The organism is Arthrobacter liuii (genome assembly GCF_014639275.1).
Classification (GTDB): Bacteria; Actinomycetota; Actinomycetes; order Actinomycetales; family Micrococcaceae; genus Arthrobacter; species Arthrobacter liuii.
In genome coordinates this window covers 284457-399799 of record NZ_BMFW01000001.1, presented here as the reverse complement: position 1 = coordinate 399799, position 115343 = coordinate 284457, and the positions used below count along the sequence as shown (strand labels likewise).

The window sequence follows — 115343 nt, the reverse complement described above, 5'->3', positions numbered from 1 at the left end:
CACGTTTCAGGAAGCAGCCGACGCCGGTATCAGCCGCCGCAGGCTCCGTCACCAGGGGCTGCAGCGGCCAAGCAGGGGAGTCCGGGTGCCGGACTCCTGCAGCCAGGACGATTTGGCTGCTTGCATCCGGCCCTACACCAAGGTGACGGAATCGGCTGCAGCTTCCCATGCATCCGCTTTCCTACTTTGGCAGTTTCCCGGATTCCTGCCCGGCAGCGACGAACGCCTGCTTCACATTTCCCGTCCGGACACCGTTGCCATCGTCCGTCGACCCGGGGTGAGGGGACACCGTGGGCAGTTCTTCGACGATGAGATTGTCAGCCATCAGGGCCTGCTGGTCACGTCGCGGGTTCGAACGTGGCTGGATTGCTCCCGCAAGATGGGCATCGAGGAGTTAACCGTTGTGGCGGACCATTTGATCCGATGGCCACGCCCGGATTTCGAGGGCAGATCCGAGCCCTACGCAACGCTTGAGGACCTGGCGGAGATGCTGGACAGGCACAAGGGAACACCGGGAATACGGAAAGCGCGTCTCGCCCTTGATCTCGCCAGGGTTGGAGCTGACTCCCCGCAGGAAACCAGGCTGCGGCTGGCTCTGGAATACGCGGGCCTGCCCGAACCCCTGCTGAACGTGCCCACGAAGCTGGCCGACGGCGTCGTACGCCAACCTGACTTGGGCTATTCGGAACAAAAGGTCGCCGTGGAGTACGACGGCGAGGGGCATTCGGAAGCGATGCAAATTGTGCGGGACATCACCCGCGAAGAAGATTTCGATCGTGCAGGTTGGCTTCTTGTGAGGATTTCCAAACACCACATGGAGAATGACGCGAAGCGCGCCGTGGCCAAGGTGAGACGGATGCTGCTATCACGAGGCTGGTCACCGCAGAGTCAAAACTAGGTAGCGCCAGGTGTCGTTCTGAGGGCTCAGAACGACACCTGGCGCTACCTAGTTGGGAGGGGGAGGGGGCGGCTACTGCAGGCGGCGCTGCCGGGTCTCAGGGGAGAAGAACGCCATCCACAGCACGGACACGAGCACCAAGGCCCCGGCCAGCGCGAACGAGGTGGCCAGCCCGAGTACGGGCCAGAAGTAGCTGGCGAAGATCAGTGGCCCAAAGCCTGCCCCCAGCCGGGAGAACGTGGACGCCCAGCCGAACCCGGTGCCCCGCAGCTCGGTGGGGTAGAGCTCGGACACATAGGCATAGAGCACCGGAATGGCCACCTGCACCACGAACCCGAACGCCAGCAGCCAAAACACGGCAGCCGTGGGGATGTCCACCACGAACGCCACGATCACCAGGGTCAGCGCAGCGAGCGGACCGGTGATGGCAAGGATCCATTTGCGACCCACCCGCTCCACCAGGAGGGCTGCCACCACCACGCCCAGGAATCCGACGGCGGCCATGGAGGCGGTGGTGATGAACGCCTTGTACTCGGCGAAACCGGCGCCGATGAGGATCCTCGGCATCCATGTCAGGGACAGGTAGTAGACCAGAAGGATGCTGAAAAACAGGGACCAGGCGGCAGTGGTGATCTTCCAGTTGAACTGCCACACCGAGCGCAGCTGGGTCCAGGCGCTGCCGGCGGACAGCCTCGGGACGTCCCTGGCATCGGGAAGGCTGTACGCGCGGGGTTCTGCTCCGGTGGCTTCCACCAGCCCGTCAATGATCCTGGCGGCTTCCTCCCGCCGGCCTTTCCGGATCAGGAACAGGGGGGACTCCGGCACGCTGCGCCGGATCCAGAAGACCAGCAGGGCAGGCAGCACCATCACCAGCATGGTCAGGTGCCAGTCGCCGGAGAGGGCCACCAATCCGGCCGACACAAACCCTGCCAGGGCGGCGCCTACCGGCCACCAACCGTCCATGGCAGTCAACACCTTGCCGCGCTGCTTGCGCGGGGTGAATTCACCCACCAGTGCGTAATCCACTGGAATGCAGCCGCCCAGGCCGAACCCGGCCATGAAACGGAAGATGCAGAACCAGATGAAGTCGGGGGCGAACGCGCCCAGGACCGTAAATACGGAGAACAGCAGCAGGGTGGCAGTGAAGGCCTTCTTGCGCCCCACGGTGTCCGCGATGGTTCCCCAGACGAAGGCGCCCAGGGCCATGCCGATCAGGTTCGCGGTGCCCACCCAGGCCGCCTCCCCGGCGGAGAGCGACCAGTGCTTGGACAGCAGCGGAATCAGGATGCCGTTCAGGGTCACGTCCCAGGCATCGAACATGAAGCCGAGGCCGCCGATCAGGAAGATCCTGCCCTGGACTTTCCATCGCCAGGGTAGTTCCTGGACCACCTGTTCGCCGCTGGGCACAGTGGTGTAAGTGTTCATCGCCGCCTCCTGTTGAAACTCTAGCCCGGCACTGCGGCGTTCACACTCCGGCTGACACACGGGGCAACTGCGCCCTTCGCGATAAACTGGCCCTATCCCCACCAACCGCGGCCCTGGTCCGCGAGATAAGACGGAGACATTTGTGAGCTTCACGCAGCATGAGCGCGTATCCATTGACCGTGTACCCATCCGCCGGGCCCTGATCTCGGTCTACGACAAAACCGGCCTGGAGGAGCTCGCGAAGGGCCTGCACGCCGCGGGCGTCAAGCTCGTCTCCACCGGCTCCACGGCCAAGAAGATCGCCGCCGCGGGCATTCCCGTGCAGGAGGTTGAGGAAGTCACCGGTTCGCCCGAGATGCTGGACGGCCGCGTAAAGACGCTGCATCCCCGCGTCCACGGCGGCATTCTGGCGGACCGCCGCGTCCCCGCCCACATGGAAACCCTCGCCAGCATGGACATCGAAGCCTTCGACCTGGTGGTGGTGAACCTCTATCCGTTCGTGGAGACCGTCAAGTCCGGTGCCGCGCAGGACGACGTCGTCGAGCAGATCGACATCGGAGGCCCCGCCATGGTGCGGTCGGCAGCCAAGAACCACGCCGCCGTCGCCATCGTGGTGGACCCCTCCTTCTACGGCCAGGTGGTGGAAGCTGCAGCCGCCGGGGGCTTCGACCTGAAGACGCGCCGCCGCCTCGCCGCCAAGGCGTTCGCGCACACCGCTGCCTACGACAATGCAGTGGCCACCTGGACCGCCAGCCAGTTCCTGGATGAGGACGGCGACGGCGTCATCGACTGGCCTGCCTACGCCGGCCTGTCCCTGGAACGCTCCGAGGTCCTGCGCTACGGCGAGAACCCGCACCAGCAGGCTGCCCTGTACGTGGACAAGGCTGCTCCCGTTGGCATCGCGCAGGCGGACCAGCTGCACGGCAAGGCCATGAGCTACAACAACTTCGTTGACGCCGACGCCGCCCTGCGTGCCGCCTACGACTTCAGCGAACCGGCCGTCGCGATCATCAAGCACGCCAACCCCTGCGGTGTGGCCGTCGGTTCCGCCGACGCCGCGGACCCCATCGCCGACGCCCACGCCAAGGCCCACGCCTGCGATCCCGTCTCCGCGTTTGGCGGCGTCATCGCCGCCAACCGCACCGTCACCGCGCCCATGGCCAACACCGTCAAGGACATCTTCACCGAGGTGGTCATCGCTCCCGGCTTCGAGCCCGAAGCCGTGGAGATCCTCTCCCAAAAGAAGAACATCCGCCTGCTCGCCCTGCCCGAGGGCTACGGCCGCTACCCCACGGAGTTCCGCCAGGTTTCCGGCGGCATGCTGGTCCAGGTCAGCGACAAGGTGGACGCCGACGGCGACAACCCCGCCAACTGGACCCTCGCCGCCGGCGATGCCGCGGATGAGGAGACACTCGCTGACCTCGAATTCGCCTGGACCGCCTGCCGGGCAGCGAAGTCCAACGCGATCCTCCTTGCCGGGAACGGCGCCGCAGTGGGCATCGGCATGGGCCAGGTCAACCGGCTCGATTCCTGCCGCCTGGCCGTGGAGCGGGCCAACACGCTGGGTGTGACGGTGGAATCCGACGTCGACGGTGCCGGCGGTGCCTCCAACGCCAGCGGTGCCGGCGCACCCCAGCGGGCCCGCGGAGCTGTGGCCGCCTCCGACGCGTTCTTCCCGTTCGCCGACGGCCTGCAGATCCTCATCGACGCCGGTGTCCGCGCAGTGGTCCAGCCCGGCGGTTCGGTCCGGGACCAGGAAGTCATCGCTGCCGCCAACGCGGCCGGCATCACCATGTACTTCACCGGCGCCCGGCACTTCTTCCACTGAGCACACCCCAAAACGACGGCGCCCGCCCCCTTCGAAGGGGACGGGCGCCGTCGTCGTGTTGCTGGTTTAGTCCTGGTCGGCCGGGCGGGGGCCGGGCTCCGGGAGCTTGATCTCCCGGGGCTTGGCCTCCGCCATCCGTTCCTTTGTCCAGTACTCCAGGACTTCCTCGGGTGACTGGGTCAGGTCCACGTGGCTGACAGGATCCTCGTCCGGTTCAGGTTTTTTAGGATTTTGCTGCACGCGTGAAGGTGTCCTGGATGACCCTGCCCCAGTACGGCCCGTACATCACGGCGGAGCCCTTGTAGCCGTAGCTGTTGATGGAGTTCTGCACGCCGTCAGAGTCGGTCCCGATGAACCACGGACCGCCCGAAGAACCACCCGTCATGTCGCAGGGAATGCCCTGGGTACCGAACTGGGGGTTGTTGGGATCGGCCGAGGCGGTGCCGGTGCAGCTCCACAGGGACGTGCCGTTGAACGGTGCGGCCTGGGGGTAGCCGTACGACGTGTAGGTGAGGCCGCGTGCCTGGTTGAAGGCCGTGCCTGAGCCGCCGACGACGTCGGTGAGCAGGTCCCCGTTGCTGTCCGGGTTGACCACGGCGAAGCCCGTGTCATAGGTCATGTCGCCGCTGGAAACCCACTGGGTGGGGGCGTACAGGGCCTTGGCGGTCCACTTGCCGTAGGGTGCCGCGCCGTTGTCGTAGGCAGGCACGAAGACGAAGTTGGTGGCGTACGCGCCTGGGCCCTCGTTGACGCAGTGACCGGCTGTGGCTACCGTGCTGCCGTTGGCTGATGTGACGGCGTTGCCGGAGCACACGTAGTTGGCGCCGCCCATGGTGAAGAAGACTTTGCCGATGTGCGACACGGGGTCCTCGCTCTGGGCGATGGTGGGCTTGCCCTTGGTGCCCTTGGTGGAAGAGGGCTTGCCTTTTTCAACGACGGCGGGGCTGGAGCGGTTGCCGCGTTCCAGCGCCTTGCCGGCCAGGGTGTCGCCGGGAACGGCACTCTGCATGCGCTCGGGAGTCCAGTAATCTGCGGCGCCGGCGGCGTTGACCGTGACGCTGGCGACTGACGGGTCTGCGTTCCCGCCGGACGGTGCCGGCGCGGCTGAGGCCCCGCCGGCCGAGGTGAGAGCCAGCACGGTGGCCGCCGAGAAAGTCAGGAGGCCGGAAGCCAAAGACCTGGTGCGTGTCATGGTTGTCCTGTCTGAACGGGTTTGCCCGGGATCGGGAGTGACTTAGCGAATTTATCGTCACCCAACAAGTTTGTACACAGTAATGAGATATCAAAATACCGCCTAAGGACCCTTCCGGTATTCCTTTTTACCCTTTCAATTACGACGACGGACCAGGCACCCCGGTGCGTGCCGCCGTCGGCCGTTCTCTATCGCTGTAATGCTGCCCGCCGCCGGGGTAACGCTGGCACCCCGGTACGGTTCAAAGCCACGTCCTCGGGTAAGTTGTACATGGTGAAATAAGACAGAAATTTCACAACCAAGCCGACCCACAGGGAGACGCCCGCGCATGTCCAAGATTATCTACACCCACACCGACGAAGCGCCGATGCTGGCTACCTATTCGTTCCTGCCCATCATCGAGGCATTCGCTTCGACAGCAGGTGTGGAGGTGGAGACCCGCGACATTTCGCTCGCTGGCCGCATCATTGCCGTGTTCGGTGACTACCTCACCCCGGAGCAACAGATCGCTGATGCCCTTGCTGAACTCGGTGAGCTGGCGAAGACGCCGGAAGCCAACATCATCAAGCTGCCCAACATCAGCGCCTCCATCCCCCAGCTCAAGGCAGCCATCGCCGAGCTGCAGGGACAGGGCTATGCGCTGCCGGACTACCCGGACAACCCGTCCTCCGACGAAGAAACCGCCATCCGCTCGCGCTACGACAAGATCAAGGGATCGGCCGTGAACCCGGTCCTGCGCGAAGGCAACTCGGACCGCCGGGCGCCGTTGTCCGTCAAGAACTACGCGCGCCAGAACCCGCACTCCATGGGTGCCTGGGCCGCCGACTCAAAGACCAACGTGGCAACCATGGGCCAGGACGATTTCCGCTCCAACGAGAAGTCCGTGGTCATCGACTCCAAGGGCACCGTCGCCATCCAGCTGGTCCGCGAGGACGGCTCGGTGAAGGTCCTGAAGAAGGCCTTCCCGGTCCTGGCCGGTGAGGTCATCGACGGCACAGTGATGCGCGCCGCCGCCCTGGACGAATTCCTCAAGGCCCAGGTGGCCCGCGCCAAGGAAGAGGGCGTGCTGTTCTCCGCCCACCTCAAGGCAACCATGATGAAGGTTTCGGACCCCATCATCTTCGGCCACGTCGTGAAGGCCTACTTCGCTGAACTCTTCGAGACCTACGGCAAGCAGCTCTCCGCTGCAGGCATCAGCCCCAACAACGGTCTTGCCGCCATCCTGAGCAGCCTCGAGGACCTCCCGGCGGATGTCCGCGAGGGCGTCCAGAGCCTGATCAAGAAAGGCCTGGAAGACGGCCCGGCCCTGGCCATGGTGGACTCGGACAAGGGCATCACCACCCTGAACGTGCCCAGCGACGTGATCGTTGACGCCTCCATGCCTGCCATGATCCGCAGCTCCGGCCACATGTGGGGCCCTGACGGCAAGGAAGCGGACACCCTGGCCGTCCTGCCCGACAGCTCCTACGCCGGCATCTACCAGGTGGTCATCGATGACTGCCGCGCCAACGGCGCCTACGACCCCACCACCATGGGCACCGTTCCCAACGTGGGCCTCATGGCGCAGGCAGCCGAGGAATACGGCAGCCACGACAAGACGTTCGAGATCCAGGAGGCCGGCACGGTGCAGGTCGTCGACGGAGCGGGCAATGTCCTGATCGAACACGAGGTTTCCGTGGGTGACATCTGGCGCGCCTGCCAGACCAAGGACGCCCCCATCCGCGACTGGGTCAAGCTGGCCGTCACCCGCGCCCGCGCCTCCCAGACTCCCGCCGTGTTCTGGCTGGACGAGGAGCGCGCCCACGACGCCAACCTCATCGGCAAGGTCAACGAGTACCTGAAGGACCACGATACCGAGGGCCTGGACCTCCAGATTCTGTCCCCGGTCAAGGCCATCGCGTTCACCCTTGAGCGCATCCGCAAGGGTGAGGACACCATCTCCGTCACGGGCAACGTACTCCGCGACTACCTCACGGACCTGTTCCCCATCCTGGAACTGGGCACCAGCGCCAAGATGCTCTCGGTGGTTCCGCTGATGAACGGCGGCGGCCTCTTCGAGACCGGTGCCGGCGGCTCCGCCCCCAAGCACGTCCAGCAGCTGCTCAAGGAAAACCACCTCCGCTGGGACAGCCTGGGCGAGTTCCTGGCCCTGGCCGTCAGCTTCGAGCACCTGGCCACCACCACCGGCAATGCCCGCGCCCAGGTCCTGGCCGACACCCTGGACCGCGCCACCGGCACGTTCCTGCTGGAGAACAAGTCGCCCAGCCGCCGCGCCGGCGAGCTGGACAACCGCGGCAGCCACTACTTCCTGGCCCGCTACTGGGCTGAGGAGCTGGCCAAGCAGACGGACGACGCCGACCTGGCCGCCGCGTTCAGCTCGGTCGCCAGTGAGCTTTCCTCCAAGGAGGAGACGATCGTAGGCGAGCTGGCCGAGGTCCAGGGATCACCGGTGGACATCGGAGGCTACTACCGCCCGGAAGACGCCAAGGCCTCCGCTGTGATGCGTCCTTCCGCCACCTTGAACAAGGTCATCGCCAGCCTGGCCTAGCCAGGCGGCTGCTGCCGCAGCTTAGGTCAAAAAGAAGCGGTGCTTCGGTATTTACCGGAGCACCGCTTCTCTGTTTCGCCCTGTGCGGCGGGGGGTTTAGTTCTTGCCTTTGCCTTTGTCGCTGTTTTTGTTGGCGTTTCCGCTGCTGCCGGTGCCTTGGTCTGGTGCCGGCGCAGGCGCTGGCTGGGATGCGGGGGCATTCGCCGTGGGGGGAGCGCTTTGAGCTGCCTGGTCCGCAGCGGCCTTCGCAGCCGCTTGTTGTGCGGCAACGGCTTCGTTGAGGTCTGCCCGGACCGCGGTGGCCACGGTGGTGATGCTGCGACGCCGTTCCTCGGAAACCTGGCCTTTTGCCTGCGCTGCCGAAAGGTCCGCCTCCAGGCCTTCGAGTGCCTTCAGCGCGGACGCCGGATCGTTCTGGGACGACGCCTGGGTTACTTCCAGCAGCCGTGCCTGGAGATGCGTCGCGGCTTCGCGCTGCAGCCCGTTCCCCGGGGCGGCGCATGCATTCAGCAGGGTTCCGGCCAGCAGTGCGGCTGAGCAGGCCAGTAGCACCCGGCCGGGAGCGGCCAGCCGCAGCGTCACGGCGCCACGCTCTTTTGAAGTTCCTGCAGATGGTCGCCCAGGACCCCGGTCACCGTGGGATAAGGGACGACGTCGGCAGGCCGGGCGGAGATGCTCATCATCACCGCAGCTGCGGCTACGGCAGTTACCAGGACGCCGAGTACCACGGCCAGCCAGGTCCGCCGGCTCCACGACAGGCGGGGCTTGTTGGGGGCCCTGGCCGCGGATGGGCGGGCGGCCGTGGCGGGAGCAGGGGCAGATGACGCAGGAGCGCCCGCCCCTGCAGCTGCGGCTGCCTCCCGCACCGCGTCCACCGATTCTTCGGCAGTGATGGAGGGAGGGTGGAAGGGCATGGCGGGCAGCACGCGGGTGGTTTCAGGCGCCAGTTCTCCAGGCGTCGAGGCCGGGGAGACCAGGGCCTGGCGAAGTGCCGTCTCAATGTCCGCCGCCGCTGGCCGTTCCAGCGGCTCGATGGCAGTCATGGAACGGATGAGGTCGGCCCACTCGGAGGGAACGTCGTCGGGAATCTCCGGGGCACGGTGGAGCCGGGCAACTGCTGATTCCACCGCACTGCCGGGGTACTCCACGGAGCCTTTGATGCACTCCAGCAGTACCAGTCCCAGGGAGTAGATGTCCGTGGCGGAGGACAGGGGCTTGCCGAGGGCCTGCTCGGGGCTGAGGTAGGCGGCGGTACCCACCATGGTGCCCGTCGCCGTGAGCCGGGTGGAATCCACGATCCTGGCGATGCCAAAATCGGTAAGCTTGGGACGCAGCGGCTCGCCCGGGCGGATCTGGACCAGGAGGATGTTTCCCGGTTTGATGTCCCGGTGGATGATGCCCAGGCCATGCACGTAGGCCAAGGCATCGGCGATGCCGGCGCCGATGACGGACAGCTCTTCCAGTGGCACCCGGCTGTGCCGGATGCGGCTGCGCAGGTCTTGGCCTTCCACGAGTTCCATGGTCAGGAACGGCCGGGGCTCGTCCGGCAGGCGGTCGTCGATGCCGGCGTCGAAGAGCGTCACCAGGCCGGGGTGGTTCAGCGTCGCAAGAAGCCGGATTTCGGCTTCCTGCCGCTTGAGTTCATCCGCGTCCGGAGCCTGTGGGGCGAAGAGCTTCAACGCCACGTCGCGGCCCAGATTTTCGTCACGCGCAGAGTACACCGACGACATTCCGCCGCGGCCTATTACTTCACCCATACGGTAGCGACCGCCGACAACTTCATTCTTGATGGAGCTAGGCGATTCCGCCACCATGACCGTTCCTCCCGGTGCGCTGCGGCACTGTCGTACCTCAAATTATACGGGCGGTATGGCGGAACCAGCGATTGACCTAGGCTTTCGCGTTGCGACATGCCGACGGCCCGGCGGCGATTTTCTTACACCTTCGCCGCCGGACCACTGGCTACAAGGACATGTGTGCTGATGACATGTTTTGTACTGTTGCTTCGTTGTGGGGCTGCTGTCCTCCTTCCGTCGGCCCGCTGGCCGCTGCCGCTTCAGGCGCGCATGTGTGGGCGGTTACAGTTCTGCCTTGTGGTTCTAGGACACCTTGCGCTTCCGGAGCATCAGGAGTCCGGCGGCCAGGATCAGCAGGGCCAGCGGAACCAGCGATCCGTCCCAGCCCGTGTTGGCGAGGCCGGTGTGGGCACCGCCTGTGTTGGCCAGGGAAGAGCTGCCGCTGGCCGCGGTGCGGCCCGGTGCCTTCACGGTGGCGATGGCACCGCTGACTGCCCTGGAGCCGGCGGGTGCTGCAGAGAAGCCGCCCGTGCCGGCGTTCACGCCTGTCGAGCCGTCGCCGGTGGTGCTGCCGTCGCTGCCGGCAGTGTTGTCAGAACCCGGGGTCCCGGCTCCCGGATCAGTGGCGCCTGGATCAAGGGTGCCGGTGTCTCCGGTGGTGCCGTCACCGGGGTTGCTGCTACCCGGATCGGAAGTACCCGGGGTGTCCGTGCTGGCATCACCGAGCCCGATACCGAGGTCAACGCCAAAATCGGCAACGGCATCCAGGCCGCCGCTGCCCGCAGTTCCGGTGCCCAGTCCGGGGGCCGCGTTGGCGTCGACGGCACCTGCGGTGTCGCCATTGGTGACGCCGCCGAGGCCGAGGTTGAGGTCTGCGGCGGTTGCCAGGTTGGTGGTGCCGGTGGTTGCAGGGTCAGTGGTGCTGCCGAGGCCGAGGTTGAGGTCTGCGGCGGTTGCCAGGTTGGTGGCACCAGTGGTGGCGGGATCCGTGGTGGGCGCGGTGCCCAGCCCGAGGGCCGCGTTGGCGTCGACGGCGAGGTTCGCCGTGGTGCCGTTTGTGGTGCTGGTGGCCGCCGTAGCAGGGGCAGCGATGCCGCCGAGGCCAACGTTAGCGTTTGCTGCGGCGGCGACGCCCGCGGATCCGGCAGGCGTTGGGTCACCCAGCAGGCCCAACGACGTCGAATTAGCGGGTGCCGCCGCCGAGATGAGGGCGGAAGCGGAAAGGTCCGTCCCGCTGGTGGTGTCCGCCGCGTTGGCGGCAGCGCAGCCGAAGGCCAACAGGCCGCCGGCAAAGAGGGTGCTAAGCAGCCCCCTGCGAAGGGTGCAGTTCATGGTGGTTACTCCTGGAAAGTTGAGGTGTTCGGGCGCTGATCAGCTGCCCGTAGGGCCACGTGCTGCCCGGAAAGGACAGACGGCCTCAACTAGTCAGGGGAAGAACCGGGGTCGAATGACACCGGCGCAGGGGCGTGCTCAGAGGTGTCGCCGGCGGCAACAGCACCGGGACGTTCAAAGCCAAAGTCGAAGGGGCTAAGCCACGCGGCCGCACCCGGCGAGCCGCCCGATGATCCGCCGCCGCCCGTGTCGGATCCCGGGGCTGCAGGAGCCTGGGCAGGCAGCGGCGCCGGGTCAACGGGAAGGGGCTGCTCCGAAGCGGGATCATTGAGCACGGGCACGGCAGGCCCATGGGCAGCCGTGCCCGCCAGGGCTGAAGCGCCCGCGGGTGCCAGGCTTGGGTCGTAGCTGCCAGTCCCTGCGCTGGTCAACTGCGGTGCAGCCCGGTCAGGTTCCGGGGCGGGTTCGACAGCGTCCGTGGTTGCTTCCCGGGCGGCAGGCTGAGAGTCTGCGGGAGCAGCGGTCGCCATGGCAGGAAGTTCCGCTTGCACGGCATCTGCGGGTAGGACGGGCAACGGAGCGGTGCCCGTCAGAAGATCATCAACCGGGCGGAGCGCCGGCTCGAGTACCGGAACGGCCTCGGTTGCCGGGGTTACAACAGCCTCTGCCACGCCGGCCGTCACGCCATCGAAGGCCTCCGCAAGGGGAGCGGCGACATACGAGACAGTTCCCGCCGGAACCACCGGGTCCACCACTGGAACTGTGGCAATGAGGTTGTCGGCCAGCCCGGAAACCTGGGTTACTTGAGGCTGCAGCAGCCCGGGCGCTGCGGCCGGTGCGGCCGGGGAGGCAGCAGGAGCCGGTGAAACCGTGTCCGGAAGATTTTGGGTCAGGGTCGAAACCGAACTGGTAGCGCTGCCGGGAAGGGACGAGGAGTCCGGTCCGATATCGGCGGCTGCAGCCGTGGACGAAAGCGTCAACCAGGTTGCTGCGGCGGCCCCGGCAAGGAGTGCCGGGCGCAAGGCACGCCATGGCGAACTCAGTCGAGCCATGCATACCACCCCCAGTGACCGGTGCATTCAATGGTGGCTAAAGCCTAAGACCGCATATTGCCGGAAGTCCAGACTTCGCTAAAGGGATTTTACAAAAGGTGCGAAACACGCACGAGATGCGTCAACGGCAATGGAAAGCAGTCACATTCTTGCCACCCCTAGAAAGCGGCAATACCGCCGTCGTGGTCCCCCCTTGCGGCGTCGTCTAGTGCCTGTCGTTGGGGTAACTCACGCCGAGCTGGGCCCGAACACCGTCGAAAAGGCGCATGGTGTTCAACGTGTCCTCAAGGGGCATGACCGGACTTTCCGTCAGCCCGTGCTGGACGCACCGCATCACCTCGCGCAACTCGTAGGCGTAGCCCTTGCCCACCACGTCGAAGGTTTCGGTCCGCCGCTCTTCCCACCCCCGGGTGATGACGAGTTCGCGGGGGTTGTTGATGGACCCCACGCTCTGCAGGAAACCAAGGTTTCCGGCGACGGTGGCAGTGCGGGGTCCGTGGGCCAGGAGGGAAGAGGTGAGCTGGACCTGGGCCGCGTGGCCGTAGCCAAGGGTCATGGCATTTTGTGCATCCACCCCGTCGTCGTTGACAAAGCCCGTGGCGCTGACGGTCTGCGGAAAACCAAGGGTGCCGAGTGCCCAGAGGAGCGGGTAGACGGACAGATCCAGCAAGGCACCTCCGCCGTCTTTCCGGGCCCACAGCCTGGCAGTAGGGGAGTACGGCGCCGGGAAGCCCAGGTCTGCGGTGATCCAGTGAATGTCGCCCAGTTCACCGGAAGCCGCGATCTCGAAAGCGCGCTGCATCGAGGGCAGGAACCTGCTCCAGACCGCCTCCATCAGGAAGAGTCTTCGGCTGCGTGCAACGTCGATGAGTTCTGCCGCTTCCCGGGCGTTGATGGTGAAAGCCTTCTCGCAAAGCACGTGCTTGCCGGCGTTGAGGGCTGCGAGGACCATTTCGTGGTGCTGGGCATGCGGGGTGGCCACGTAGACGATATCCACCGCGTCATCGGCGAGCAGCTGCTGGTAGCCGGGGACACCGCCGTCGTCCCCGTAGGCCTTTGCGAAGTCATAGGCCACGGCAAAGGCATCAGCGGTGTCCTGCGTCCGGGAACTGACCGCGTACAGCTCGGCATCCTCAAGCAGCGCGAGGTCTTCCGAGACGGCGCGGGCGATGCTGCCTGTTGCAATGATTCCCCAGCGCAGGGGAGCTCCGGTGGCTGACCGGGGATCCTGGTCAGGTTGGCTGGAAAGCCACGGTGTGGCGATGGGAGCAGTCATAGCTGCCATCCTGTCACAGCGGAGCGGAAGGGGCGGGAAACTTCGCGTGGGTGCGAAGAGGGCCAATGGCGGGAGCGTAGCCCCCGCCATTGGCCCCTTTGCGCGTCAGGCGGTCGCGGCCACAGCCCGGCCGCGGACCGGCTCCTCCGTCAGCTTGCCCTGCTGCAGGCGGAACCGGCGGTCGGTCTTGTTCGCGAGGACCCTGTCATGGGTGACCACCAGGATGGTGGTGTTGTGGTTCCGGCTCAGGGAGCTGAGGAGCTCGATGATGTGGTCGCCGGTCTGTTCGTCCAGGTTCCCGGTGGGCTCGTCGGCCAGGATGAGCTTGGGTTCGTTGGCAAGGGCCCGGGCAATCGCAACGCGCTGCTGCTCGCCGCCCGAGAGCCTGTTGATGCGCCGCTCGTGCTTGGACGGATCCAGCTGGACCTGTTCCAGCAAGTCCCTGGCGCGCTGCAGCCGGTCCGCCTTCCGGAGCCCTGCGAATTCCATGGGTAGCATGACATTGTCTACGGCGGACAGGTTGGGGATCAGGTTGAACTGCTGGAACACGAACCCGATGTCCCGCCGGCGGTACTCCGTCAGCTTGCTGTCGGGGAGGCTTGCCAGGCTGACGCCGTCCACGACGACGTCTCCGCCGGTGGGCTTGTCCAGCGCACCCAGGAGGGACAACAGTGTGCTCTTGCCGCTGCCGCTCTTCCCGACGATCGAGGCCAGCGTGCCCTGCTCCAGCTCGAAGCTGACGTCGTTGACCGGCTTGATGGTGCGGTCGCCCGACTTGAAGGTGCGGACCAGGTTCTTGACTTCAATCATGGCTATTCTCCTCGCAGGACTTCGATGGGACGGATGCGTGCAGTGAGCAGCGCGGGAACCAAGGCGCCGATAATGGCGACGCCGAACACCGCAGCTATGCCACCGGCGATGACTCCGGGGGATGCGCTCGCCGTCACCGAGCTAAGTAGCTGGGAGGCGCCGCCAAACGGTCCACCCTGGCCGCCCGGGAAGCCCCCTCCACCGCCGGCGCCGCCGGGGAAGCCACGGCCCGTAGTGGTTGTGGTGGTGGTGTTGCTGCTGATCAGCGCAGAGGCGATGCCGCCACTGGCGAACGATGCGATGGCCGCGCCCACTGCGCTGCCCAGGGCCGCAAGGACCAGGGCTTCGAGGACGAACTGCAGGCCGATGGTGCGGTTGGGTGCCCCGATGGCCTTCAGGACACCGATTTCGCGGCGGCGCTCGCGGACCAGCATCACCATGATGAGCAGGATGATCAGGCCGGCGGTGCCCAGGGCTGCGATGAAGGCGATAAAGGAGATGTTCTTGACGCTGTCCAGGGAGCTGACGGCGGTCTGCAGGTTCTGGCCCTGGGTGACGTCGGCCTTGTCGGTGCCCAGCGCGGACTGCAGCGCCGCCTTGGTGGCGGCGACGTTGTCCATCGAGTTGACCGTGACGATCATGCTTGACAGCTCACCCGGTGTCCCGGCGAGGGTCTGGGCGGTGGGGAGGGTGACGTACACGGCGTTGTTACCGAAGGCGGTGCCGGCGTCGAACAAACCGGAAACCGTGTAGGTCTGGTCGTTGATGGTGAACGTGGAGCCGATGGTGAGGTTGTTCTTCTCGGCCAGGGTGGTTCCAAGCAGCGCGCCGGTGGATGCCGCCGAGTAGTCGCCGAGCCCGGAACCCTGCGTGATGTTCAGTGCCTTGCCCGTGTTGTCCACTTCGGCGCCGATTCCGGTGGCGGTGATGGGCAGGGAGCGGACCGGTTGCTGGGTGGTTCCGGTGGAGCCCGTGGTTCCGTTGGCCTGCTGGTTGCGGTTGCCGAGGGTGCCGGCATCCACCGCCGCGGTCAGGCTGGTGGTCAGTGTGGGCGCCGCCTGGCCGCCGGGGCCGGCCTGTCCGGTTTGGCCGCCGGGCCCTGGCTGTCCTGTCTGTCCTGCCTGGGCCGTTTGTGCGGCGGCAGCAGCCGCGTTCCGCAGCCGCAGCGTTGAGGTCCCGACGACGGCACTGACGTTGGGCACGGCGGCGGCGGTGGCTGCCTGGCCGGCGGTGAGCGGCTCACCGCCGCCCTCGAAGCCTTGCCCGCCGGCAGGGTTGACGGTCAGGACCGTGCCCACGGAAGCGTTGAGCTCCTGGACTTTCGCCCCGACGGCCTGGTTGGCCACCAGCATGGCCAGGGCAAGGCCAATAGCGACGGCCAGCACCGCGACAACAGCTGCGGTGCGGACCTTGTTTCTGAAGGCATTGCCTACGCTTCTGGCAAGGACGCTCACGTTACTCCTATGACTCAAGGGCCGGCGCGGAGGGCCGGCTTCGCATCAACCCTCGCCGGACACCCTGTGCGGGAATCCGGCCGGGCCTGTGTCTGGCCTGTGAAGGGCGTTGCTGGTGAGCCGGGACGCAGGAAAGCCCGGTCCCATGGGACCGGGCTTTCCTGTTGCCGGGTTGGCCCCGGCTGTTTCTACTGGTGCTACTTGGTGATCGGGCCGAGTACGGGATCGTCCGTGTAGGCCGTCTTGACGTTGGCGGAGGTCACGATGACCGGCTCCAGCAGGTAGGCGGGAACCACCTTGTTGCCGTTGTTGTAGGACTTGTCGTCGTTGACCTCAGGCTTCTTGCCGGCCTGCAGGTCCTTGACCATGGTGATGGCGTGCTCAACCAGCTTGCGGGTGTCCTTGTTGATGGTGGAGTACTGCTCGCCTGCCATGATCGACTTGACCGACTCAACCTCGGAGTCCTGGCCGGTGACCACCGGGATCGGCTTGCCGGCAGCCTTGACCGAGGTCAGGATTGCGCGGGCCAGGGTGTCGTTGGGGGAAAGGACGCCGTCCAGGTTTGCGCTGGTGTAGCTGCCGCTGAGCAGGGTGTCCATGCGCCGCTGGGCGTTTTCGGCCTTCCAGCCCTGGGTCACGGCCTGCTCGAAGCTGTTCTGCCCGGAGACGACCTTCAGGGTGCCGTCGTCGATCTTGGGCTTCAGGACGCTCATGGCACCGTTGAAGAACACCTTGGCGTTGGCGTCGTCGGGGGAACCGGCGAACAGTTCGATGTTGTATGGACCAGTGGGCTTCTTCGCCTTCATGCCGTCCAGCAGGGCCTGGCCCTGGAGCACGCCGACCTTGAAGTTGTCATAGGCCACGTAGTAGTCCACGTTGTCCGTGTTCAGCAGGAGGCGGTCGTAGGCGATGACCGTGGCGCCGGCGTCCTTGGCCTGCTTGAGCTGGGTACCCAGCTGGGAGCCGTCAATGGCACCCACGATGATGACCTTGGCACCCTTGGTGACCATGGCGCTGATCTGGTTCTGCTGCTCCGAGACGCCGCCGTTGGCGAACTGGACGTCAGCCTTGAACCCGGCACCGTTGAGGCCGTCATTGAACAGCTTTTCGGCGAGCACCCAGTTTTCACTGGTCTTCTGCGGAAGGGCGACACCGATGGAGGAGTTCTGGGGGAACCCTGCTGCGCTGCCGCTGGAACCACCGGAGGGCTCCGAGCGTCCACAGCCCGTCAGCGCCAGTGCTGCGATGGCAGCAACCGCTGCGGCCTTTCCTGCTTTACCAAACATTCGCATTATTGGTTCTCTTTCTTTGTGTGATGGGAACAGTATTCAGGTTGCAAACTTCAGGCTTCCCTGGCGATCGCTTCCTTGGTGGAGGTTGTTTCGTCGGGCTGGGTGGGGCCGCTGGGACCTGCGCCGGGACGGTTGAAGTTCCTGGTCAGCAGGCCGATGATTGAGCGCTTGCCCTGGGTCTTGTTGTAGACGTCGAAAGCGACGGCGATCAGGAGCACCAGGCCCTTGATGATCTGGGTGAGGTCCGCGCCGACGCCCAGGAGCTGGAGGCCGTTGTTGAGCACTGCCATGACCAGGCCACCGATGATGGACCCGACCACGGTGCCTACACCGCCGGTGACGGCCGCGCCGCCGATGAAGACTGCCGCGATGGCGTCCAGTTCCCAGCCCACGCCGTCGAACGGTCCTGAGGCGGTGGAGCGGGCCACGAAGATCATGCCGGCAAGGCCGGCCAGGATGGACATGTTCATCATGACCAGGAAGTTGACCTTCTTGGACTGCACGCCGGAGAGTTCGGCTGCGTGGCGGTTGCCGCCCACTGCGTAGACGTGGCGGCCCAGGATGGTGCGTGAGGAGATGAAGCCGTAGAGGAGCACCAGCACGGCCAGGATGAGGCCGGGGATGGGGAAGGAGGTGCCGGGGCGGCCGGTGGCGAACAGGTAGGTGGCGTAAAGGATGGCGGCGCAGATGAGCACCAGCTTCAGTACCGTCACCCACGTTTCGGGAACCTCGGCACCCAGCGCCTTGGCCCTTGCCCGGGAGCGGAGCTCCCCCCACACGACGAACGCGGCGGCGGCGAGGCCCAGCAGCACCGTGAGGTTGTTGTAGCCGGTGTCGGGCCCCACCTCGGGGAGGTAGCCGGAGCCAATGTACTGGAACTCAACTGGCACCGGGATGGTGTTGGACTTGCCCACGAACTGGTTGAAGCCGCGGAAGAGGAGCATACCGGCCAGGGTCACGATGAAGGCGGGGATGCCAACATAGGCTGTCCACCAGCCTTGCCAGGCGCCGATCACGGCACCGAGCGCCAGGCCCAGCAGGACGCCGGCCCACCAGGGGATGCCCCAGTCGCGGAGGGCCAGGGCAACCGTGACGCCGACGAATGCGGCGACTGATCCGACCGAGAGGTCGATGTGGCCGGCGATAATCACCAGCACCATGCCGATGGCCAGGATCAGGATGTATGAGTTGCCGTTGAACAGGTTGATGACGTTGCCGGGGGTCAGGGTCCGGCCGTCGGTGGCGAACTGGAAGAAGATGATCAGGGCCACCAGGGCGAAGATCATGCCGAATTGGCGGGTGTTGCCGCCAAACAGCTTTTTGAGGGCGTTCATGGTGTCAGTCCTTGTGTCCGGAAGGTTCTGGAGGGGCCAGAGGGTCAGGCGGCTTTTCGGGTGGCGGAGGTCATCAGCTTCATCAGGCTTTCCTGGCTGGCCTCGTCTTTGTTCAGGACACCGGTGATGGCGCCTTCGAAGATGGTGTAGATGCGGTCGGACAGGCCCAGGAGTTCCGGCAGTTCGGAGGAGATAACGATGACTCCCTTGCCTTGGTTGGCCAGCTGCTGGATGATTCCGTAGATCTCGTACTTGGCTCCAACGTCGATGCCGCGGGTGGGTTCATCCAGGATCAGCAGGTCGGGGTCGGTGAACATCCACTTCGCCAGGACCACCTTCTGCTGGTTGCCGCCGGACAGCTTGGCCACGCCTTCCTCCACGGACGGCGTCTTGGTGCGCAGTGACTTGCGGTACTGCTCGGCCACCGTGAACTCCTGGTTGGGGTCCACCACGAAGTTGTGGCTGATCTTGCGCAGGTTCGCTGACACCGTGGTGGTCTTGATGTCGTCCAGCAGGTTCAAGCCCAGGGACTTGCGGTCCTCGGTGACGTAGCCCAGTCCGGCGTCGATGGCTTGGCGGACGTTCTTGAGGACAACCTCCTTGCCGTCCTTGTAGACGTGGCCATCGATGAACCGGCCATAAGAGCGGCCGAACACGGAACGGGCCAATTCGGTCCGGCCTGCGCCCATGAGCCCTGCGAAACCTACGATTTCGCCCCGGCGGACATAGAAGTTGGACCCCTTGCACACCAGGCGGTCCTGGACGGCAGGGTGGCCCACAGTCCAGTCCTTGACCTCAAAGAACACCTCGCCGATCTTGGGGGTGTGGTCCGGGAACCGGGACTCCAGCGTGCGGCCCACCATGCCCTTGATAATGCGGTCCTCGTCCACGCCGTCCTTCTTGACGTCCAGCGTCTCGATGGATTTGCCGTCGCGGATGATGGTGATGGAATCGGCGATCTGCTCAATCTCATTGAGCTTGTGGGAGATGATGATGGACGTGATGCCCTTGGCCTTCAGGCCGAGCATCAGGTCCAGCAGGTGCTGTGAATCGGATTCGTTCAGGGCCGCGGTGGGCTCGTCCAGGATGAGGATCTTCACGGACTTGTTCAGCGCCTTGGCGATTTCCACCAGCTGCTGCTTGCCGACGCCGATTTCCTTGATGGGGGTGTCGGGATCGTCCCGCAGGCCAACGCGCGCCAACAGGTCCAGGGACCGCAGCCGGGCCTCGCCCCAGTCGATGATGCCCCGTTTCGTGGGTTCGTTGCCCAGGAAGATGTTCTCAGTGATGGACAGTTCGGGGATCAACGCCAGTTCCTGGTGGATGATCACGATGCCCGCGTGCTCGCTGGCCCTGATGTCCCGGAACTGCTGGACTTGCCCCTGGTAGACGATGTCGCCGTCGTAGCTTCCGTACGGGTACACGCCGGACAGGACCTTCATGAGAGTGGACTTACCGGCGCCGTTTTCGCCGCAGATGGCGTGGATCTCGCCGGCCTTTACCCGGAGGCTCACGTTCGACAAGGCTTTAACGCCGGGGAATTCCTTGGTGATGGACCGCATCTCGAGGATGACCGGATCCGTTTGCGTGGTCTGGGACGTCATGAGCCCTAACCCTCCAATGCAATGACTTCTTTGTCCGGCCGGCAAAGCGCAGGGCCGTCTGAACCAAAAGTAAACTGGATCACAGCTATTGTCGTCAAGTCTTTAACGCAATTGCTGGATAACGAAATGGTCTACGTCTTGCGGATCCCCGCGTGCTGGAAGACCAAAGCGGCGGCGCCGAGGGCCTCTGCCCGGTCGCCCAGCGAGGACATGGTGAGGGTGGTGGTCTCCCCGATAACCGGAACTGCGTGACGGATCAGGCCCCTCCGGATGGGGTCCAGCAGGATGTCTCCGAGGCCCGCCAGCGGCCCGCCCACCACGATGACCTCGGGGTTGATCAGGTTGGCCACGTTGCCCAGCGCACGGCCAACCGCCAGGCCGGCATCGTCCACCACGCGAAGGGTGGCAGAGTCCCGGTTCAGGGCTTTGCGGACGATGTCAGCGGGCGTCAGTGGCCGGTCCTCCCCGCGGCTGAGGAGTTCAATCATGGTGGTGGTGGACGCGATGGTTTCCAGGCAGCCGCGGTTGCCGCACCGGCACACCAGGCCCTGCTCATGGATGGTGGCGTGTCCGATTTCTCCGGTGATCCCCACGTTGCCGTAGTAGGGGGCTCCGTTGAGGATCAGGCCGGCGCCGATGCCCGAGCCAATCTTCAAAAACAGCAGGTTGCTGACCCCCGAGTGCTGCCCCCAGGTCACCTCCGACCAGGCGCCGAGGTTGGCGTCGTTGTCAACAAACACGGGGATTCTCAAGGTTTCCTCAAGGTGCTGGAGGATGTTGATGCCCACCCATTCCGGAAGGATGGCGCCTTGGGCAACGGTCCCGGTCCGACGGTCTATCGGGCCGGGAATGCCGACGCCGGCACCCACCACCGAGGAGCGTTCCACACCGCTTTCCCACAACAGTTTCTCCAGCAGCGCCACCGCCGCCTGGATGCCCTCATCCGCCTGGTGGCCCAAGGGGAGCATCACCGATTCTTCGGCAATGACGTGGTAGCTGAGCGAGGCCAGGACCACCCGCAGGTGCCGCCGGCCGAAGTCGATCCCGACGGCGACGGCGCCGTTGCTGTTCAGCCGTACGTTCAGTGCCCGCCGCCCGGAACTGGTGATGGGTTCGGTGGACGCCAGGCCGGAATCGAGCATGATTTTGACGATGTTCGAGACGGTGGCGGTGGACAGCCCCGTTTGCCGGGCGAGCTCCGCCTGGGTGGACGGGCCGCCCATCAGGGTCTCGATGATCCGCTGCTGGTTCAGCTGCCGCAGGGCGGACTGCGAGCCGGGATTCTTGGGCTTGCTCCTCGTTGAGCGCGGGGTTGCGGACATGCTATGAACATTGCACCATCGCAGCTCTTGTAGTCAAGAAGTTAACGCATGGGCCGCGGTGCGTGGCCGCACAAGCAATTGGGGCAGGGCATGCGGGGCATCCCGTGCATTCTGTCCCAAAGAGTGGGCGGGCGGGTCCAAACGACCCACCGCGCTCCCGCTGCGGCTGGCTAGGCTGGAAGGCGGGAACAGTCCTGCCCGTCCATCCCACATGGACGGGGATACAGAAGGTGGTAAGGATGCTGCTGTCCGTCCTGCAGGCGAATGCCGTGGTCCTGGATGCAGAGGCCAATCTGCGGACCCTCGATGATGCCGCACAGCGGGCGGCGCAGGCCGGCGCCGACATACTGCTCACGCCGGAACTGTTTCCCGTGGGCTATGCCCCGCTGAGGCTGCGCAACGAACTGGACCCGGCCCGCCTTCCCGCCATCCGTGAACGGCTGGCCGATATCGCGCGCCGGAACAGGATCGGGCTCGTCTACAGCCTGCCGGCCCCAGCGGGCAGGCAGGGCAGGGACGGCAGGTTGACTGGTGCGGGCTCGGTGCCCGCCGGTCGCCCGGGGTGGAACATTTCGGCCACCCTGGTGGATGCCACGGGTGCGGAACTCCTCAGTTACGCCAAGGTGCATCTTTTCGGTGGCGAGGAACGCGAGGCGTTTGAGGCAGCCGCGCAACCTCCCGCCGTCGTGGATTTTCGCGGCATCCGCACCTCCTTGCTGATCTGCTACGACATCGAGTTCCCCGAAACCACCCGGGCAGCCGCGGCGCGGGGGGCTGAGCTGGTCTTGGTCCCTACTGCCTTGTCCGCCGGCTTTGAGGCCGTGCCGCAGGTGCTCATCCGTGCCCGGGCGTTGGAAAGCCAGCTGCATGTGGCGTACGCCAACCACTGTGGGAACGAGGACGCCTACACGTTCGGCGGCGGAAGCGTGGTGGCGGGACCCGACGGCGGCCTCCTCGCCGAAGCAGGGGACACCCCGGCGCTGCTCTTCGCCAAAATCGGCGCCGAGGCCGTCCACGCAGCAAGGGACCAGGTGCCGTACCTGCGGGAGCGCCGGCCTGCGCTGTACCAGGAGTGGGAAGCCGGCCTGCGTGGGGGTGCTGGGAACGACGGAGCCTAGCCGCCCGGCAGCCCGTCCGCGTACTGCAGCGCAATCCATAGCTCCGCCCGCACCTGGGCCTGGTTCAGGTCCATCTGGAGCAGGTCACCGAGGACTCCGATCTGCCGCCGCACGCTGTTCCGGTGCAGTCCCAGCCGCTTCGCGGAGGCGTCCCAGCTGCCGTTCTCGCTCAGCCAGCCGCGGAGGACGGCCAGCAGCGGATCACGCCGGTCCGGTTCGAGTACCAGGACCGGTTGCAGGAGGCGTTCCGCCAGCAGGATCCCGGCCTCACGGCCGAGCAGCCCGGTGACCGACCAGGACACTTCGTCGACCCGGACGCTTTGTCCGCTTCTCTGGACCTGGCTGCGGAGGGAGGTGGCGCGCTGGTATGCGGCGGGCAGGCTGGTGAACTCGGTGGGTTCGCCGATCACCAGGCGCCACCCGAGCTTCTCCACCTCGGCAAGCAGGGCATCATCCACCTTGAGCCGGGTCACCGCGGCGAACCCGTAGTCCGTAATCTCCACCAGCTTCGTATCGAACATGCGCCGCCACTGCAGCAGCTCCCTGACGGGGCTCTCGCCCGCCGGCCACTCCAGCGCCTCCACTTTGATGCCCTGGACCACCCGCATGGGCGCGGACCTTGTGGAGGAAAGGCTCTGCGCCATCAGGTCCTTGAGCCCGTTGAGATGCCTGGTGCCGCCCGAGGACAGGCTCTCGGGGTGCAGCAGGACGGCGGTGGCCAGCTGGCTGGGAGCCAGTGATCCGCTGGTGCGCTGCCGCACCAACAGCTCGAGCAGTCCGACGGCAGTCTGGACTACGTTGTTCTGTGCGGGGGTCAGCGGAGCGTCGGATCCGAGAACCAGGGCGCCGAGGTTGGCGTCCTTGGTGCTGCGCAGCGGGTGGCCCACCACGAGCGCCGAGCCTGGCTGGTCAAAGCCGTCCATTTCCACCCGCGGGCCGCTGCCGGACAGCAGCCGCTCCAGCATGGGTTCCAGCTGGGAAAGGTCGACGGCGGTGCTGCCGCCGGCGCTGGTGCCGCGGGCCCGGACCCGGCCGTCGGCTCCCACCATCACCGCCCACACGGGCACGCGCTGGACCAATGCGGCCAGCAGTTCGTGCTCCGGCCTGGGGGAGAGGATGGCACGCATGAGTTGCCGGTTGGCCTCCGCCAGCTGCCGGAAAACCCTGGCATTGTCGGTCTCGAGGAGCTGCGAGAACTGGAGGCCGATCGCCGCGAACGGCAACGACTCGGGCACCTCGAACAAGGTGAGGTTATGCCGCCGGCAGGCGGCCAGCACCACTTCCGGGACGGCGTCAAAATAGGGCCTGATACCGAAGCCCAGCGCGGCTACCTTGGCCCCCACAAGCCGCTGGACATACGCGTCCACACGGGCGGGGGAGCCGCCGTCGCCAAGGAAGGGAAGGCCCGCGGTGAGCAGGAACTCGCCCTCCGGAAGATAGGGTGTGGGGTCCTCCAGTTCGCTGGGCTCAACCCACCGCAGCAGCCGCCCGCCACTCCCGCCGTCGTGAAGCATCCTCAGCAACGGCGGCAGCTGGTCAAGGAACTGCTGGAGCGTGACGAAACTCAGCCGTCCGGACTCAGCGGGCCCAGCCGTCATGATTGCGTCCCGCGCGCCCCGGCTCCCGGCAGCCGGGGCGTCCGGCGGCCGCAGGTCCCGGATTGCGGGATGCGCTGCACTTGTGCATAAAGTCTCACGGTGGATCACTATAAGTCATTTTGCACCAGGTTGAGAGTTGGCTCACATGCCAGTGTTGGTCAGGGGAAACCGACAACTACTCTGAAGGGACGTCAACGGTGACTGTGCCTGTGACCACCGAAAAACCCATAGCGCCAAGCGTCGACCGGCCGGGCCTCCGGGCTCAGCTGCTGCGCCGCAAACCCATTGGCCAGATGATCAGCGAAGCCGGACACGGCGAGGGCGGCACCGGGCTGGTGCGCAGCTTCGGCGTCCTCCACCTGACCATGATCAGCGTAGGTGCCACCCTGGGGACGGGGATCCTGGTGATCCTCGGCGAAGCGGTTCCGCTGGCCGGCCCGGCCATCTGGATCTCGTTCGTCATCGCCGGCGTGGCCGCACTGCTCTCGGCGGTGTCATATGCGGAAATGGCAGGGCTGGTCCCGGTGGCGGGCTCAAGCTACTCCTACTCCTACGCCACCATGGGCGAGGGCATGGCATGGATCTGCGGTTGGTGCCTTGTCCTGGAATACGCGGTCTCCGTTGCCGCCGTCGCGGTGGGCGCCGGCCAGTACGTCAACGAGACGCTGGCGGTGTTCGGACAGGTACTGCCGGACTCAGTGGCCCAGCCGCCTGGTGACGGCGGACTGGTGAACATACCGGCGGTGGCCATCGTGGTGCTGGCCATGATCCTGCTCGTCCGAGGTGCCCGGGAGAGCGCCTGGATCAACACGGCCATCGTCATCATCAAAATAGGCATCCTGCTGTTCTTTTGCGCCGTTGCCTTCACCGCCTTCAACGCAGGAAACTTCCAACCGCTCCTGCCCATGGGCGCGGCCGGTGTCTCCGCCGCGGCCTCCAGGGTGTTCTTCTCCTACATCGGCTTTGACGCCGCTTCCACTGCAGGCGAAGAGGCCAGGAACCCCAAGCGCGACCTTCCCCGCGCCATCCTGCTGTCCATGGTGATCGTCACCGGCATCTACGTCCTGGTGGCCGTGGCCGCCATCGGCGCCCGGCCCTGGGGCTGGTTCGACGGCACCGAGGCCGCCCTTGTCCAGATCCTGGAGGAGACCACCAACCAGCCATGGATCGCCCTGGTCTTTTCCGTCGGTGCTGTCCTTGCCATTGCGAGCATCGTGCTTACTGTCCTGTACGGCCAGACCCGCATCCTCCTGTCCATGTCCCGGGACGGCCTGGTGCCCAAGGTCTTCGGGCGCGTCTCTCCCCGCACCGGCACCCCGGCCGCCGGCACCCTCATTGTGGGCACCGCCGTCGCCCTCACCGCAGGCCTGGTCCCGCTGGGCGCCCTGGCCGACGCCACCAGCATCGGCACCCTGTTCGCGTTCGCCCTGGTCAACGTCGCCGTCATTTACCTGCGCCGCAACCGCCCGGACCTGAAACGGAGCTTCCGGGTGCCGCTCTACCCCATCACTCCCGTCCTGGGAACGCTCATGTGTGCGTACCTGATGGCGAACCTCGGTGCCGATACGTGGCTTGTCTTTGGCGGCTGGATGCTCGTGGGGATCGCCATCTTCTTCGGCTATGGACGCCGGAACTCCAAGGTAGCGGCCCTCAGCGAGCTCGACTACCGTGAATTGACCGCCAAGGCCTCCAGCCAGGAACTGTGAAAGCAGAACAACCATGACCATCGCCACCGAACTGCCTGCCTTCGATCCCTCCAGCACCTCCACGCCGCCGGCAGATGCAGCCGGGCGCGGCACCGACGGGCACGCGGCACCCATCACCATGCTGAACCCGGACTTCCCGTTCAGCTACGACCACTACCTGGCCCATCCGGACGGTCTGGGGTCTGTCCCGCCGGAGCTGTACGGCACGGAAGTGGCTGTCATCGGTGCCGGGGTCTCCGGGCTGGTGACTGCCTATGAGCTGATGAAACTCGGGCTGCGGCCTGTGGTCTATGAGGCAGACCAGATCGGCGGACGGCTCCGCACGGCCGCCTTCCCGGCGGCGCCCGGTGTGGTGGCGGACCTCGGGGGAATGCGGTTCCCGGTGTCTGGCAAGGCCTTCTACCACTACGTGGACCTCCTGGGCCTGCAGACCCAGGATTTCCCCAACCCCCTTGCGGAGGCCACCTCCAGCACGGTGATCGAGCTGGCAGGCAAGAAGCACTACGCGGAGAAGCCGGGCGACCTTCCGTTGTTTTTCCGCGAGGTGGCTGACGCCTGGAAGGCCGCGGTCAACGACGGTGCCAAGTTCGTGCAAATGCAGGACGCCATCAAGGCCCGGGACATGGCCCGGATCAAGGACCTGTGGAACGAACTGCTCCCGCTCATGGACGAGCAAACCTTCTACGGTTTCATCGCCGCCAGCGACTCCTTCAAGAAGGCAGGGTTCGCGCACCGGGAGGCGTTTGGCCAGGTGGGATTCGGAACGGGCGGCTGGGACACCGACTTCCCCAACTCCATCCTGGAAATCCTGCGCGTGGTCTACACCGACGCGGACGACCAGCACCGCTTCATCCGCGGGGGAGCGCAGCGGCTGCCCGAGGCACTCTGGCAGCACGCGCCGTCGGACATGGCGCACTGGCCAGCCGGCACCTCCCTGTCCTCGCTCCACTCCGGCTCGCCCCGGGGGGCCGTCGGAAAGATCAGCCGGGACCAGGACGGCAACCTGCGGATCCGTGAACGCTGGGGCCGCGAGGCCAGCTACCCCGCCGTTGTGTCCACCTGCCAGTCGTGGCTGCTTTCCACCCGGATCCACACGGAGGAGGCGCTGTTCCCAGCCGAGCTGTGGACCGCGATGGAGCGCTCGCACTACATGCAGTCCTCCAAGACCTTCGTGATGGTGGACCGGCCGTTCTGGAAGGACATCGACCCGGAAACCGGCAACGACATCCTTTCCATGACCCTCACCGACAGGCTGAACCGCGCCACCTACCTGCTGGACAACGGTCCTGACCAGCCCGCCGTCATCCTGCTGTCCTACACCTGGAACGACGACGCCCTTAAGTGGCTGGCCCTGGACGCGGACGAACGCGTGGAACTGATGCTTCACTCGCTTGAGCAGATCTATCCCGGGGTGGATATCGCGGGGCACATCGTGGGCCAGCCCATCACCGTGTCCTGGGAGGCGGATCCCAACTTCATGGGCGCGTTCAAGGCCAACCTGCCCGGGCACTACCGCTACCAGCAGCGGCTGTTCACGCACTTCAAGCAGGACAGGCTGCCGGAGTCCCAGCGCGGCATCTTCCTGGCCGGCGACGACGTCTCCTTCACCGCGGGCTGGGCGGAGGGAGCCGTCACCACCGGGCTCAACGCCGTGTGGGGCGTGGTCAAGCACCTGGGCGGCGCCTCCGCGCCGGGAAATCCCGGTCCGGGCGACTTGCTCGATGAGTTCGGCCCGATCAGCCTGGACTAACCGTGCAAGTCGCGATGCTTCGCCGCGAGCTCCACGTAGCGCGTCGCGTTGGCGCGTACGCCGTCGAACTCTTCATCCGTGAGTTCGCGGCGCACCTTGGCGGGCACGCCCGCCACCAGTGACCGGGGCGGAACCACCGTTCCTTCCAGCACCACGGCGCCGGCCGCCACCAGCGAGCCGGCGCCGATCACGGCGCCGTTGAGGACCGTGGCGCCCATGCCGATCAGGCAGTCGTCCTCCACCGTGCAGCCGTGGACGACGGCGGCGTGCCCCACGCTGACCCGTTGCCCCACCGTGCAGGGGAAGCCGGGGTCGGCGTGCAGCACCACGTTGTCCTGCAGGTTGCTGCCGGCACCCACGGTGATGGCCGCGGTGTCGGCGCGGACGGAGACGCCGTAGAAGGCGCTGGAGTCCGGGCCCAGGGCGGCACTGCCGACGATCGAGGCTGACGGTGCCACGAACGCTGATTCATGGACGGCCGGGGAATTGCCGGCGAAAGGGTAAAGGGGAGCCATGGGTTCACCCTAAGCCACCCGCGCGCCCAACTGGGTAGCAGCAGTTGTCGTTTTCAGGCCCCAAAACGACAACTGCTGCTACCTAGTTGAAGACCACCGTGCGGTTGCCGTCCAGCAGCACCCGGTGCTCGGCATGCCACTGCACGGCCTGGACCAGCGTGCGGCCCTCCACGTCGCGGCCCATCTGCACGAACTGCTCGGGGGTGCGGGCGTGGTCCACCCGGATGACTTCCTGCTCGATGATCGGCCCCTCATCCAGGGCTGCCGTCACGTAGTGCGCGGTGGCACCGATCAGCTTCACGCCGCGGGCATGCGCCTGGTGGTACGGCTTGGCGCCCTTGAAGGACGGCAGGAACGAGTGGTGGATGTTGATGGCCTTGCCGGTCAGCTCGGTGCAGAGTTCATCGGAGAGGATCTGCATGTAGCGGGCCAAGACAGTGAGTTCGATGTCGTGCTCGGCGATGAGCGCGCGCAGCTTGTCCTCCGCCTGCACCTTGGTATCCCTGGTCACCGGGATGTAGTGGAACGGGATGCCGTAGAACTCCGCGAGCCCGGCCAGGTCCTGGTGGTTGGAGACGATCGCCGGAATCTCAATGGGAAGGGTGCCCGAGCGCTGCTGGAACAGCAGGTCATTGAGGCAGTGTGCCGAGGTGCTGGCCATCACCAGGGTCCGTACCTTGTCGCCGACAGTATTGAGGTTCCACTGCATGGAGAACGCTTCCGCTACCGGCTCCAGCGCGGCGCGCAACTCGGATTTGGCGGCCGCCGTGGTCACCTCCACGCGCATGAAGAAGTTTCCGGTTGACGGGCTGCCGTACTGCTGCGAATCCGTAATGTTGCATCCGGCCACCAGCAACGCTCCGGCCACGGCGTGGACAATACCGGGACGGTCCGGGCAGGACAGGGTTACTACGTACGCTTGGCTCTGCTGCTCTTCATTCACGCGTAATAGCCTACCCGCGCTGCGGCCGGTGGTTTTGGTACGCTGGGAGGGTCGCAACTGGCGTTGGGTGGCTAACCACCAGGGAGCGGCAATCACGAAGACCACGGATCGTACGCCTGGGCCGAGGGTCATGTCTTGCCGGAATTGGGGCTGCGCCCGCGTCAGCACAGCAGCACCACGCCCTGCTTCCACGCTGTGTCATCGACGCGGTACGGAAGTGCGCCAGCCGGTAGCCTGACCTAAGCAGTGCCCGTATCCCTAGCCAGGAGTTCTTCGTGACTACTACAGCCACCTCAACCACAGCCGTCAGCAACCAGCCGCTGGCTGAGCTTGACCCCGAAATCGCCGCAGTCCTTGATCAGGAGCTTGGCCGCCAGCGCGGCACCCTGGAAATGATTGCCTCCGAGAACTTCGCGCCCCGCGCCGTGATGGAAGCCCAGGGCTCCGTCCTCACCAACAAGTACGCCGAGGGCTACCCGGGGCGCCGCTACTACGGCGGCTGCGAGTACGTCGACGTCGCAGAGCAGCTGGCCATCGACCGGGTCAAGGCCCTGTTCGATGCTGAATACGCCAACGTCCAGCCGCACTCAGGCGCGCAGGCAAACGCTGCCGCGCTGGCCGCCATGATCACCCCCGGCGACAAGATCCTGGGCCTGTCCCTGGCCCACGGCGGCCACCTGACCCACGGCATGAAGCTGAACTTCTCCGGCAAGCTGTACAACGTGGCTGCCTACCAGGTGGAGGAAGACAACTTCCGCATCGACATGGACAAGCTCCGCGAGCAGGCCATCGCCGAGAAGCCGCAGGTCATCATCGCCGGCTGGTCCGCCTACCCGCGCCACCTGGACTTCGCAGCCTTCCGCTCCATCGCCGATGAAGTGGGCGCACTGCTCTGGACCGACATGGCCCACTTCGCCGGCCTCGTCGCTGCCGGACTGCACCCCAGCCCGGTGCCGCACTCCGACGTCGTCACCTCCACGGTGCACAAGACCCTTGCCGGTCCCCGCTCGGGCGTGATCCTTGCCAAGGAACAGTGGGCCAAGAAGCTGAACTCCAGCGTCTTCCCGGGCCAGCAGGGCGGCCCGCTGATGCACGTCATCGCCGCCAAGGCCGTTGCCTTCAAGATCGCCGGAACCCAGGAATTCAAGGAGCGCCAGGAGCGCGTCCTGGAAGGCGCCCGGATCATCGCCGACCGCCTGAACCAGGCCGACGTCGCCGAAGCCGGCGTCTCCGTCCTCACCGGCGGCACCGATGTGCACCTGGTGCTGGTAGACCTGCGCAACTCGCAGCTGGACGGCCAGCAGGCCGAGGACCTGCTGCACTCCGTGGGCATCACCGTCAACCGCAACGCCGTGCCGTTCGACCCCCGCCCGCCGATGGTCACCTCCGGCCTGCGCATCGGCACCCCGGCCCTGGCCACCCGCGGCTTCGGTGCTGCCGAGTTCACCGAGGTCGCCGAGATCATCGCCACCGCCCTCAAGGCAGGCAACAGCGCCGACGTCGAGGCCCTGCAGTCACGGGTGGACAAGCTGGCAGCGGACTTCCCGCTCTACCCGCAGCACGAGCAGTGGTAACCAATGACTGAAACCACAACCGCGCAGATCCTTGACGGCAAGGCCACCGCCGCTGCCATCAAGGCCGAGCTGACCGAACGCGTGGCCACACTCAAGGCCGCAGGCGTCACTCCCGGCATTGCCACTGTGCTGGTGGGCGCGGACCCTGCCTCGCAGCTGTATGTCTCCATGAAGCACAAGCAGTCCGTGCAGATCGGGATGAACTCCATCCAGCGCGAGCTTCCGGCTGACGCCACCCAGGAGCAGGTGGAGGCCCTCATTGACGAACTCAATGCGGACCCCGCCTGCCACGGCTACATTGTGCAGTTGCCGCTGCCCAAGCACCTGGACACGGACGCCATCCTGGAGCGCATCGACCCCGCCAAGGACGCCGATGGCCTGCACCCCACCAACCTCGGCCGGCTGGTGCTCAACGTCAACAACAAGATCACCACGCCCCTGCCGTGCACGCCCCGCGGTGTCATCGAGCTGCTGGAACGCAACGGGTACAGCCTCGCCGGCAAGCACGTCGTGGTGGTGGGCCGCGGCGTCACGATCGGCCGCTCGATCGGCCTGCTGCTCACGCGGCGCGATGTCAACGCCACCGTGACCCTGACCCACACCGGCACCAAAAACCTGTCGGAGCTGCTGCGGCAGGCGGACGTCATCGTGGGCGCCGCGGGTGTGAAGCACATCGTCAAGGCCGCGGACGTGAAGCCCGGCGCTGCCCTGCTGGACGTCGGCGTCACGCGCGAAACTGATCCGGAGACGGGCAAGAGCCGCGTCTACGGCGACATCGATCCCGCCGCCGCCGAGGTGGCCGGCTGGATCTCGCCAAACCCCGGAGGTGTGGGGCCCATGACCGTGGCGCTGCTGATGACCAATGTGGTCGAGGCCGCCGAACGCACAGCGGGCCTCGCGCAGTAGCCCCGGCGTTAGGGCGCACGACGGCGGCACGGCACCTTCCACGCGAAAGGCGCCGTGCCGCCGTCGGCCGCTAACAAGGGAACTGCAAGTGCCCTTCCACATGTGCTCCGCCTCCACTAGTCTGCACAGGTGCACAACCACGCCCTGACGCCGTCCGGTACCCTGACCGGGGGTTCGCCGCACGGCACTGTCATCTCCGCCGAAAACCTGACCAAGACCTATGGCGACGTGACCGCCGTGGACAGCATCTCGTTCGCCGTGCCCGCGGGGGAGTCCTTTGGCCTGCTGGGACCCAACGGTGCGGGCAAGTCCACCACGATGAAGATGATCGGCGGCGTCACCCGGCGCACGTCCGGCCGGCTGAGCATCATGGGCCTGGACCCGGACACGCACGGCCCGGAGGTGCGCGCGCACCTGGGCGTGGTGCCGCAGCAGGACAACCTGGACGAGGAACTGAGGGTCCGGGACAACCTGCTGGTCTACGGCCGCTACTTCGGCCTGCCCATGAGCTACCTGAAGCCCAAGGCGGACGAGCTGCTCGAATTCGCGCAGCTGACGGACAAGGCAAAATCCAAGGTGGACGCACTCTCCGGCGGTATGAAACGGCGCCTCACCATCGCCCGGTCCCTGATCAACGAGCCCCGAATCCTGCTGCTGGACGAACCGACCACCGGGCTGGACCCGCAGGCACGCCACATCTTGTGGGACCGCCTGTTCCGGCTCAAGGAACAGGGCGTCACGCTGATCCTCACCACCCACTACATGGACGAGGCGGAGCAGCTTTGCGACCGACTGATCGTGGTGGACAAGGGTCGGATCATGGCTGAGGGCTCGCCCGCCCAGCTGATCCGCGAGCACTCAACCCGCGAGGTGGTGGAACTGCGGTTCGGGTCCGAGCGCAACGCCACGATCGGGTCGCAGCTGGACGGCATCGGCGAACGCCTGGAGGTGCTGCCGGACCGGGTGCTGATGTACGCGCACGACGGCGAGTGGGCCCTTGAGCAGGTATCGGCCCGCGGCCTGAGGCCGCTGACATCGCTGGTCCGCAGGTCGTCGCTGGAGGACGTGTTCCTGCGGCTCACCGGGCGGAGCCTCGTTGACTGACCCTGGGGGCTTGACCGGACCCGGGGCTGCTCCGGGCCAGGATCTGCGGGTGCACGCGCCCGAGGTCTCGGCGGCCAAGGCGCGGCGCTGGGGTGCTTTTTACTACGCGGAGCAGGTGCTCCGCGTGATGAAGGGGTACTCCTGGTCCATCGTGATGTACAGCGTGGGCCAGCCGGTTGCGTACCTGTTCGCCATGGGGGTGGGCCTTGCCACCCTGGTGGACACCGGCAACGCGGCCTTTGGCGGCGTTTCCTACCTCGCCTTCATTGCCCCAGCGCTGCTGGTGTCCGCCGCAGTGATGACGGCAGCCAACGAGTTCACGTTTCCCATCATGGACGGATTCAAGTGGCGCCGGATCTACTACGGCCCGCACGCCTCGCCGCTCACCCCGCAGCAGATCGCTGCCGGGCAGATCATGGCCGTGACGCTGCGGCTGGTCCTTCAGTCGGCCATCTACTTCGCAGCCGTGGCACTGTTCGGCGCCTCGCCGTCGGGCTGGGGCTGGGCCGGCATCCTGGTGGCCACCCTGACAGGGCTGGCGTTCGGCCTGCCCCTGATGGCGTACTCGGCCTCCATCACGGAGGACAAGGGCCAGTTCGCGCTGGTCATGCGGTTCATCGTGATGCCGCTGTTCCTGTTCTCCGGGACGTTCTTCCCGCTGGACAACCTGCCACTGGCGGTCCGCTGGATTGGCTGGATTTCGCCCATCTGGCACGGCACGGAACTGGGACGGACGCTCAGCTTCGGGTACCGGGAGCCGCCGCTCCTGATGGTGCTCCACGCTGCGGTCCTGGTGGCGCTGGCAGTCCTGGGCTGGATCCTGACGCGGCGCCGCTTCGCCCGAAGGATGGGCCAATGAGCGCCGCCACTGGAGCCGGTGGCCGCGGAGCCTCCCCGAGTGCGACGGAGCAGGCGCGCCACCGCACGTTCGGGCCGCTGTATTCACGCAATGCCAGGGCCGTCATTGCACGGGGGCTGATGGCCACGCGGAGCACCAACTGGCTGGTGATGGTGTCCGGGTTCTTCGAGCCGGTCCTGTTCCTCATTTCCATGGGGGTGGGCCTGGGAGCGATCGTGGGCGACGTCAGGGGACCGGACGGAACCCATATCAGCTACGCGGCTTACATCGCCCCGGCGCTGCTTGCCGTTTCGGCCATGAACGGCGCTGTGTACGACTCCACCTGGAACGTGTTCTTCAAGATGAACTTTGCCAAGCTCTACCAGGGCATGCTTTATACATCGCTGGGTCCGCTGGACGTGGCGCTGGGGGAGATCTTCCTGGCACTGCTTCGGGGAATGCTCTACGCCACCGGTTTCACCGCGGTCATGGCAATCATGGGGCTGATCACCACCCCCTGGGCGCTGCTGATGATCCCGGCCTCGGTGCTCATCGCCTTCGGGTTCGCCAGCATGGGCATGGGCATCACCAGTTTCCTCAAGACCTTCCAGCAGATGGACTGGATCAATTTCATCCTGCTGCCCATGTTCCTGTTCAGCGCAACCTTCTACCCGCTCAGCGTCTACCCGGAGCCCATCCAATGGTTCATCCAGGCCATGCCGCTGTGGCACGGGGTGGAACTGCTGCGCGAGATCAGCGTGGGCAGCTTCACGGCGGCCACGCCGCTGCACATCGGCTACTACCTGGTGATGACCGCCGTCGGCATGCTGTTGACCACCCTGCGGCTCCGGAGCCTGTTCCTGAAGTAGCCCCACCCAACTAGGTAGCGCCAACTGCCGTTATGGGCCCGCAAAACGACAGTTGGCGCTACCTAGTTGGGCTGGGGAGCGGGTGTGTTCGCCCGGGGTGGAAGGCACCGGAGCACAGTCCGCCCTTTGAGACAATAGCTGCATGCGAACTTTGGGCAGCTCCTCGTCATCCTCCAAATCCGCCAGGGGCGGATTCTCCATGATCCGCATCAGCGGGCCGGGCCTGATGGTCCTCGTCACCGCTTTCGTTGTAGCAGTGATCTTCGCTGCCAACCAGAACGACGTCGTGGGCTGGGTGGTTGCCATCATCGCCTTCTTCTGGCTGGCGCTTGCCTCATTCGTGGTGTTCAGCATCCAGAGGGCGGCCAAAAAGGCCGGGGCAAAGCTGACGGAAGCCCAAAACGCCTTCAACACGGCAGCGGGCCTTGCGCCGTCGCCCGCAGCTGCCGATCACGGCGGCACCCGGGTCATCTACGAACGCAGCGAGGTTGACGAAGTCCGCGACCTCAAGCTGGACCACTCCTTCAAGATCGTGCAGGTGCAGGTGCGGGTGGTGGAGGACGAGCGCGGCAAGGGTGCCGACGCCGACCACGACACCATCAACAGGGCCCTGGAAACGATCGCCATCACAGCGGCCAATGCCCGGGACATGATCAAGTCCTCCGGCGGCAGTGGAGAGCCGGTGACCGGGACCATCATCGACTAGAGTGGAGCGGGTGAGCTCGGCATTGAAGAAGGACCACCTTCGCATCGCATCCGTTAACGTAAACGGCCTCCGGGCTGCCTACAAAAACGGAATGGCGGCCTGGCTGGAGCCGCGCGAAGTGGACATCCTCTGCCTGCAGGAAGTCCGCGCTCCTGACGCCACCGTCCGGCAGCTGCTGGGTGAGGACTGGCACATCCTGCATGCCGAGGCGGAAGCAAAAGGCCGTGCCGGCGTCGCCATTGCCTCCCGCCAGGAACCGCTGGCAACCAGGAACTGCATCGGTGATGAGTACTTCACCACCGCAGGACGATGGGTGGAAGCTGACTTCCGCGTCCCAGACGCTGCAGGGAATCCCGTCCAGCTCACCGTTGCCAGCGCTTATGTGCACTCCGGTGAGGTAGGGACCCCAAAACAGGATGACAAGTTCCGCTTTTTGGACGTCATGAGCACCCGCCTTCCGGAGCTGACAAAGCACAGCGACCATGCCCTGGTGGTGGGTGACCTCAACGTGGCCCACACTCCCCGGGACATCAGGAACTCGAAGGGCAACATCAAGAAGGCCGGCCATTTGCCGGAGGAACGTGCGTACTTCGACCGGTTCTTCGGCGAGGAGATCGGCTGGCACGACGTCCACCGTAACCTGGCCGGCGACATGGACGGTCCGTACACGTGGTGGTCCTGGCGCGGCAAGGCATTCGACAACGACACTGGCTGGCGCATCGACTACCACCTGGCCACCCCCGATCTGGCGGCGTCCGCCATTTCGGCAGTGGTGGACCGTGCCCCCACATGGGACACCCGTTTCTCAGACCATGCACCGCTCGTAGTGGACTACCAGCTCTAAGCCCCGAAGGTTTCTTTTCAATGACAAGCCAGACTTCCCCGGCCAGCAAAAAGCGCATCCTTTCCGGTGCCAAGCCCACCGCTGATTCCCTGCACCTGGGCAACTACATCGGAGCCGTGCGTAACTGGGTGGACATGCAGGCCGAATACGACGCCGTCTTCTTCATCCCGGACCTGCACGCCATCACCGTCGACTTTGACCCTGCTGAGCTGGCAAAGCGCACCCGCATCGTGGCGGCCCAGTACATTGCAGCCGGCATCGACCCGGACAAAAGTATCTTCTTCGTCCAGTCGCATGTACCGGAGCATGCACAGCTTGCCTGGGCGCTGAACTGCATCACCGGCTTCGGCGAGGCTTCCCGGATGACGCAGTTCAAGGACAAAACCCAGAAATCCGGCGCAGACTCCGCCACCCTGGGCCTTTTTGCCTACCCCACCCTGATGGCCGCGGACATCCTCCTGTACCAAAGCGACCTGGTGCCCGTGGGCGAGGACCAGCGCCAGCATCTTGAACTGACCCGCAACCTGGCACAGCGTTTTAACACCCGGTTCGGACACACGTTCACCGTCCCCGAGGCCACGATCCTCAAGGAAAGCGCCAAGATCTACGACCTCCAGAACCCCAGCGCCAAGATGTCCAAGACGGGGGAGTCGCCCAACGGTGCCATCCAGTTGCTGGAGGACCCCAAGATCGCGGCCAAGCGCATCAAGTCCGCCGTGACCGACGCCGGCACGGACATCCGCTTCGACGCCGAGGAAAAGCCCGGCGTGTCCAACCTGCTGACCATCTACTCTTCGCTCACCGGCAAGTCTGTGGCCGAACTCGAAGCCGAGTACCAGGGAAAGATGTACGGCCACCTCAAGGTGGACCTCGCAGAGGTGGTGGTGGACTTCATCACCCCGCTCCGTAACCGGACCAACGAGCTGATGGCCGATCCAGCCGAGCTTGACCGGCTGCTGGCGCTGGGCGCGGAACGGGCCCGGGAGATCGCCTCGGTCACGCTCGGACAGGTGTACCAGCGCATGGGCTTCCTGCCGTCGCTCAGCCTCGCAGGAGTCCGCTAGCGCCATGTCCTCGAGAAACGTCACCGCCAGGGGAGGTGCCTGCTCCGCCGACCAGGTGGAGCGGACCCTGGCAGACCGCTTCGGAGACCACTCCGGCCAGAATGCCGCTGCAGATCATGACGTGGCCCGCAGCGAAGAGATCAGCGTGGGCGTCATCCTGGGCTTTCCAGCCGAAATAGCAGAAGAACTCCAGCGCTGGCGGGCGTCGTTTGGCGACCCCCTGGCCAACGTGGTGCCGGCGCACATCACGCTTGTCACCACCACCCCCACCCAGGATTGGGAAGCCGCCCGACGCCACGTCCGCGAGGTAGCGCGGCGCCAGAGTCCCTTCAAGGTCACCATCGCCGGGACCGGGACCTTCCGGCCCGTTTCACCCGTGGTCTTCATCAACGTCGACGACGGATTCGACGAGTGCGTGGACCTGCACCGCAAGCTCCAGCAGGGACCCCTCCACCGCGAACTGCCCTTTGGCTACCATCCCCATGTCACCATCGCCCACGACGTCGCCCCGGAAAGCCTGGATGATGCCGAAACGGTCCTCAAGAACTACAGGGCCACCTTCCCCGTGGTTAGCATGGGACTCTATGAGCACGATGCGGACGGCATCTGGCAGCTACGGGAAGAGCTGGACTTTGGGACCGAAACTGACAACCACGCCGGCACCTGGTTCACGGACGTTGCCGCGGACGCCCCAACCGAAGCAGGATAGCCAGCAGCCGCTGCCTACCGAGCACGCCCGGCTGAAGCTGGAGGTCATCCAGAAACGGATGGAATGGAACCGGGCGCGGAAGTCCGCGGGGAAGTTCAGCGCCCTGATGGCCTTGGTGCAGTGGCTTACCGCCCGCCTGAACGTCCTGCGGCCCATGCGTGCATTCCGGCACTACGCGCTCCACTACGGGCCCCTGATGAGCGCCGGCATCGGGTTCAACATGTTCTTCTCCATCACCGGCCTGCTGGCCACCGGCTTTTCCATCGCCGGCTTGGTCCTCCGCGGCCAGCCGGCGCTTCTTGACACCATCGTCAGCAGCGTGGCCACGAGTGCTCCGGGTCTACTGAAGATCGACGGAGGCCCGGGGCTGGTGGACCCCAAGGACCTGCTGGATCCCAGCGGCCTTGGCTGGACCGCGGTAATCAGCGCCGTAGTCACGGTCATCACGTCCCTCGGCTGGATCAACGGACTCCGGGACGGGCTCCGTGGTGTGCTGCAGCTGCCTCCGCTCGTGGTCAACCCCATCCTGATGAAGCTGCGCGACGCGGGGATCCTCCTGCTGCTGGGCGTGGCCTTGGTGATCAGTGCCGGCGCTTCGCTGGTGTTCGGCACGGCGGCGGGGTGGGTATCCGACGCCCTGCATCTCAGCGATGCAGTGGCAGGCCCGCTGGCCACGTCGGTCAAAATCGTTGTTCCGCTGGTCCTGGGGTGGGTCACGGCATTGATCATGTACAGGCTCGCCGCAGGGCTGAAGCTGTCCCGCCGGGCGCTGCTGGAAGGCACCATCCTGGCGGCCGTGGGCACCACTGTCCTGCAGATCTTCAGCACTGAACTGCTCGCCGGCGCCGGCCGCAACCCCATCCTTGCGCCCTTCGCCATCATCATCGGCCTGCTCATCTGGTTCAACCTGGTCAGCCAGGTCTACCTTGTCTCGGCAGGGTGGGCCGCAGTTCGCGAGGCAGATTTGGGGTCAGGAGGGGCTCCGCGCCAGCCCATCCTCGGTGCACGTCGGGCAACGCCCCAGACCTGACGGCGGGATGCGTGCAGTCGCCGCCAGGGCGCAGGTGCCAGGCCTTCCCGGGCCGTCCCCGTTCCCCGTCAGGGGCCGCCAAAGTCAGGCAGTGGCTGCGTCGAGGTACTGGTCGGCCCACGCGGCGATGATCCGCGCCGCGCGGGCGGCCTGCCCCTTGCCTGTCAGCAGGTGGTCGCTCCCCTCCAGGGATACGAAGTTCCGCGGGTGCCGTGCCGTCTGGAAGATCGTGCTGGCATTTTCGATCCCCACGGTGTTGTCGGTGGGGGAGTGCAGCACCATCAACGGTTTATGCAGCTGCTTGATGCAGTCCGTCAGGTCGGCGTTTTCGAGGTCCTCCACGAAGTGCCGGCGGATCTCCACCCGCTTGCCGCCCAGGTCCACCTCAGCGCTGCCCTCACTCAGGATGCGGTCCAGTGCGGTATCGAAAACGTGGGCCACGTGCTTGGGGGAGAAGGGCGCACCCACGGTGGCAACCGCCTCGAGCTCCGGAATCTCCCGCGCGGCCGCGAGGACCGCCGCCCCGCCGAACGAATGACCCACCAGCAGGGAAATCGCCTTGCCTTCGCTGCGCATGAACTCCGCAGCCTTCACCGTGTCCGCCACCTTGTGGCTGAACGAGCCGGCAGACCATTCCCCGGCGGAGCCGCCCAGGCCAAGGTTGTCGAAGCGCAGCATGCCGATGCCGCTGTCTGCCAATGCCTTGCACATCCGGGATGCGGAGGGGCTGTCCTTGCCCAGTGTGAAACCATGCGAAAAGACACCCCAGCCCTTGACGGGGCCCTCCGGAACGTCAATGATGCCGGACAGCATCTCGCCGGTGGAACCGGCAAAGGACACTTTTTCGGTGCGGGACACAGGGGAACCTTTCTGCGGGCGTGCTTTTGTGCTGAGACGACGACGGCGCCGCCACCACATGGGGTGAGCGACGCCGTCGGCCGTTATATCTGTTGTTGAACGTGCCTAGACCTTGCGGGCCAGGATGGCCTGCTTGACCTCGGCGATGGCCTGCGTGACCTGGATGCCGCGGGGGCATGCCTCTGTGCAGTTGAAGGTGGTGCGGCAGCGCCACACGCCTTCCTTGTCGTTGAGGATTTCCAGGCGCATGTCGCCGGCATCATCACGGGAATCGAAGATGAAGCGGTGTGCGTTGACGATCGCGGCCGGGCCGAAGTACTGCCCGTCGGTCCAGAACACGGGACACGAGGACGTGCAGGCGGCGCACAGGATGCACTTGGTGGTGTCGTCGAACCGCTCACGGTCCTCTGCGGACTGCAGGCGTTCCCGGGTGGGCTCGTGGCCCTTGTTGATCAGGAAGGGCATGACCTCGCGGTACGACTGGAAGAAGGGCTCCATGTCCACGATCAGGTCCTTCTCCACCGGCAGGCCCTTGATGGGCTCCACCGTGATGGGCTTGGACGTGTCCAGGTCCTTCAGCAGCGTCTTGCAGGCAAGGCGGTTGCGGCCGTTGATGCGCATGGCATCGGAACCGCACACGCCGTGGGCGCAGGAACGGCGGAAGGACAGGGTCCCGTCCATCTCCCACTTCACCTTGTGCAGGGCATCCAGGACGCGGTCCGTGCCGTACATGGTCAGGTGGAAATCATCCCAGGTGGCTTCCCCGGAAACTTCCGGGTTATACCGGCGGACCCGCATGTGGACGTCGAACGTGGGGATTTCCCCGCCCCCGCCAACGCCGGCAGGAAGTTCAACCCTTGAGGCTGGCTCAGCGATTTCAGCGGTCATCTTAGTACTTCCTCACCATCGGCTCGTAGCGGGTAAAGACAACCGGCTTGGTGGCGAGGCGGATCCCGGCGATTGATTCCGCCGATCCGTCAGCCGGCGCATGGTCATCCTTGTACGCCATGGAGTGCTTCATGAATTTCTCGTCGTCACGCTCGGGGAAGTCCTCGCGGAAGTGTCCGCCGCGGGATTCCTCGCGGTGCAGGGCGGCCACGGTCATGACCTTGGCCAGTTCCAGCAGGAAGCCGAGCTCAACGGCCTCGAGCAGGTCCAGGTTGAAGCGCTTGCCCTTGTCCTGGACGTTGATGTGCTTGTACCGCTCCTCGAAGGACGCGATGTCGCGCAGCACCTGGTTCAGGGTGTCCGCCGTGCGGAACACCTGCATGTTGGCGTCCATGGTGTCCTGCAGTTCCTTGCGGATCTGGGCCACCTTCTCGTCACCGGTGCCGTTGCGGGCAATGTCCAACAGATCCGTGGTGTAGCCCAGCGGATTCTCCGGCAACTCCACGAACTGTGCGGTCTTTGCGTATTCCGCTGCGGCGATGCCGGCGCGCTTGCCGAACACATTGATGTCCAGCAGCGAGTTGGTGCCCAGCCGGTTCGAACCGTGGACGGACACGCAGGCCACTTCGCCGGCGGCGTACAGTCCGGGGATCACGGTGTCGTTGTCCTGGAGGACTTCGGTGGTGATGTTCGTGGGGATGCCGCCCATGGCGTAGTGGGCGGTGGGGAACACCGGCACGGGCTCGGTGTACGGTTCCACGCCCAGGTAGGTGCGGGCGAACTCGGTGATGTCCGGCAGCTTGGCATCGATGTGCGCCGGCTCCAGGTGGGTGAGGTCCAGGAGGACGTAGTCCTTGTTGGGGCCGCAGCCACGGCCTTCGCGCACCTCGTTGGCCATGGAGCGGGCCACGATGTCACGCGGCGCCAGGTCCTTGATGGTGGGGGCGTAGCGCTCCATGAAGCGCTCACCCTCGGAGTTGCGGAGGATTGCGCCTTCGCCGCGGGCGGCCTCGGACAGCAGGATGCCCAGGCCGGCAAGGCCTGTCGGGTGGAACTGGAAGAACTCCATGTCCTCCAGCGGGATGCCACGGCGGAAGGCGATGCCCATGCCGTCACCGGTCAGGGTGTGGGCGTTCGAGGTGGTCTTGAAGACCTTGCCGGCGCCGCCGGAGGCGAACACCACGGACTTGGCCTGGAACACGTGCAGCTCACCGGAAGCGAGGTCGTAGGAGACGACGCCGGCCACGCGCTTCTGCTTGTAGGGCGTGCCGTCCGCGCGGACAGCGTCCTCTTCAACCGTCAGCAGGTCCAGGACGTAGTACTCGTTGTAGAACTCAACGTTGTGCTTGACGCAGTTTTGGTACAGCGTCTGCAGGATCATGTGGCCGGTGCGGTCCGCGGCGTAGCATGCACGGCGGACCGGAGCCTTGCCGTGGTCACGGGTGTGGCCACCAAAGCGGCGCTGGTCGATGCGGCCTTCCGGCGTGCGGTTGAACGGCAGGCCCATCTTTTCCAGGTCCAGCACGGCGTCGATGGCTTCCTTGGCCATGACCTCGGCCGCGTCCTGGTCAACCAGGTAGTCGCCGCCCTTGACGGTGTCGAACGTGTGCCATTCCCAGTTGTCTTCCTCGACGTTGGCCAGGGCTGCGCACATGCCACCCTGTGCCGCACCCGTGTGGGAGCGGGTGGGGTAGAGCTTGGTCAGTACTGCTGTGCGCGCGCGCTGACCGGACTCGATCGCGGCGCGCATGCCAGCGCCACCGGCACCGACGATGACGACGTCGTACTTATGGACCTGCATACCAGACGCTCTTTCTCTCAAAATTCGCTATGAAACAACGGGGCGGCTTTGCCTGCTCCGCAAAACAGGGCCCGCGGGTAAAGCCCGCGGGCCCGGGGTTGGGCCAGTGCTAGGCAGGGCAGAAGCCGCCCGGAAGGGCAACGCCGTTCACCACGGGGCACGGGTTGAAGGTGAAGATGACCAGGGTGCCCAGGAGGATGATGACCACTGCTGCCGCGTAGAGCACGGTCTTCAGCCAGCGGCGCGTCGAGGTCTTCTCGGCGTAGTCGTTAATAATGGTCCGAACGCCGTTGGTGCCGTGCAGCATTGCCAGCCACAGCATGGCCAGGTCCCAGAACTGCCAGAACGGGTCCGCCCACTTGCCGGCGACGAAGCCGAAGTCGATGGCGTGGATGCCTTCACCGACCATGAGGTTCACGAACAGGTGGCCGAAGATGAGCACCACCAGTACTACGCCGGAGAGGCGCATGAACAGCCAGGCGATCATCTCGAAGTTGCCCCGGGAGCCGCCGCTGCGGCGGTACTGGGGAGCGATCCGCCCGCTGCGGGGGCTCTCGATCGTTGCAGTCATGGCTTAGTGACCTCCGAGGGAGAGGGAGAGGTGGCGGATGGAGAAAGCGAGCATGGTCACGACCCAGAGGGCCAGGACTGCCCACAGCATCTGCCGCTGGTACTTGGCGCCCTTCTTCCAGAAGTCGACCGCAATGATCCGCAGGCCGTTGAAGGCGTGGAACACGATTGCGGCAACAAGGCCGGTTTCGCCCAGCGCCATCAGGGGGTTCTTGTAGGCGCCGATCACGGCGGTGTAGGCCTCCGGTGACACACGCACCAAGGAGGTGTCCAGGACGTGGACCAACAAGAAGAAAAAGATCACTACACCGGTAATGCGGTGTCCTACCCAGGACCACATGCCTTCACGGCCGCGGTACAAGGTGCCAGCTGGTTTTGTCGGCACTGATAAACCTCCCTGCGACACAGCGGCGCTGGCATGAGATCCATGCGGGGGGAACGCCTGCTGCGAGAGCACTCGTAGCTCAGGCCTAAATCTAGGCTCCGCTAACAGCTTATTCAATTTAGGAGTTTATTGGTGTCCAGCGCTGGTGCGGATTTTCCGGGGAAATGAGACAAACGCCACACTGCCGTCGGCTTTTGAGTGCGGCCGTGTCCCAAAACGCAGGACCCATGCGTTGACACATGAACCCGTTGCGGGCCGTCCGCTAAAGTAGCCGTGATGAGTACAGACAAAGTGACAAGCCCGGCTTCACCCCTTGACCGCTTCATTGCGGTGATTCCGGCAGGCGGAGTGGGGACCCGCCTCTGGCCCCTGTCACGAGCAGCAGCTCCCAAGTTCCTTCACGATCTCACGGGATCGGGCAGCACCTTGCTGCGCGCCACCTACGACCGGCTGCACCCGCTGGCGGGCAACCGGATGCTGGTGGTGACCGGCCATGCCCACCGCGACGCCGTATGCCGCCAGCTTCCCGAAGTCCAGGACGCCGATCTGGTCCTTGAGTCGGAGCCCAAGGACTCCGGTGCGGCCATCGGCCTCGCGGCGGCCATCCTGCACGAGCGCGATCCCGACACCATCATGGGTTCCTTCGCCGCCGACCACGTCATCAGCCCGGACAACCTCTTCCAGCAGGCCGTCCGCGAAGCGATCCATACGGCCGCAACCGGCAAGATCGTGACCATCGGCATCAAGCCCACCCACCCCTCCACCGGGTTCGGGTACATCCGCTCCGGCAAGGCGCTGCACATCGAAGGGGCGCCCAGCGCGCACGACGTGGTGGAGTTCGTCGAAAAGCCTGACGAAGCGGTGGCACAGCAGTACGTGGACAGCGGTGACTATGTATGGAACGCCGGCATGTTCGTGGCGCCCGTGTCACTGATGCTCAAGCACCTTGAGGCCAACCAGCCTGAGCTGTTCCAGGGCCTGCAGGAAATCGCCAGGGCGTGGGACACCCCGCAGCGTGACGAGGTCACCGCCCGCATCTGGCCTACCCTGCCGAAGATCGCCATCGACTACGCAGTGGCCGAGCCCGCCGCTGAAGCCGGGGACGTGGCCGTCGTGCCCGGCTCCTTCCGGTGGGACGACGTGGGCGACTTCGCCTCCGTTGGCCGGCTGAACAGCGCAAAGGAAGTTGACGATGTCACGGTCCTGGGCGAAGGCGCCCGCGTGTTCACCGAGAACTCAAGCGGGGTTGTGGTCACCGACACCAAGCGTGTCATCGCACTGATCGGTATCCAGGACGTAGTCGTCGTGGACACACCCGACGCCCTCCTGGTGACCACCATGGCCAACTCGCAGCGCGTGAAGGCCGCCGTGGACGCACTCAAGGCCAGCGGGGACACGGACGTCCTCTGATGCGGAAACCTGCCGGCACCGCGCGTGCCGGCAGGGCCGGGCTGTAATGAGGCGTCAGTGAATGGGTACTAAGGCCTCTACCGTCGCTAGAGTGAAGCAGTGCGCAATTACACTACAGAAGCCGAGCCCACCGCACGGGTGGCTCCGTGGCTCGAGCCGCTGCTGCCGGAACTGATCGAATTCCGCCGGGACCTGCATGCGCACCCGGAACTGTCCTTCAAGGAGTTCCGCACCACGGACAAGCTCGCCGAACGGCTCGAGGCAGCCGGCCTGAGCCCCCGCCGGCTGGAGGGTACCGGGCTGACGGTGGACGTAGGCGAAGGGCCCATCGCCACCGCGCTGCGCGGCGACATCGATGCGCTGCCCATCATCGAGGAAACCGGCCTGGCGTTCGCGTCGAAAAACCATGGTGTCACCCATGCCTGCGGCCATGACGTGCACACAGCCACCATGCTTGGCATTGCGCTGGTCCTGAACCGGATGCATCAGGAGGCACCCCTCGGCGCCACCGTAAGGATCATTTTCCAACCGGCCGAAGAGACCATGCCCGGCGGCGCGCATTCCTGCATCGAGCAGGGTGTCCTGGACGGTGTACCGCGAATCTTGGCGCTGCACTGCGATCCCAGGATTGAAGTGGGCAAGGTGGGCACAAGGATAGGTGCCATCACCTCGGCATCGGACACCATCCGGATCGAACTGTCCGGCCGCGGCGGCCACACCTCCCGCCCGCACCTCACTGAAGACCTGGTGTTCGCACTGGCGCAGATCGCGGTCAACGTGCCGGCCGTGCTGTCCCGCCGGGTGGATGTCCGCAGCGGTGTGTCCGTGGTGTGGGGCCAGATCACCGCCGGCTCGGCACCCAACGCCATCCCCGGCACCGGCTACATGGCCGGAACAATGCGGTGCCTGGACCGAGACGCCTGGCACGCCGCCGGTGAACTCCTCGACGAAGTGGTCCACCAGGTGGCCGCGCCGTATGGGGTGGATGTCCATTTGGAGCACACCAGGGGTGTGCCGCCGGTGGTGAACTCCGAACACGAGACAGCCATCATCGAGGCGGCCGCGCGCGCGGAAATCGGCGAGAGCGCAGTGGTGCTGACTCCGCAGTCCATGGGCGGCGAGGACTTCGCTTGGTTCCTTGCCGAACTTCCCGGAGCGATGATGCGCCTGGGCACCAAAACGCCCGGCGGGGAGGACTACGACCTGCACCGCGGCGATTACATCCTGGACGAGCGCTCCCTGGGCCTGGGCATCCGGGTCCTCACGGCAGCGGCGCTGCGGACCATCAGGGACCTCGAGCAAGCACAGGTTCCCTAAGCCCGCCCCACCCGGGCGGGGCTGCCAGGAAAAGGCGCCGGGCGCGGTCGCGGAATCACGACGGCGGTACAACAGGGGACACTCCGCCTGCGGTAAGTTGTGCACAACTTAATTGTGGGCTATGGTGTCACTATGACCGAAGCGCCCCGCCTGGACCGGCAAGTATGTTTTGCGCTCTACTCGGCGTCCCGTGCCGCCACCGCCGTGTACAGGCCCGTCCTCGACGAACTGGGGCTCACCTACCCGCAATACCTGGTGATGCTGGTGCTGTGGGAAAGCGAGCCTCGCGGTGTTAAGGAACTCGGCGGGGAGCTCGGCCTTGACTCGGGCACCCTGTCGCCCCTCCTCAAGCGCCTTGAAGCCCTTGGGCTCGTGGAACGCCGGCGGTCCGTCGAGGACGAACGCCGTGTCGCCATCCACCTGACGGCCGCCGGGCGAAGCCTCAGCGGGCCTGCCAGGGCCATTCCACAGCGGCTGGCCGATGCCGCAGGGCTCTCCCTGGACGAACTCGAACAACTGCGGACCACCCTGGGCAAGCTCACGGCCGCACTGCACGGGTCGCTCTGACAAAGCCGCTCCGAGCGGCGACTACTGCACCATCCCATCTACAGGACGGATATCTTTCGTGAAGACTCTCTACACCGCCGAGGCCCTGGCCTCCGGCGAGGGACGTGACGGCACTGCGCGCAGCAACGACGGCAAGCTGGCAGTGGACCTCGCCAGCCCCGTCGAACTGGGCGGCAGCGGCCAAGGCACCAACCCCGAACAGCTCTTCGCCGCCGGGTATGCCGCCTGCTTCCACTCCGCACTGCGGCTGGTGGGCCGCAAGGCAGGCGCCGACCTGACCGACTCGGCAGTGGCAGCGAAGGTCCACCTGGGGCAGCTGGACGGCGGAGCCGGCTTCGGGCTGGCTGCCGAGCTGGAAATCGCCCTGCCCGCACTGGACCTCGCCACCGCAGAGGACCTGGTGGCCAAGGCACACCAGGTCTGCCCCTATTCGAACGCCACCCGCGGCAACATCAATGTCGACCTCAAGATTCTGGAGTACGCAGCATGAGCACAGCACTTGCAACCACCACCCGTGAAATCCGGCTCGCGTCGCGCCCCGTGGGGCGTCCTTCCAGCGGCAACTTCCAACTTGCCGAGTCTGACCTGCCCGAGCTTGAAGACGGCCAGATCCTGGTGCGCAACCTCTTTATGTCCGTGGACCCCTACATGCGGGGCCGGATGAACGACGTCAAGTCCTACTCCGCCCCCTTCGCCGTGGGCAAGGCGCTCGACGGCGGGGCGGTGGGTGAGGTGATTGCGTCCCGTTCGTCCGCACACAAGGAGGGCGACGTCGTCGTGCATTCCCTTGGCTGGCGGGAGTACGCCGTGGTGGACGGCAACGCTGCCACCCCGGCCCGCACGGACCTGGCACCGGCTTCCGCTTTCCTCGGCGCCCTGGGCATGACGGGGCTGACGGCGTATGCCGGCCTGTTGAAGGTAGCTGAGTTCAAGCCGGGGGACGCCGTCTTCGTTTCGGGTGCGGCAGGTGCGGTGGGCTCCCTGGTGGGGCAGATTGCCAAAGCCATGGGCGCCTCGCGGGTGATCGGCTCGGCCGGCTCGCCCGCCAAGGTGGCCCGGCTCCTGGAGCTTGGTTTTGATGCGGCCTTCGACTATCACGATGGTCCCGTTCCCGAGCAGCTCGAGAAGGCTGCCGGGCCGGACGGCATCGACGTCTACTTCGACAACGTGGGCGGCGAACACCTGGAGGCAGCCCTGGCGGTCCTCAACGTGGGCGGACGGGTGGCCATGTGCGGCGCAATCGCCCAGTACAACTCCACCGAACCCACTCCCGCACCCCACAACCTGATGCAGGCGATCGGCAAGCAGTTGACCCTTCGCGGCTTCCTGGTGGGCGGCCAGCGGCAGCACGCGGCGGAGTTCGCCGAGAAGATGGCCGGCTGGCTGGCGGACGGAACCGTGCGCTACGACGAGACGATCGTGGACGGGCTGGAAAACGCGCCGCGGGCGTTCATGGACCTCCTGGACGGGGCCAACACTGGCAAGATGCTGGTCCGGCTGTAGCCGCCGCAGTCCATTCACAAGCAGTAGGGGCACCGTATTCTGCGGTGCCCCTACTGCTTGGTAACAACTTGTAAACAATCTCCCGGATGGGCTCCCGCCGTGCTATTGGGACGTGTCGCAGGCCACTAAAGTGAGTGCCATCAGTGCGCTCCGGCGCAGTGCTGCGTGCCTTCAGTGAAAACAGAATTTCAGCGCCGAAACGGACACTCATTGAATTCCAGCCCGTAGCGCCACTCGCATCATCCCTGGAGGAAAATTGAAGAAATCACTGCGTGCCAGCTTCAAGCGCGGTTCAATGGCCGGTGTGGCCACCCTCGGTGCGTCCGCTCTGCTGCTCACCGGCTGCGGGGCCGCCCCGTCCTCGCCCGGCGCCTCAGGTTCAGCCACCACATCGGATTACACTGCATGCATGGTGTCCGACTCCGGTGGATTCGACGACAAGTCGTTCAACCAGTCAGGCTACGAGGGCCTGCAGAGCGCCGTGAAAGACCTCGGTATCAAGGAGAAGCACGTCCAGTCCAAGGCTGACACGGACTATGACCCGAACCTCCGGTCCATGGTCCAGCAGGGCTGCAAGCTCACGGTCACTGTAGGCTTCCTGCTCGGCGACGCCACGAAGTCCATCGCGACGGCCAACCCGAACAGCCACTTCGCAATCATCGACTACAACGACCCCACATTCCCCAAGAACGTCAAGCCGATCGTCTATGACACGGCCCAGGCCGCGTTCCTGGCCGGCTACCTGGCGGCCGGCACCTCCAAGACCGGCAAGGTCGCCACCTTCGGCGGCATCAACATCCCCACCGTCACCATCTTCATGGACGGCTTTGCCGACGGCGTTAAGTACTACAACCAGAAGAAGGGCAAGAACGTCCAGCTCATCGGCTGGGACAAGGACAAGCAGGACGGCACCTTCGTCGGTGACTTCAAGCAGGTCGACAAGGGCAAGGTCCTGACCCAGGGTTTCCTTGACCAGGGCGCCGACGTCGTCCTGCCCGTGGCCGGACCCGTTGGAAGTGGCGCAGGCAGCGCGATTCTTGACGCTAAGTCCAAAGGCAAGGACGCAAAGCTCATCTGGGTCGACTCGGATGGCTACCTGACTGCCCCGGATTACAAGTCCGTAATCCTCTCCTCCGTCCAGAAGACCATGTCCACCGCGGTGGAGACGGTCATCAAAGACGACAAGGACGGCAAGTTCGACGCCACACCATACATCGGAACCCTCGCAAATGGTGGCGTGGCCCTGGCTCCGGTCCATGATCTCGATTCCGCTGTGCAGGCAGACGTGAAGAGCGACCTGGACCAGCTCAAGAAGGACATCATCTCCGGCGCAGTCAAGGTCGAATCGAAGTCCAGCCCGACCAAGTAGGCATTGACCCGCGGGGCCGCGCTGCCCTTCCGCCGTCACCTCGGCCGAAGGGCAGCGCGCTCTTTTTTGCGGGCTGCCTGCCCTGCCCAGGAACCACCGGCAACACTAGGCTGGGACTACCCGCTGCCTTGCCGCCGACAGGGTGCCGAAGCAGATCCATACACACACAGATTGGTTGGGGTTTTGAAACTCGAACTGAAAGGGATCACGAAGCGATTCGGGTCCCTGGTAGCCAATGACCACATCGATTTGGTCGTCGAACCGGGGCAGGTGCACTGCCTCCTGGGAGAGAACGGTGCCGGGAAATCCACCCTGATGAACGTACTCTACGGCCTGTACGACCCGACCGAAGGTGAAATCCTGGTCGATGGCAAGCCGGTTGTTTTCAAGGATCCCGGCGAGGCGATGGCTGCCGGCATTGGCATGGTCCACCAGCACTTCATGCTTATCCCGGTCTTCTCCGTGGCCGAGAACGTCGCGCTGGGCAACGAGACCACCAAGGCCGCCGGCCTGCTCAACCTGGGCGCCACGCGCGAGAAGATCCGCCGGATCTCGGACCAGTACGGGTTCGACGTCGACCCCGACGCCATGGTGGAGGACCTGCCCGTCGGCGTCCAACAGCGCGTCGAGATCATCAAGGCCCTCGTTCGTGATGCCGAGGTGCTCATCCTGGACGAACCCACCGCGGTGTTGACGCCGCAGGAGACGGATGAACTCCTCGAAATCATCCGGCAGTTGAAGCGGGACGGTAAGTCGATCGTCTTCATTTCCCACAAACTGCGTGAAGTCAAAGCCATTTCGGACACCATCACGGTCATCCGGCGCGGCAAGGTCGTCGGGCAGGCCGACCCCACGGCTTCTCCAACCGAGTTGGCCTCCGCCATGGTGGGGCGCACGGTGAGCCTGTCGCTGGACAAAGCGCCGGCCAGGGCCGGTGAGGTGACCTTCAAGGTCCGGAACCTGACCGTGACGGACCACAACGGCCAGCACGTCGTCGATGACCTGTCGTTCGACATTGCCAAGGGTGAAGTCCTCGCCATCGCCGGCGTGCAGGGCAACGGCCAGACGGAACTGACTGAGGCGATCCTGGGCGTGCAGCCGCACGTGGCAGGATCCATCACTCTCGACGGCAAGGAGTTGCTGGGCAAGAGCGTCAAGCACGTCCTGGGTGCCGGCGTGGGCTTCGTCCCCGAGGACCGCACCCTCGACGGGCTCGTGGGCACGTTCACCATTTCGGAGAACATGATCCTGGACCTCTACGACAAGGCGCCCTTCGCGCGCGGCGTCGGCATGAAGTCCGGCGTGATCGCAGAGAACGCCGCCAGGAAGGTCGAGGAATTCGACGTCCGCACCCCATCGGTGTCGGCCGCTGTGGGCACCCTTTCCGGCGGCAACCAGCAGAAGGTGGTCCTGGCCCGCGAGCTCTCGCGTCCGCTGCGCCTGTTCATCGCCTCACAACCCACCCGCGGGCTCGACGTCGGCTCGATCGAGTTCGTCCACAAACGCGTCATTGCCGAACGTGACCACGGAACCCCTGTCATGATCGTCTCCACTGAACTGGACGAAGTGATGCAGCTGGCCGACCGGATCGCGGTTCTCTACCGTGGACGGCTGGTTGGGATCGTACCCGCCACCACGTCCCGCGACATGCTGGGCCTGATGATGGCCGGGGTCCCGGCCGCCGAAGCTGAAGCCGGCGCGTCCGCCCACGCCGACAGCGGCACGACGGCGGCGGCGGTCGCGGAGACTGCCGGCCACGAAGGAGAAACCCATGTCTGAGAAGACAACCCCGGGGCCGCAGGCCCCGGGCAGCAACGACGCGGCAGAGCCGGCGGAAATGCAGGTGCCCGGCGGCGTCACATCCGAGGCCGTGGCCTCCGACGTCGTTCTGGACACCGCCGGTGGCCAGATGCCGCCGTCCGCCGTTCCGGCCGCGACCCAACGACGCAGCCGGGACCGGGACGGCGGCGGGTCCGTGCTTCACGAGATCTTCACCGGCAACGTTATGGTGTCCGTACTCTCGGTGCTGCTCGCCATCGTGCTCGGCGGCATCCTGATGGCGGTGACCAACCCCAAGGTCGCTACCGCTGCCGGCTACTTCTTCGCGCAGCCCGGGGACCTCCTGACCGAAGTCATCCGTCCGTACACCGCGCTGGTGCAGGGGTCCATCTTCAACTGGGCCGGCACCGACCTGGGCGCACAGCTGTACCCGATCACCGAGACTCTCACGGTCTCCACCCCGCTGATTTGCGCCGGGCTCGGCGTCGCCCTGGCGTTCCGCGCCGGCCTGTTCAACATCGGTGCGCAGGGGCAGATTATTTTCGGGGCGCTCTTCGGCGCCTACGCCGGCTTTGCCTGGCACCTTCCCCTTGGCCTGCACCTGCTGGTCGTCATCCTGGCCGGCCTGGTCGGCGGCGCGGTCTGGGGCGGCGTCGTCGGCCTGCTGAAGGCACGGACCGGGGCACACGAGGTGATTGTGACGATCATGCTCAACTACATCGCCAACTTCCTCCTGCTGTTCCTGCTCACCACTCCGGCCTTCCAGCGCAAAGGTTCCACCAACCCGATCTCCCCGTTCCTGGACTCCACCGCGCTGTTCCCCGAATTGCTTGGACCGCAGTTCCGCCTCCACGCCGGCTTCTTGGCCGCCATCCTGGCCACCGTCGTCGTCTGGTGGCTGCTTAACCGCTCCACGATCGGTTTCGAGTTCCGCGCCGTCGGCGCGAACCCCAACGCCGCCCGTACCGCCGGCATCAATGTCGCCCGCAGCACGATCCTGGTGATGGCGATCGCCGGCGCGCTGGCAGGCCTGGCCGGTGTGGCCCAGGTGTCCGGCACGGAAAAGTACCTTTCCGGCGGCGTCGCCGCCACCATCGGCTTTGATGCCATCACGGTCGCCCTGCTGGGGCGCTCGACGCCGTGGGGAACCTTTTTCGCGGGCCTGCTGTTCGGCGCCTTCCGAGCGGGCGGAGTGGCCATGCAGGCCCAGACGCAGACGCCGATCGACATCGTGCTCGTTATCCAGTCCCTGATCGTGCTGTTCATCGCGGCACCGCCGCTGGTCCGTGCGATATTCGGACTCAACCCCCGTAAGAAGAAAACCACCACAAGTGGGACCCCAGGTCCGCGTACAGGCGGCGTTAAGAGCGGAGCGGCAGTATGAGCGCCACGACACAATCTCCTGCTGGCAAGCAACCGGGGACAGGAAAAGGAACCGGCCACGCTTCCAGCGATGGACGTACCGTTACGCCGGCAAACGCAACGGAATTGGTGAGCTGGAAAACCGGTATAGGCCTCGGTTTGCTGGCCGTCCTCGGCACTGTCCTGTTCGGGTTCCTGGCCAACACAAAATCGGCCGGGTTCCGGATCGCCGAGGCACGCGACCCGAACGCCTCCTCCGCGGCGGCGTGGGTTACCCTTGCCGTGGCGCTGGCTGCCGTAACCTACCTCGGCTACCGCTGGATAAGCCAGCGGCGCAAGGGCCGGGCAGTGGACCGTTGGATTCCTGCCGCCACCATCGCCGCCGCCGTCGTTCTGGGCCTGGCCGCCTTGGGCGTCGCCGGTGTGGAGAAGATCACCGTGCCTTCGATGGCACTAGGCTGGATCGCGGCCATCGTGCTGCTCGCGGCGGCCGGGTACTCCTGCTTTCTGACCCTGCAGGGGAGGCGCACACCGGGATGGGTGGGCGGTCTCTTCGCGGTGGTCTTCCTGGTCGGGTTCATGATTTGGATCGTGGCCGGCGGCCGGGATCCCGAGCCGTCCATATCCCTCGGTGGCCTCATGGCCGGGGCTGTGACACTGGCCGTGCCCTTGGTGTTCGGCTCGCTGTCAGGTGTTCTGTGCGAACGGGCCGGCGTCGTCAACATCGCCATCGAGGGCCAGCTCCTGCTCGGCGCCTTCTCCGCCGCCGTCGTGGCCACTGTGAGCGGCAACGTCTATGTGGGGCTCATCTCCGCGGCTGTTGCCGGGGCCCTCGTATCCCTGGTCCTGGCCCTGGTGAGCATCAAATACCTCGTCAACCAGATCATCGTCGGAGTCGTGCTCAACGTGCTGATCAGCGGGCTCACCAGCTTCCTGTTCTCCACCCTGCTCACAGAGAACCCGGAGCAGCTGAACAAGCCCGGCCGGCTCCAGGCCATCGATATCCCGTTCCTCGCCGACATCCCGATCATCGGACCCATCCTGTTCCGCCAGTCCCTGGTCGGCTATCTCATGTACGTGGCCGTGATCGTGATCTATGTAGGGCTGTTCCACACCAAGTGGGGCCTGAGGGTGCGTGCTGTCGGCGAACACCCCCAGGCGGCTGACACAGTGGGCATCAACGTCAACCGGACCCGCTTCGTCAACGTCCTCATGGGCGGCGCCATCGCCGGAATCGGCGGCTCATTCTTCACCTTGGTGTCGGTGGACGCGTTCAGTAAGGACATGTCCGGCGGCCGCGGCTACATCGCCCTTGCGGCCATGATCTTCGGGCGCTGGAACCCGATCGGTGCCTTCCTGGCCTCGTTGCTGTTCGGTTTTGCCGATAACCTGCAAAGCACCATCACCATCATCGGCTCGCCCGTGCCCAGCCAGTTCATGGCGATGCTGCCCTACGCCCTGACCGTCATTGCTGTAGCCGGCCTGGTGGGACGGTCCAGGCCACCGGCGGCCGACGGCATCCCCTACGTCAAGGGCTGAGTGCCGTGGATCAAGCGCAAACTGTCGACTGGGCAGCCCTGGAGGCCGCCGCCGTCGCCGCCATGAAGAACGCCTACGCCCCCTACTCAAAGTTTCCGGTGGGGGCAGCGGCCCTCACCCGGGATGGCCGGATTGTCAGCGGCTGCAACGTGGAGAACGCCAGCTATGGGCTGACCCTTTGCGCCGAATGCGTCCTGGTGGGGAACCTGCAGATGACCGGCGGCGGGCTGTTGCGCGCCTTCTACTGCGTTGACGGGGCGGGCAACATCCTCATGCCCTGCGGCCGGTGCCGGCAGTTGCTGTACGAATTCCGGGCCCCGGACATGCAGGTTAGGACCACCCAAGGCATCAAGACCATGGACCAGGTGCTGCCCGACGCCTTCGGTCCCGAACACCTGAAGGAGACCCGATGACCGAGAGCAAAGCCGAAGCGTTCGACGCCGTTGACATCATCCGCACCAAGCGCGACAAGGGGACGCTAAGTCCCGAACAGATCGACTGGACCATCGATGCGTACACGCGGGGGGCCATCGCGGACGAGCAAATGGCAGCCCTGAACATGGCCATCCTGCTCAACGGCATGGACCGTGCCGAAATTGCCCGCTGGACGGCTGCCATGATCGCTTCCGGTGAGCGGATGGATTTTTCCAGCCTCCGGCGTCCTGATGGCGGCCTGAAATACACCACAGACAAGCATTCCACCGGCGGGGTGGGGGACAAGATCACCCTGCCGCTGGCCCCGCTGGTGGCGGTGTTCGGCGTAGCCGTCCCGCAACTGTCCGGCCGCGGGCTGGGACACACCGGCGGCACCCTGGACAAGCTGGAATCGATCCCGGGATGGCGGGCCAACCTGGCCAACAACGAGATCCTTGCCCAGCTCCAGGACGTGGGGGCGGTGATCTGTGCTGCCGGTGCGGGCCTGGCTCCCGCGGACAAGAAGCTCTATGCGCTGCGCGACGTCACCGGAACGGTGGAAGCGATACCGCTCATCGCTTCGTCCATCATGAGCAAGAAGATCGCCGAAGGCACCGGCTCGTTGGTCCTGGACGTCAAGGTGGGCAGCGGCGCCTTTATGAAGGACGAAGCCAAAGCCCGGGAACTTGCCGAAACCATGGTGGCACTCGGAAAGGACGCGGGGGTCAACACCGTTGCGCTACTGACCAACATGAACACCCCGTTGGGCCTCACGGCCGGCAATGCCATCGAGGTCGCGGAATCGGTGGAGGTGCTGGCGGGCGGCGGCCCGGACGACGTCGTGGAGCTGACCGTCCGGCTCGCCCAAGAGATGCTCGCCTGCGCAGGGGTGCACGACGCCGACCCCGCCGCTGCGCTCAAGGACGGCCGCGCCATGGACGTCTGGAACAGGATGATCGCCGCCCAGGGCGGCGACCCCAGGGCAGACCTGCCGGTGGCCAGGGAATCCGACGTCGTTTACGCCCCTGCCGATGGGGTGGTGGTGGAACTGGACGCGCTCGCTGTTGGTTTGGCGGCATGGCGGCTGGGCGCAGGCCGGGCCCGCAAGGAGGACGCAGTCCAGGCGGGGGCGGGAGTGCGCATGCATGCCAAGCCCGGCGCCACCGTCCGTGCAGGGGAGCCTTTGATGACATTGCTCACCGACACTCCGGAGCGGTTCGCCCGCGCCCGGGAAGCACTCGAACACGCCGTGGTCATCGCTCCGGAAGGTTCGCGGCCTGCCCAGCAGCTCATCATCGACCGCATAGCATAGGGACCAATGCAGGCCATCAATGACTTCATCCTTGCCGCAGCCGGCCAGCCGTGGGTGCTGGTCCTGGTGCTGGCCTGCTGCGTCATTGATGGCTTCTTCCCGCCGGTCCCGAGCGAATCGGTGGTAGTGGGCCTGGCAGCGGTTGCCGCCACCGCTGATGTTCCCAACCCGCTGCTCCTGGCGCTGATTGCCGCAGCCGGTGCCTTCTCCGGGGACAATATCGCCTACCTGCTGGGCCGCCGCGTCGGCACCCGGCGCTGGGCCTGGATGCGCGGGCCGCGCATGCAGGCCGCGTTCCGTTGGGCCGGCCGGGAACTGCGCAAGCGGCCGGCGTCGCTGATCCTGGTGGCCCGGTTCGTTCCAATTGGCCGGGTGGCGGTCAACCTGACGGCCGGGGTCACCCATTATCCGCACCTGCGGTTCGCGGGCCTGACCGTCCTTTCGGCCAGCCTTTGGGCGGCTTACTCGGTGGCGATCGGGCTTTTCTTTGGCCAGTGGTTCGAGGACAACCACGTCCTGGGCGCGGCGATTGCCATCGTTTGTGCCGTGGCGCTGGGCATCCTGGTGGACCTGGTGATCAACAAATTCCGGGGTAAACCCAACGTTGTGGAGCGGATCCGGGAACCGGGTGCCTGACCAGCGCGTTGAAGGGTTAAGTCCGGGGCATCGGGGCGTAGCGGACTGCGGCCCCCGCATGGGACACTTAGGGACGATTTCCGCTTTGGCTGCGGCGCATTTGGCTGTGCCATTTTTTACAGGAGCAACACCGCGTGGAGTTTATTAATGGGGCCGTGCTCCATGCAGCGGGCCAGTGGTGGATTTACCCGGCGCTGCTGGTGTTTTTTTTCGTGGACGGCTTCGCCATGGTGGTCCCCAGCGAGACCCTTATCGTGGCGCTTGCAGCATTCTCCCGGCACAGCGGCGAACCCAACCTCTGGATCCTCGGCCTCACCGCCCTGGTCGGCGCCATCTGCGGCGACAACATGGCCTACCTGCTGGGCCGCAAGATCGGCCTGGACCGGTGGGGATGGATGCGAAGGCCCAAGGTTCGAAAAGTCTTCGCCTGGGCCCGCTATGAGCTGGAGAAACGCGGCGCGGTGCTGATCTTCACCGCCCGGTACATCCCGTGGGGACGGGTGGCCGTCAACTACGTGGCCGGAAGCACCGGCTTCTCGCACCGCAGGTTCTTCGTCTTCGATGCCTTCGCCTGCGTGACCTGGGTGGGCTACTCCCTTGGCATCGGCGTGTTGGCCAGTTCCTTCCCGTGGCTGCACCACAACCCGCTGCTGAGCGCCGGCATCGCCGTCGTGTTCGCGATTGTCCTGGGCATCGTCATCGACCACGCACTCCGCTGGTGGCACAAACGGCTGGGCAGGCACGACGCAACTGATACGGATGATATGGACGGATGGACCGAAGGCTCGGCCGGCTCCGGGCACGAGGGTCGGCCCGGGACCCACCGGCCCGGGACCCAGGCGTTCGTGGTGCCGTCGGCAGAAGCCGGTCCCGCAGCCAAGTAACGGCTGGCTTTGAACTCCGCCCCACCCTAAGGTGGGAACGTGACTGAGCCCATTGTTGACGCCGCCCCTGCCATCGATTTTGACCTGAAGAGCCTGCCCAAGGTTTCCCTTCACGACCACCTGGACGGAGGACTCCGTCCGGCCACCATCATCGAACTGGCCGAGGCCGCTGGCCACACGCTCCCGTCGACAGACCCCGTAGCCCTGGGACAGTGGTTCCGCGAATCGGCAGACTCCGGATCCCTGGTCCGTTACCTGGAAACGTTCGACCACACAGTGGCCGTCATGCAGACCTACGACGGCCTGTTCCGCGTGGCCAAGGAATTCGTCGAGGACCTCGCCGACGACGGCGTGGTGTACGGCGAAGTCCGGTGGGCGCCCGAACAGCACCTCCAAAACGGCCTCACCCTCGATGAAGCCGTAGAAGCCGTGCAGGAAGGGTTGGAGGCCGGCGTCGAGGCTGTCTCCGAGACCGGGCGTGAGATCCAGGTGGGCCAGCTGATCACCGCAATGCGCCACGCCGAGCGCGGCCAGGAGATCGCCGAACTGGCGGTCCGCCACCGCAACAAGGGCGCTGTGGGCTTCGACATCGCCGGCGCAGAGGACGGCTTCCTGCCCAGCCGCTTCAAGGACGCCTTCACCTACCTTGCCCAGCACAATTTTCCCGCCACAGTGCACGCCGGTGAGGCAGCCGGGCTGGACAGCATCCAGTCCGCACTGGTGGACGGCCGGGCCTTGCGGCTGGGACACGGCGTCCGTATCGCCGAGGACATCATGGTGGAATTCGACGACGACGACGAGGCTACCGTGGGCCTGGTCACCCTCGGCGACCTGTCCAGCTGGGTCCGCGACCGCGGCATCGCCCTGGAAATCTGCCCTTCTTCCAACCTCCAGACCGGCGCAACCGCCGAGTTCGGCGAAGGCATCGAAAGCCACCCGCTGGACATGCTCTACCAGCTGGGCTTCAACGTCACCATCAACACGGACAACCGCCTGATGAGCGGCGTCACCCTGACAGATGAGTTCAACCTGCTGGTGGAAACGTTTGACTACGACCTCGACGACCTGCTGGAGCTGACCCTGAACGCTGCCGAGGCGTCCTTCCTGCCCCTGGAGGAAAAGGAAGCGCTGGTGGAGTACATCAACGACGCCTACGCCAACCTTGGCTGACCAGACACCCGGCGAAAGACTCGTCACTGTTATTGCCCAGTTGCGCGAGCATTGTCCCTGGATGGGCGCACTTACGCACGCATCGCTGGTGGAGTACCTGCTGGAGGAGGCCTACGAGGTGGCTGAAGCCATCGAGGACGGCCACCCCGACGCCGAACTCCAGGGGGAGCTCGGGGACGTCCTGCTCCAGGTGGTGCTGCACGCCCGGCTGGCGGAGGAGCGCGGCTCGTTCACGTTCGACGACGTCGCGCGCGGCCTGGGTGCCAAAATGGTCCGCCGGAACCCGCACGTCTTCAGGCCTGACGGCTCCCTGCAGGACAGCTTTCCCGCCACCTTGGAGGAGATCGAGCAGAAGTGGGACGCGGTCAAGCGGGCCGAACGCCCGGAGCGGCGCCACGCTTTTGACGGAATCCCGGAGGCCCTCCCGGCGCTGGCAAAGGCACAGAAGTCGTTGGACCGGGCAGACCGTGCAGGTCTTGGGCTCCCAGCGGGGGTTCCCGTCCCCGCAAACGAGGACGAGCTCGGAAACCTGCTGCTCGCCGTCGTGCGTTCTGCCCGGGACGGCGGCATGGACGCCGAGCGCGCCCTGCGTGCCGCGGTCGGCCGCTATCAACGCGACCAAGGTCATCAAAACGACCAAGCACCATCATGACGTCCAGGCCTTGGCCGGGTTGAGTAACCCGGAGCACTCTCGACTACGCTGGTCCGTGACGAGTACGTCGAGTTTTCTGCCTGATTCCCCCCGTTAATCGCCCATAAGGAGCAAATTCATGGCGCTTATCGATGCCATCCACGCCCGCGAGATCCTCGATTCCCGCGGCAACCCCACCGTAGAAGTTGAAGTCCTGCTGTCGGACGGCCAGATCGGGCGCGCGGCGGTTCCCTCAGGCGCCTCCACCGGTGAGCACGAGGCCGTCGAACTGCGCGACGGCGACAAGAGCCGCTACCTCGGCAAGGGCGTGCAGAAGGCCGTCGACGCCGTGATCGACCAGATCGCCCCCGCCCTGACCGGCTTCGACGCCACCGACCAGCGCAGCATCGACCAGGCCATGCTGGACCTGGACGGCACCCCCAACAAGGGCAAGCTCGGCGCAAACGCCATCCTGGGCGTTTCCCTGGCCGTTGCCAACGCCGCCGCAGCCTCCGCTGACCTCCCGCTCTACAAGTACCTGGGCGGCCCCAACGCGCACGTCCTGCCCGTGCCGCTGATGAACATCCTCAACGGTGGATCCCACGCCGACTCCGACGTCGACATCCAGGAATTCATGATCGCCCCGATCGGCGCCGAGACCTTCTCCGAGGGCCTGCGCTGGGGTGTCGAGGTCTACCACAACCTCAAGTCCGTCCTGAAGGAAAAGGGCCTGTCCACCGGCCTCGGCGACGAAGGCGGATTCGCTCCCAACCTGCCGTCCAACCGCGCCGCACTGGACCTGATCCAGGAAGCCATCAAGAACGCCGGCTACACCCCGGGCAAGGACATCGCGCTGGCCCTGGACGTTGCCTCCTCCGAGTTCTTCAAGGACGGCGCCTACCAGTTCGAAGGCAAGGCACTGTCGGCCACCGAGATGAGCGCCTACTACGCCGAGCTGGTCAACGACTACCCGCTGGTTTCCATCGAAGACCCGCTGGACGAGAACGACTGGGAAGGCTGGAAGACCCTTACCGACACCATCGGCGACAAGGTCCAGCTGGTGGGTGACGACCTGTTCGTCACCAACCCCTCAATCCTGCAGCGCGGCATCGACACCAGGACTGCCAACTCCCTGCTGGTCAAGGTCAACCAGATTGGCTCGCTGACCGAGACCCTGGACGCCGTCACCCTGGCCCAGCGCGCCGGCTACACCACCATCACCTCGCACCGCTCCGGCGAAACCGAGGACACCACCATCGCCGACATCGCGGTGGCCACCAACGCCGGCCAGATCAAGACCGGCGCCCCGGCCCGCTCCGAGCGCGTTGCCAAGTACAACCAGCTGCTCCGCATCGAAGAGGAACTGGACGACGCCGCACGCTACGCCGGACGCGGCGCCTTCCCGCGTTTCAAGGGCTAGTAGCCGCCTAAACCCATCCGCGGTGGCTATGGTTGAAAGACCATAGCCACCGCTGTTGTTTCCAGCAGCATTTGTTCCAGCAGTGATTATCGAGTACAGATAGTGGCGGCCCAGGCAGGCTGCGTTTCAGGAGTGTGATGGCTACCCGCCGCCCCAAAGTCCCCAAGGCCGCCCCCGCCCGTCCCGCCAAGGAAACGGCCGACGACGGACCATCCGGCGGTGCCGAGGTCATCCGGGCCGATTTCCGCCCGGCCAAGGGCGCCGACAAGCCGGGCCCCGCACCGTCAAAGGACAACCACGGGCGTGGAACCGCAGGCCACGCCGGAGCGGGGAAGACGGGGGAGGCCCGCAAAGCCAAGCCGTCGCACGGACGCCAAGGCAGCAGCCCGGTTGACGGGAAGGATGTCCGGAACACCGAAGAGGACCAGCACCCCGTCCCCGCCAAGGCGTTCTCCGGCCGCATGCTCGCACTGGCCGTAGTGATGATCGCCATCACCATCATGCTGGCGCCAACCGTGAAGATCTTCTTCGACAAGAAGGCCGAAATCGACGCACTCAACGCCGATATCACCGCACGCCAGGCCCAAGGCGACGCCCTCCGCCAGCAGGTTTCACGCTGGCAGGACCCCAACTACGTCAAGCAGCAGGCCCGCGACCGCATTAACATGGTTATGCCGGGCGAAACCGGCTACTGGGTTTTTGGCAGCGATGAGCCGGCCGGAGAAAGCAGTAGCCCCGCCGGCGCAGCAGCACAAGACCCCGCCGATCTGCCGTGGGTGGATTCCCTGTGGGAGTCCATCAGGCGCGCGGCCACAGACTGAACCGCACAGGAAGGACGGCCCGCGACAGTGGAACACAACACGGCAGCCGCCCGGGACGAATCCCGCCAACCAACAGCACACGACCTTGAAGTACTGAGCAGGCAGCTGGGACGTCCCGTCCGCGACGTCGTGGAGATTCCGGCCCGCTGCGTCTGCGGGAACCCCTTGGTGGCCGCCACCGCCCCCCGGCTCAGCAACGGCACCCCGTTCCCCACCACCTTCTACCTGACGCACCCGGTGATCACGTCCGCGGTTTCCAGGCTTGAAGCTGCGGGCGTCATGAACAGCATGAACGAACAGCTCGCCGGTGACGCCGCGCTTGCCGCAGCCTATCGGTCAGCCCATGAGGACTACCTGGCAGCGCGCCGGGCCATCGGGCAGCGTTCCGGCATCGGCCCCGTCCCCGAAATCGACGGCGTCTCTGCCGGCGGGATGCCCACCCGCGTCAAGTGCCTGCACGTCCTGGCAGGCCACTCCCTGGCGGTTGGCAGCGGCATCAACCCCCTGGGCGACCGGGCGCTCGAGATGATCAGCGAATGGTGGACAGCGGACAAGTGCTACTGCGACGGCGCCTGGGACACCACCGGAGAAGCGCCTTCCCGGGACCTCAGCCGCCACGGGCCCCAGGGCCTGCCCGGCATCGTTGGCCGCCCTGCTCCTGTGCGGAAGCCCGCCGCCACAGCAGAGGCCGCGGAATGACCCGCGTGGCCGCCATCGATTGCGGCACCAACTCCATCCGGCTCCTGATTGCCGACATCGACCGCAGCAACGGCAGCACAGCCCTCACCGACGTCGTCCGGGAGATGCGCGTGGTCCGGCTGGGCGAGGGCGTTGATGCGACGGGCGAACTCGCGCCGGAAGCGCTGGAACGTACCTTTGCCGCAACGGCTGACTACGCCCGGCTGATCAACGAGCACGGCGCGGAGCGGACCCGTTTTGTGGCCACTTCCGCAAGCCGCGATGCGCGCAACCGGGACGTCTTCGTGGACGGCATCAGGGACTTGCTGGGAGTCGAACCGGAGGTTATCTCCGGGGACGAGGAAGCGGCGTTGTCCTTTGCCGGGGCGAGCAGCGTCCTGCCCGTCCTTGATGGCCAGCAGGTGCTTGTGGTTGACCTCGGCGGGGGAAGTACCGAGTTCGTCCTGGGTACAGCTGCCGGTGTCACCGCGGCCAAGTCCGTGGACATCGGCTGCGTGCGGCTGACCGAGCGGCACCTCCGCAGCGATCCGCCCACCGCCGACCAAATTGCCGCCGCGGAAGCCGACGTGGACGCTGCCATTGCCCGGGCGGGCCGTGACGTGCCGCTGGAGCTCGCAACCGCCGTCGTCGGTGTTGCCGGGTCCGTCACCACCATCACCGCGCATGCGCTCCGGCTGCCCGAATACTCGCCGGCCGCAATCCACGGCGCGGCTCTGCCCATCGGGGAAGTCCGCGACGCGGCCAGCGAGCTGCTGGGCATGACCCGCGCCAGCCGGGCTGCGCTGCCGTATATGCACCCCGGACGCGTGGACGTCATCGGTGCCGGGGGACTGGTGTGGCGGCGCATCCTGGAACGGGTGGGGGAGTTGAGTGGCGGGAGGGTCACTGAGGCCACGGCAAGTGAGCATGACATCCTTGACGGCATCGCGCTGAGCATCGGTTAGGCCCATGCATTCCACCCCAGCTTCCACCCCGCCTGTGTCCCGGGCGGCGGCGGCCATCCTGGCCGTCCTCCTGGCAGCGTGCTGCCTGTGCGCCGGCCTCTTCACCGCGCCCTCCGCCAGGGCCGACGAGTGGCGCGACAAAGAGTACTGGCTGGCGGACTCGGGCATCACCAAAGCCTGGGAGGTGTCAAAGGGCGCCGGTGTGAAGGTTGCAGTCATCGACAGCGGCATCGACGCCCAGCACCCTGACCTCAAGGGCGCCGTCGTCGGCGGTTACGACGCATCCGGTTCCGGCCAGCCGGACGGCCAGAAAAGCGTCGGTTCCAAGCCCGAACACGGCACCCTGGTGGCCACCATGCTGGCAGGCCGCGGACACCAGCCGGCCAGTGCGAGCCCCAGTCCCAGCCCCAGTCCCGGAGCCGCGGTTCCCCCGGACGGCATCATGGGTGTGGCACCTGAAGCGCAGCTCCTTTCCGTCTCCACCTGGCTGGGCTCACCCAACCCCTCGGGCAAAAGCGACCAGGACCAGATCCCCGAAGCGGTCCGCTGGGCCGTGGACAACGGCGCCAAGGTGATCAACATTTCGCTTGGCAGCACAACGCCGCAGTGGCCGCAGAGCTGGGACGCGGCGTTCCTTTATGCCGAACAAAAGGACGTGGTGATCGTTGCCGCGGCCGGGAACCGCGTCGGCGGCAACACCCAGGTGGGAGCCCCTGCCACCATTCCGGGTGTGCTCACTGTTGCTGGCCTGGACCGCAAGAACGTGGCCAGTGTTGACGCCTCGTCGCAGGGGATCAGCATCGGCGTGGCTGCCCCTGCCGAGAATCTCCTGGGCGGTCTCCCTGGCGGGGGCTACGCGGAGTGGGCCGGGACGTCGGGGTCCACCCCGATCGTCGCGGGCGTGGCAGCCCTGATCCGCTCCAAATGGCCGGACATGAGCGCTGAACAGGTGATCAACAGGATCGTCTCAACTGCAAAGGACGCGGGTGCCCCGGGCAAGGACCCGCTGTACGGCTATGGAATCCTCAATGCCGAGGCCGCGCTCAAGGCCGACGTCCCGCAGGTTTCGGTCAACCCGCTGGGCACCATCGCCGAATGGATCCGTGTGCACAGGCGCGGCAACGCCGCTCCCGCAACCCCTGTGCCCACCGCGACGTCGGCACCCAGCGCGGCACCCACGCTGCCGGAAGCCACCGTCCCCGCTGCCAAAGCGCCCTCCCAGCGCGACAGTGCCATCGGCGCCGCCGTCGTGATCGGTTTTGCTGTCCTGTTCGTGGCGATCATCGCAGCAGCTGCCATCCAGCTCCGGAGGGTTGCCCGCAACCCTGCCGTTGCCGGCGAGGAGCCGGACACGGGCGTGGTGGAAGGGGTGCACCCGCGCCCGGATCCGCACGTTACGGACCGCCGACCAAGTTAGTGAAGATTTTCACAAACTGAGCTATCCTTAAACTATGGCAACCACCCCACAGCTCCAGGACCGTCCCAGGGTACTCGTCGTAGGCGGCGGCTACGTCGGCCTGTACGTAGCACTGAAACTGCAGAAGAAGATCGCGAATGCCGGCGGCATCGTCACCGTCGTTGATCCCCTGCCTTACATGACTTACCAGCCCTTCCTTCCCGAGGTGGCCGGCGGCAACATTGAAGCCCGCCACGCGGTGGTATCCCACCGCCAGCACCTCAAGCAGACGGAACTGATCCAGGGCCGCGTTACCTCGATCGACCACGTGAACCGGACGGCTGTGGTGGCTCCCGCCGATGGCGGCGAAAACTTTGAGGTTCCCTACTTCGACGTCGTGCTCGCCGCCGGCGCCATCACCCGCACCTTCCCCATCAAGGGCCTTGCGGACAAGGGCATCGGCCTGAAGACCATCGAGGAAGCCGTTGCCCTGCGCAACAAGCTGCTGGAGCGCATCGAGGTTGCCTCCACCATGACGGACCCCGCCGCCCGGGCCAAGGCCCTCACCTTCGTGGTGGTCGGCGGGGGCTTTGCCGGCATCGAATGCATCACCGAGATGGAAGACCTCGCCCGCGCGGCAGTGCGCAACAACCCCCGCATCAAGCAGGAGGAAGTCCGCTTCGTCCTGGTCGAAGCCATGGGGCGCATCATGCCCGAGGTCACCGCCAAGCAGGCTGACTGGGTGGTGGAGCACCTGCGGAGCCGAGGCATCGAGGTCCTCCTCAACACCTCCCTGGACAGCGCCGAAGGCACCCTGAAGCTCATCAACCTTCCGGACAAGACCCCAGCCCAGGAGTTCGAGGCAGACACCCTGGTGTGGACGGCCGGCGTGCAGGCGAACCCGATGGTCCGCTCCACCGACTTCCCGCTTGAACCCCGCGGCCGCGTCCGCGTGCTGCCGGACCTTCGCATTTCCGGCGACGAAGGCATTGTTGAGAACGCCTGGGCCGCCGGCGACATCGCCGCGGTTCCGGACCTCACCGGCAAGGGCCTGCCGGACGGCACCTGCGTCCCCAACGCCCAGCACGCCCTGCGCCAGGCCAAGCGCCTCGCCAAGAACCTTTGGGCCTCACGCTGGGAAAAGCCACTGACGGACTACAAGCACAAGAACCTCGGTGCCGTAGCGGGCTTTGGCGAATGGAAGGGTGTTGCCAACATCAACCTCCTGGGCCGGATTGGCCTCAAGGGCGGTCTCGCCTGGCTGGCCCACCGCGGCTACCACGGCATGGCAATGCCCACGTTTGAGCGCAAGTTCCGCGTCATCCTGAACTGGATCATCGGCTTCTTCGCCGGGCGCGACACCACGCAGCTTATGGACCTGGACAACCCCCGTGGCGCCTTTGTTTCGGCAGCCACCCCGGCCCCGAAGCCTGCCGCTGCACCAGCAGCGGTTCCGGCGGGCGGCTCCGGCGCCACGTCCACCGCCGCTCCCAAGGAAACGGTAGCGGCCAACGCCAAGTAGCGCGCCTGTTCCACCACGCTTCACAGCGTCCGACGGCGGCTGTCCCCTTTACGGGGCCGGCCGCCGTCGGCGTTTCCAGCCAACGCGCTGTGGACAGGTACCATTGATCCCGCGCCCCAGTAGCCCAATTGGCAGAGGCAGCGGACTTAAAATCCGCGTGTTGTGGGTTCGAGTCCCGCCTGGGGTACAGACTGTCCCTCCCGGCGCCTCCGGTGCCCGGACACCAGGAAGCCGCCTGCACCGCAGGCGGCTTCCCGCATTTAATTCCCCGGAGGAAACGACTGTTATAAGGCTGTGACCTCAGTCACTTAGCTTCGCCGCTGTCTATGCACTAGCTTGAAGCTAAATCAGGAATACCTGGTCCCATTCCGGGCGCCGAAGCGCCCCTTGATCCGCACGCGCATCGCATGGCCCTGTTTCGGAAGGCAGACAAATGTACCGAAAGAAAGTCCTCACCTCGTTGGCGGCGGCAGCCACATTCAGCATGCTGCTGTCGGCCTGCGCCAACCAGGCGGGCCCCGGCACCACCGAAAGCTCCGGCTCGTCCGGCAAGGTAAATATCCCCGCCATTTCGAAAGTGGATGTCCCTGCCGGTGCGGTGAAGCCCGCCGGCGACGGCAAGGCAACCTGCCCCGCAACCACCACCCTGGCCTACGCGGGCGCACAAACCGGCCCCAACGCCCAGCTCGGCGTCAACATCTTCAACGGCATCCAGCTGGCCATCGACCAGCACAACAAGGCCAATGCGGGCTGCCAGGTCCAGTTCAAGAAGTTCGACACCGAAGGTGACCCGAACAAGGCCACAGGCCCGGTCACCCAGCTGGTGAGCGAGGCGGACATCGTAGGTGTCATCGGCCTTCCGTTCTCGGGTGAATCCAAGGCCACCGGCAACATCTTCGAACAGAAGGGCCTGGTACACATCACGCCGTCGGCCACCAACCCCGGCCTTACCGGCAACGGCTGGACCACCTTCTTCCGGGGCCTCGGCAATGACGCCGTCCAGGGACCGGCCGCCGCCAAGTTCCTCACTGGGAAGCTGGGCGCCAAGAAGGTATACCTGGTCCAGGACGACTCCGATTACGGCATCGGCCTGGGCACCTCCACCTCGGCCGGCCTTGGCAGCGCACTGGCCGGGACGGAAAAGGTCACCACAGGGCAGAAGGACTTCTCCGCGGTCATCTCCAAGATCATGAACGCGAAGGCTGACGCGGTGTTCTACTCCGGTTACTACGCCGAGGGAGCACCGTTCGACCAGCAGCTGGTTGGAAAGGGTTTCACCGGAACGTTTGTGGCACCTGATGGTGTCAAGGACGACCAGTTCATCAAGCAGGCCGGCGACGCCTCCAGCAACGCCTACTTCACCTGCCCCTGCCTCCCGGGTGAGCTGATCCCGGAATTCGCGTCGGCCTACAAGGACGTTTCCAAGGGAAGCGAACCCGGAACGTACTCCATCGAAGGCTACGACGCCGCAACCGTCCTCCTGTCCGGCATCGATGCAGGCAAGCAAAGCCGTGCGGACCTGCTGGCCTGGGTCAAGGCCTATGACAAGGACGGCCTGAGCAAGCACTACAAGTGGGATGCCAAGGGCGAGCTCCAGGCGCCGACCGTATACGGCTACAAAGTGGAGAACGGAAAGATCGTTCCCGTCGGCCCCATCGGGGAGTAGCAGCCACGCAGGAAACCGGCTGTGGGGGCCAGCACCAGCGGCCCCCACAGCCTTTTCTTCGCTTGGCAGCAGCCCAGGACCAAGTTAAGTCAATAGATACAAGTCCCACGGCCGGGCCCACAAGGCCGCGTGCAACTGGATCAGGATGTTCCCATGCTTCCCTCTCTTGTCCCACTACTCCCGACGGAAAACGACTGGATCACCTTCGACATACCGTCCCTGGCCGAGAACTTCTGGAGTGCCACCTTTGACGGCCTCACGTTCGGGGCCATCTATGCGCTCGTAGCGCTGGGCTACACCCTGGTTTACGGCGTCCTGAACCTGATCAACTTCGCCCACTCGGAAGTGTTCATCGTTGGCTGCTACGCAGTCTTCTTCACCCTCAGCGGCCTTGGCTTCGGTCCCTCGGTTCCCAGGCTCGACATCTGGGCCATCATCTTGAACCTGCTGCTGGCGCTGGTCCTGGCCATGCTTGCCTCGGCATTGACAGCCTTCCTGCTTGAGCGCATTGCCTATAAACCCCTGCGGAACCGGAACGCGCCCCGCCTGGTCTTCCTGATCACCGCCATCGGTGCTTCCTTCACCATCCAGTACCTCATCTACCTGTGGCGTGGTCCCAGCCCCGAACTGGCCCTGACCATGTTCCGGCCGACGCCAATCTTCGACGTCTTCGGCACCATCATCGATTCCCAGCAGCTGGTGATCATCATCGCCGCGGTGATCATGATGGTGGCCACCGACAGGTTCATCAGCAAGTCCCGCACCGGCCGCGGCATCCGGGCAGTGGCCCAGGATCCTGACACCGCCACGTTGATGGGCGTCAACAAAGAGCGCATTATTGTTACCACCTTCATCATCGGAGGCCTGCTCGCAGGAGCCGCAGCCTTGTTCTACGTCATGAAAATCCCGTCCGGTGTCCAGTACAGCGGTGGATTCGTCCTGGGCATCAAGGCGTTCGCTGCCGCAGTGCTCGGCGGCATCGGCAACGTCCGCGGGGCCCTGCTGGGCGGCCTGCTGCTCGGCCTGATCGGCAACTACGGCCAGATCCTGCTGGGCAACTCGCAGTGGACCGACGTCGTGGCGTTCGTGGTGCTGGTTCTTGTGCTGCTGCTGCGGCCCGAAGGCATCCTGGGAACCTCCCTTGGAAGGAGCAAAGCATGAGTATGACGGACGGCCCCACGCCGATGCAGACAGTGGCTGCCGAGCAGGCAGCAGAGGACCGCGAAGCTTCGTTGAAAGCCGCAGGGAGAAGCGACCACCGGCAGCCGGGGAAACGCAGGTTCGGTAACCTTTCGGACCGGTGGCAGGCCCTGTCCCGGCAGCAGCAGTGGGGCTTCCTGGTGATCGTGGTGGTACTGGCCTATCTGCTCCCGCTGATCAACCCGCCCATCATCACCACCGAGCCGGGCAACAACTTTGCCCTGGCCTGCTTCGATATGGCCCGGTTTGCGCTCATCGCCGTCGGCCTCAACGTCGTGGTGGGATATGCCGGCCTGCTTGACCTTGGCTATGTCGCCTTCTTCGCAGTGGGCTCCTACTGCGCAGCCATGTTGACCAGTCCCGACTCGCCGTACCTGCACATTCCCTACCTTTGGACGCTTCCTGTAGCCATGGCGGTCACCATGTTCTTCGGCGTCATGCTGGGTGTGCCCACCCTGCGCCTCAGGGGCGACTACCTTGCCATCGTGACCCTCGGATTCGGTGAAATTGTCCGCATCCTGGCCACGATCATCCCGGCCATGAAAGGCCAGGTGGGCTTCCAGAACGTTGGCCACCCGCCGGGTACCGCGGTTGACGGAACGCCAATCTTCTCCAACTCGAACGGCGTGCCCTGGTACTGGCTGACGCTGACCATCATCATCATCGTCACCCTCCTGGTGGGCAACCTGGAACGCAGCCGGGTGGGCCGCGCCTGGATTGCCATCCGGGAAGACGAGGACGCCGCCGAAATCATGGGCGTTCCCACCTTCAAGTACAAGGTGTGGGCATTTGCCATCGGCGCTGCGATCGGCGGCCTTTCGGGTGCCCTCTTCGCCGGCCAGGTGGGGTTCGTCAACAACCAGAAATTCGACGTCACCACGTCCATCCTGTTCCTCGCCGCCGTCGTGCTCGGCGGAGCAGGCAATAAGGTAGGCGCAATCCTGGGCGGAGCCTTGGTGAGCTACATCCCGCTGAGGTTCACGGCCATTGCCGAGTACAAGTACCTGATCTTCGGGGTTGCCCTGGTGCTGATCATGATTTTCCGTTCCCAGGGGCTGCTCCCGGCACGGCAGCGGCTGCTGGCCTATGGCAGGACGGCAATGAACCAGATCACCAGCCGGAATGGCAAGGAACCGACGGACAAGGACAATCCATCAGCCGGTCCCGGCGCGCGTGCGGTCCGGCAGAAAGGAGCGGAGGCATGAGCTCCGAGGAAAGGCAAGGCGGCTCAAGCAGCGTGGAGGAGCAGCCGGCGGGTGACGGTTCCGCTGCCGTTGCGCCCGAGATGGACATCGAGGCCCTGGCCGAGGCAGGGGTTAACCAGGAACTGGCCGAAAAGGTGGCGCCGGACCGCGACATCGCGGTCAAGGTTGGCGACAACATCGTTGAAGTGCAGAACCTGACCATCAAGTTTGGTGGACTCGTGGCGCTGGACAACGTCAGCTTCAACATCAAGCGTGGCGAAATCCTGGGGCTCATTGGACCCAACGGTGCCGGGAAGACTACCTGCTTCAACGCGATGACCGGCGTATACAAGCCCACCAGCGGGAAGGTGATGCTGGAGGGCCAGGTCCTCAACGGCATCAAACAGCACAAAATCACCCGCCTGGGCCTGTCACGGACCTTCCAGAACATTCGGTTGTTTGGCGAAATGACCGCCTTGGAGAACGTGGTGGTGGGCCTGGACGCCCGGCACCGGACCAGCGTAGGCGGGGCACTGCTGCGCCTGCCCACGCACATCAGGGAGGAAAAGTCGGCCATCACGCGCGGCATGGCACTGCTGGACTTCGTGGGCATCAGCAGCCATGCGCATGTCCTGTCCCGGCAACTGCCGTACGGCTACCAGCGCAGGCTTGAGATTGCCCGCGCCCTGGCCACCGACCCTAAGGTGCTGTGCCTTGACGAGCCCGCGGCCGGCTTCAACCCGGCGGAAAAAGAGGAGCTGATGGCACTCATCCGCACCATCCGGGACGAGGGCTACACCGTGCTGCTGATTGAGCACGACATGAAACTCGTAATGGGCGTGACCGATCGGATCGTAGTGCTGGAATTCGGGAAGAAGATCGCGGACGGACTGCCGCGCCAGATCCGCGAAGACCCGCGGGTAATCGCAGCCTACCTAGGGGAGCCTGAAGATGACGTTGCTTGAACTTGACGGAGTGTCCGTCCACTACGGCCGCATCCAGGCCCTGCGGGACATCTCCTTCACCGTCAACGAAGGCGAAGTGGTGGCGCTGATTGGTGCCAACGGTGCCGGCAAGACCACCACAATGCGGACCATTTCCGGCCTGCTGAATTGCTCCGAAGGCAAAATCACCTTCGCGGGCCAGGACATCACGAAGATGAAGGCCCACATCCGGGTGGTCCACGGGATTTCCCAGGCTCCCGAAGGGCGCGGCATCTTTCCCGGCATGACGGTCATGGAGAACCTCGACATGGGAACCTTCGGCCGCAAGGACAGGAGCGGTGTCGCCAAGGACCTGGAACGCGTCTTTGACCTGTTTCCCCGGCTGAAAGAGCGGGAGAAACAGTACGGGGGAACCATGTCCGGCGGTGAGCAGCAGATGTTGGCTATTGGCCGTGCGCTGATGTCCAATCCGAAACTGCTGCTGCTGGACGAGCCGTCCATGGGCCTGGCACCGCAGTTCATCCGCCAGATCTTCAAAATCATCAAGGAAATCAACAACCAGGGGACCACCGTCCTGATGGTGGAGCAGAACGCCAACCAGGCCTTGGCCGGGGCGCACCGGGCCTTCGTCCTGGAAACAGGGGAGATCACCCACAGCGGCACTGGGAAGCAGCTACTGGAAGACCCCTCCATCAAGGAGGCCTACCTGGGCGTGGGGTAGCAGGGGGCCGGCGGGCCTATTCCTGTTGAAGGCAGGGGTCCGCCGGCGCTCCGGTGCGGAAGAGGACGCGTCGGTCACGGTTCGGTTGCGACCAAGCCCCTTGGGAACTTTCGCTGGTCCCCCGGCGTGGGAATTGGTAGCGTCACAAGAAGCTCATCACCCACACCCACATGGAGGACTCCCGCAATGGCACATGGCGGCAACCCGATCTTCAACGGAAAGAGTTTCCGTGGAGCCACCCAGGCACCGCCTGTCCCGCAGGCTCCCTACGGCGCTCCCTACGGCCAGCAGCCGTACGGCCAGGCGCCCTACGGCCAGCAGCCGTATGCCCAGCAGGGCTGGGGCACGCAGCCCCAGAGCATGACGGACGATCAGCTGAGGCAGATGTACGCCCAGCCGTCGGCAGGTCCGGCGGACACCGGGCGGATGACATTCGACGACGTCATCATGAAGACCGCCGCCTGCCTCGGCGCCGTCCTGGTGGGCGCTGCCATCACCCTCACGGTGGGGCTGTCCCTTGCCTCGATGCTGATGATTGTTGGTGCCCTGGGCGGCTTCGTGCTCGCCCTGGTCAACACCTTCAAGAAGCAGCCGTCTCCGGCCCTGATCCTGGCCTACGCAGCCTTGGAAGGACTGTTCCTCGGCGGCCTGACCCGGATCCTGGACACGCAGTTCCCCGGCGTGGGCCTGCAGGCTGTCATTGGCACCCTGTCCGTCTTCGCCGTCACCCTGCTGCTCTTCAAGAGCGGCAAGGTCCGCGCCACGCCCCGGGCCATGCGGTTCTTCATGATCGCCATCATCGGCTACGCGGTTTTCTCACTGGTCAACATGGTGCTGGTCTGGACGGGTGCCGTGCAGGAGCCGTTCGGGCTGCGCACAAGCGTCGAAATCTTCGGCATCCCGCTGGGCGTCTTCATCGGACTGCTCGCCATCGGCCTCGCCGCTTTCTCGCTCATCATGGACTTCACCAGCATCGAAGAGGGCGTCCGCAACGGAGCGCCGCAGCGCTTCTCATGGACGGCCGCGTTCGGCCTGACAGTAACGCTCGTCTGGCTGTACGTGGAGATCATCCGCCTGCTGGCGATCCTCCGCGGCAACGACTAGGCATCTCCGGCGGCTTCCGCCGTCGTAAACCAAACAACCGTGGGCCCCACCAACCAGGTGGGGCCCACGGGCGTTAATGTGCTGGTGCCGTCAGGAAGTCCGGGCGTGCCTAGGCAATGCGCGTCGCTCCGGCGGCGGGGGAGACGGTGAAGATATCCGGCGCCGCAAAGCCGGCTTGGGCAAAAGCCTTGGCGACGGCGTCACGCACCTTCCGCTCGGCGTCCACCGGGGTCAGGGCGATCGCCGCCCCGCCGAACCCGCCGCCCGTCATGCGGGCACCAATGGCGCCATGGGCCTTGGCGGTATCCACGGCCAGGTCAAGCTCGGGGCAGGAGATTTCGAAATCGTCGCGCATGGAGGCGTGGCTGGCGTCCAGCAGGGGACCGATGGCGCCGGGGCCGGGGCCGCCCAGCAGCTCCACGGTTTGGAGCACCCGGTCGTTCTCGGTGACCACGTGCCGCACCCGGCGGAAGGTGACCTCGTCCAGCAGTCCGCTGGCTTCGTCAAGGTCGGCCACCTCGATGTCCCGCAGTGCCTTCACCCCCATTACCTCCGCACCCAGTTCGCACGATGCCCGCCGTGAGGCGTAGCCGCCGTCGGCGTGCGAGTGTGACACCTTGGTGTCGATCACCAGGAGCGCCAGGCCGGCGGGTTCGGTCTCAAATGGAACAAGGTGCGCCGTCTGGTCCCTGCAGTCCAGGAAGACGGCGTGGCCCTTGGAACCGCGCAGGGACGCGGACTGGTCCATGATCCCCGTGGGGGCTCCCACGAAGTCGTTTTCCGCGCGCTGGGTTGCCAGCACCATGTCCTCGGCCGCCAGGCCGGCGCCCGTGAGGTCGTTGAGTGCGGTGATGACGGCGCATTCGATGGCGTGCGACGACGACAGGCCGGCACCGAGCGGGACGTTTGAGTCCAGGAGCAGGTCCAGTCCGGGGACGCCGACGCCCCGTTCCCGCAGCGCCCACATGACGCCCAGGGGGTATTTGGTCCAGCCTTTGGCTGTTCCGGGCCGCAGGGCCTCAAGCGTGGTGGTAACGACACCCTGGTCGCCGTAGGTGGACAACAGCCGCACGGTGGAATCCCGGCGGACGGCGACGGCCACCCGCGCGGTGCGGTCGATGGCGAAGGGCAGCACGAAGCCCTCGTTGTAGTCCGTGTGTTCCCCGATGAGGTTCACCCGCCCGGGCGCCTGCCAAACGCCGTCGGGAGCGCTGCCAAACTCTTGCTCAAAGCGGGCGCGGAGGTCCCCGTGGGCGGCAGGTGCGGCCGTGGCCTGGTCCTGGGTACTCATGCGGAGGCTCCTTCCGGGGTGGCAGCCATGGCCGCCACGGGCGTGGACGACGGCGGGACGGCCACACTGCGCAGCCGTTCCGCCACGCTTTCCGGGGTGGTGTCATTGATGAAGGCGCCCATGGCAGCCTCCGATCCCGCCAGGTACTTCAGCTTATCGGCCGCCCTGCGCGGGGAGGTCAGCTGGAGGTGGAGGTAGCCGGCCGGCCGCAGGACGTCGTCAAGCGGCGCCTGGTGCCAGGCGGAAATGTAGGGAGTGGGCGTGGGGTACAGTGCGTCCACACGCTTGAGGAGGTCGAGGTAGACCTGCGCCAGCTCATCCTTTTCCTCTCCGCCCAGTGCGGCGAGGTCGGGCACGCGGCGGTGCGGGACCAGGTGGATCTCCAGGGGCCACCGGGCTGCGAAGGGCACGTAGGCGCTGAAGTGCGTGCCTTCCATGACCATCCTGCTGCCATCCTCCCGCTCGGCGCGCAGCAGCGAACCGGTCAGGGTGTCCCTGCCGTCCGTCGCGTCGTAATATTTCCGGGCCGCCGCACCCAGGACGCCGGCGCGGGGCGTGACGTAGGGGTAGGCGTAGATCTGCCCGTGCGGGTGGTGCAGCGTCACGCCGATGTCGGCGCCGCGGTTTTCGAACGGGAACACCTGCTTGATGCCTTCCATCGCGCTCAGGGCGGCGGTGCGCTGCGACCACGCTTCGATCACGGTGCGGGACCGCTCAGCGCCCAGGCCGCTGAAGGATCCGGTGTGTTCGGGGGTGAACGACACGACTTCGCAGCGGCCGTAGGCAGGACCTTTCGTTCCCCACGCAGCATGTTCTGGGACCGGTCCCAGGGCCGGCCCCAGGGAAGGGAACCGGTTTTCGAAGACCACGACGTCGTACTCGGCGGCTGGAATCTCGGAAGCGTTCCCCGGGGTGGTGGGACAGATGGGGCATTGGTCTGCCGGCGGCAGGTGGGTGCGGGCTTGACGATGCGCCGCAACGGCCACCCATTCGTCAGTCAGTGCATCGAAGCGGACCTCGCCCGGTTCCCCCCGCGGGGGCAGGCCGCGGTGGTCAGTGGTGAGGTGCCCGGCGCGGGAGGTGCTGGTGCCGGCATCGTCGAAGTAGATCAGCTCCCGCCCGTCGGAGAGTCTGGTGCTGGTAATCCCTGTCATGCAAAAAGTTTTGCACAAACGATCAAGTATGAATAGTTAACAACAAAATGTAACAACCGGGGGATGGAGGTGCGGCGCTGGCCGCTGTACGGTAATGCCCATGACTGCTTCTTCCGAACAGGGAACTTCCGCCGCTGCATCTGCCCGGCCCTGCGCTACCGGACGGCAATACGAGCTTCGCCGGGGCGACGCCGTGGCCGTGGTCACCGAGCTCGCCGCCGGGCTCCGTTCGTTCAGCCGGGGCGGTGTCCTGCTGACCGAGACCTATGGCGATGACGAGATTTCTCCCGGCGGGGCGGGCATCACGCTGGCGCCATGGGCCAACAGGGTGGAGGACGGGCAATGGTTCCTTGATGGCAGGAAGCAGCAACTGGACATCACCGAAGTGTCCCGCAACAACGCCAGCCACGGCCTGCTTCGTAACACCGGCTACGCCCTGGTGGGGGAGTCGCAGCACGCGGTGGCGCTGGAAGCCACCGTCTTTCCGCAACATGGCTACCCTTTCCTGGTGCGGCACCGCGTGGAATACCGGCTTTCGGATGACCTGGGGCTTCATGTCCGTCAAACCCTCAGCAATGACGGCACGGCAGCCGCGCCGTTCGTCCTGGGCGCGCATCCCTACCTGCGGCTTGGTGACGCCCCCGTTGAGGAACTGCAGTTGACCGTTGCCGCCGAGACCCGGCTGGTGACCGATGAGCGCTTGATTCCACGCAGTTCGGCCCCTGTTGACAGTGACGCTGACTTCCGTTCCGGCCGGCTCATCGCGGAGCTGGCAGTGGACGTCGCCCTGACGGACCTCCACTACGACGCCGGCAAGGCCCGGCACATCCTGGCTGCCTCCGACGGCAGCCAGGTATCCCTCTGGCAGGATGAAGCCTGCCGCTACGTCCACATCTACGTGAGCACGGTCTATCCGGGCCGGACCCGCGCAGTGGCCGTGGAGCCCATGACGGGGCCGGCAAATGCATTCAACTCCGGTGACGGACTCCGGTGGCTGCCCTCCGGGGAGTCATTCAGCATGGAATGGGGAATCGACTACAGGCCCGGCGGGGCGCCCCAGCAGTAGTTTCCCATTGCGCCGCTGCTGCGGAAGTATTGGGCCATGACTCCAAAAGAGGACGACTTTCCCCCGGGCCGCCAAGCTTCCGTGCCCGCGCCCGCCGCGGCTGCACCGCTGCGGGTCCTGACGGACCGTGAACTGGACAAGGACATTCCCTACGGCATCCGCATTGCGGCATCCTGGTCGTGGCGCCTGGGCCTGATACTGCTGATGACGGGGACGCTGGTCTGGCTGCTCAGCCACATCACCCTCCTGATCATCCCGATCATGGTAGCCGCCCTCCTGGCGGGGCTCCTGAGCCCTGTCACCGCTCGGCTGACGCGGCACGGACTGCCCGCAGGCCTCGCCGTCGCCGTGACGGTCCTTGGTTTCATCGGCGTCATCGCCGGGGCGCTGGCACTGGTGGGCAGGCAGTTGGTGGTCGGGTTCGGCGAGCTCTATTCCCAGGCCCTCGAAGGCATACGGCAGGTCCAGGACTGGCTGTCCGCCGGACCCCTGCACCTCACCGCCGCCCAGATCGACCAGTACGTCAAGGAAGCCACCGACGCGCTGCAGAACAACAGCAGCAGCATCGTCAGCGGTGCCCTGTCCTTCGGCAGCACGGCGGGGCACTTCGCCGCAGGTATGCTGCTGGCCCTCTTCATCCTCATCTTCTTCCTCCTGGAAGGTGACCGGATCTGGGCTTTCCTGGTCAGGATGCTGCCCCGGAAGGCCCGGGCTGCAACCTTCGGTGCAGGCCGCAAGGGCTGGTCGTCCATGGTCAGCTACGCGCGCATCCAGATGTTCGTCGCCGCTGTTGATGCCATCGGCATCGGCGTGGGCGCCGCCATCCTTGGTGTCCCCCTTGCGCTTCCCTTGGGCGTGCTGGTCTTCCTCGGTTCGTTCATTCCGGTGGTGGGCGCCCTGGTCACCGGCGTCGTCGCCGTCCTGCTGGCCCTGGTGGCCAACGGCCCCGTGAACGCCCTGGTCATGCTGGCTGGAGGGCCACATCCTGCAGCCCCTGGTCATGGGCAAGGCGGTGTCGCTCCACCCCGTGGCAGTGATCCTCAGCGTCGCGGCAGGATCCTACCTGGCCGGCATCCCCGGAGCGCTGTTCTCCGTACCCATCCTGGCCGTAGCAAACTCGGCCGTTCGCTACATCGCCGCCAGAACGTGGGAACATGAACAAGTGCCGGCAGTTGCCGGGAAGCCCATCACGGCCGGAGCAGTCGGGGACAACACCATCAAGGACGTTGAACCGCCGGGTGCATCCGATGCCGGGAGGGACACCGCGGCCGGCACTCCAGCCGAACACCGCGATGCCCGCACCTCCTCCCCGGAGGGCACCGGGGCAGAACCCAGAGGAGAGTAGTCCGTGAAGATCCTTGAAACCCTTCCCGTCACACTGGACGACGTCCTTGAGGCGCAGAAGCTGCTTGACGGGATTATCGCGCGCACCCCCGTGGAATCGTCCCGGGCACTCGGGGGCATGGTGGGCGGCGACGTCTACTTCAAATGCGAAAACCTGCAGCGCGCCGGCTCGTTCAAGGTCCGCGGCGCCTACGTGCGGATGGCGCGGCTCTCCCCGGAGGAGAAGAAGCGGGGAGTGGTGGCCGCCTCTGCAGGCAACCACGCCCAGGGTGTTGCCGTCGCAGCCAAGAGCCTTGGCATCAAGGCCCGGATCTACATGCCGCTGGGCGTAGCGCTGCCCAAGCTCGCTGCCACCCGCAGCCACGGGGCCGAAGTGGTCCTGCACGGGCACAACGTGGACGAGGCACTCGCCGAAGCCCAGCGCTACAGCGACGAAACCGGCATGGTCTTCGTCCATCCGTTCGACAACGTGGACGTGGTGGCAGGCCAGGGGACCGTGGGCCTGGAAATCCTTGAGCAGGTCCCCAACGTGGACACCGTCCTCATGGGCGTGGGCGGCGGCGGGCTCCTGGCAGGGGTCGCCGTCGCCATCAAAGCCCGCGCCAAGGAACTTGGCCGGGAGATCCGGATCATCGGCGTCCAGGCAGAGAACGCTGCGGCTTACCCGCCCTCGCTTGCCGCCGACGCCCTGGTGCCGCTCAAGAGGGTCTCCACCATGGCGGACGGCATCGCCGTGGGACGGCCCGGGCAGCTGCCTTTCAGCATCATCCGCGAACTGGTGGACGATGTGGTCACCGTCAGCGAAGACTCCCTGGCCCGCGCCCTGATCTTCCTGCTCGAACGGGCCAAGATGGTGGTGGAACCAGCAGGGGCCGTGGGTGTGGCAGCCCTGATGGACGGCAAGATCGAAAACCCGGGCACCACGGTGGCGGTGCTCTCCGGCGGAAACATCGATCCGATGCTGATGCTCAAGGTGATCCAGCGCGGCCTCTCCGCCGCAGGCCGCTACATGACGGTACGGATGATGCTTGACGACCGTCCCGGTTCACTGGCAACCATTGCCCGCATCATTGCCGAAAACGATGCCAACGTCACCGGCCTGGACCACACCAGGGTGGGCGGCTCCATCAGCATGGGCGACGTCTCCATCACCGTGAACCTGGAAACAAAGGGCCACCAGCACGGTGAGCAGGTCCTCAGCGCACTGCGCGCCGAGGGTTTCCAACCGATCGTTGTGCATTAGGAGCGGCCATGGCCGGACTGACGGGTGACGGGCGGATCCCCGAGCGGCAGACCATCGCATTGCGCGCAAAGGGCGGGTTGGTGGTGCTGGGAGGGTTCGTGGCCCTGCTCTTCGCCATCGAGGTGGTCAACACACTGATGATGGGGGCCCTTACCCGGACCTTCGGCCTGCGGCCCAGGAGTGCCGAAGGGCTGCTGGACATCTTCACCTTCCCGCTCCTGCACGCTAGCCTGAACCATCTGCTCTCCAACAGCCTCCCGCTGGTCATCTTTGGTTTCCTGGTGTTCCTCTCCGGGCTGCGCGTGTTCCTCACCGCGCTGGCCTTCAGCTGGCTCGGCAGCGGGCTCACCGTCTGGCTCATCGGCGACGGCGTTACCGTGGGCGCATCGGGTCTGGTCTTCGGACTCTTTGCGTTCCTCCTGGTCCGGGGGTTCTTCAACCGCAGCTGGCGGCAGATCCTGCTCGCGGTGGTCCTCTTCATGGGCTACGGAAGCATCCTGCTGGGAGCCCTGCCGTTCGTGGCCGGCTACGTGAGCTGGCAGGCGCACCTGGGCGGCGCGGCCGGCGGAGTGGTGGCGGCCCTGCTGCTGCGTCCGCGCACCCCTGCAGTGCTCCGGGAGTTTTGACCGACGGCCTTGGTTCCATCCCGCAAAAAGCCTAAAAAGAGCGGCGGCCGTACCCCTTCGGGTGCGGCCGCCGCTCTCTGCGGGACTGGTTTCCTGCGCTTGGCGCAGGGCAGCTTTGGCCTAGCCGGCGTAGGGCTTGGCGGAGAGGATCTCCACCTTGATGTCCTTGCCGTTCGGCGCAACGTAGCTAAGGGTCTCGCCCTCCTTGTGGCCCAGGATGGCGGCTCCCAGGGGAGACTTCTCGCTGAAGACGTCCAGGTCCGAGTCGCCGGCGATTTCGCGTGAACCCAGCAGGAAGGTCTCCTCGTCGCCGGCGATCCTGGCGACTACGATCATGCCGGGCTCCACGATGCCGTCATCGGCCGGGGATTCCCCCACATGGGCGTCGCGGAGCAGCGCCGTCAGCTGGCGGATGCGGGCCTCGATTTTGCCCTGCTCCTCCTTGGCCGCGTGGTAGCCGCCGTTTTCCTTGAGGTCCCCCTCTTGCCGGGCAGCTTCAATCTTCTGGACGATCTCCGCCCGGCCTGCGCCGGAAAGTTGGTCCAGCTCTGCCTTCAGGCGGTCAAAAGCTTCCTGGGTGAGCCAGGCTGCAGATGCGCTGTTGGTGGTAGACACGGACTTCTCCTCTAGTGGTCCTACATGCAAAAGACCCCGCCACGGTGGCCACTTGTGGAACAGTAACCAGCTCAGCGGGGTAAAGGTATCTCTCCATTGTAGTCAATCCTCTGGAGATAACCCAACACCGAAGCGTCGCACGTCACACCCTTATGACGTTCCGCCGGGAATCCAGCAGCTGTCCACCACGCCGGATACGGACGCCGACTCCGTGCGCAAGGTGACTCGCTGCGCGACTGTCCTGCCGCCGTCGGCCGTTCCATCGGCAGCTGTGGGCGGGATATCCACCACTTTCCAACCCACCACGGCAAACTTCGAGTCCAGCGCCTTCACGGCGCACTTGACGGGGTTGGCCGGTTCCCGGGTCACCTGGAAGTCCACTTCCGCCAGCGTGGCGTCGGTGGTGCTGTAACCGACGTCCTTGAAGGTCACCCCGGAGAGCGAGTTGGACGTGGTCACCCACGCGAGGAACCCGATTCCCACGGCCAGCACGACGCCGATCGCCACCCTGGTGGCGGCAGGGGAGAACCGGCGCTTTTTAGCACCATACCGATTGGCTAGGCTAGTGTCTGCGGGCGCGGGTTGGGCCGGCTGGTCCGGGAAAGTCACCAGACCAGTTTAGTGCCCTTTCCGCCGGCGCTTTGCGGTGGCTGCAGCTGCCGCCGAGGCAATCCACCGCTACACCATCCGTAAGCTGCCACAAGCCGCGAAACAAGAATGAGGAGCCGTCCCCTCCATGACAGCGTCCAGTAACCCCCAGGTGCCGCTCCGGCTGCTCGCGGTCCATGCCCATCCGGATGACGAATCCAGCAAGGGTGCTGCGACCATGGCAATGTATGCAGCTGCCGGCGTGGACGTCCTGGTGGCCACCTGCACGGACGGTTCCCGCGGTGACATCCAGAACCCCGCGGTGGAAGACGAGCCGCATCCAAAGCGGGATATGGCAGGCGCCCGCAGGCTGGAGATGGAGCGGGCCGCGGCCATTCTTGGTATCCGCCAGCGGTGGCTGGGATTCGTTGACTCCGGCCTTCCCGAAGGAGACCCGCTCCCGCCGCTTCCCGCCGGGTCATTCGCCACCCTGCCCCTGCACCAGGCCGCCGCGCCCCTGGTGCGGCTGGTCCGTTCCTACAAGCCGCACGTAATCCTCAGCTATGACGAGAACGGCGGCTACCCCCACCCGGACCACATCATGGCGCACAGGGTGGCCGTGGAGGCTTTCGAAGCCGCTGGCGATCCCGCACTCTACCCGGAGGCTGGGGAGGCCTGGGAGCCGAGCAAGCTCTACTACGACCGTGCCTTCAGCCCCGAGCGGTTCCGGGCCCTGCACTTTGCGCTCGAGGAGGCGGGCCTGCAGTCACCGTACGCCGAGCGCCTGGCTGCCTGGCTGGAGTCCGACGCCGAGGGGCACACCCCGCCGCCGGCCGTCCACCCCACCACCACCCAGGTGGACTGCGGCGACTTCTTCGAGGCGCGTGACGACGCACTGCGCGCCCACCGGACGCAAGTGGACCCGCTTGGGTTCTTCTTCGCTGTTTCGCCCGACATGCAGCGCCGGGCCTGGCCGTGGGAGGACTATTCCCTGATCCACTCCCGGGTGCACTCGGAACTCCCCGAGAAGGACCTGTTCGCAGGGCTAAGATAGACAGGGCAGGCGATTTCTATCTTCCGTAGAAGATAGGCGCGGGCGACGACCGGTCCCGTCCGCTTCCTGCTGCATCCGTTCCACCAGAAGGTATCCACCGTGCATCATCTGCTCCTCAGCCTCGCCACCACGCCCACCCCGCTGCCCACTCCGACGCTGCGGGACGGGATCTCCGAGGACCAGGTAACCCCGGGCCTGCTGGGCTTCATCATGACGGCCTTCTTCGTCGTCGCAACCGCCCTGCTGATTGTTGACATGGTGCGGCGGATCCGACGGGTGCGCTACCGCGCCCAGGTGGAGGAAGAGCGTATGGCTGCGGCTGCGGCGGCAGACGTTGAGGCGGCGGACGCCCAGGACGGGGCCGACGGCGGCACTCACCCGGCAGCGCCCGGCTCCGACGGAAACGGCCCGGCCAACGGGCTTTCGCGGCCGCGCGAGTAAGGGAGTTCTTCGGTTTTCGGGTAGGGCCGCTACCTGCAGGAGCCGCCGGAGTCCTAGCCGAGGACGGCCAGCGCAATCGCTGCGAAGTGCGCCGCGAACGCGAACACGGTAAGCGCGTGGAATAGTTCGTGGAAGCCGAAGTGGTAGTAGCTGAAATTGGGTTTCTTCAGCGCGTAGAAAACAGCGCCCGTGATGTAGAGGATGCCGCCCACGCAGATCAGCACGGCCGCGGGAGTGCTGGCTTGGAAGAACTGCGGCAGGTAGAACAGCGCGCCGCAGCCCAGCGCGATGTAGATGGGCACGTAGAGCCAGCGGGGCGCGTCAGTCCACAGCAGCCTGAACAGTACGCCGAGGATGGCTCCGGCCCAGATCACCCACAGGAGCACAACCGCCTGGCCGCGGTCGAGGAGGGTCCATGCCAGGGGTGTGTAGGTGCCTGCGATCACCAGCATGATGTTGGTGTGGTCCAGCCGCTTCAGGACGAGCTTGACCCGCGGGGACCAGTTGCCGCGGTGGTAGACGGCGCTGACTCCGAACAGCAAAACGCCGGTTGCGGCATAGATGGCAGACGTGATTTTGCGGTCGGTTGTTGGGGCGAGGACAACCAGGATGATGCCGGCGGCAAGGGCCAGCGGGGCCGTGACCGTATGGATCCAGCCCCGCCACTTGGGCTTGATCATCAGGAGTTCGGCCAGGCGCACCGCGGCATCATCGATGGCGCTGGGCCCCGGGTCCGCTCCAACGTCCCGGTCCTCGGGCCGGGGCGCCGGGGAGGGCTGCGGAGAGTCGCTGTTCATGGGACCAGAATAACTTACGGGCCGGTAAGTTACTTGTCGGTAACATCGCCGTATAGCCTGCGCTGTGGTGCTGCGGGTCCCGGGACGCCCTGGACTGTAGCCTAGGATGTGGATGTACGAACGGCAGGAAAGTCAGGTGAGTGGACGCGTGGAGTTGCCCGGGTTCCTCTATGGCTACTACGAGCGCCGGCTGCTCAAGGACCTCCCGCGCGACCGCATTCCCCGGCACATCGGCGTGATGGTGGACGGGAACCGGCGCTGGGCCAAGCAGTTCAACGCCCCCACCAGCCAGGGCCACCAGGCTGGCGCGGACAAGATCCACGAATTCCTGGGCTGGTGCCAGGAGCTGGGCGTCAAAGTGGTGACGCTCTACATGCTCTCGACGGACAACATGAACCGCTCCAGCGAGGAACTGGACCTCCTGATGGGCATCATCGCCAACACCCTTGACCGGCTCGACGAGGACGCCAACATCTCAGTGCACGCCATGGGAGCACCTGAGCTGCTCCCCGACTACCTGGCCGAGCGCCTCAACAAGCTAACGGCCAGGACCCCCGTCAGGGAAAAGATCCATGTCAATGTGGCGGTGGGGTACGGGGGCCGGCGGGAGATCGTCGACGCCGTCCGCGAACTCCTGCACGACGCCGTGGCCAAGGGCATGGACATCTCCAAGCTTGCCGACGACCTTAGTGTCGATGACATCTCGCGCTTCCTTTACACGCGTGGCCAGCCCGACCCCGACCTGGTGATCAGGACCTCCGGGGAGCAGCGGCTCTCCGGTTTCCTGATGTGGCAGAGTGCCTATAGCGAGTTCTACTTTTGCGAGGCCCTGTGGCCGGCCTTCCGCAAGGTGGATTTCCTTCGCGCCCTGCGCGACTACGCCGGCCGGCAGCGGCGCTTTGGTGCCTGAAACCGCCGGTTCATCACGAGTTCATATACCTGCAACGGAAATCGCCGCGTAATGGTTGCGGAAATTACCCCGGGTGGATTTACGTTATATCCATCAGCTGGCAAAACCGCCGGCTGATCGGGGAGGCCAGTACATGGAGCGAAACATCGCACCGGTTGTATGGGAGGCCGGACCCGGCCTCGTGGCCGAGCCGCCTCACCAATAACAAATCCGGGCTGGCGCCCGGGGCTGGAGTCGATGTGGCTACTTCTGAACAACTGCCCGAGGTCCTGTCTGGACAGGGCGGGAAAGCTACTTCTCGCGCCGAGCGAGCCACCTTTGAAACCGGCGCAGCAACTGATGCTGCGGCCGGTTTTGCTGTCTCCGGAAGGGAAGCCGACATCCACACCTTCGTCATCGACACGTCCGTCCTGCTCTCCGACCCGCGGGCCCTCCTGCGGTTTGCTGAACACGAGGTGGTAGTTCCTGTCGTGGTCATCACCGAACTCGAAGCCAAGCGGCACGACCCAGAACTCGGCTACTTTGCGCGGAAGGCCCTGCGGCTGATGGACGACCTGAGGGTCAAACACGGCGGCCTCAACCAGCCGATTCCCATCGGCGACGAGGGCGGCACCCTGATGGTGGAGCTCAACCACATTTCCGCGGAGGTGCTGCCGCTGGGCTTCCGCAGCGGGGACAATGACAGCCGCATCCTGGCGGTGGCCAAGAACCTGGCCAACGAGGGGCGCAACGTCACCGTGGTCTCCAAGGACCTGCCCATGCGGGTCAAGGCATCCGCCATGGGGCTCACCGCTGATGAATACCGGAACGAACTGGTCAAGGACTCCGGCTGGACTGGCGTTGCAGAAATCGAAGCTGACGAACAGGAAATTTCAACCCTTTACGGCCACGAACCCGTCTTCATCCCCGCAGCAGCCGAACTGCCCGTCAACACCGGGCTGGTGCTGCTCTCCAACCGCGGCTCCGCGCTGGGCAGGGTGGGCGCCGACAAGCAGGTGCGCCTGGTGAAGGGCGACCGTGACGTGTTCGGCCTCCACGGCCGGTCCGCCGAGCAGCGGCTGGCCATCGACATGCTGATGGACCCCGCCGTCGGGATTGTTTCCATTGGCGGACGCGCCGGCACGGGCAAGTCGGCGCTTGCCCTGTGTGCCGGCCTCGAAGCCGTCCTGGAACGCCGGGAACACCGCAAGGTGATCGTCTTCCGGCCCCTCTACGCTGTGGGCGGCCAGGAGCTCGGCTACCTGCCCGGCTCCGAGTCCGAAAAGATGAACCCCTGGGCACAGGCCGTTTTCGACACCCTGGGTGCCCTCGTCAGCCAGGAAGTGGTGGAGGAGGTCATGGACCGGGGCATGCTCGAGGTCATGCCCCTCACGCACATCCGCGGACGATCCCTCCACGATGCGTTCGTCATTGTCGACGAGGCCCAGTCGCTCGAAAAGAACGTCCTCCTCACCGTCATGAGCCGCATGGGCCAGAACTCCAAGATCGTGCTCACCCACGACGTCGCCCAGCGGGACAACCTCCGCGTCGGACGCCACGACGGAATCGCAGCCGTCGTCGAAACCCTGAAAGGACACCCGCTCTTCGGCCACATCACCCTGACCCGTTCGGAACGTTCGCCCATCGCAGCCCTGGTGACCGAGCTGCTCGAAGGGTAGCGGGGTTCGTAGGGCACCCTTCCTCTGCGTGCTGGCTCGTTCCGCCCCACCGTCCCCCTGGCCTCGCAAGCTCGACCAGGGAACCCTGACGGCGTGGGCCCGCCTTTGACGCACGCTGCCGGAAGGCTGCCCTACGAACCCAGCCCGGACCTACGTGATCTTCAGGAACTTGGCCGCTGCCTCGTGGCCGTCCACCTGCAGCTCCCAGTCCGGGCGCTTGAATGTTTGGGGCGTGAGGCGGACGTGCTGGACTGTTTGGACTTCGGTGCCCCAGCTTTTGCGCGTGGTGCCGTTCAGCTCGTAGCCCAGGGAACGGGACACGCTGAGGGAGGCGTTGTTCCAGCTGGCTGCCTCAGACCCGGCTGCTTCCGCTCCCAGCCAGTCGAAGGCATAGAGAACGACGGCGGCACGCATCTCCCTGCCAAGCCCGTGGCCGTGTACGGACTGCTTCAGCCACGATCCCGTAGTGACCGTCTTCAACGTGGCGAACTCCTTGGCGCCAACGTCCTGGCAGCCGATGAACTGGCCTTCGTGCCAGATTCCGAGGAGCAACGTCCATGATTCCCGGGTGCAGTCCGCCCGGCAGCGCCAGTACCAGCGGGCCATGTTGGAGCCCAGTTCGTCTCCCGGCAGCTCGGACCACGGTGTACTGAACGGGTTCAAGCCAGGTTCATGAATGCCGCTGCGGGCAGCGTCCACGGCTGCCGGAATGTCCTGGTCAGTTATGGGGCGGAGCTCCAACCGGGGCGTGGTCAATGTGAGGTCGAACAGCGGCCAAATGGAGCTCATCGTAGTCATCCGCGAAGCCTAGCCGACGAGCCACACGGTGGCCTGTCACGCTTAGGCCGGGATGTCCCAGCTGATGTGGCGGCGGACGTCGGTGAGGTTCATGGATTCGGCCAGGAACAGGTCATCCAGCATGTATTCGTCGACGGCGATGATGCGGATCCAATGGCCATAATCCTCCGTTTCGGATTGCAATGACTGGCTGGACACGCAGACGCCGGTGGCCCTGTCCACGCGGAGCCGGGACAGCCCGGGGGCGCAGAGGGGGGCGGCAGAATCAACGGGACGGTAGACGGGGTTGGGGGCCACCACCGCTTCAAGGACGGCCCTGCCTTCGTGGTCGGCGTACCGGACATCGCTGATATCCAGCGCGTTGCTGCCGGGAAACTCGATGGGCACCGGGGCGTTGCCCGCGAGCTCCACGGGGTCCAGCGCGGCCGAAAAGCGGCCGTTGCCGAACCCAGGCTCGCCGTAGGCGGCTTCGGGCCGGCGGCGCACCAGCCCGGCGTCGTCGTACACGGGCGTGACCAGGTGTGGGGGAAGGAGCCAGGACTTGCGGTTGGCGCTCACGTAGAAGACATCCCGGGAATCGTTGATGCCTGTGGTGCTGTGCAGGACGAGTCCCTCAGGGCTTTCCAGGCGGAGCGCCCCGGGACGGCGCAGCCAGGCACGGACGAAAGGAGCGCCGGGAGCCGGCGCGGACCCAGAGGCCTGGTCCCAGTACTCGAACCGCAGGGATTGCCACCTCCAGGGGGAGGACCGGCACAGGTTCCGGAACACGGCTGCCAGGTCCGCAGGGGCGGCAGGAGGGTCCGGAAGCGGGCGGCGCCGGGAGTCCCAGGTCGACATATCCACATTTTACGCGGGGGTGCTGCGGCCGGAACCTGTGGATCCAGTAGCATCCGAGGGGTGATCGGACGACTCGGCGAACTCTGGCAGCACAACCCGCTGGCCTTCTGGCTGGTACTGGTGGCATGCCTGTACTTTGCGGTGATGGCGGTCCGGCTCACCGTCATCGACGTGCGGCACCACCTGCTGCCCAACAGGATCGTGTTCCCGTCCTACGCCGTGGCTGGGGTGCTTCTCCTGGCGGCAGCCGCTGCTGCCTGGGCGAACCCACTCCCCGGCGCAGGGAACGCCGGCGGGGTCCTGGCCACCCCTGCCCTCCGTGTAGTGGCCGGCGCAGCGATCCTGTGGCTGTTCTACTTTGTCCTTCGGTTCATCTATCCGCCGGGAATGGGATTCGGTGACGTCAAGCTGGCAGGAGTGCTGGGCATGTATCTCGGCTACCTCAGCTGGGTGCACCTGTTCGCGGGCACTTTCCTTGCGTTCCTGCTGGGCGGTATGTGGTCCCTGGCCCTCCTCGCGGCCCGGCGGGGAACCCTGAAGTCCTCCATCCCGTTCGGACCATTCATGCTCGCAGGTGCCGCTGCCGCCATGCTGTTGCCTGCCTGAGCGCCGGCACTGTCCGCAAACGGCTGTTGGATAGGCTGTGGTTATGCCTGCACCCGAATACGTCCTGAAGCTGCGCAAGAAGATCGGCAACGACCCCCTCTGGGTTCCCGGCGTCAGGGGCGTGGTGGTTGATGACGCGGGCCGGATCCTGCTGGCCCAAAGGGCAGACAACCGGCAGTGGGCCCTCATCAGCGGAATGCTCGACCCGGGGGAGCAGCCTGCCCGCGGGCTGGTCCGGGAGATTTTCGAGGAAACGGCAGTCGTGGCAGAAGCCGAACGCGTGGTATCCGTGGGCGCAGTGGGTCCGGTCACCTACCCCAACGGCGACGTCTGCGAGTTCCTGGACGTGGTGTTCCTGTGCCGCTACGTCTCCGGCCAGGCAAGGGTCAACGACGACGAATCCCTGGCCGTCGGCTGGTTCAGCCTGGCGGAACTCCCTGAACTCATGCCCGGACACCTAACCAGCATCCGCCAGGCGCTGGCACCCTCCGGAGGCGTCCACTTCGAGCCCTAAACCTCCTGGCGCAGGATCTCGAACAAGTGAGTGGGCTGGTGAAGTGCAGAACGCTCCCGGAACGGGACTTTCAGCCCTACAGCCAGCTTCAACGTGCTTGCCATCCTTAGAGAGGCGCCGAACCTGGTCCGCAGTTTGCGAGGCCGGATTGGCCAGGACGATGGACCGATGCCGGCCGGGACGGCACCCGCCCTAAGCCGGCATCGATTGGCATTCAGCAGCAGGCACCAGATCCGCGTTCGATCCGGACAGGGAGGAACGAAAGTGACATCCACTCACGAGACAGAGGTCCACGGCCCCGTCGACTTTGTACTTCTTGAGTTTCCCATCGCAGGGCTGACGGGACGGGCAAGCCAGGAACTCGCGCGGCTCGTCGAAGAAGGCGTGATCCGGCTGTTCGATCTACTCGTCGTCGCCAAGAATGAGGACGGCACAGTCGAGGTGCTTGAGCTAACCGACCCGGGCGGTCCCGCAAACGAGTTCTCATACTTTGAGGGCGCGCAGTCAGGTCTTCTCGGCCAAGAAGAAATTGTGGAGGCGGCTGATGCTATCCTCCCAGGACGCCTGGCTGTGCTGGTTGTATACGAGAACATCTGGGCGGCGCCTTTTGTTGCCGCCGCCCGCGACGGCGGGGGTGAGCTCGTGGCGAGTATGCGGATCCCAGCACCGGACGTGATGGCAGCACTCGAATCCCTCGAAGCAGCGCCACCCGTTTCCTGACCCACACGACCGGACTGAAGAGGAGAGAGACTGATGGGACTGCTTCGAGGCGTGGCGCGAACCGCTGTCGTTGCCGGAACGGCAACGGCGGTCAGCGGCAGGGTTCAGCGCAGGCAGGCTATGAAGTTTGCCGACCGGGATGCCCAGACCGCTGCCAGGCAGCAGGAGGCCTACCAGGCCCAGATGGCGTCCAGCCAGCCACCCGCTGCGGCCCCCGGCGGTATCTCCACTGAAGCCCTCGAGCGGCTGAAGGAGCTTGGGGCCTTGAAAGAGCAGGGCATCCTCACCGAACAGGAGTTCCAGGCGCAGAAAGCAAAGGTTCTCGGGAACTGATGCCGCTGTAGACCCTCTTTGTTGGAGCGGGGCAGCCAAGCCGGCAACGGCCGGGCCAAGCGTGCGACGGCGGTCAGCGGCCCTGGGACACCAGCTCGCCGTCGTCGTTCTTCACGATGTCCCCATCACGCCCAGCGTCAGCAGCGCCGGCAGTAGATGAGGCAAGCCGCTCAGCTTCCTCGCCGCCGACGGCCTCGCCGCGTGCCACCATGCCCGCGGTGTCCGAGAGCGGGATCTGCTTCAGCGTGATGGCCAGGAGCAGTGCTGCGGCGATGAAGGGAAGCAGGTACCAGAACACCGGTGCCAGGGAATCGGCGTAGGCGTTCACGATGGCATCGCGCAGCTGTTCCGGGAGCTGGTTCAGGGCCTGGGGGTCCAGCGTCCGGGTGGACTGCCCGGCCTGCTCAGCGGAGGCTCCTGCCCCCGTGAAGGCGCTGGTGAGGGCTTCCGAAAGCCGGGTGGTGAAGATGGAGCCAAACACAGCCACGCCCATGGCGGCGCCCACTTCGCGGAAGTAGTTGTTGGTGCTGGTGGCGGTGCCAATCTGGTCGGCCGGCACGGAGTTCTGGACCACCAGGACCACCACCTGCATGATGAGGCCGAGGCCCGCTCCGAAGACGAACAGCTGGAGGCAGATGACCCAGATGGGCGTGCCGGCTGTAAGGGTGGTCATCCAGAGCATGGCGGCCAGGGTGAGCACGGCGCCCAGGATGGGAAACATCTTGTACTTGCCGGTCTTGGAGATCCGGATGCCGGAGTAGATGGACGTGCCCATGAGTCCGGCCATCATCGGCAGCATCAGCAGGCCCGATTCGGCGGCGGACGTGCCGGAGGACATCTGCAGGAACGTGGGCACGAACGCAATCGCGGAGAACATGCCCAGCCCCAAAGTGAAGCCGATGGCAGTGGCGTTGACGAAGATCCGGTTCCGGAAGAGGCTCAGCGGGATGATCGGGTCCTCTGCGCGCCGCTCTACCATCACGAAAGCGGCTGCCGAAACCACCAGGCCTGCGCCAAAAGCCCAGGTGAGGGGCGAATCCCAGCCCTCATCCTTCTTCCCGCCGAAGTCCGTGAAGAAGATCAGGCACGTGGTGGCCGCCGACAACAGCACCACGCCCAGGACGTCGATCCGCTTTTCGGCCTTCTTGTTCGGCAGGGTCAGGGCGAACCAGGCGATGGCGAACGCCGCAACGCCCACCGGGATGTTGATGTAGAAGGCCCATTCCCAGGTCAGGTGGTCCACGAAGAAGCCGCCCAGCAGCGGGCCGGCAACGGCTGAGAGGCCGAAGATGGCGCCCAACGGGCCCATGTACTTGCCGCGTTCCTTGGCCGGCACGATGTCGGCGATGATCGCCTGGGAGAGGATCATGAGGCCACCTCCACCCAGGCCCTGGATGGCGCGGAAGATGACGAAGCCCCAGAAGTCGGTGGCCAGGGCGCACCCCACTGAAGCCAGCGTGAACAGCGCGATGGCCACCAGGAAGAGGTTACGCCGGCCCAGGATGTCACCGAACTTGCCGTAGATGGGCATCACGATGGTGGTGGCCAGGAGGTAAGCCGTGGTGATCCAGGCCTGGTGCTCCACGCCGCCCAGCTTGCCAACAATGGTGGGCATGGCGGTGGAGACAATGGTTTGGTCCAGGCTGGAGAGGAGCATGCCCGCAATCAGCGCGGAGAAGATGATCCAGATGCGTCTCTGGGTCAGCAGCAGGGGCCCTGCCGGCGGCTTGGTGGTAGCGGTACTCATGATTGTCCTTTTGCGGCGGTAGTATCCGGGGTGTCGAGTGGTTGTGAAAACAGGACGCTGGCCGCGGAAATGTTCTCCAGCAGCAGGTCCGGGTAGCTGCGGGTGTTGCCGTCGGAGAAGTACGCCATGCTGCTCTTGCGGGCGATGGTGCTGAGCAACACCACGGCCATCTGCACCACAGGGTGGTCCGGTGACACTCCTTCACGCCGGGCGACGTCCCGGGCGAACTGGGCTTCACGCTCCTCCGTGACTCCGATGAGCCGGAGGATGAGCTGGGGTTCCTTCTTGACGACGGCGATGAGCTCCCGGGTCTCTTCTTCCGAAGCCGACATGCCCTCGGCCAGGCGGAGCGAGAGCCGGATCAGGTCGCGGAACAGGGTGGGGGAAATCTCCCCCGCGGGTGAGGCCGCTCCGCCGGCAACGAACTCATCGACGACGTCGGAGGGGATGTCGTCATCCGCGTGGCCGATGATGGCGTCTTCCTTGGTGGGAAAGTAGTTGAAGAACGTCCGGCGCGAGATGCCCGCGGCCTCGCACACTTCCTCCACCGTGTACCCATTGAGGCCCCGCTCAGCAGTCAGGGCGCGGGCGGTGGACGTTATGGCGCTGCGGGTGGCAGCCCGCTTGCGCTCGCGGAGCCCGCCTTCGTTTACTGCACTATCGTTCACAAAGTAAAGTTTTGCACCCTAAGCATCTAAGTGCAACTTTAGTCCCCTTCGCGGGATTAAGTGCGACGGCGGCCGGTACCTTTCGTGCGAAAGGTACCGGCCGCCGTCGGGCGTCCAAAGACGGAGGTGGCTATGCCTTGTGCGCCGGAGCCGTCATGGTGGTGACATCCAGCGCCTTGTCCAGGTCTGCCTCGGAAACCTTGCCCTCGCCCTCACCGACGAAGCCGAGCTTCTCGGTGGCCTGGCGGACGGTGAGGCCCTCGGCCACCGCCGTCTTGGCGATCTTGGCCGCGTTCTCGTAGCCGATGTACTTGTTCAGCGGGGTGACGATTGACGGCGACGCCTCGGCCAGGAAACGCGCGCGCTCCACGTTGGCGGTGATGCCGTCGATCATCTTGTCAGCCATGACGCGGCTGGTGTTGGCCAGCAGGCGGATGGACTCGAGCAGGTTGGCAGCCATGACCGGGATGCCGACGTTCAGCTCGAAGGCGCCGTTGGTGCCGGACCAAGCGATGGCGGTGTCGTTGCCGATGACCTGGGCGGCCACCATGATGGACGCCTCGCAGATAACCGGGTTGACCTTGCCGGGCATGATCGAGGAGCCCGGCTGGAGGTCGGGGATGGCGATCTCGCCCAGGCCCGTGTTGGGGCCGGAGCCCATCCACCGGAGGTCGTTGTTGATCTTCATGAAAGAGATGGCGATGTTGCGCAGCTGGCTGGACGCCTCGATCAGGCCGTCGCGGTTGGCCTGGGCCTCGAAGTGGTCGCGGGCTTCGGTCAGCGGCAGCCCGGTGTCCGTTGCCAGCAGTTCGATCACACGCTCCGGGAAACCTGCCGGGGTGTTGATGCCGGTGCCCACGGCCGTGCCGCCCAGCGGAACCTCGGCCACGCGGGGGAGGGAGGCGTTGATGCGCTCGACGCCGTAGCGGACCTGGGCTGCGTAGCCGCCGAATTCCTGGCCCAGGGTCACCGGGGTGGCGTCCATCAGGTGGGTGCGGCCGGACTTGACGACGTCCTTGAACTCCACGGCCTTGCGCTCCAGCGACTCAGCCAGGTAGCCGAGGGCCGGAATGAGGTCGTTGATCAGCGCCGAGGTGGCGGCCACGTGGACGGACGTGGGAAACACGTCATTGGAGGACTGCGAGGCGTTGACGTGGTCGTTCGGGTGGACAACCTTGTCGCTGCCCGCGGCCTTCAGCGCACGCGTGGCAAGCTCGGCCAGGACCTCGTTGGTGTTCATGTTCGAGGACGTGCCGGAACCGGTCTGGAAGACGTCGATGGGGAAGTCGCCGTCGTACTTTCCGGCGGCCACCTCATCCGCTGCGTCTGCGATGGCCTTGGCAAGCTCGCCGTCGAGCACACCCAGTTCAGCGTTGGCCTGGGCAGCCGCCTTCTTGACCCGTGCCAGCGCCTCAATGTGCGCACGTTCCAGGGTCTTGCCGGAAATGGGAAAGTTCTCCACTGCCCGCTGCGTCTGCGCGCGGTACAGTGCGTTCACGGGGACGCGGACTTCGCCCATGGTGTCATGTTCAATGCGGAACTCTTCAGTGGAAGTCATGGGGCTAGCTTATGGCGATCAGCCGCCCCACCGAAAACCGTTAAGGGCCCGTTGCCGGCGGCCCGTGGACCGCCGGCGAGTGGCTCCTACAGCTCGCCGATTCCGGAAACAAGGTCGGCGCGGCCCTCTGCCAGGCGGTATGAGAGCCCGATGACAGCGGTGCGGCCGCCCTCGATTGCGTCGGAAATCACACGTGAGCTTTCGGCGAGGCGCTGGGAGGTCTGCTTGACGTTCTCCACCACCATGTCGTTGACCTCGGTCTGGTTGTTCCGCAGGGACGTCAGGACGGAGGGCGTGATGCGTTCCACCAGGTCGCGGATGAAGCCCGGGGGCATTTCACCGGTCTCGACGGCGTCTTTGGTGGCCGTGACGGCGCCGCAGCTGTCGTGCCCAAGCACCACGATCAGCGGCACCCCCAGCACGCTGACGCTGTATTCCAGCGAGCCCAGGACGGCGTCGTCAATCACCTGCCCGGCCGTGCGGACCACGAAGACGTCGCCGAGGCCGACGTCGAAAATAATCTCGGCCGCAAGCCGCGAGTCCGAGCAGCCAAAGATCACCGCGAAGGGATTCTGGGTCTCCACCAGCGACGAACGCCGTGAAGCGTTCTGGTTCGGATGGGAAGACTCGCCGTTTACGAAACGTTCGTTGCCTTCGCGCAGGCGGCGCCAGGCCAGTGCAGGGGTCAGGTTAGTCGTCACGCCCCCACCTTACGGGGTGGGAGCAGCCGAGGGTGAAACTGTGACAGTGGGGTTGCTTTCAAGGGAGCCTACGACGGCGGCGGCCAGCGTGGCGAATTCGTCCAGTTGCGCTGCGCCCGAGAGGACAACGGTGCTGCCGCGGTAGTTCAGGACCATGGACTTTTCACCCTTGCCGGTGTCCCGCAGCTCCCATTCCTGGCCGCCGGCATTTCGGGAGCCGGTGACCGGGGCGTTCTTGGTCTGCTGCAGCAGCCAGGTGGGATTGGCATTCTTTGTCTGGACCAAACCGATGAAGGACGTCTTCGGGGTCACGTAGCCAACCTCCCACCTGGGCACGCCGTTGCCTGTCCCTGCTTCCCACCGGGCGTAATTGGCACGGAAGGCGTTGCCTGTGTCCGGCGCGACAGGTGTGAATCCCGCCACATCCGCAGCGTTCCTTGCCACGGACGCAACATCGACGTCGGGCCGGTAGCCCTCGCCCTTGGGCTGGGGATTCATGAGGACAACGGGAAGGAATGCAGCGATGCTGAGCACCAGGGCAATGATCATGCCGATCACCGACGCGTTGGCCCGCTTGGCGGCCGCCGCCGGAATGACGGGCTTAACCGGGGCGTCCGCACTGCTGCCGGCCGCGCCGGGGCGGGCGTCGGGCTGGGCCTGGCCGGAGCTGGGACTGGTGGCTTCCTGCATGTCATTCACCCCTCTATAGTCGCCCATTCCGGAGCCGCACTTCCATTCGGGGCCGCACCGGGGTCCCGGGCACCCGCAATGCACATTGCGTTGTTGCGTCACGGGCAGCCCGCGGCGCGGCGCCACGACTATGATCGATAGCAGAGGAATCACCGTCCTGCTGCACCGGCGGGCGGGTTCAATGATCGCCACTCGAAGAAGAGGTTCACGTGTCACCAGCGTCCATGACCCAGAAGTACTCCACGATTTCACCGTCCCTTGCGGTGGGCCACGACGAGCCGGACCGCAACCTTGCCCTTGAACTCGTCCGCGTCACCGAGGCCGCGGCCATTGCCGGCGGCCACTGGGTGGGCTTCGGCGACAAGAACACAGCCGACGGCGCAGCCGTGGATGCCATGCGTTCCTTCCTGCAGACCGTCCACTTCAACGGTGTCGTGGTGATCGGCGAGGGCGAAAAGGACGAAGCCCCCATGCTGTTCAACGGTGAGCGCGTTGGCGATGGCACGGGCCCCGAGGTGGATGTGGCCGTTGACCCCATCGACGGAACGCGGCTGACCGCCCTGGGCATCAACAACGCGCTGGCCGTCCTGGCTGTCGCCGAGCGTGGCTCCATGTTCGATCCCTCTGCCGTGTTCTACATGGAGAAGCTCGTCACCGGTCCCGAGGCCGCTGACATGGTGGACCTGCGCCTGCCGGTCAAGCAGAACCTGCACCTGATCGCCAAGGCCAAGGGCGTGAAGGTCAACCAGCTCAACGTCATGATCCTTGACCGCGACCGCCACCGCCCGCTGGTGGAAGAGATACGCGAAGCAGGCGCCCGCACCAAATTCATCATGGACGGCGACGTTGCCGGCGCCATCGCCGCGGCACGCTCCGGCACCGGCGTGGACGCCCTCATGGGCATCGGTGGAACCCCTGAAGGCATCGTGGCAGCCTGTGCCATCAAGTCCCTGGGCGGCGTTATCCAGGGCCGACTCTGGCCCACCAGCGACGAAGAGAAGCAGAAGGCCCTCGACGCCGGTCACGACCTCGAGCGGGTGCTTTCCACCAACGACCTGGTCTCCAGCGACAACTGCTACTTCGCCGCCACCGGCATCACCGACGGCGACCTGCTCAAGGGCGTGCGCTACTCCAAGGACAAGGTCCTGACCCAGTCGATCGTGATGCGCTCCAAGTCGGGCACCATCCGCTTTGTGGACGGCGAGCACCAGGCCAGCAAGTGGGAGAACTACGCCCGCAAGAGCTGACCTTCAGCCAAAGCAGGATACCGAAGCCCCGGGGCGCCGAGCGCGCACCGGGGCTTTCCCGTTAACGCCTTGGTATAGGGTTTAAGCCATGATTCCTGCCGTTGTGCCCTGTACTGACCGCGCCCTCTGGGACGAGCACGTTGACCGGTTCCAGGGGCATCCGCAACAGCTCTGGGGCTGGGGTGAGACCAAGGCGATGCACGGCTGGTCCGTTGACAGGGTCCTGGTAAAGGCCGGGGATGAAACCATCGGCTGCGCCCAACTGCTGGTCCGCCGGCTTCCCGTACCTTTCCGCGCACTGGTCTACATTCCGCGCGGCCCCATGTGCTCTGCCGAAAACGCCCAGGTGGTCCTCAACCGGCTGGCCGAGCACGCTGCCCTCCGCCACAGGGGCGTGGCCCTCAGTATCGAACCTGATTGGGACCGCGGGTCCGCTTTCGCCGGCGCCGTGGCCGCCGCCGGCTTCCGCGAGTCCTCCAACACCGTCCTCATCCCACGCACGCTCATCCTGGACCTCACCCGTTCCGATGACGAGCTGATGGCGGAGATGTCCAAGTCCACCCGGGCAAATATCCGCAAGGCCATGCGCAGCGACGTGGAATTCCGAAAGGTCAAGAACGACTCCGAGCTGGAGCAGGTGCTGGCCATCTACCACGAGACCGCGGACCGGGCGGGCTTCGGGATCCACGAGGACCAGTACTACCGGGACATCTTCCGGAACCTTGGTGATGCCTCGCCGATCATCGCCGCGTTCGACGGCGAGCAGATGCTGGCCTTCACCTGGCTTTCGCGCAGCGGCGCCACTGCCTTCGAACTGTACGGCGGTGTCTCCAGCGAGGGCCAGAAGCAGCGGGTGAACTACGGCGTGAAGTGGGCGGCGCTGCAGTCCATGCGGGAAGACGGGTGCAGCAGGTACGACTTCAACGGCCTGCTCAACGATGGCATCTCCGACTTCAAGAAGCAGTTCGCCAAGCACGAAAACATGCTGCTGGGCACGTGGGAAAGGCCGTTGTCGCCGTTCTACCCCGCGTACTCCAAGGCTATGCCCCTGGCCCGCAAGGGCCTCCAGCAGGGGCGTCAGCTGCTGAAGGGCGCCGCTGCGCGGCTCCGCCCACTGGCCCGGAAGCTGCGTTCGGGCAACTGACTGGGATACGACAGGAGGGCGACGGCGGCACCCGGGGTGGGTGCCGCCGTCGCCCTTTGTTCTTGCTGGCGCGGCCCTGCTAGAGGCCGGTGGTCACGGCGAAAGCCAGTGCGGGCTCGGCGCTGCCCGCCACCCGGTGGATATTGACGGGGGCTTCAGCCGCTGCCAGGAACGCGCTGCCGCCCCGCGACAGCTCCAGGTCGCCCTTGGGGGAATCGAGGTACACCGCGCCTGCCACCACAATGACCACCGCGGCACCGGCCTGGGCCAGCGGAACGGGCCCGGCGTCCGGCCCCAGTTCGATGCGCTGCAGCTGGAACTCCTTGAACGGCGGCCGGAACAGTTCCTGGTCCATCACGGTCTTTTCGGCGCCCAGCATCGGAACAGCCACCGGATGGAAGTCGATGGTGCGCAGGAGTTCCGGCACATCCACGTGCTTGGGCGTCAGGCCGCCACGCAGGACGTTGTCCGAGGACGCCATGACCTCCACGCCCAGCCCGTGCAGGTACGCGTGCACGTTCCCGGCCGGAAGATAGACGGCTTCACCGGGCTTCAGTGAGATCCTGTTGAGCAGCAGCGAGATCAGGACACCGGGATCGCCGGGGTACTTTTCGTTGAGGCTGATGACGGTGCCCAGCTCGGCCTGGTAGGGCTCATGCGAGGCCCCGGACAGCAGGGCTGCCACCACCAGGGCAGTTTCCTCTGCCACGCCCTGGCCGCCGGTGATCAGGCGTTCAAAGGCCCGTCGGAGTCCGGCACCTTCGTCCGCTGCGGCGAGATCACCGAGAAGGGACTGCACCAGCGTGGGTGGATGCGCGCCCTCGGGTAAGGAATCGGCAATGTGCTGCAGGATCTTCCGGGTTTCAGCGGCCGGCCGGAACCCGCACAGCGCCTCGAAGGGCGTGAGGGCGAAGATCATCTCCGGCTTGTGGTTGTCATCCTTGTAGTTCCGGTTCGGAGCATGGGGATCGAGCCCGGCTTCGTTTTCCCGCGTGAACCCTTCCCGCGCCTGTTCCAGGCTCGGGTGGACCTGGAGGGAGAGCGGTTGCGCAGCCGCCAGGATCTTGGCAAGGAACGGCAGCCGGGGGCCGAAGGCGGCGACGGATTCCGCGCCAAGGAAATGCTCCGGGTCAGAGGAGATCAGGGCATCGAGCGGGCTCCGGGTCCCGTCCTCCGGTACGTGCGCCACCGACGGGGAATCAGGGTGGGCGCCGATCCACAGTTCGGCCTCCGGGCGCCCCGATTCGGGACGGCCCAGCAGCGAGGCGATGGCCGTCGTCGAACCCCAGGCGTAGTCCCGGAGGACGTTCTCAATCTCGTACAAAACCGTTCCGTTCCTTGATGGTTGGGCGCTGATGGGCGGGCGCTAGAGCGGGGCGCACTGTCCGTTGGTGGCCACGAGTTGGCGGATGGCCTGTTCGTCGCCTTCACGCTTGAACTGGTTCAGCATCGCTTCGGTGATCGGCTCACCGTCGGGCGTGGTGGTCACTGGGGTGAAGTCCGACGGCGGGGGCTGCTGCCCTGCCTTGGCGGCGGCGGGCAGGGTGGCCGGGAGGGTCCCTGCCGCCTGCACGTGTCCGGCGCCTGCCTGTGGAACTGCCGTCCCGTCGTCGGCAATTCCTGCCGACTGGGCGCCCTTGGCAGAGGCGGACGCGAGCAACTGGTCCACCCGGTCGTGAATCCGGTTAAAGTCCGGATTCGTGGAGAACGACGGATCGAAGTCCGGCGGCCCGATGGTGAGCCGTTTGACGTCCGTGCCCCGCGCCTTGATGGCCAGGTCCAGGAAGCTGCCCAGCTGGGCGGAGGAAATGTTCGAGTCCACCACCTTGGTTCCCGCGTTGGCAATGTCCTCGAACTTGGACAGCAGGGTGGCTGGGTCCAGCTGCTTCAGCATTGCCTGCTGCACGCACTGCTGGCGGGCAATCCGGGCGTAATCGTCCACGAATTCGCGCGACCTGCCGTACCACAGGGCGTGGTAGCCATCCAGTGTGTTCTCCCCGGCAGGGATCCAGCCCAGCGGCATTCCGTGGATGCCTTTGGCTTCGTCGATGGTCTCACCGCTGATGGGGACCCAGCCGCCGGCCTTGATCCGGATGCCGCCCATGGCGTCAATGAGTTTGGAGAAGCCGTCCATGTCCACCAGGACGTAGGCCTGGATCTGCATGCCCAGCGTTCCCGAGACAGCTTCCATGGTGGCCTGGGCGCCGGGGTCCGCCACGCCGGGGTAGAGGTTTGCGTGCTCGTTGGTGACCTCGGTGTTGATGGCATTGATGAGGCATTCGTCGCCGCAGTTGTAGCCCTTGGGATAGATCGCGCGCATGGGGGAGCCGTCGCTGAACTGCGCATTCTGGAAATTCCGGGGGACGGAAATGATGGCGGTCTGGCCCGTCTCGGCGTCCACGCTCAGGACCGAGAGGCTGTCCGGACGGCGGCCGGTGCGGTCGTCGCCCGCGTCTCCGCCCATCATGAGGAAGTTGTAGCGCCCCTCCACGGGCTTGATCGCCGGGCCTGACGAGAAGATGTTGCCGATGGCGTTGCGGCCCACGTTCAGCAGGTAGGCCGCGTAGCCCACGGAGCCGCTGCCCAGGACCAGCGCCACCACCAGGGCAATGCCGACGGCGGGGCGCGCCTGCGGTGCCAGCAGGACGGGGCGGATGAGCCTCAGGGTATTCACGAACAGGAAAGCCCAGCCGAGCGCCAGCGCCGCGAGCAGGACCACCAGCACCAGCGACGTGACCGGGTTGGTGACCATGCTGATGACCAGGCTGCGGTTGACCAGCAGCAGGACAACTGTCAGCAGCAGGACCGCCCACACGCACAGCGTCACGCGCAGCGCTGTCCGGCCCAGTTTCCGGTCGCCCGCCACGAGTTGGGCGCTGCCCGGTACCAGGAGCGTCAGCAGGACCAGCACGAAGGCGCGCTTGGTACGGACCGCGGAGGAAGCGCTGACCGGATACCGGACCGGGTCCGTCAGGGACGCGCCGGAGCCGGTGTTGAGCGCGCTGCTGCTGGCCACGCCCGCCGCCCTAACGGCTGCCCCGAAGAGCGCTGGAGCCGCCAGGGAAGACTTCGCTGACTTTCTGCCGCAGGTTTGCGCCCTTGCGCGCGGCGACGGCATTGAGGTCGGCGGCGAAGTCAAGGAGGTCCGCGCGCAGTGAAGCGGCAAGTTCGTCGGTGCCGGAGGCCAGTATCCGCACGGCCAGGAGCCCGGCGTTCCGGGCGCCTGCGATGGAGACTGTGGCCACTGGCACGCCTGCCGGCATCTGGACAATGGACAGCAGGGAGTCCATCCCGTCCAGGGTCTTCAGGGGAACGGGAACCCCGATCACGGGCAGCGGCGTGACGCTGGCAAGCATGCCCGGAAGGTGGGCCGCACCGCCGGCGCCGGCGATGATCACCCGCAGGCCGCGTTCGTGCGCGGTCTCGCCGTACCTGATCATCTCGGTGGGCATCCGGTGGGCCGAGACGACGTCGGCCTCAAAAGGGATGCCGAATTCAGCCAGGGCGTCCGCCGCAGCCTCCATGACCGGCCAGTCCGAGTCGGAGCCCATGACCAGGCCCACCAGGGGGCTGGCGCCGGACCCGGCGGCAGGGGTGGCTTCGGCGCTCATGCGTTCTCCTCGAAAATTGCGGAAGGTTCTTCGGTGGGGACCCGTCCATCCCGGATGATGCCTGCCACGGCTGTGGCCCTGCGGCGTACCGAGTCGACTTCCGTCGTGGAACTTCCCATCAGGTTGACGTGGCCGATCTTGCGTCCGGGCCGGACCGACTTGCCGTAGCAGTGGACCTTGGCGGCCGGCTCGGCGGCAAGGGCCATGGGGTACGCGGAGTACAGGTCCTGGTTCTCCCCGCCCAGGAAGTTCTTCATCACGGTCACGGGTGCCAACGCATCGGTGGCACCAAGGGGCAGGTTCAGGACCGCGCGGAGGTGCTGTTCGAACTGGCTGGTAATTGATCCGTCCTGGGTCCAGTGGCCGGTGTTGTGCGGCCGCATGGCAAGTTCGTTGATCAGGAATCCAGCCCCGGTACCCGGGGTTTCGAAGAGTTCAACGGCAAGGACGCCGGTGACGTCCAATTCGGCGGCGATGCGCAAAGCGGCGTCCTCGGCGGCCGCAGCCACTTCCAGTGGGATGTCCAGCGCGGGCGCAATCACCTCGTCGCAGACACCATCCACCTGGATGGTGTGGACCACAGGCCAGGCCCGTGCCTCGCCGTCGGGGGTGCGGGCCACGAGCGCCGAGAGTTCACGGGTGAACTCGACTTTCGCCTCGGCCAGCAGGGGACTCATGGCCTCGAACCAGTCAGCGGCCTCCGCAGCCTCCTCTGGCGAGGCGACGATCCGGACCCCCTTGCCGTCATATCCGCCCCGTGGGGTTTTCAGTACAACCGGCCAGCCGGTCTCGTCGCCGAAGCGAACCAGCGCGTCAACGTCCGTCACCGATGACCAGGCGGGGTTGGGCAGCTCAAGGCGGTCGACGGCGGCACGCATGACCAGTTTGTCCTGGGCGTGCTCCAGGGCGTCCGGTCCGGGCTGGATGTTGACGCCGGCGTCCTGGAGCGCACGAAGGTGGTCCGTCGGCACGTGCTCGTGGTCGAACGTCATCACATCCAGGCCCTTGGAAAACTCCAGGAGCGTCTGCAGGTCCCTGTAATCGCCTACTGGCGTGGTGGGTACGGCCGACACCGCGGAAACGTCGTCGCCCTCGGCGAGGACGCGGAGTTCAAAGCCGAGAGCTGTAGCGGCAGGGGCCATCATGCGCGCGAGCTGGCCGCCGCCAACCACGCCGATCACTGGAAAAGTCACATGTGCCAGCCTACCGAAGACGGGCCGGATCGCGCTTTTACGGCCCGGCGGGGGAAGGAGATTTTCCGGGGACCTACCCTGGGCCCGGATTAGGGGTCGGTTCAAAGCGTTCAGGGGGCCGGTTCAAAGCTTTGGGGGCTAAAATGGTCCCTTGGCCGAGTGGCCCATAGTTCAGACGGCCATGGAGGGTCATGTACAACGCACTTGCAGATCGTATCCGGGGGCTCGCCTCACTCTTCTGGCGCGAGGTGGCCAAATTTGGTGCGGTTGGCGGTGTGGCGTTCGTCATCGACAACGGCTTGACCTATTACCTCATGCACGGTCCCATGTCCGACAGCGAGGCGAAGGCCCGGTTCGTGGGTGCCACCGTGGCCACGATTTTCTCGTGGGTGGCAAACCGCTTCTGGACCTTTCGCCACCGGCGACAGGCAAACGTGCTCCGGGAGTTTGTCATGTTCGTCATCATCAACGGCATTGGCATCGGCATCTCCACCGGCTTCACGGCATTGGCCAAGTATGGAATGGGCATCGACAACAAGAACCTGTTGTTCCTCGCAGGCGTGGCCGGCATCCTGGTTGCCACCGTGGTCCGGTTCTTCGCGTACCGCTTCTTGGTGTTCAACCAGGAACTGGACCAGGAACCGGAGTTCTCCCACGACCACGAGATCATCGAAGCCCACCCGCACAGGGAGCCCGCACGCGCGGCTGAACGTCCTGCCCCCACGTCGGCGGACAGCGGCCCGCAGGCCTAGGATCCGTTCCTCCTAGCTGCCGTGGATCCGCTCGTCCGCCAGCAGTTTGTCGGTGAGCGCCACGGCAGGATGGGTCATCACCACCGAGCCGCCTTGCTGCCATGCCCCCAGCGCATTGGCCAATGCCGATTCGAGCCCGCTGTCCGCAGGAACATGCAGCCTGACGCCTTCCGTATGCGGACAGGCAAAACCGGTGATCAGTTCACCGTGCGGGACCGCGCGCCCCTGGTGGGTCAGGGCGGGCGACGACGGATCCGGATCGGTGTGAGGCATGAATACGTCCCCGTGGGAACGCACCTCGGCGGCGTAGTCAAGGCACCCGGCGGGGAGATCCCCGGGCCAGCGCATGGCCAGTGCCGGGAGCGCAACGGCAATGACGGCGTCGTACTGATCCATGGCCCCGCCGGGATTGTCCGTGGCCATGAAGTCCGCCGGGCCGCCGTCGAGCACGGTTTCCAGCCCAAGCTGCCAGCCGGCCAGCGCCCAGACCATCGCTTTCCAGTGGGCCGGAAGCGCAAGCCGCAGCCGCATGCCCGGTTCCGCGTCCAGTTCATCCTGGAGCAGGTTGCTGGTCTTGGCCACCCAGTTGTCCAGGACCCGTCCCGACAGCTCCACCCGCTCCGAATCGGGCCCGTACCAGGTCAGTCGTGGTGCCGTCGAGTTGCCCGAGCGGAGGCTGCCCATTAGGTCGATCACAGGGATTGTCGTCATGGCCTCATCCTGCCACCCGCGACTGTCCCGGTCATCCGGGGGTGCCGCACAGCCGTTGCCGCCAGTTTAACGTGATGTTAATCACCCCAGTTGGTAAGTGTGCTTGCTATTTGGGCGGAGAACCGGTATTTTCCCCGCCAGCGCACCGATTTGACGGGTTTTCCGGCGTTGGGGGCCTGCCAACCGGGTACGCCACGCGCGGGCGGACAAAAATCCCGGGCGTGGCGTACGCAAACTTCCCAGCGCGGACTGTCTATTATCCCGGCAATGGCTTGACTCTCCCTAGTTACACACGTGTAATTAGGTATCTAAAGCAATTGCGCAAATACCGGCACACAACCGAGTGTCCACGTATCCAGGCAGTGGCTGAACCATCAGGAGGGGCGCCGTGGGGCAAGCAGAGCGTATCCAGGAAGATGCCGTCGTGGCCGGCCAGGCAACGGCAAAGTACCGGGCGCGGGGGGTGCCGGGTGACTGGTACGTGGACCCCGCTGATCCTGAAGCTTCGGAGCGGTACAACAGGAATACCACCAGCGTCCTTGAGGACCAGGCCACGGCGTTCCTCGCGGCGCACCAGGCCCTCCTCGACGGCGGCGCGGAACCGGAAGACGACCTCGATCCGCCCATGGAGCTGGCTGCCGGCGGGACCGCCCAGCCGGTATGGATCGGATTGCCGCTCCAGCAGGATTTCGACGACGACGGCGAGCTGGGTTGGCAGACGGACGCATTGTGCGCCCAGACGGATCCGGAAGCCTTCTTTCCCGAAAAGGGCGGTTCAACCCGCGACGCCAAGAAGGTCTGTGGCGCCTGCAATGTGAGGTCCCAGTGCCTGGAGTACGCGCTGGCCAACGACGAACGGTTCGGCATCTGGGGAGGCCTTTCCGAGCGTGAGCGCCGGCGGCTCAGGAAGCGAGCAATCTAATTCTTCAGGATGTCCATGTCACTGCCGTTGTGGTTGCCCACAACGGCAGTGCCTACCTGCCCAGAACCCTTGCAGCCCTGGCGGCCCAAACCCGCCCGGTTGACCGCGCCGTCGGCGTGGACACGGGCTCCGGTGATGACTCGCACAGCCTCCTGCGGGAAGCCCTGGGCGACGCCTGCGTCGTCAGCCACCCCCGGGGCAAGGGCGGCATGGGCGCCGCGGTCTCCGCCGCGCTTGCGGGGCTGATGCCCTTCCGCGGAAATGCCGACGGCGGCAGGACGGAATGGATCTGGCTGCTGCACGACGACGCCGCGCCGGCACCGGAAGCCCTTGCCGAACTCCTGGGCGCCGTGGAGCGCGCCCCGTCAGTAACCGTTGCCGGTTGCAAACAGCTGGACTGGCATTCGCCGCGGAAATTGATGGATGTGGGCCTCTCCACCAGCCGGTGGGCCGAGCGGCTTACCCTGATTGACGCTGATGAGTTGGATCAGGGCCAGTACGACGGCCGCACCGATACTTTCGCCGTCAACTCCGCGGGCATGCTTGTGCGCCGGGATATCTGGGAACACCTTGGCGGTTTCGACCCCGCCCTGCCCGGCAGCGGCGACGACGTCGACTTCTGCTGGCGGAACCGCCTGGCAGGCCACCGCGTGGTGGTGGTCCCCGCAGCCCGGATGTTCCATGTGGCACACCGGCCGCATGCCCTGGGAAATCCGTCCGCAGCCCGCAAAGCGCAGGTCCACCTGCGCCTGAAGCACAGCCCGCTCTGGATGGTGCCCGTCCACGGTATCGGTGCATTGCTTGGCAGTATCTTCAAGCTGGTCCTGAGTATCGTGGTCAAGGATCCCGGCCACGGCATTTCCCAGCTTCTTGCCACCTGCGTGGCCTTGGGGCGGCCACGGGCTGTGGTCAAGGCCCGTCGATCAGCCAAACGCACGCGGCGCATCCGCCGGTCCGTGATCCGCAAGCTGCAGACGCCCCGCCGCGAGGTGTGGAGCCACCGGCGCTCCTTGATGGAGGCGCTGGGATCCGACGGCTCCGCCGCTGACCACCTGGTGCAGGATCCGCTCGCGCACCAGCCCACCGGCGATGCCGCGGATGACTTTGCCGCCCTCGCCACCAGCAAACGCGGCTGGGTGGGCAACGGTGCCCTGGCCGCCGCCATCATCGCATCAGTGGCCTCGCTCCTGGCCCTGGCAGGACTGTTCCGGGCCGGGGCCGTTTCCGGCGGAGCCCTGATTCCTGTCTCCGCGGGCCTGGGGGACATCTGGCGCAACGCCTCCAGCTGGTGGGTCAGCCTCGGAGCGGGCCTTCCCGGCCACGGCGATCCCTTTGACTATGTCCTGTGGATCATCGGTCTCTTCGGCGGAGGCGATGCCAACCCGGCCATGGCTTGGCTGTTCCTGCTCGGGGCACCTCTGTCCGGACTGACCGCGTGGTTTGCCGCGGGCGGCGTGACCGTCCGCCGCCGGCTCCGCTTCGCGGCGGCGATCTTTTGGGCTGCTGCGCCAGCACTCCAGGCCGCCCTGAACCAGGGACGCGCGGGCGCGATGATCGCGCACATCATGCTGCCGCTGGTGGTCCTGGGCCTGCTGCGGGCTACCGGCTCGGCTGTGGGTCACGGCCGCTTCAACCCCGCTTCAGCACCTGGATACGGATCCGCTGAACAGCGCCTGGCCAAGGCGGGAATCAACGGAGTGCCCTCGTGGACGGCGGCCGCAGCCGCGGGCCTGGCGCTCGCGGTCACCACCGCCTCAGCACCCTCCCTGCTCATCCCGGCAACGGTGGTCATCATGCTGTGCGGCATCCTGCTGGGCCGGCGCGGGCGGACGGTGTGGTGGGCACTGTTGCCCAGCGCAGCCCTGTTTATCCCATTCGCGCTGTCCACCCTTGACCGGCCGCGCGCACTCCTGGCCGACCCCGGACTCCCGCTTGGCTTCGGCTCCGCCCCGTTGTGGCAGCAGATGCTGGGCCAGCCCCTGTCGTTCGACCCCGCCGGCGGCCTTCAGGGCCTGGCGGCCTTCACCGGCGGCACCATGCCTTGGGCCCTGCTGCTGGCGCTGCTCATCGCCGGGCCGGTGCTGGCCCTTGCCGTTGTGGGACTCTTCAGCCCGGGGCGCCGGGCACGGACTGCCACTTGGTTCTGGATCGCGGCAATTATCGCCCTTGCCGGCGGTTGGCTTGCCAGCCACGTGGCCACCGGCCTGAACGTGGGCGTCATGGTGACGCCTTTCACCGGACCGGCAGTCTCCGCCGCGTCCTTCGCCATCCTCGCAGCGGCACTCCTCGGCTCCGAGCAGCTGCTGTCAGCAACGGACCGGACATCAGGCGGCGGGGCCAAGACCAGGACGGCGGTCCGGGCGGGCCTTGCGCTGGGCCTGGTGGTACTGCTTGCCGGACCGCTGGCCGGCATGGCCGCCTGGTCGGCGCAGAACCTGCTGCGTCCCGCCGGCACTGCCCCCGGACTGGCAACGGCAACCCAGAGGGCAACCCCCGCTGCAGCCGCTTCCGTGACCGCGGGAGCGCTCGGTACTCCGCGGCTGGTGGAGGCCGCCACCGGCCGGTCCCTTCCTGCCACCGCCATCGACCGCGGCACCGGCCCCGAACAGACGCGGACCCTCCTCCTCAGCACCGCGGATGACGGCACCTTCAACGCCTCCCTGATGCGCGGCTCCGGCACCACCCTGGACAGCCTTTCCGCCATCGCCTCCGCGCGGAACATCATCGGCGCGCCCGGTGCAGAAAAGGTGCGCGACGACGACGACGTCACCGCAGCTGTCCGCCGCGTAGTGGCCACGCTGGTGGCCGGGCACGGCGTGGACCCGCGTTCCGACCTCGAACAGCTCGGTGTCGGATTTGTGGTGCTCCGCTCCGCGGACACCGCAGCCCAGTTGACCGCCAGCCGGATGGACGCGGTTCCCGGCTTGGTGGCCGTGGGGCAGACCGACGTTGGCTGGCTCTGGCGCATCAGCCCGCTGAACCAACCGACCCAGCAGGCCGCCGACGTTGCCCATCGCGTCCGCGTCGTCGACGCCAGCGGTGCGGTCACAGGTTTGGTCGCCTCCGGGACTGCCGACGTCGATGCCGCTATCCCGGCAGGTGCCGAAGGCCGGTTGGTGGTACTTGCCGAGCGCGCCGACCCCGGATGGAGCGCCTGGCTTGACGGACGGAAGCTGACCTCCACCACCTCAGGCTGGTCCCAGGCCTTCACCCTCCCGGCATCGGCCGGTCAACTGAGCGTCCGATACGAAAACCCGTGGTCTTTCTGGGCTGCGGCCGGCCAGATTACGGTGATAGGGCTAACCGTCATCCTCGCAATCCCCATGCCGGCTCGACGGCAGCGGACCGGCCTCTCGCGTGACGAGGGCTCCCTGCGTAAGGAACACCAAAATGCATGAGCACGCCCCACCGGCCGCCGGCAGGGATGCGGCTAAGGCCGAAGAACCGGGTTCAGCGGAATCGTCTGCTTCACCCGAAAAACCGGCGCCGGCCGGGAAACCGTCCGGCCGGGGCGCCACCCGGCTGCCGGGCGGCAAGGGCCGCGCAGCTTCCCTGGCCGCAGTGGCGGCAGGCGTCCTTGTCCTTGCCGGCGGGGGAGCCGTGGTGGCCGCCGGATCGCTGGTCGCCGGGCCTGAATCCAGCAGGACTGTACCGGCGGCGGAAGCCGCTGTGCCCGCGGGAGCCAGCCTCGGCGTTTGCCCCGGCCCCGCACGGCTGCTCGAAGGTACCGATGCAGGCACTGATGCCCAATTCCGGCCTGAGTCCGCCACAGCAGCAACCAAAGTCAGTGCCGCTGTACTCAGCGCGGGAGGCGTGCTCCCGGGGAGCCGGCTCGCGCGCCTTGACGGAACAGCCGCCGTCGACATCGCCAGGGATCCGGGCCCGGCCCCCACTGCCGCAGCCCCGCAGGAGCTGCTTGCCGGCGTGGTGGCCGACAAGCCGGTGGATCAGGTGAACGTCCTCAGCGCCAACGCCCTGGCAAACCAGAATGCATCAGCCGCGGGTGCCATGAAATACACGGCCAAAGACGGCGACCTGCAGGGCAGCGCCGCGGCTACCTGCGGGCAGCCTTCGAACGACCAGTGGCTGGCGGGCGCCAGCACCACTGTTGGCCGCACCTCGGTACTCGCGCTGACCAATGCATCCACCACGCCCGCCACTGCGAGCCTTGAATTGTTCGGTGCCGGCGGGCAAGTCCAGGCGCCAGGCAGCCGTGGACTGCTGGTTGCCCCGGGAACCACCCGCAGCGTAGTCCTTGCGGGACTGGCGCCCAATGAGTCCCAGCTCAGCGTGCACGTCCGCAGCGCCGGTGGCCCGGTTGCGGCCTCCATCCAGCAAAGCGTCCTGCGCGGCCTCACCCCGGGCGGCGTTGATTTCATCAGCCCGGGAACTGCCCCCGCTGTCCGCCAGGTGATGACGGGGGTGGACATCCAAGACCCCGCCCGGGTTGCTGCCCTCACGGCACAGCCCGGTTACCGGGACGCCGGGCCAGCCCTCGAACTGACTGTTCCCGGCGCGTCGGATGCCGTGGTGGAGATCAAGCTGTACGGACGCGACGGACAGCATGCGCTTCCGTCCGGCGGCGTCATCACCGCGAAGGCCGGTTCAACCACTGAGGTCTCCCTTGCCGGGGTACCTGCGGGCCAGTACACCGTGGCGGCCTCGTCCGACGTTTCCTTCGTCGCCGCCGCACGCATGAGCCGGGGGCTGCAGGCAGGGCAGCCCTTGGATGTGGCGTGGGCGCCTTCCGCTGTCCGGCTTGGCAGCCAGCACGTTGTTCCCGTCCCCAAGGGCGGCCTTCGCCAACTGGTGTTCGGAGCCTTGGACACCAGGGCCACCATCACCTACGCACCAATCACGGCCGATGGCAAGGTCCGGGCAGCCGCCACCGCGGACATAGCGGGCGGAACCACGGCCTCCATCGCGGTTCCGGAACAGGCCGAAGGGGCCGACGTCGTGGGCTATGTTGTGTCCGCCTCAGGTGATGCCGCCTATGGAGCGGTGCTCTTGGGGCAGGACGGCCGCAATGATGTTTCATCCCTGGCTTTCCTGGCTGCAGCGGCCGGTCAGGAAACGGTCCCGGTTACGCTCGGCTACTAAAAGGGCTGCAGGAAGTCCTTTCCGCACCCCGGTGTCAGTAGCGGCGGCGGTACACGGGGTCCAGGGTTTCCGGCGCCACGCCAAGCATTTCCGCCGTGTGCTCCACCACCACGTCGTGGACCAGGTCCTGGAGTTCTTCCACGGTGGAGCATGCCTGCTCCACCACGCGCCGGTACACGGTGATGGTTGGGCCGTCCCCACCGGCAGCCGGGGTGTAGGAGCCCATGGGGGCCATTGACGCATTGGCGGCCAACTGCTCGAGGTCCGGCGGGATCTCATCCACGCCAAACCTCACACCGTCGAGGGTTTTCCCCCAGATGTCGTGCAGCCGTTGGGCGGAGTCCAGCACCATGTCGTCAAAGCGGTCGGCGCGGGTCCGGTATCCGGGGTGGGTGGGCAGCATGATCTCGCCGCGAAGGCCGCGTCCGTGGCGGTTCCGGCGCCGCCTGAAAAAGTTCCTGCCGTCGGTCTCCACGCCCAGGGCCGAGGGGGCATCCGGGTCAGCCAACCGGACCGAAAAACCTGATTCATGGTTCGATGACTGCATACATCGACTGTAAACCCGGGGGAGGATTTACGCGATACATCCCCTTGGCTCCGGGAACGCGTCGCCCCCGGGGCGCCATGCGCGGCTTTTGTGCGGCGAAGGGGTAGTCTGTGATGTCGTGGGAGCTATCCGTCAGTGTTCAAGGTCTGCCTGCCGCCAGTCGGCGGTAGCCACCCTGACGTACGTGTATGCAGACTCCACAGCAGTCCTGGGCCCGCTGGCCACCTACGCGGAGCCGCACTGCTACGATCTCTGCGAGCAGCACGCTGATTCGTTGACGGTTCCCCGTGGCTGGGAAGTCCTGCGCCTGGCAATGCCTTCCACCCCGCAACAGCCAGGGCCGGATGACCTGCTGGCGCTCGCAAACGCAGTCCGTGACGCCGCTGCACTCCCTCCCGAAGCGCAACCGGCCACGCAGCGCGCCCACCATTCCGCCCTTGAGGCTCCGGCAGGCACTGAAGGTGCACGTCGGGGGCACCTTCGGGTCCTTCGGGAACCTTCCTGACCCCCATCTGGCGGTAGGCTGGAGGCTGCACCTCTTTTCCGCTACAGGCGCGAGCGCGCCCGCCAGGGAGCATGAACAAATGCCAAAGATCAGTCCCGAACTGTTGTCCGTCCTGCGTTGCCCCGTGACCGGTTCGCCGCTGGTCCAGGAGGGGGAGGAGCTGGTGGCCACCACCGCCGGGGACACGGGCATCAGGAACCGGTACGCCATCGAGGACGGGATCCCTTTGCTGCTGCCTCCGGAACTGCTGGCCGCAGCAGCCTCGGCAGGTTCTGACCAGCATGATCCCGCCGCGGCAGGGCACTAGTAAACCTCCGCCCGCACAGAAACAGCAGAACGGGGACTGGACCAGGACCCGGACCAAGCAAAGGACCACCCATGACTTTTGACTACAAAGTTGCCGACATCTCCTTGGCGGAAGCCGGCCGGCACCAGATCCGCCTTGCGGAGCACGAGATGCCCGGCCTGATGTCCCTCCGCCAGGAGTTCGGACCCACCCAGCCCCTCAAGGGTGCCCGGATCGCCGGTTCGCTGCACATGACGGTGCAGACCGCGGTGCTGATCGAGACCCTCACCTCGCTGGGCGCCGAGGTCCGCTGGGCCTCCTGCAACATCTTCTCCACCCAGGACGAAGCCGCCGCGGCCGTGGTGGTGGGCAAGGGCACCGTTGAGGACCCGCAGGGCGTGCCGGTGTTCGCCTGGAAGGGCGAGACGCTGGAGGAATACTGGTGGACGGCCGAACAGATCCTCACCTGGCCCGGTGCCGAGTCCAACCCCGGGCTGGGTTCCAACATGATCCTGGACGACGGCGGCGACGCCACCATGCTGGTCCACAAGGGTGTTGAATTCGAGGCCATGGGCAACGTTCCCTCCGCCAATCCGGAAGACTCGGAGGAATACGGCATCTTCCTCGACGTGCTGCGCCGCTCACTCGCCGCCGACCCGCAGAAGTGGACCCGGACGGCATCCACCATCAAGGGCGTCAGCGAGGAAACCACGACCGGCGTCCACCGCCTGTACCAGCTGGCGGACCAGGGCAAGCTGCTTTTCCCCGCCATCAACGTCAACGACTCCGTGACCAAGAGCAAGTTCGACAATAAATACGGCATCCGCCACTCCCTGCCCGACGGCATCAACCGGGCCACGGACGTGCTCATGGGCGGCAAGGTCGCCGTCGTCTGCGGTTACGGAGACGTCGGCAAGGGAGCCGCCGAGGCGCTGCGCGGCCAAGGCTCGCGCGTGATCGTCACGGAAATTGACCCCATCTGCGCGCTGCAGGCGGCCATGGACGGCTACCAGGTGGCCAAGCTGGAATCAGTCCTCGCGCAGGGCGACATCTTCATCACCACCACTGGCAACAAGGACGTCATCCTGGCCGAGCACATGGCCGGAATGAAGAACAAGGCCATCGTGGGCAACATCGGCCACTTCGACAACGAAATCGACATCGCCGGGCTCGCCCGCATTCCCGGCGTCAAGAAGGTCGAAATCAAGCCGCAGGTCCACGAGTGGGTCTTCGACGGAGGCACCGGCGCGGAGCGCTCCATCATCGTCCTGTCCGAGGGCCGCCTGCTCAACCTCGGCAACGCCACGGGCCACCCGTCCTTCGTCATGAGCAACTCGTTCGCCAACCAGACCATTGCCCAGATCGAGCTGTGGACCAAGCGGGACCAGAACGAATATGAGAAGAAGGTCTACGTCCTGCCCAAGGTCCTGGATGAAAAGGTGGCCCGGCTCCACCTGGACGCCCTGGGAGTTGAGCTCACGGAACTGAGCAAGGACCAGGCCGAATACCTGGACATCGATGTCGCCGGTCCCTACAAGCCGGAGCACTATCGTTACTGAGACGTAAGGGCCCGGGCGTCTTCAAACGCCCGGGCCCTTGTTTTCTGCACGTAAAATCAAAGACATGGAGCCTGATGTAAAGCCCCGTCGCCGGGGGACTGCCAAGAAAATCCTTGCCGTGGCTGCCGTCTGCGTCCTGGCTGCCGTGGGCGGGGTTTTCGCCGCCGTCGCTCCCGGCCTTGCAGGTGGGCCCCTTGAATCGGAAGCAGGCTCCGCACTGCGGACGTCGCCGGGCATGGCGTCGCCCGTCGTGCCGCCGGTGACACTTGACGCAGCGCCCACCAACGGCGCCAAGCAGGTGAACCCGGCAGCCCCGGTTTCCCTCAAAGTGGGCAACGGGACCATCCAGCGCGTTACCCTCGCCAGTACAGCGGGGAAGACCATCGACGGCAGCATCGACGCCGGTGGGAAGGCGTGGTCCGCCACCGGGCCCCTCGAGTTCAACACCGAGTACAGCTACACCTATGTGGTCAAGGACTCGGCGGGACGCGAGACAAGCACCACACAGTCGTTTAACACCGTGTCCAGCTCCCACGAGGCTGACGCCGCCGTCTACCCGCTGAACGGCATGAAGGTTGGCGTGGGACAGCCCCTGCAGGTCATCTTCAGCGAGCCAGTGACCAACCGAGCCGCCGTGGAAAAGGCCATCAAGATCACCACCACGGCGGGACAGGCCGGGGCGTTCCACTGGTACAGCGACACCATGGTCCGGTACCGCCCGGAGAACTTCTGGGCAGCAAACTCCACCGTCACCATGGACATGCAGCTCTTCGGGGTCGACCTTGGCAACGGCCAGATCGCCAACTTCAACAAGAAGGTCAATGTCTCCATCGGGGACAAGAAGGTCGCTGTCGCCGACGCCACAGCCCACACCTTCACGCTGAGCGTCAACGACCAGCCCGTCAAGACCCTGCCCGTCAGCATGGGGGACAAGCGCTTCCCCTCCGCAAAGGGTTACGCGGTGCTGATGGAGAAGAACCGTTTCGACCACTTCAGGGCGGCAAGCATCGGACTGAAGCCCGACGATCCCGCCTATTACGGAGAAGCCGACGTCGAGTACACCATCCGCCTCACCCTAAGCGGCGCCTACATCCACCAGGCACTTGAGTCCGCGTATCCGTACATCGGCAACACCAACGTGTCCCACGGCTGCATCGGATTCCTGCCGGAGGGGGCAGCGTGGGTGTTCGACAACATGGGAACCGGTGACGTGGTCCAGATCATCAACACCGAGGGTGACTATGCAGCGAAAACTGACGGGTATGGCGACTGGAACATCCCGTGGAGCGAATACGGCAACTGAGTCAGTTGCCGAACGGTCAGTTGCCGAACGGCAGGCGCTGGAGCCGTTGCCCCGTCTCCGCGTTCCGTCCGCGCGACTCCGACAGCCGCGTGAACTCCCTGTTCCGCCGTTCAGCTACGACGGCGGCAAGGTAGTCATCGGGGCCGGTCCCCGGCGGCGGGGCCGGGGCGACGTGGACTGAGAGTTCAGCGGCGATTGCCGCCGCCATTCCTGCCCTGGAAAGCGGGGCCATCCTGCCCGCTTGGCGGATAAACTGGGAGGCCCTGCGCGATGCGGCGTCAGGGATGCGCCCGATGTCCGCCGCGGCGGCCCAGGACTGCAGGTGGGGCGGTACAAGAACCCGGATGGCCTCTTCCGCGGGCACCCGGCAGCGCACGGCGTAGGTGCCGGCGAGCAGGTCGCCCAGCCGCCTGGACTTGTCGTTGAAGAGCGCCACGGCGATGGCAAGCCCACCGAACGTCAGATAGATCTCGAGGAATCCGGTCAGTCCGCGGATCAGGGCGTGCCGGAACCGGATGGCGCCGCCGTCCTCACGCACCACCCGCAGGCCAGTGGCCAGTTTGCCGAGCGACCGGCCCCGGCCCAGCGTCTCCACGCCCACCGGCACCACCACCAGGCAGAATACGACGGCGGCCAGGCCAAAGGCCCGTGTGGCGGCCTGGTCAAGGTCCGCGCCTGCGGCGGACAGGCCGATCATGATCAGCACGAGCAGGACTACGTGCAGGACGGCGTCGATGACCAGGCCAAGGGCCCGTGCGGCAAAGCTCGCGGGCCGAAGCTCGAGAACCACTGCCTCGCCGGTGATGATCGGACTCACGCAGTGTCCCTGCCCTTCGCAGCTGATGGTATGGACGATCGAATGGCCCAGACGGTCAAAGTCTAATGCCGGGGGCTAGGCTGTTGCCGTGGACCTGGATGCCTTCGCTGCCGTTAATGCTGACAAGTGGGCCCGGCTGCAGGAGCTTGCACGCAAGGGCAGGCTCACCGGCGCCGAGGCCGACGAATTGCTGGCGCTGTATCAGTCCACGTCCGGCCACCTGTCGCTGGTCCGTTCCGTAGCGCCGGAAAGCGGGCTGTCCGCCTCCCTCTCAGCCAAGCTGGCCCTGGCCAGGACCCGCTTCACCGGCGCACGGTCCAACGCCACGGCTGACCTTGCGAGGTTCTTCGTGGTGGCGCTGCCGGCGGCGCTGTACCGGCTGACCTGGCCTACGCTGGCATGCGGAACAGCTTTCGTCCTCATCGCTGCTGTGTACGGGGCATGGATCGGGTCGTCGCCCGAGGCGCTCAGGGCCGTGGCCACGGAGACCGCGGCTGCCCAGTACGTGGACAAGGACTTCATCAACTACTACTCGGAAAACCCTGCGGCGTCCTTTGCCGGGGCCGTCTGGACGAACAACGCCTGGATCGCTGCGCAGGCTGTGGCCCTGGGGATTACCGGGGTCTGGGTGCCGATGATCCTGTTCAGCAACGCGCAGGGAGTGGGTATCGCCGCGGGCATCTTCGCTTCGGCCGGCAAATCCGACGTCTTTTACAGCTACATCCTCCCGCACGGACTGATGGAGCTGACGGCTGTCTTTGTTGCCTCCGCCGCGGGACTGCGGATCTTCTGGGCCGTGGTCGCGCCCGGGCCACGTACCAGGGGCCGCGCCGTGGCCGAAGAGGGCCGGTCACTGATCACGGTGGCCCTGGGGCTCGTTGTGGTGCTGTTCGTCTCGGGCCTGGTGGAAGGTTTCGTCACGCCAAGTCCGCTGCCGGCGTGGGCCAGGATCGGCATCGGCGCGGCGGTTCTCGCCGCGTACTGGGTGTACGTCCTGGTACTGGGCAGGCGGGCTTTCCTCGCCGGGGAACATGGGGATCTCCGCCCGCAGGATGCCGGCTACACGGAAATCGCTGCCTGAATCGTTGTAATCCTGCCGGGGTGGTTCCTCGCCCAGCGGAAGTCCCAAACGGTAGGCTCGTCAGCAGAATGAAGCGCGCCGGCGGACTGGGACCGGTGCGGAACCCAACGGAAGTGACGCTGCTGTGAATGACGAAACACCGGCCCGCGCCAA

The 115343-nt window shown here is 65.8% G+C and carries 107 protein-coding genes, 1 tRNA gene, 1 pseudogene and 1 riboswitch (1 of these 110 only partly in view); of the genes and pseudogenes, 68 read left to right on the top strand and 41 right to left on the bottom strand.

The genetic code is table 11. The annotated features are described in order from the left end of the window. Positions 1 to 85 precede the first annotated feature (85 nt). Positions 86 to 898 (top strand): DUF559 domain-containing protein, encoded by an 813-nt coding sequence (locus IEW19_RS01805; protein WP_229748251.1) that lies wholly within the window; start codon positions 86 to 88, stop codon positions 896 to 898. Positions 899 to 970: 72 nt separating this feature from the next. Here IEW19_RS01805 and IEW19_RS01800 read toward each other — a convergent pair whose 3' ends face one another. Then, positions 971 to 2323 (bottom strand): MFS transporter, encoded by a 1353-nt coding sequence (locus IEW19_RS01800; protein WP_188569962.1) that lies wholly within the window; start codon positions 2321 to 2323, stop codon positions 971 to 973. Between the two features lie 142 nt (positions 2324 to 2465). Between IEW19_RS01800 and purH the strand changes: the two genes are divergently transcribed. After that, on the top strand, positions 2466 to 4151 hold the full coding sequence (gene purH, locus IEW19_RS01795; protein WP_188569961.1) for a bifunctional phosphoribosylaminoimidazolecarboxamide formyltransferase/IMP cyclohydrolase: 1686 nt from the start codon (positions 2466 to 2468) through the stop codon (positions 4149 to 4151). A 66-nt stretch (positions 4152 to 4217) separates the two neighbouring features. Here the strand turns inward: purH and IEW19_RS01790 are convergent, their stop codons facing one another. Together IEW19_RS01790 and IEW19_RS01785 are read right to left on the bottom strand one after the other, a co-directional pair. After that, positions 4218 to 4391, bottom strand: a complete 174-nt coding sequence (locus IEW19_RS01790; RefSeq protein WP_188569960.1) for a hypothetical protein — start codon at positions 4389 to 4391, stop codon at positions 4218 to 4220. Continuing rightward, positions 4375 to 5343 (bottom strand): trypsin-like serine peptidase, encoded by a 969-nt coding sequence (locus IEW19_RS01785; RefSeq protein WP_188569959.1) that lies wholly within the window; start codon positions 5341 to 5343, stop codon positions 4375 to 4377. The genes IEW19_RS01790 and IEW19_RS01785 overlap by 17 nt, the downstream gene beginning before the upstream one ends. Before the next feature lie 328 nt (positions 5344 to 5671). Between IEW19_RS01785 and IEW19_RS01780 the strand changes: the two genes are divergently transcribed. Continuing rightward, a complete protein-coding gene (locus IEW19_RS01780; protein WP_188569958.1) occupies positions 5672 to 7891 on the top strand; it encodes an NADP-dependent isocitrate dehydrogenase in 2220 nt (739 codons plus the stop codon). A gap of 96 nt (positions 7892 to 7987) precedes the next feature. Here IEW19_RS01780 and IEW19_RS01775 read toward each other — a convergent pair whose 3' ends face one another. The 11 genes from IEW19_RS01775 to IEW19_RS01725 form a co-directional block, all read right to left on the bottom strand. After that, positions 7988 to 8473: a hypothetical protein gene (locus tag IEW19_RS01775; protein WP_229748250.1), complete on the bottom strand. Its 486-nt coding sequence runs from the start codon at positions 8471 to 8473 to the stop codon at positions 7988 to 7990. Beyond that, positions 8470 to 9705 carry a serine/threonine-protein kinase gene (locus IEW19_RS01770; protein WP_188569957.1) on the bottom strand — a complete coding sequence of 412 codons (1236 nt, stop codon included), beginning with the start codon at positions 9703 to 9705 and terminating at the stop codon, positions 8470 to 8472. The genes IEW19_RS01775 and IEW19_RS01770 overlap by 4 nt, the downstream gene beginning before the upstream one ends. 285 nt (positions 9706 to 9990) lie before the next feature. Then, positions 9991 to 11019 carry a hypothetical protein gene (locus IEW19_RS01765; protein WP_188569956.1) on the bottom strand — a complete coding sequence of 343 codons (1029 nt, stop codon included), beginning with the start codon at positions 11017 to 11019 and terminating at the stop codon, positions 9991 to 9993. Between the two features lie 89 nt (positions 11020 to 11108). Then, a complete protein-coding gene (locus tag IEW19_RS01760) occupies positions 11109 to 12071 on the bottom strand; it encodes a hypothetical protein (protein ID WP_229748249.1) in 963 nt (320 codons plus the stop codon). A gap of 205 nt (positions 12072 to 12276) precedes the next feature. Continuing rightward, entirely contained in the window at positions 12277 to 13347 is a 1071-nt protein-coding gene (locus IEW19_RS01755; protein ID WP_188569955.1) for a Gfo/Idh/MocA family protein, read from the bottom strand. Between the two features lie 105 nt (positions 13348 to 13452). Beyond that, a complete protein-coding gene (locus tag IEW19_RS01750) occupies positions 13453 to 14157 on the bottom strand; it encodes an ABC transporter ATP-binding protein (protein ID WP_188569954.1) in 705 nt (234 codons plus the stop codon). A 2-nt stretch (positions 14158 to 14159) separates the two neighbouring features. Continuing rightward, a complete protein-coding gene (locus tag IEW19_RS01745; protein ID WP_188569953.1) occupies positions 14160 to 15611 on the bottom strand; it encodes an ABC transporter permease in 1452 nt (483 codons plus the stop codon). A gap of 197 nt (positions 15612 to 15808) precedes the next feature. After that, entirely contained in the window at positions 15809 to 16903 is a 1095-nt protein-coding gene (locus tag IEW19_RS01740) for a substrate-binding domain-containing protein (protein WP_188569952.1), read from the bottom strand. Between the two features lie 50 nt (positions 16904 to 16953). Beyond that, the gene (gene mmsB / locus IEW19_RS01735) at positions 16954 to 18237 is read right to left on the bottom strand and encodes a multiple monosaccharide ABC transporter permease (RefSeq protein ID WP_188569951.1); all 1284 of its coding nucleotides are present in this window, start codon (positions 18235 to 18237) and stop codon (positions 16954 to 16956) included. A 44-nt stretch (positions 18238 to 18281) separates the two neighbouring features. Next, positions 18282 to 19841: a multiple monosaccharide ABC transporter ATP-binding protein gene (gene mmsA / locus IEW19_RS01730; protein ID WP_188569950.1), complete on the bottom strand. Its 1560-nt coding sequence runs from the start codon at positions 19839 to 19841 to the stop codon at positions 18282 to 18284. Positions 19842 to 19972: 131 nt separating this feature from the next. After that, positions 19973 to 21163, bottom strand: a complete 1191-nt coding sequence (locus IEW19_RS01725; RefSeq protein WP_188569949.1) for an ROK family transcriptional regulator — start codon at positions 21161 to 21163, stop codon at positions 19973 to 19975. Positions 21164 to 21402: 239 nt separating this feature from the next. On the opposite strand from IEW19_RS01725, the gene IEW19_RS01720 reads away from it, so the two are divergent. Further along, positions 21403 to 22281, top strand: a complete 879-nt coding sequence (locus tag IEW19_RS01720) for a nitrilase-related carbon-nitrogen hydrolase (RefSeq protein WP_188569948.1) — start codon at positions 21403 to 21405, stop codon at positions 22279 to 22281. Here the strand turns inward: IEW19_RS01720 and IEW19_RS01715 are convergent. Next, positions 22278 to 23879, bottom strand: a complete 1602-nt coding sequence (locus IEW19_RS01715; RefSeq protein ID WP_188569947.1) for a PucR family transcriptional regulator — start codon at positions 23877 to 23879, stop codon at positions 22278 to 22280. The genes IEW19_RS01720 and IEW19_RS01715 overlap by 4 nt on opposite strands. Positions 23880 to 24172: 293 nt before the next feature. Between IEW19_RS01715 and IEW19_RS01710 the strand changes: the two genes are divergently transcribed. Both IEW19_RS01710 and IEW19_RS01705 read left to right on the top strand, forming a co-directional pair. Further along, the gene (locus IEW19_RS01710) at positions 24173 to 25585 is read left to right on the top strand and encodes an amino acid permease (RefSeq protein ID WP_373283548.1); all 1413 of its coding nucleotides are present in this window, start codon (positions 24173 to 24175) and stop codon (positions 25583 to 25585) included. Positions 25586 to 25598: 13 nt separating this feature from the next. Continuing rightward, complete coding sequence (locus tag IEW19_RS01705; RefSeq protein ID WP_188569945.1) at positions 25599 to 27335, top strand: flavin monoamine oxidase family protein; 1737 nt, start codon at positions 25599 to 25601, stop codon at positions 27333 to 27335. Here the strand turns inward: IEW19_RS01705 and IEW19_RS01700 are convergent. Continuing rightward, complete coding sequence (locus tag IEW19_RS01700) at positions 27332 to 27850, bottom strand: gamma carbonic anhydrase family protein (protein ID WP_188569944.1); 519 nt, start codon at positions 27848 to 27850, stop codon at positions 27332 to 27334. The genes IEW19_RS01705 and IEW19_RS01700 overlap by 4 nt on opposite strands. Positions 27851 to 27932: 82 nt before the next feature. Next, entirely contained in the window at positions 27933 to 28793 is an 861-nt protein-coding gene (purU, locus tag IEW19_RS01695; protein WP_188569943.1) for a formyltetrahydrofolate deformylase, read from the bottom strand. Between the two features lie 43 nt (positions 28794 to 28836). Continuing rightward, positions 28837 to 28922: riboswitch (ZMP/ZTP riboswitch) on the top strand. A gap of 146 nt (positions 28923 to 29068) precedes the next feature. Between purU and glyA the strand changes: the two genes are divergently transcribed. The 10 genes from glyA (at position 29069) to IEW19_RS01645 (ending at position 38437) form a co-directional block, all read left to right on the top strand. Continuing rightward, positions 29069 to 30367 carry a serine hydroxymethyltransferase gene (glyA, locus tag IEW19_RS01690; RefSeq protein WP_188569942.1) on the top strand — a complete coding sequence of 433 codons (1299 nt, stop codon included), beginning with the start codon at positions 29069 to 29071 and terminating at the stop codon, positions 30365 to 30367. Between the two features lie 3 nt (positions 30368 to 30370). Continuing rightward, the gene (locus IEW19_RS01685) at positions 30371 to 31273 is read left to right on the top strand and encodes a bifunctional methylenetetrahydrofolate dehydrogenase/methenyltetrahydrofolate cyclohydrolase (RefSeq protein ID WP_188569941.1); all 903 of its coding nucleotides are present in this window, start codon (positions 30371 to 30373) and stop codon (positions 31271 to 31273) included. Positions 31274 to 31402: 129 nt separating this feature from the next. Then, a complete protein-coding gene (locus IEW19_RS01680; RefSeq protein ID WP_188569940.1) occupies positions 31403 to 32377 on the top strand; it encodes an ABC transporter ATP-binding protein in 975 nt (324 codons plus the stop codon). A 10-nt stretch (positions 32378 to 32387) separates the two neighbouring features. Further along, positions 32388 to 33236 (top strand): ABC transporter permease, encoded by an 849-nt coding sequence (locus IEW19_RS01675; RefSeq protein ID WP_188569939.1) that lies wholly within the window; start codon positions 32388 to 32390, stop codon positions 33234 to 33236. Further along, entirely contained in the window at positions 33233 to 34084 is an 852-nt protein-coding gene (locus IEW19_RS01670) for an ABC transporter permease (protein WP_188569938.1), read from the top strand. The genes IEW19_RS01675 and IEW19_RS01670 overlap by 4 nt, the downstream gene beginning before the upstream one ends. Positions 34085 to 34226: 142 nt before the next feature. Then, complete coding sequence (locus IEW19_RS01665; protein ID WP_188569937.1) at positions 34227 to 34790, top strand: hypothetical protein; 564 nt, start codon at positions 34227 to 34229, stop codon at positions 34788 to 34790. 10 nt (positions 34791 to 34800) lie between these two features. Beyond that, positions 34801 to 35634: an exodeoxyribonuclease III gene (locus tag IEW19_RS01660; protein WP_188569936.1), complete on the top strand. Its 834-nt coding sequence runs from the start codon at positions 34801 to 34803 to the stop codon at positions 35632 to 35634. Between the two features lie 20 nt (positions 35635 to 35654). Next, entirely contained in the window at positions 35655 to 36698 is a 1044-nt protein-coding gene (gene trpS / locus IEW19_RS01655; RefSeq protein WP_188569935.1) for a tryptophan--tRNA ligase, read from the top strand. 4 nt (positions 36699 to 36702) lie between these two features. Next, complete coding sequence (locus tag IEW19_RS01650; RefSeq protein WP_188569934.1) at positions 36703 to 37407, top strand: 2'-5' RNA ligase family protein; 705 nt, start codon at positions 36703 to 36705, stop codon at positions 37405 to 37407. A gap of 58 nt (positions 37408 to 37465) precedes the next feature. Beyond that, positions 37466 to 38437: a YihY/virulence factor BrkB family protein gene (locus IEW19_RS01645; RefSeq protein WP_188569933.1), complete on the top strand. Its 972-nt coding sequence runs from the start codon at positions 37466 to 37468 to the stop codon at positions 38435 to 38437. Between the two features lie 84 nt (positions 38438 to 38521). Here the strand turns inward: IEW19_RS01645 and IEW19_RS01640 are convergent, their stop codons facing one another. From IEW19_RS01640 to sdhC, 5 genes are all read right to left on the bottom strand, one after another. Beyond that, complete coding sequence (locus tag IEW19_RS01640) at positions 38522 to 39295, bottom strand: alpha/beta hydrolase family protein (RefSeq protein ID WP_188569932.1); 774 nt, start codon at positions 39293 to 39295, stop codon at positions 38522 to 38524. Between the two features lie 105 nt (positions 39296 to 39400). Next, entirely contained in the window at positions 39401 to 40183 is a 783-nt protein-coding gene (locus IEW19_RS01635) for a succinate dehydrogenase iron-sulfur subunit (protein ID WP_188569931.1), read from the bottom strand. A 1-nt stretch (position 40184) separates the two neighbouring features. Then, positions 40185 to 41984 (bottom strand): succinate dehydrogenase flavoprotein subunit, encoded by a 1800-nt coding sequence (gene sdhA / locus IEW19_RS01630; RefSeq protein WP_188569930.1) that lies wholly within the window; start codon positions 41982 to 41984, stop codon positions 40185 to 40187. Between the two features lie 109 nt (positions 41985 to 42093). Beyond that, a complete protein-coding gene (locus IEW19_RS01625; protein ID WP_142030605.1) occupies positions 42094 to 42555 on the bottom strand; it encodes a succinate dehydrogenase hydrophobic membrane anchor subunit in 462 nt (153 codons plus the stop codon). A gap of 3 nt (positions 42556 to 42558) precedes the next feature. Beyond that, positions 42559 to 42939, bottom strand: a complete 381-nt coding sequence (gene sdhC, locus IEW19_RS01620; RefSeq protein ID WP_188569929.1) for a succinate dehydrogenase, cytochrome b556 subunit — start codon at positions 42937 to 42939, stop codon at positions 42559 to 42561. A 276-nt stretch (positions 42940 to 43215) separates the two neighbouring features. Between sdhC and IEW19_RS01615 the strand changes: the two genes are divergently transcribed. From IEW19_RS01615 to IEW19_RS01480, 28 genes are all read left to right on the top strand, one after another. Continuing rightward, complete coding sequence (locus tag IEW19_RS01615) at positions 43216 to 44349, top strand: mannose-1-phosphate guanylyltransferase (RefSeq protein WP_188569928.1); 1134 nt, start codon at positions 43216 to 43218, stop codon at positions 44347 to 44349. A gap of 99 nt (positions 44350 to 44448) precedes the next feature. Further along, complete coding sequence (locus tag IEW19_RS01610) at positions 44449 to 45666, top strand: amidohydrolase (protein WP_188569927.1); 1218 nt, start codon at positions 44449 to 44451, stop codon at positions 45664 to 45666. Between the two features lie 132 nt (positions 45667 to 45798). Beyond that, positions 45799 to 46233 (top strand): MarR family winged helix-turn-helix transcriptional regulator, encoded by a 435-nt coding sequence (locus tag IEW19_RS01605; protein ID WP_188569926.1) that lies wholly within the window; start codon positions 45799 to 45801, stop codon positions 46231 to 46233. A 58-nt stretch (positions 46234 to 46291) separates the two neighbouring features. After that, entirely contained in the window at positions 46292 to 46723 is a 432-nt protein-coding gene (locus IEW19_RS01600) for an organic hydroperoxide resistance protein (protein ID WP_188569925.1), read from the top strand. Further along, positions 46720 to 47736 (top strand): NADP-dependent oxidoreductase, encoded by a 1017-nt coding sequence (locus IEW19_RS01595; RefSeq protein ID WP_188569924.1) that lies wholly within the window; start codon positions 46720 to 46722, stop codon positions 47734 to 47736. The genes IEW19_RS01600 and IEW19_RS01595 overlap by 4 nt, the downstream gene beginning before the upstream one ends. Before the next feature lie 256 nt (positions 47737 to 47992). Continuing rightward, on the top strand, positions 47993 to 49105 hold the full coding sequence (locus tag IEW19_RS01590; protein ID WP_229748247.1) for a BMP family lipoprotein: 1113 nt from the start codon (positions 47993 to 47995) through the stop codon (positions 49103 to 49105). Between the two features lie 183 nt (positions 49106 to 49288). After that, positions 49289 to 50884, top strand: a complete 1596-nt coding sequence (locus IEW19_RS01585; protein WP_188569923.1) for an ABC transporter ATP-binding protein — start codon at positions 49289 to 49291, stop codon at positions 50882 to 50884. Continuing rightward, a complete protein-coding gene (locus IEW19_RS01580; protein ID WP_188569922.1) occupies positions 50877 to 52268 on the top strand; it encodes an ABC transporter permease in 1392 nt (463 codons plus the stop codon). Before IEW19_RS01585 ends, IEW19_RS01580 begins: the two co-directional genes overlap by 8 nt. After that, the gene (locus IEW19_RS01575; RefSeq protein WP_188569921.1) at positions 52265 to 53785 is read left to right on the top strand and encodes an ABC transporter permease; all 1521 of its coding nucleotides are present in this window, start codon (positions 52265 to 52267) and stop codon (positions 53783 to 53785) included. The genes IEW19_RS01580 and IEW19_RS01575 overlap by 4 nt, the downstream gene beginning before the upstream one ends. Positions 53786 to 53790: 5 nt before the next feature. Then, entirely contained in the window at positions 53791 to 54198 is a 408-nt protein-coding gene (locus IEW19_RS01570) for a cytidine deaminase (RefSeq protein ID WP_188569920.1), read from the top strand. Next, positions 54195 to 55511, top strand: a complete 1317-nt coding sequence (locus tag IEW19_RS01565) for a thymidine phosphorylase (protein ID WP_188569919.1) — start codon at positions 54195 to 54197, stop codon at positions 55509 to 55511. The genes IEW19_RS01570 and IEW19_RS01565 overlap by 4 nt, the downstream gene beginning before the upstream one ends. 6 nt (positions 55512 to 55517) lie before the next feature. Then, complete coding sequence (locus IEW19_RS01560; RefSeq protein WP_188569918.1) at positions 55518 to 56147, top strand: DedA family protein; 630 nt, start codon at positions 55518 to 55520, stop codon at positions 56145 to 56147. Between the two features lie 134 nt (positions 56148 to 56281). After that, entirely contained in the window at positions 56282 to 57031 is a 750-nt protein-coding gene (locus IEW19_RS01555; RefSeq protein WP_188569917.1) for a DedA family protein, read from the top strand. A 39-nt stretch (positions 57032 to 57070) separates the two neighbouring features. Beyond that, positions 57071 to 58201 carry an adenosine deaminase gene (locus IEW19_RS01550; protein WP_188569916.1) on the top strand — a complete coding sequence of 377 codons (1131 nt, stop codon included), beginning with the start codon at positions 57071 to 57073 and terminating at the stop codon, positions 58199 to 58201. A 61-nt stretch (positions 58202 to 58262) separates the two neighbouring features. Next, positions 58263 to 58853, top strand: a complete 591-nt coding sequence (locus IEW19_RS01545; RefSeq protein ID WP_188569915.1) for a MazG nucleotide pyrophosphohydrolase domain-containing protein — start codon at positions 58263 to 58265, stop codon at positions 58851 to 58853. A 118-nt stretch (positions 58854 to 58971) separates the two neighbouring features. Continuing rightward, on the top strand, positions 58972 to 60252 hold the full coding sequence (gene eno, locus IEW19_RS01540) for a phosphopyruvate hydratase (protein ID WP_188569914.1): 1281 nt from the start codon (positions 58972 to 58974) through the stop codon (positions 60250 to 60252). Positions 60253 to 60389: 137 nt separating this feature from the next. Further along, positions 60390 to 61073, top strand: a complete 684-nt coding sequence (locus IEW19_RS01535; RefSeq protein WP_188569913.1) for an FtsB family cell division protein — start codon at positions 60390 to 60392, stop codon at positions 61071 to 61073. A gap of 27 nt (positions 61074 to 61100) precedes the next feature. Further along, positions 61101 to 61772: a DUF501 domain-containing protein gene (locus IEW19_RS01530; protein ID WP_188569912.1), complete on the top strand. Its 672-nt coding sequence runs from the start codon at positions 61101 to 61103 to the stop codon at positions 61770 to 61772. Then, on the top strand, positions 61769 to 62716 hold the full coding sequence (locus IEW19_RS01525; RefSeq protein WP_188569911.1) for a Ppx/GppA phosphatase family protein: 948 nt from the start codon (positions 61769 to 61771) through the stop codon (positions 62714 to 62716). The genes IEW19_RS01530 and IEW19_RS01525 overlap by 4 nt, the downstream gene beginning before the upstream one ends. A gap of 4 nt (positions 62717 to 62720) precedes the next feature. Further along, a complete protein-coding gene (locus IEW19_RS01520) occupies positions 62721 to 64133 on the top strand; it encodes a S8 family serine peptidase (RefSeq protein WP_188569910.1) in 1413 nt (470 codons plus the stop codon). A 34-nt stretch (positions 64134 to 64167) separates the two neighbouring features. Then, positions 64168 to 65634 (top strand): NAD(P)/FAD-dependent oxidoreductase, encoded by a 1467-nt coding sequence (locus tag IEW19_RS01515; RefSeq protein WP_188569909.1) that lies wholly within the window; start codon positions 64168 to 64170, stop codon positions 65632 to 65634. A gap of 113 nt (positions 65635 to 65747) precedes the next feature. Further along, positions 65748 to 65821 (top strand) — tRNA-Leu (locus IEW19_RS01510). Between the two features lie 246 nt (positions 65822 to 66067). Next, complete coding sequence (locus IEW19_RS01505; RefSeq protein ID WP_188569908.1) at positions 66068 to 67300, top strand: branched-chain amino acid ABC transporter substrate-binding protein; 1233 nt, start codon at positions 66068 to 66070, stop codon at positions 67298 to 67300. A 153-nt stretch (positions 67301 to 67453) separates the two neighbouring features. Then, positions 67454 to 68461, top strand: a complete 1008-nt coding sequence (locus tag IEW19_RS01500; protein WP_188569907.1) for a branched-chain amino acid ABC transporter permease — start codon at positions 67454 to 67456, stop codon at positions 68459 to 68461. Further along, on the top strand, positions 68458 to 69705 hold the full coding sequence (locus tag IEW19_RS01495; protein WP_188569906.1) for a branched-chain amino acid ABC transporter permease: 1248 nt from the start codon (positions 68458 to 68460) through the stop codon (positions 69703 to 69705). The genes IEW19_RS01500 and IEW19_RS01495 overlap by 4 nt, the downstream gene beginning before the upstream one ends. Beyond that, positions 69702 to 70649, top strand: coding sequence for an ABC transporter ATP-binding protein (locus IEW19_RS01490; protein ID WP_188569905.1), 948 nt, complete (start codon positions 69702 to 69704; stop codon positions 70647 to 70649). The genes IEW19_RS01495 and IEW19_RS01490 overlap by 4 nt, the downstream gene beginning before the upstream one ends. Further along, positions 70636 to 71349: an ABC transporter ATP-binding protein gene (locus tag IEW19_RS01485; RefSeq protein ID WP_188569904.1), complete on the top strand. Its 714-nt coding sequence runs from the start codon at positions 70636 to 70638 to the stop codon at positions 71347 to 71349. The genes IEW19_RS01490 and IEW19_RS01485 overlap by 14 nt, the downstream gene beginning before the upstream one ends. Before the next feature lie 186 nt (positions 71350 to 71535). Further along, positions 71536 to 72453, top strand: a complete 918-nt coding sequence (locus IEW19_RS01480) for a Bax inhibitor-1/YccA family protein (protein ID WP_188569903.1) — start codon at positions 71536 to 71538, stop codon at positions 72451 to 72453. 109 nt (positions 72454 to 72562) lie between these two features. Here IEW19_RS01480 and galK read toward each other — a convergent pair whose 3' ends face one another. Both galK and galT read right to left on the bottom strand, forming a co-directional pair. Next, positions 72563 to 73744 (bottom strand): galactokinase, encoded by a 1182-nt coding sequence (gene galK, locus IEW19_RS01475; RefSeq protein ID WP_188569902.1) that lies wholly within the window; start codon positions 73742 to 73744, stop codon positions 72563 to 72565. Further along, on the bottom strand, positions 73741 to 74898 hold the full coding sequence (galT, locus tag IEW19_RS01470) for a galactose-1-phosphate uridylyltransferase (RefSeq protein WP_188569901.1): 1158 nt from the start codon (positions 74896 to 74898) through the stop codon (positions 73741 to 73743). Before galT ends, galK begins: the two co-directional genes overlap by 4 nt. A gap of 100 nt (positions 74899 to 74998) precedes the next feature. Here galT and IEW19_RS01465 point away from each other — a divergent pair, with 100 nt between their 5' ends. The 4 genes and pseudogenes from IEW19_RS01465 (at position 74999) to IEW19_RS01450 (ending at position 79177) form a co-directional block, all read left to right on the top strand. After that, positions 74999 to 75964, top strand: a complete 966-nt coding sequence (locus IEW19_RS01465; protein WP_188569900.1) for an aldose 1-epimerase family protein — start codon at positions 74999 to 75001, stop codon at positions 75962 to 75964. A 36-nt stretch (positions 75965 to 76000) separates the two neighbouring features. After that, positions 76001 to 77309: pseudogene (locus IEW19_RS01460) on the top strand (AI-2E family transporter). A 3-nt stretch (positions 77310 to 77312) separates the two neighbouring features. Continuing rightward, positions 77313 to 78551: a threonine ammonia-lyase gene (ilvA, locus tag IEW19_RS01455; protein WP_188569899.1), complete on the top strand. Its 1239-nt coding sequence runs from the start codon at positions 77313 to 77315 to the stop codon at positions 78549 to 78551. Between the two features lie 8 nt (positions 78552 to 78559). Beyond that, positions 78560 to 79177, top strand: a complete 618-nt coding sequence (locus IEW19_RS01450) for a rhomboid family intramembrane serine protease (RefSeq protein WP_188569898.1) — start codon at positions 78560 to 78562, stop codon at positions 79175 to 79177. 120 nt (positions 79178 to 79297) lie between these two features. Here the strand turns inward: IEW19_RS01450 and greA are convergent, their stop codons facing one another. Together greA and IEW19_RS01440 are read right to left on the bottom strand one after the other, a co-directional pair. Further along, positions 79298 to 79792 (bottom strand): transcription elongation factor GreA, encoded by a 495-nt coding sequence (greA, locus tag IEW19_RS01445; RefSeq protein ID WP_188569897.1) that lies wholly within the window; start codon positions 79790 to 79792, stop codon positions 79298 to 79300. 150 nt (positions 79793 to 79942) lie between these two features. Continuing rightward, the gene (locus tag IEW19_RS01440) at positions 79943 to 80401 is read right to left on the bottom strand and encodes a DUF4307 domain-containing protein (RefSeq protein ID WP_188569896.1); all 459 of its coding nucleotides are present in this window, start codon (positions 80399 to 80401) and stop codon (positions 79943 to 79945) included. Between the two features lie 127 nt (positions 80402 to 80528). Between IEW19_RS01440 and mca the strand changes: the two genes are divergently transcribed. Together mca and IEW19_RS01430 are read left to right on the top strand one after the other, a co-directional pair. Next, the gene (mca, locus tag IEW19_RS01435; protein WP_188569895.1) at positions 80529 to 81434 is read left to right on the top strand and encodes a mycothiol conjugate amidase Mca; all 906 of its coding nucleotides are present in this window, start codon (positions 80529 to 80531) and stop codon (positions 81432 to 81434) included. A 99-nt stretch (positions 81435 to 81533) separates the two neighbouring features. Next, on the top strand, positions 81534 to 81875 hold the full coding sequence (locus IEW19_RS01430; RefSeq protein ID WP_188569894.1) for a hypothetical protein: 342 nt from the start codon (positions 81534 to 81536) through the stop codon (positions 81873 to 81875). Between the two features lie 53 nt (positions 81876 to 81928). Here IEW19_RS01430 and trhA read toward each other — a convergent pair whose 3' ends face one another. After that, positions 81929 to 82672 carry a PAQR family membrane homeostasis protein TrhA gene (trhA, locus tag IEW19_RS01425; protein WP_229748246.1) on the bottom strand — a complete coding sequence of 248 codons (744 nt, stop codon included), beginning with the start codon at positions 82670 to 82672 and terminating at the stop codon, positions 81929 to 81931. Between the two features lie 148 nt (positions 82673 to 82820). On the opposite strand from trhA, the gene IEW19_RS01420 reads away from it, so the two are divergent. Both IEW19_RS01420 and phoH2 read left to right on the top strand, forming a co-directional pair. Then, a complete protein-coding gene (locus IEW19_RS01420; RefSeq protein WP_308419962.1) occupies positions 82821 to 83582 on the top strand; it encodes an isoprenyl transferase in 762 nt (253 codons plus the stop codon). Between the two features lie 239 nt (positions 83583 to 83821). After that, positions 83822 to 85240, top strand: a complete 1419-nt coding sequence (gene phoH2 / locus IEW19_RS01415; protein WP_188569892.1) for an RNA 5'-3' helicase PhoH2 — start codon at positions 83822 to 83824, stop codon at positions 85238 to 85240. 150 nt (positions 85241 to 85390) lie between these two features. On the opposite strand, the gene IEW19_RS01410 is transcribed toward phoH2, so the two are convergent. Together IEW19_RS01410 and IEW19_RS01405 are read right to left on the bottom strand one after the other, a co-directional pair. Continuing rightward, the gene (locus tag IEW19_RS01410) at positions 85391 to 86038 is read right to left on the bottom strand and encodes a GNAT family N-acetyltransferase (protein WP_188569891.1); all 648 of its coding nucleotides are present in this window, start codon (positions 86036 to 86038) and stop codon (positions 85391 to 85393) included. Between the two features lie 42 nt (positions 86039 to 86080). Beyond that, positions 86081 to 86875 carry a hypothetical protein gene (locus tag IEW19_RS01405; RefSeq protein ID WP_188569890.1) on the bottom strand — a complete coding sequence of 265 codons (795 nt, stop codon included), beginning with the start codon at positions 86873 to 86875 and terminating at the stop codon, positions 86081 to 86083. Between the two features lie 60 nt (positions 86876 to 86935). Here IEW19_RS01405 and IEW19_RS01400 point away from each other — a divergent pair, with 60 nt between their 5' ends. From IEW19_RS01400 to IEW19_RS01385, 4 genes are all read left to right on the top strand, one after another. Continuing rightward, positions 86936 to 87481: a prepilin peptidase gene (locus IEW19_RS01400; protein ID WP_188569889.1), complete on the top strand. Its 546-nt coding sequence runs from the start codon at positions 86936 to 86938 to the stop codon at positions 87479 to 87481. Positions 87482 to 87524: 43 nt separating this feature from the next. Further along, positions 87525 to 87995: an NUDIX hydrolase gene (locus IEW19_RS01395; protein WP_188569888.1), complete on the top strand. Its 471-nt coding sequence runs from the start codon at positions 87525 to 87527 to the stop codon at positions 87993 to 87995. 264 nt (positions 87996 to 88259) lie between these two features. Then, positions 88260 to 88715: a DUF6325 family protein gene (locus IEW19_RS01390; protein ID WP_188569887.1), complete on the top strand. Its 456-nt coding sequence runs from the start codon at positions 88260 to 88262 to the stop codon at positions 88713 to 88715. Positions 88716 to 88748: 33 nt separating this feature from the next. Continuing rightward, positions 88749 to 89048, top strand: a complete 300-nt coding sequence (locus tag IEW19_RS01385; RefSeq protein WP_188569886.1) for an SHOCT domain-containing protein — start codon at positions 88749 to 88751, stop codon at positions 89046 to 89048. 73 nt (positions 89049 to 89121) lie between these two features. On the opposite strand, the gene IEW19_RS01380 is transcribed toward IEW19_RS01385, so the two are convergent. The 5 genes from IEW19_RS01380 to IEW19_RS01360 all read right to left on the bottom strand — a co-directional run bounded on the left by IEW19_RS01380 (position 89122) and on the right by IEW19_RS01360 (position 94412). Beyond that, complete coding sequence (locus IEW19_RS01380) at positions 89122 to 90795, bottom strand: MDR family MFS transporter (RefSeq protein ID WP_188569885.1); 1674 nt, start codon at positions 90793 to 90795, stop codon at positions 89122 to 89124. After that, the gene (locus IEW19_RS01375) at positions 90792 to 91463 is read right to left on the bottom strand and encodes a TetR/AcrR family transcriptional regulator (protein ID WP_188569884.1); all 672 of its coding nucleotides are present in this window, start codon (positions 91461 to 91463) and stop codon (positions 90792 to 90794) included. Before IEW19_RS01375 ends, IEW19_RS01380 begins: the two co-directional genes overlap by 4 nt. Before the next feature lie 130 nt (positions 91464 to 91593). Beyond that, positions 91594 to 93021, bottom strand: coding sequence for a class II fumarate hydratase (locus tag IEW19_RS01370; RefSeq protein WP_188569883.1), 1428 nt, complete (start codon positions 93019 to 93021; stop codon positions 91594 to 91596). A gap of 86 nt (positions 93022 to 93107) precedes the next feature. After that, positions 93108 to 93722: a carbonic anhydrase gene (locus IEW19_RS01365; RefSeq protein ID WP_188569882.1), complete on the bottom strand. Its 615-nt coding sequence runs from the start codon at positions 93720 to 93722 to the stop codon at positions 93108 to 93110. Positions 93723 to 93731: 9 nt separating this feature from the next. After that, positions 93732 to 94412, bottom strand: coding sequence for a DUF4245 domain-containing protein (locus tag IEW19_RS01360; protein WP_229748261.1), 681 nt, complete (start codon positions 94410 to 94412; stop codon positions 93732 to 93734). A gap of 224 nt (positions 94413 to 94636) precedes the next feature. Between IEW19_RS01360 and glpX the strand changes: the two genes are divergently transcribed. Both glpX and IEW19_RS01350 read left to right on the top strand, forming a co-directional pair. Next, positions 94637 to 95659, top strand: coding sequence for a class II fructose-bisphosphatase (glpX, locus tag IEW19_RS01355; RefSeq protein ID WP_188570015.1), 1023 nt, complete (start codon positions 94637 to 94639; stop codon positions 95657 to 95659). 88 nt (positions 95660 to 95747) lie between these two features. Continuing rightward, entirely contained in the window at positions 95748 to 96803 is a 1056-nt protein-coding gene (locus IEW19_RS01350; protein WP_188569880.1) for a lipid II:glycine glycyltransferase FemX, read from the top strand. A 79-nt stretch (positions 96804 to 96882) separates the two neighbouring features. On the opposite strand, the gene manA is transcribed toward IEW19_RS01350, so the two are convergent. From manA to IEW19_RS01330, 4 genes are read right to left on the bottom strand one after another with little or no spacing between them, the layout of a single operon-like run. Further along, entirely contained in the window at positions 96883 to 98127 is a 1245-nt protein-coding gene (gene manA / locus IEW19_RS01345; protein ID WP_188569879.1) for a mannose-6-phosphate isomerase, class I, read from the bottom strand. Between the two features lie 42 nt (positions 98128 to 98169). Then, on the bottom strand, positions 98170 to 99819 hold the full coding sequence (locus IEW19_RS01340; RefSeq protein WP_229748245.1) for an LCP family protein: 1650 nt from the start codon (positions 99817 to 99819) through the stop codon (positions 98170 to 98172). 10 nt (positions 99820 to 99829) lie between these two features. Continuing rightward, complete coding sequence (purE, locus tag IEW19_RS01335; protein WP_188569877.1) at positions 99830 to 100414, bottom strand: 5-(carboxyamino)imidazole ribonucleotide mutase; 585 nt, start codon at positions 100412 to 100414, stop codon at positions 99830 to 99832. Continuing rightward, positions 100411 to 101607, bottom strand: coding sequence for a 5-(carboxyamino)imidazole ribonucleotide synthase (locus IEW19_RS01330; protein WP_188569876.1), 1197 nt, complete (start codon positions 101605 to 101607; stop codon positions 100411 to 100413). The genes purE and IEW19_RS01330 overlap by 4 nt, the downstream gene beginning before the upstream one ends. A 191-nt stretch (positions 101608 to 101798) precedes the next feature. Here IEW19_RS01330 and IEW19_RS01325 point away from each other — a divergent pair, with 191 nt between their 5' ends. Then, a complete protein-coding gene (locus IEW19_RS01325; protein ID WP_188569875.1) occupies positions 101799 to 102359 on the top strand; it encodes a GtrA family protein in 561 nt (186 codons plus the stop codon). A 12-nt stretch (positions 102360 to 102371) separates the two neighbouring features. Here the strand turns inward: IEW19_RS01325 and IEW19_RS01320 are convergent, their stop codons facing one another. Then, positions 102372 to 103070, bottom strand: coding sequence for a TIGR03089 family protein (locus IEW19_RS01320; RefSeq protein ID WP_188569874.1), 699 nt, complete (start codon positions 103068 to 103070; stop codon positions 102372 to 102374). Positions 103071 to 103458: 388 nt separating this feature from the next. Here IEW19_RS01320 and IEW19_RS01315 point away from each other — a divergent pair, with 388 nt between their 5' ends. The 3 genes from IEW19_RS01315 to IEW19_RS01305 are packed head-to-tail and all read left to right on the top strand — an operon-like array spanning position 103459 to position 109092. Further along, entirely contained in the window at positions 103459 to 103992 is a 534-nt protein-coding gene (locus tag IEW19_RS01315; RefSeq protein WP_188569873.1) for a WhiB family transcriptional regulator, read from the top strand. A gap of 29 nt (positions 103993 to 104021) precedes the next feature. Further along, positions 104022 to 107390, top strand: a complete 3369-nt coding sequence (locus tag IEW19_RS01310) for a glycosyltransferase family 2 protein (RefSeq protein ID WP_188569872.1) — start codon at positions 104022 to 104024, stop codon at positions 107388 to 107390. After that, on the top strand, positions 107383 to 109092 hold the full coding sequence (locus IEW19_RS01305) for a DUF5719 family protein (RefSeq protein WP_229748244.1): 1710 nt from the start codon (positions 107383 to 107385) through the stop codon (positions 109090 to 109092). The genes IEW19_RS01310 and IEW19_RS01305 overlap by 8 nt, the downstream gene beginning before the upstream one ends. A 34-nt stretch (positions 109093 to 109126) precedes the next feature. Here the strand turns inward: IEW19_RS01305 and IEW19_RS01300 are convergent, their stop codons facing one another. Continuing rightward, on the bottom strand, positions 109127 to 109639 hold the full coding sequence (locus tag IEW19_RS01300) for a metallopeptidase family protein (protein WP_188569871.1): 513 nt from the start codon (positions 109637 to 109639) through the stop codon (positions 109127 to 109129). 118 nt (positions 109640 to 109757) lie between these two features. Here IEW19_RS01300 and IEW19_RS01295 point away from each other — a divergent pair, with 118 nt between their 5' ends. The 4 genes from IEW19_RS01295 (at position 109758) to IEW19_RS01280 (ending at position 113292) form a co-directional block, all read left to right on the top strand. Further along, positions 109758 to 110144: a DUF3499 domain-containing protein gene (locus IEW19_RS01295; protein ID WP_188569870.1), complete on the top strand. Its 387-nt coding sequence runs from the start codon at positions 109758 to 109760 to the stop codon at positions 110142 to 110144. Between the two features lie 79 nt (positions 110145 to 110223). Beyond that, complete coding sequence (locus IEW19_RS01290) at positions 110224 to 110451, top strand: Trm112 family protein (protein ID WP_188569869.1); 228 nt, start codon at positions 110224 to 110226, stop codon at positions 110449 to 110451. A 71-nt stretch (positions 110452 to 110522) separates the two neighbouring features. Further along, the gene (gene ahcY, locus IEW19_RS01285; protein WP_188569868.1) at positions 110523 to 111989 is read left to right on the top strand and encodes an adenosylhomocysteinase; all 1467 of its coding nucleotides are present in this window, start codon (positions 110523 to 110525) and stop codon (positions 111987 to 111989) included. A 64-nt stretch (positions 111990 to 112053) separates the two neighbouring features. Then, positions 112054 to 113292, top strand: coding sequence for a L,D-transpeptidase (locus IEW19_RS01280; protein WP_188569867.1), 1239 nt, complete (start codon positions 112054 to 112056; stop codon positions 113290 to 113292). A 16-nt stretch (positions 113293 to 113308) separates the two neighbouring features. On the opposite strand, the gene IEW19_RS01275 is transcribed toward IEW19_RS01280, so the two are convergent. Beyond that, positions 113309 to 114109: an RDD family protein gene (locus tag IEW19_RS01275; protein WP_188569866.1), complete on the bottom strand. Its 801-nt coding sequence runs from the start codon at positions 114107 to 114109 to the stop codon at positions 113309 to 113311. Positions 114110 to 114197: 88 nt separating this feature from the next. On the opposite strand from IEW19_RS01275, the gene IEW19_RS01270 reads away from it, so the two are divergent. Continuing rightward, complete coding sequence (locus IEW19_RS01270) at positions 114198 to 115190, top strand: stage II sporulation protein M (protein WP_188569865.1); 993 nt, start codon at positions 114198 to 114200, stop codon at positions 115188 to 115190. Between the two features lie 124 nt (positions 115191 to 115314). Then, positions 115315 to 115343, top strand: partial view of a TIGR01906 family membrane protein gene (locus IEW19_RS01265; protein WP_188569864.1) — the start only. The gene runs 1189 nt beyond the window's last position; 29 of the gene's 1218 nt are visible here — the first part of the coding sequence; the start codon lies at positions 115315 to 115317; its stop codon lies off the right edge, out of view.

Excerpts from the sequence above, each read along its gene's own strand:
- sdhA (WP_188569930.1), bottom strand. The coding sequence starts at position 41,984 with ATGCAGGTCCATAAGTACGACGTCGTCATCGTCGGTGCCGGTGGCGCT.
- IEW19_RS01450 (WP_188569898.1), top strand. The coding sequence starts at position 78,560 with ATGGCCGGACTGACGGGTGACGGGCGGATCCCCGAGCGGCAGACCATC.
- IEW19_RS01705 (WP_188569945.1), top strand. The coding sequence starts at position 25,599 with ATGACCATCGCCACCGAACTGCCTGCCTTCGATCCCTCCAGCACCTCC.
- IEW19_RS01320 (WP_188569874.1), bottom strand. The coding sequence starts at position 103,070 with ATGACGACAATCCCTGTGATCGACCTAATGGGCAGCCTCCGCTCGGGC.
- mmsB (WP_188569951.1), bottom strand. The coding sequence starts at position 18,237 with ATGAACGCCCTCAAAAAGCTGTTTGGCGGCAACACCCGCCAATTCGGC.
- IEW19_RS01560 (WP_188569918.1), top strand. The coding sequence starts at position 55,518 with ATGCAGGCCATCAATGACTTCATCCTTGCCGCAGCCGGCCAGCCGTGG.
- IEW19_RS01485 (WP_188569904.1), top strand. The coding sequence starts at position 70,636 with ATGACGTTGCTTGAACTTGACGGAGTGTCCGTCCACTACGGCCGCATC.
- IEW19_RS01725 (WP_188569949.1), bottom strand. The coding sequence starts at position 21,163 with ATGTCCGCAACCCCGCGCTCAACGAGGAGCAAGCCCAAGAATCCCGGC.
- IEW19_RS01380 (WP_188569885.1), bottom strand. The coding sequence starts at position 90,795 with ATGAGTACCGCTACCACCAAGCCGCCGGCAGGGCCCCTGCTGCTGACC.
- IEW19_RS01740 (WP_188569952.1), bottom strand. The coding sequence starts at position 16,903 with ATGCGAATGTTTGGTAAAGCAGGAAAGGCCGCAGCGGTTGCTGCCATC.
- IEW19_RS01710 (WP_373283548.1), top strand. The coding sequence starts at position 24,173 with ATGATCAGCGAAGCCGGACACGGCGAGGGCGGCACCGGGCTGGTGCGC.
- IEW19_RS01350 (WP_188569880.1), top strand. The coding sequence starts at position 95,748 with ATGATTCCTGCCGTTGTGCCCTGTACTGACCGCGCCCTCTGGGACGAG.
- trpS (WP_188569935.1), top strand. The coding sequence starts at position 35,655 with ATGACAAGCCAGACTTCCCCGGCCAGCAAAAAGCGCATCCTTTCCGGT.
- IEW19_RS01755 (WP_188569955.1), bottom strand. The coding sequence starts at position 13,347 with ATGACTGCTCCCATCGCCACACCGTGGCTTTCCAGCCAACCTGACCAG.
- IEW19_RS01785 (WP_188569959.1), bottom strand. The coding sequence starts at position 5,343 with ATGACACGCACCAGGTCTTTGGCTTCCGGCCTCCTGACTTTCTCGGCG.
- eno (WP_188569914.1), top strand. The coding sequence starts at position 58,972 with ATGGCGCTTATCGATGCCATCCACGCCCGCGAGATCCTCGATTCCCGC.
- IEW19_RS01300 (WP_188569871.1), bottom strand. The coding sequence starts at position 109,639 with ATGCAGTCATCGAACCATGAATCAGGTTTTTCGGTCCGGTTGGCTGAC.
- IEW19_RS01370 (WP_188569883.1), bottom strand. The coding sequence starts at position 93,021 with ATGACTTCCACTGAAGAGTTCCGCATTGAACATGACACCATGGGCGAA.
- IEW19_RS01720 (WP_188569948.1), top strand. The coding sequence starts at position 21,403 with ATGCTGCTGTCCGTCCTGCAGGCGAATGCCGTGGTCCTGGATGCAGAG.
- IEW19_RS01760 (WP_229748249.1), bottom strand. The coding sequence starts at position 12,071 with ATGGCTCGACTGAGTTCGCCATGGCGTGCCTTGCGCCCGGCACTCCTT.
- IEW19_RS01395 (WP_188569888.1), top strand. The coding sequence starts at position 87,525 with ATGCCTGCACCCGAATACGTCCTGAAGCTGCGCAAGAAGATCGGCAAC.
- IEW19_RS01615 (WP_188569928.1), top strand. The coding sequence starts at position 43,216 with ATGAGTACAGACAAAGTGACAAGCCCGGCTTCACCCCTTGACCGCTTC.
- trhA (WP_229748246.1), bottom strand. The coding sequence starts at position 82,672 with ATGAACAGCGACTCTCCGCAGCCCTCCCCGGCGCCCCGGCCCGAGGAC.
- IEW19_RS01750 (WP_188569954.1), bottom strand. The coding sequence starts at position 14,157 with ATGATTGAAGTCAAGAACCTGGTCCGCACCTTCAAGTCGGGCGACCGC.
- purE (WP_188569877.1), bottom strand. The coding sequence starts at position 100,414 with ATGAGCGCCGAAGCCACCCCTGCCGCCGGGTCCGGCGCCAGCCCCCTG.
- ahcY (WP_188569868.1), top strand. The coding sequence starts at position 110,523 with ATGACTTTTGACTACAAAGTTGCCGACATCTCCTTGGCGGAAGCCGGC.
- IEW19_RS01545 (WP_188569915.1), top strand. The coding sequence starts at position 58,263 with ATGGGCGCACTTACGCACGCATCGCTGGTGGAGTACCTGCTGGAGGAG.
- IEW19_RS01495 (WP_188569906.1), top strand. The coding sequence starts at position 68,458 with ATGAGTATGACGGACGGCCCCACGCCGATGCAGACAGTGGCTGCCGAG.
- galT (WP_188569901.1), bottom strand. The coding sequence starts at position 74,898 with ATGACAGGGATTACCAGCACCAGACTCTCCGACGGGCGGGAGCTGATC.
- IEW19_RS01700 (WP_188569944.1), bottom strand. The coding sequence starts at position 27,850 with ATGGCTCCCCTTTACCCTTTCGCCGGCAATTCCCCGGCCGTCCATGAA.
- IEW19_RS01685 (WP_188569941.1), top strand. The coding sequence starts at position 30,371 with ATGACTGAAACCACAACCGCGCAGATCCTTGACGGCAAGGCCACCGCC.
- galK (WP_188569902.1), bottom strand. The coding sequence starts at position 73,744 with ATGAGTACCCAGGACCAGGCCACGGCCGCACCTGCCGCCCACGGGGAC.
- IEW19_RS01535 (WP_188569913.1), top strand. The coding sequence starts at position 60,390 with ATGGCTACCCGCCGCCCCAAAGTCCCCAAGGCCGCCCCCGCCCGTCCC.
- IEW19_RS01520 (WP_188569910.1), top strand. The coding sequence starts at position 62,721 with ATGCATTCCACCCCAGCTTCCACCCCGCCTGTGTCCCGGGCGGCGGCG.
- IEW19_RS01765 (WP_188569956.1), bottom strand. The coding sequence starts at position 11,019 with ATGAACTGCACCCTTCGCAGGGGGCTGCTTAGCACCCTCTTTGCCGGC.
- IEW19_RS01625 (WP_142030605.1), bottom strand. The coding sequence starts at position 42,555 with ATGACTGCAACGATCGAGAGCCCCCGCAGCGGGCGGATCGCTCCCCAG.
- IEW19_RS01325 (WP_188569875.1), top strand. The coding sequence starts at position 101,799 with ATGTACAACGCACTTGCAGATCGTATCCGGGGGCTCGCCTCACTCTTC.
- glpX (WP_188570015.1), top strand. The coding sequence starts at position 94,637 with ATGACCCAGAAGTACTCCACGATTTCACCGTCCCTTGCGGTGGGCCAC.
- IEW19_RS01645 (WP_188569933.1), top strand. The coding sequence starts at position 37,466 with ATGGAATGGAACCGGGCGCGGAAGTCCGCGGGGAAGTTCAGCGCCCTG.
- IEW19_RS01565 (WP_188569919.1), top strand. The coding sequence starts at position 54,195 with ATGACCGAGAGCAAAGCCGAAGCGTTCGACGCCGTTGACATCATCCGC.
- IEW19_RS01385 (WP_188569886.1), top strand. The coding sequence starts at position 88,749 with ATGGGACTGCTTCGAGGCGTGGCGCGAACCGCTGTCGTTGCCGGAACG.
- IEW19_RS01800 (WP_188569962.1), bottom strand. The coding sequence starts at position 2,323 with ATGAACACTTACACCACTGTGCCCAGCGGCGAACAGGTGGTCCAGGAA.
- IEW19_RS01500 (WP_188569907.1), top strand. The coding sequence starts at position 67,454 with ATGCTTCCCTCTCTTGTCCCACTACTCCCGACGGAAAACGACTGGATC.
- IEW19_RS01770 (WP_188569957.1), bottom strand. The coding sequence starts at position 9,705 with ATGGTGGCGGAATCGCCTAGCTCCATCAAGAATGAAGTTGTCGGCGGT.
- IEW19_RS01305 (WP_229748244.1), top strand. The coding sequence starts at position 107,383 with ATGCATGAGCACGCCCCACCGGCCGCCGGCAGGGATGCGGCTAAGGCC.
- IEW19_RS01575 (WP_188569921.1), top strand. The coding sequence starts at position 52,265 with ATGAGCGCCACGACACAATCTCCTGCTGGCAAGCAACCGGGGACAGGA.
- mmsA (WP_188569950.1), bottom strand. The coding sequence starts at position 19,841 with ATGACGTCCCAGACCACGCAAACGGATCCGGTCATCCTCGAGATGCGG.
- IEW19_RS01665 (WP_188569937.1), top strand. The coding sequence starts at position 34,227 with ATGCGAACTTTGGGCAGCTCCTCGTCATCCTCCAAATCCGCCAGGGGC.
- IEW19_RS01780 (WP_188569958.1), top strand. The coding sequence starts at position 5,672 with ATGTCCAAGATTATCTACACCCACACCGACGAAGCGCCGATGCTGGCT.
- IEW19_RS01605 (WP_188569926.1), top strand. The coding sequence starts at position 45,799 with ATGACCGAAGCGCCCCGCCTGGACCGGCAAGTATGTTTTGCGCTCTAC.
- IEW19_RS01480 (WP_188569903.1), top strand. The coding sequence starts at position 71,536 with ATGGCACATGGCGGCAACCCGATCTTCAACGGAAAGAGTTTCCGTGGA.
- IEW19_RS01650 (WP_188569934.1), top strand. The coding sequence starts at position 36,703 with ATGTCCTCGAGAAACGTCACCGCCAGGGGAGGTGCCTGCTCCGCCGAC.
- IEW19_RS01280 (WP_188569867.1), top strand. The coding sequence starts at position 112,054 with ATGGAGCCTGATGTAAAGCCCCGTCGCCGGGGGACTGCCAAGAAAATC.
- IEW19_RS01515 (WP_188569909.1), top strand. The coding sequence starts at position 64,168 with ATGGCAACCACCCCACAGCTCCAGGACCGTCCCAGGGTACTCGTCGTA.
- IEW19_RS01580 (WP_188569922.1), top strand. The coding sequence starts at position 50,877 with ATGTCTGAGAAGACAACCCCGGGGCCGCAGGCCCCGGGCAGCAACGAC.
- IEW19_RS01290 (WP_188569869.1), top strand. The coding sequence starts at position 110,224 with ATGCCAAAGATCAGTCCCGAACTGTTGTCCGTCCTGCGTTGCCCCGTG.
- IEW19_RS01525 (WP_188569911.1), top strand. The coding sequence starts at position 61,769 with ATGACCCGCGTGGCCGCCATCGATTGCGGCACCAACTCCATCCGGCTC.
- IEW19_RS01505 (WP_188569908.1), top strand. The coding sequence starts at position 66,068 with ATGTACCGAAAGAAAGTCCTCACCTCGTTGGCGGCGGCAGCCACATTC.
- IEW19_RS01405 (WP_188569890.1), bottom strand. The coding sequence starts at position 86,875 with ATGTCGACCTGGGACTCCCGGCGCCGCCCGCTTCCGGACCCTCCTGCC.
- IEW19_RS01595 (WP_188569924.1), top strand. The coding sequence starts at position 46,720 with ATGAGCACAGCACTTGCAACCACCACCCGTGAAATCCGGCTCGCGTCG.
- mca (WP_188569895.1), top strand. The coding sequence starts at position 80,529 with ATGACAGCGTCCAGTAACCCCCAGGTGCCGCTCCGGCTGCTCGCGGTC.
- IEW19_RS01490 (WP_188569905.1), top strand. The coding sequence starts at position 69,702 with ATGAGCTCCGAGGAAAGGCAAGGCGGCTCAAGCAGCGTGGAGGAGCAG.
- IEW19_RS01635 (WP_188569931.1), bottom strand. The coding sequence starts at position 40,183 with ATGACCGCTGAAATCGCTGAGCCAGCCTCAAGGGTTGAACTTCCTGCC.
- IEW19_RS01360 (WP_229748261.1), bottom strand. The coding sequence starts at position 94,412 with ATGCAGGAAGCCACCAGTCCCAGCTCCGGCCAGGCCCAGCCCGACGCC.
- IEW19_RS01715 (WP_188569947.1), bottom strand. The coding sequence starts at position 23,879 with ATGACGGCTGGGCCCGCTGAGTCCGGACGGCTGAGTTTCGTCACGCTC.
- IEW19_RS01410 (WP_188569891.1), bottom strand. The coding sequence starts at position 86,038 with ATGACTACGATGAGCTCCATTTGGCCGCTGTTCGACCTCACATTGACC.
- IEW19_RS01465 (WP_188569900.1), top strand. The coding sequence starts at position 74,999 with ATGACTGCTTCTTCCGAACAGGGAACTTCCGCCGCTGCATCTGCCCGG.
- IEW19_RS01670 (WP_188569938.1), top strand. The coding sequence starts at position 33,233 with ATGAGCGCCGCCACTGGAGCCGGTGGCCGCGGAGCCTCCCCGAGTGCG.